Annotated in this window: 85 protein-coding genes and 1 riboswitch; of the genes, 26 read left to right on the forward strand and 59 right to left on the reverse strand. The window is 67.1% G+C overall.

What is annotated here, in order from left to right:
* Positions 1-164: 164 nt before the first annotated feature.
* Together ABZ293_RS33030 and ABZ293_RS33035 are read right to left on the reverse strand one after the other, a co-directional pair.
* Positions 165-710, reverse strand: a complete 546-nt coding sequence (locus tag ABZ293_RS33030; protein WP_355187122.1) for a hypothetical protein — start codon at positions 708-710, stop codon at positions 165-167.
* Between the two features lie 43 nt (positions 711-753).
* Positions 754-2,961, reverse strand: a complete 2,208-nt coding sequence (locus tag ABZ293_RS33035; RefSeq protein WP_355187124.1) for an elongation factor G-like protein EF-G2 — start codon at positions 2,959-2,961, stop codon at positions 754-756.
* Between the two features lie 443 nt (positions 2,962-3,404).
* Here ABZ293_RS33035 and ABZ293_RS33040 point away from each other — a divergent pair, with 443 nt between their 5' ends.
* The 4 genes from ABZ293_RS33040 (at position 3,405) to ABZ293_RS33055 (ending at position 6,039) form a co-directional block, all read left to right on the forward strand.
* Positions 3,405-3,989 (forward strand): YbaB/EbfC family nucleoid-associated protein, encoded by a 585-nt coding sequence (locus tag ABZ293_RS33040; RefSeq protein WP_355187126.1) that lies wholly within the window; start codon positions 3,405-3,407, stop codon positions 3,987-3,989.
* Positions 3,990-3,991: 2 nt separating this feature from the next.
* Positions 3,992-4,339, forward strand: a complete 348-nt coding sequence (locus ABZ293_RS33045; protein ID WP_355187127.1) for a type VII secretion target — start codon at positions 3,992-3,994, stop codon at positions 4,337-4,339.
* Complete coding sequence (locus ABZ293_RS33050; RefSeq protein ID WP_355187129.1) at positions 4,336-5,229, forward strand: hypothetical protein; 894 nt, start codon at positions 4,336-4,338, stop codon at positions 5,227-5,229. Before ABZ293_RS33045 ends, ABZ293_RS33050 begins: the two co-directional genes overlap by 4 nt.
* Before the next feature lie 189 nt (positions 5,230-5,418).
* The gene (locus ABZ293_RS33055; RefSeq protein WP_355187131.1) at positions 5,419-6,039 is read left to right on the forward strand and encodes a hypothetical protein; all 621 of its coding nucleotides are present in this window, start codon (positions 5,419-5,421) and stop codon (positions 6,037-6,039) included.
* A gap of 155 nt (positions 6,040-6,194) precedes the next feature.
* On the opposite strand, the gene lipA is transcribed toward ABZ293_RS33055, so the two are convergent.
* The 5 genes from lipA to sucB all read right to left on the reverse strand — a co-directional run bounded on the left by lipA (position 6,195) and on the right by sucB (position 11,522).
* Complete coding sequence (gene lipA, locus ABZ293_RS33060; RefSeq protein WP_355187133.1) at positions 6,195-7,211, reverse strand: lipoyl synthase; 1,017 nt, start codon at positions 7,209-7,211, stop codon at positions 6,195-6,197.
* Between the two features lie 78 nt (positions 7,212-7,289).
* On the reverse strand, positions 7,290-8,024 hold the full coding sequence (gene lipB / locus ABZ293_RS33065) for a lipoyl(octanoyl) transferase LipB (protein ID WP_355187135.1): 735 nt from the start codon (positions 8,022-8,024) through the stop codon (positions 7,290-7,292).
* 108 nt (positions 8,025-8,132) lie between these two features.
* The gene (locus tag ABZ293_RS33070) at positions 8,133-8,666 is read right to left on the reverse strand and encodes an N-acetyltransferase family protein (RefSeq protein ID WP_355187136.1); all 534 of its coding nucleotides are present in this window, start codon (positions 8,664-8,666) and stop codon (positions 8,133-8,135) included.
* Between the two features lie 117 nt (positions 8,667-8,783).
* On the reverse strand, positions 8,784-9,689 hold the full coding sequence (locus ABZ293_RS33075) for a TIGR01777 family oxidoreductase (RefSeq protein WP_355187138.1): 906 nt from the start codon (positions 9,687-9,689) through the stop codon (positions 8,784-8,786).
* Positions 9,690-9,710: 21 nt separating this feature from the next.
* Positions 9,711-11,522, reverse strand: a complete 1,812-nt coding sequence (gene sucB / locus ABZ293_RS33080) for a 2-oxoglutarate dehydrogenase, E2 component, dihydrolipoamide succinyltransferase (RefSeq protein WP_355187140.1) — start codon at positions 11,520-11,522, stop codon at positions 9,711-9,713.
* A 259-nt stretch (positions 11,523-11,781) separates the two neighbouring features.
* On the opposite strand from sucB, the gene ABZ293_RS33085 reads away from it, so the two are divergent.
* Positions 11,782-12,144, forward strand: coding sequence for an oxidoreductase (locus tag ABZ293_RS33085; protein ID WP_355187142.1), 363 nt, complete (start codon positions 11,782-11,784; stop codon positions 12,142-12,144).
* Between the two features lie 155 nt (positions 12,145-12,299).
* On the opposite strand, the gene ABZ293_RS33090 is transcribed toward ABZ293_RS33085, so the two are convergent.
* Both ABZ293_RS33090 and ABZ293_RS33095 read right to left on the reverse strand, forming a co-directional pair.
* The gene (locus tag ABZ293_RS33090; protein WP_355187144.1) at positions 12,300-13,847 is read right to left on the reverse strand and encodes a leucyl aminopeptidase; all 1,548 of its coding nucleotides are present in this window, start codon (positions 13,845-13,847) and stop codon (positions 12,300-12,302) included.
* The gene (locus tag ABZ293_RS33095) at positions 13,844-14,029 is read right to left on the reverse strand and encodes a hypothetical protein (protein ID WP_355187146.1); all 186 of its coding nucleotides are present in this window, start codon (positions 14,027-14,029) and stop codon (positions 13,844-13,846) included. The genes ABZ293_RS33090 and ABZ293_RS33095 overlap by 4 nt, the downstream gene beginning before the upstream one ends.
* Before the next feature lie 60 nt (positions 14,030-14,089).
* Between ABZ293_RS33095 and ABZ293_RS33100 the strand changes: the two genes are divergently transcribed.
* The 3 genes from ABZ293_RS33100 to ABZ293_RS33110 all read left to right on the forward strand — a co-directional run bounded on the left by ABZ293_RS33100 (position 14,090) and on the right by ABZ293_RS33110 (position 17,029).
* Positions 14,090-14,701 (forward strand): GNAT family N-acetyltransferase, encoded by a 612-nt coding sequence (locus tag ABZ293_RS33100; RefSeq protein ID WP_355187148.1) that lies wholly within the window; start codon positions 14,090-14,092, stop codon positions 14,699-14,701.
* 69 nt (positions 14,702-14,770) lie between these two features.
* Entirely contained in the window at positions 14,771-15,871 is a 1,101-nt protein-coding gene (gene gcvT, locus ABZ293_RS33105) for a glycine cleavage system aminomethyltransferase GcvT (RefSeq protein WP_355187150.1), read from the forward strand.
* A gap of 57 nt (positions 15,872-15,928) precedes the next feature.
* A complete protein-coding gene (locus tag ABZ293_RS33110) occupies positions 15,929-17,029 on the forward strand; it encodes a branched-chain amino acid aminotransferase (protein WP_355187152.1) in 1,101 nt (366 codons plus the stop codon).
* 13 nt (positions 17,030-17,042) lie between these two features.
* Here ABZ293_RS33110 and ABZ293_RS33115 read toward each other — a convergent pair whose 3' ends face one another.
* The 5 genes from ABZ293_RS33115 to ABZ293_RS33135 form a co-directional block, all read right to left on the reverse strand.
* Positions 17,043-17,756 (reverse strand): MBL fold metallo-hydrolase, encoded by a 714-nt coding sequence (locus ABZ293_RS33115; protein ID WP_355187154.1) that lies wholly within the window; start codon positions 17,754-17,756, stop codon positions 17,043-17,045.
* 154 nt (positions 17,757-17,910) lie between these two features.
* Positions 17,911-18,660: an adenosylcobinamide-GDP ribazoletransferase gene (locus tag ABZ293_RS33120; protein ID WP_355187155.1), complete on the reverse strand. Its 750-nt coding sequence runs from the start codon at positions 18,658-18,660 to the stop codon at positions 17,911-17,913.
* 4 nt (positions 18,661-18,664) lie between these two features.
* Positions 18,665-19,792 carry a nicotinate-nucleotide--dimethylbenzimidazole phosphoribosyltransferase gene (gene cobT, locus ABZ293_RS33125; protein WP_355187160.1) on the reverse strand — a complete coding sequence of 376 codons (1,128 nt, stop codon included), beginning with the start codon at positions 19,790-19,792 and terminating at the stop codon, positions 18,665-18,667.
* 315 nt (positions 19,793-20,107) lie between these two features.
* Positions 20,108-20,662, reverse strand: a complete 555-nt coding sequence (locus ABZ293_RS33130) for a bifunctional adenosylcobinamide kinase/adenosylcobinamide-phosphate guanylyltransferase (RefSeq protein ID WP_355187164.1) — start codon at positions 20,660-20,662, stop codon at positions 20,108-20,110.
* Between the two features lie 168 nt (positions 20,663-20,830).
* Entirely contained in the window at positions 20,831-21,808 is a 978-nt protein-coding gene (locus ABZ293_RS33135; RefSeq protein ID WP_355187166.1) for a helix-turn-helix domain-containing protein, read from the reverse strand.
* An 86-nt stretch (positions 21,809-21,894) separates the two neighbouring features.
* Here ABZ293_RS33135 and ABZ293_RS33140 point away from each other — a divergent pair, with 86 nt between their 5' ends.
* Positions 21,895-22,053, forward strand: a complete 159-nt coding sequence (locus ABZ293_RS33140; RefSeq protein WP_355187168.1) for a hypothetical protein — start codon at positions 21,895-21,897, stop codon at positions 22,051-22,053.
* A 62-nt stretch (positions 22,054-22,115) separates the two neighbouring features.
* On the opposite strand, the gene ABZ293_RS33145 is transcribed toward ABZ293_RS33140, so the two are convergent.
* Positions 22,116-22,787 (reverse strand): DUF3043 domain-containing protein, encoded by a 672-nt coding sequence (locus ABZ293_RS33145; protein ID WP_355187170.1) that lies wholly within the window; start codon positions 22,785-22,787, stop codon positions 22,116-22,118.
* A gap of 173 nt (positions 22,788-22,960) precedes the next feature.
* On the opposite strand from ABZ293_RS33145, the gene ABZ293_RS33150 reads away from it, so the two are divergent.
* Together ABZ293_RS33150 and ABZ293_RS33155 are read left to right on the forward strand one after the other, a co-directional pair.
* Positions 22,961-23,311, forward strand: coding sequence for an iron-sulfur cluster assembly accessory protein (locus ABZ293_RS33150; protein WP_040688522.1), 351 nt, complete (start codon positions 22,961-22,963; stop codon positions 23,309-23,311).
* A gap of 207 nt (positions 23,312-23,518) precedes the next feature.
* Positions 23,519-24,487, forward strand: coding sequence for a carbohydrate kinase family protein (locus ABZ293_RS33155; RefSeq protein WP_355187172.1), 969 nt, complete (start codon positions 23,519-23,521; stop codon positions 24,485-24,487).
* Positions 24,488-24,581: 94 nt separating this feature from the next.
* Here the strand turns inward: ABZ293_RS33155 and asnB are convergent, their stop codons facing one another.
* Positions 24,582-26,525, reverse strand: coding sequence for an asparagine synthase (glutamine-hydrolyzing) (gene asnB / locus ABZ293_RS33160; protein WP_355187174.1), 1,944 nt, complete (start codon positions 26,523-26,525; stop codon positions 24,582-24,584).
* 532 nt (positions 26,526-27,057) lie between these two features.
* Between asnB and ABZ293_RS33165 the strand changes: the two genes are divergently transcribed.
* Both ABZ293_RS33165 and ABZ293_RS33170 read left to right on the forward strand, forming a co-directional pair.
* On the forward strand, positions 27,058-28,110 hold the full coding sequence (locus ABZ293_RS33165) for a cytochrome c oxidase subunit II (RefSeq protein ID WP_355187262.1): 1,053 nt from the start codon (positions 27,058-27,060) through the stop codon (positions 28,108-28,110).
* A 13-nt stretch (positions 28,111-28,123) separates the two neighbouring features.
* Complete coding sequence (locus ABZ293_RS33170) at positions 28,124-28,540, forward strand: cytochrome c oxidase subunit 4 (protein WP_354961057.1); 417 nt, start codon at positions 28,124-28,126, stop codon at positions 28,538-28,540.
* A gap of 64 nt (positions 28,541-28,604) precedes the next feature.
* Here the strand turns inward: ABZ293_RS33170 and ABZ293_RS33175 are convergent, their stop codons facing one another.
* From ABZ293_RS33175 to ABZ293_RS33265, 19 genes are all read right to left on the reverse strand, one after another.
* Positions 28,605-29,324 (reverse strand): SUKH-4 family immunity protein, encoded by a 720-nt coding sequence (locus ABZ293_RS33175; protein ID WP_355187176.1) that lies wholly within the window; start codon positions 29,322-29,324, stop codon positions 28,605-28,607.
* 108 nt (positions 29,325-29,432) lie between these two features.
* Positions 29,433-30,257 (reverse strand): SDR family NAD(P)-dependent oxidoreductase, encoded by an 825-nt coding sequence (locus tag ABZ293_RS33180; RefSeq protein WP_355187178.1) that lies wholly within the window; start codon positions 30,255-30,257, stop codon positions 29,433-29,435.
* A 146-nt stretch (positions 30,258-30,403) separates the two neighbouring features.
* Positions 30,404-31,681, reverse strand: a complete 1,278-nt coding sequence (locus tag ABZ293_RS33185) for an FAD-binding oxidoreductase (RefSeq protein WP_355187180.1) — start codon at positions 31,679-31,681, stop codon at positions 30,404-30,406.
* A 52-nt stretch (positions 31,682-31,733) separates the two neighbouring features.
* Positions 31,734-33,293, reverse strand: a complete 1,560-nt coding sequence (locus tag ABZ293_RS33190; RefSeq protein WP_355187182.1) for an alkaline phosphatase D family protein — start codon at positions 33,291-33,293, stop codon at positions 31,734-31,736.
* Between the two features lie 73 nt (positions 33,294-33,366).
* Positions 33,367-33,831, reverse strand: coding sequence for a nitroreductase/quinone reductase family protein (locus ABZ293_RS33195; protein WP_355187184.1), 465 nt, complete (start codon positions 33,829-33,831; stop codon positions 33,367-33,369).
* A gap of 153 nt (positions 33,832-33,984) precedes the next feature.
* On the reverse strand, positions 33,985-34,224 hold the full coding sequence (locus tag ABZ293_RS33200) for a hypothetical protein (protein ID WP_355187186.1): 240 nt from the start codon (positions 34,222-34,224) through the stop codon (positions 33,985-33,987).
* Positions 34,221-35,846 (reverse strand): cytochrome bc complex cytochrome b subunit, encoded by a 1,626-nt coding sequence (locus ABZ293_RS33205; protein WP_355187187.1) that lies wholly within the window; start codon positions 35,844-35,846, stop codon positions 34,221-34,223. Before ABZ293_RS33205 ends, ABZ293_RS33200 begins: the two co-directional genes overlap by 4 nt.
* 285 nt (positions 35,847-36,131) lie before the next feature.
* Entirely contained in the window at positions 36,132-37,004 is an 873-nt protein-coding gene (locus ABZ293_RS33210; protein ID WP_355187189.1) for a hypothetical protein, read from the reverse strand.
* 168 nt (positions 37,005-37,172) lie between these two features.
* Entirely contained in the window at positions 37,173-38,498 is a 1,326-nt protein-coding gene (locus tag ABZ293_RS33215; protein ID WP_355187191.1) for a hypothetical protein, read from the reverse strand.
* A 184-nt stretch (positions 38,499-38,682) separates the two neighbouring features.
* Positions 38,683-39,408, reverse strand: a complete 726-nt coding sequence (locus ABZ293_RS33220; RefSeq protein WP_354961067.1) for a lysophospholipid acyltransferase family protein — start codon at positions 39,406-39,408, stop codon at positions 38,683-38,685.
* Positions 39,409-39,542: 134 nt separating this feature from the next.
* Positions 39,543-40,556: an ROK family protein gene (locus tag ABZ293_RS33225; RefSeq protein ID WP_355187193.1), complete on the reverse strand. Its 1,014-nt coding sequence runs from the start codon at positions 40,554-40,556 to the stop codon at positions 39,543-39,545.
* A complete protein-coding gene (locus ABZ293_RS33230) occupies positions 40,553-41,020 on the reverse strand; it encodes a hypothetical protein (RefSeq protein WP_355187195.1) in 468 nt (155 codons plus the stop codon). Before ABZ293_RS33230 ends, ABZ293_RS33225 begins: the two co-directional genes overlap by 4 nt.
* Positions 41,017-42,312 carry an ArsA family ATPase gene (locus tag ABZ293_RS33235; protein WP_355187264.1) on the reverse strand — a complete coding sequence of 432 codons (1,296 nt, stop codon included), beginning with the start codon at positions 42,310-42,312 and terminating at the stop codon, positions 41,017-41,019. Before ABZ293_RS33235 ends, ABZ293_RS33230 begins: the two co-directional genes overlap by 4 nt.
* Positions 42,309-42,746: an SRPBCC family protein gene (locus ABZ293_RS33240; RefSeq protein WP_354961070.1), complete on the reverse strand. Its 438-nt coding sequence runs from the start codon at positions 42,744-42,746 to the stop codon at positions 42,309-42,311. Before ABZ293_RS33240 ends, ABZ293_RS33235 begins: the two co-directional genes overlap by 4 nt.
* A 45-nt stretch (positions 42,747-42,791) precedes the next feature.
* Positions 42,792-43,175 carry a polyketide cyclase / dehydrase and lipid transport gene (locus tag ABZ293_RS33245; RefSeq protein WP_355187197.1) on the reverse strand — a complete coding sequence of 128 codons (384 nt, stop codon included), beginning with the start codon at positions 43,173-43,175 and terminating at the stop codon, positions 42,792-42,794.
* A 203-nt stretch (positions 43,176-43,378) separates the two neighbouring features.
* Complete coding sequence (locus ABZ293_RS33250; protein ID WP_355187198.1) at positions 43,379-44,506, reverse strand: glycosyltransferase family 4 protein; 1,128 nt, start codon at positions 44,504-44,506, stop codon at positions 43,379-43,381.
* 72 nt (positions 44,507-44,578) lie between these two features.
* The gene (locus tag ABZ293_RS33255; RefSeq protein WP_355187200.1) at positions 44,579-45,577 is read right to left on the reverse strand and encodes a hypothetical protein; all 999 of its coding nucleotides are present in this window, start codon (positions 45,575-45,577) and stop codon (positions 44,579-44,581) included.
* 6 nt (positions 45,578-45,583) lie between these two features.
* A complete protein-coding gene (locus ABZ293_RS33260; protein ID WP_355187202.1) occupies positions 45,584-46,609 on the reverse strand; it encodes an NlpC/P60 family protein in 1,026 nt (341 codons plus the stop codon).
* Between the two features lie 242 nt (positions 46,610-46,851).
* Entirely contained in the window at positions 46,852-47,427 is a 576-nt protein-coding gene (locus tag ABZ293_RS33265) for a C40 family peptidase (protein WP_355187204.1), read from the reverse strand.
* 151 nt (positions 47,428-47,578) lie between these two features.
* Between ABZ293_RS33265 and ABZ293_RS33270 the strand changes: the two genes are divergently transcribed.
* The 3 genes from ABZ293_RS33270 to ABZ293_RS33280 all read left to right on the forward strand — a co-directional run bounded on the left by ABZ293_RS33270 (position 47,579) and on the right by ABZ293_RS33280 (position 50,078).
* Positions 47,579-47,701 (forward strand): hypothetical protein, encoded by a 123-nt coding sequence (locus tag ABZ293_RS33270; RefSeq protein ID WP_355187206.1) that lies wholly within the window; start codon positions 47,579-47,581, stop codon positions 47,699-47,701.
* Between the two features lie 329 nt (positions 47,702-48,030).
* Positions 48,031-49,797: a DEDD exonuclease domain-containing protein gene (locus ABZ293_RS33275; protein WP_355187208.1), complete on the forward strand. Its 1,767-nt coding sequence runs from the start codon at positions 48,031-48,033 to the stop codon at positions 49,795-49,797.
* Between the two features lie 5 nt (positions 49,798-49,802).
* Positions 49,803-50,078: an Lrp/AsnC ligand binding domain-containing protein gene (locus tag ABZ293_RS33280; RefSeq protein WP_355187209.1), complete on the forward strand. Its 276-nt coding sequence runs from the start codon at positions 49,803-49,805 to the stop codon at positions 50,076-50,078.
* A gap of 89 nt (positions 50,079-50,167) precedes the next feature.
* Here ABZ293_RS33280 and ABZ293_RS33285 read toward each other — a convergent pair whose 3' ends face one another.
* The 3 genes from ABZ293_RS33285 to ABZ293_RS33295 all read right to left on the reverse strand — a co-directional run bounded on the left by ABZ293_RS33285 (position 50,168) and on the right by ABZ293_RS33295 (position 52,241).
* Positions 50,168-50,458, reverse strand: coding sequence for a hypothetical protein (locus tag ABZ293_RS33285; RefSeq protein ID WP_355187211.1), 291 nt, complete (start codon positions 50,456-50,458; stop codon positions 50,168-50,170).
* Between the two features lie 142 nt (positions 50,459-50,600).
* Positions 50,601-51,662 carry an anthranilate phosphoribosyltransferase gene (trpD, locus tag ABZ293_RS33290; RefSeq protein ID WP_355187213.1) on the reverse strand — a complete coding sequence of 354 codons (1,062 nt, stop codon included), beginning with the start codon at positions 51,660-51,662 and terminating at the stop codon, positions 50,601-50,603.
* A gap of 153 nt (positions 51,663-51,815) precedes the next feature.
* On the reverse strand, positions 51,816-52,241 hold the full coding sequence (locus ABZ293_RS33295) for a hypothetical protein (protein WP_355187215.1): 426 nt from the start codon (positions 52,239-52,241) through the stop codon (positions 51,816-51,818).
* Between the two features lie 256 nt (positions 52,242-52,497).
* On the opposite strand from ABZ293_RS33295, the gene ABZ293_RS33300 reads away from it, so the two are divergent.
* From ABZ293_RS33300 to ABZ293_RS33315, 4 genes are all read left to right on the forward strand, one after another.
* The gene (locus ABZ293_RS33300) at positions 52,498-53,109 is read left to right on the forward strand and encodes a heme-copper oxidase subunit III (RefSeq protein ID WP_355187217.1); all 612 of its coding nucleotides are present in this window, start codon (positions 52,498-52,500) and stop codon (positions 53,107-53,109) included.
* A gap of 169 nt (positions 53,110-53,278) precedes the next feature.
* On the forward strand, positions 53,279-54,061 hold the full coding sequence (locus tag ABZ293_RS33305) for a cytochrome c (protein WP_354961034.1): 783 nt from the start codon (positions 53,279-53,281) through the stop codon (positions 54,059-54,061).
* Positions 54,062-54,084: 23 nt separating this feature from the next.
* A complete protein-coding gene (locus ABZ293_RS33310; RefSeq protein WP_354961033.1) occupies positions 54,085-55,260 on the forward strand; it encodes a ubiquinol-cytochrome c reductase iron-sulfur subunit in 1,176 nt (391 codons plus the stop codon).
* Positions 55,257-56,879 carry a cytochrome bc complex cytochrome b subunit gene (locus ABZ293_RS33315; protein ID WP_355187219.1) on the forward strand — a complete coding sequence of 541 codons (1,623 nt, stop codon included), beginning with the start codon at positions 55,257-55,259 and terminating at the stop codon, positions 56,877-56,879. Before ABZ293_RS33310 ends, ABZ293_RS33315 begins: the two co-directional genes overlap by 4 nt.
* A gap of 67 nt (positions 56,880-56,946) precedes the next feature.
* On the opposite strand, the gene ABZ293_RS33320 is transcribed toward ABZ293_RS33315, so the two are convergent.
* Positions 56,947-57,456, reverse strand: coding sequence for a polyadenylate-specific 3'-exoribonuclease AS (locus ABZ293_RS33320; RefSeq protein WP_355187221.1), 510 nt, complete (start codon positions 57,454-57,456; stop codon positions 56,947-56,949).
* A 107-nt stretch (positions 57,457-57,563) separates the two neighbouring features.
* Here ABZ293_RS33320 and ABZ293_RS33325 point away from each other — a divergent pair, with 107 nt between their 5' ends.
* Positions 57,564-58,949, forward strand: a complete 1,386-nt coding sequence (locus ABZ293_RS33325) for a class II 3-deoxy-7-phosphoheptulonate synthase (protein ID WP_355187223.1) — start codon at positions 57,564-57,566, stop codon at positions 58,947-58,949.
* Positions 58,950-59,031: 82 nt separating this feature from the next.
* Here ABZ293_RS33325 and pknB read toward each other — a convergent pair whose 3' ends face one another.
* Positions 59,032-61,002 carry a Stk1 family PASTA domain-containing Ser/Thr kinase gene (pknB, locus tag ABZ293_RS33330; protein ID WP_355187225.1) on the reverse strand — a complete coding sequence of 657 codons (1,971 nt, stop codon included), beginning with the start codon at positions 61,000-61,002 and terminating at the stop codon, positions 59,032-59,034.
* 151 nt (positions 61,003-61,153) lie between these two features.
* Here pknB and ABZ293_RS33335 point away from each other — a divergent pair, with 151 nt between their 5' ends.
* A complete protein-coding gene (locus tag ABZ293_RS33335; RefSeq protein WP_354961028.1) occupies positions 61,154-61,522 on the forward strand; it encodes an Rv2175c family DNA-binding protein in 369 nt (122 codons plus the stop codon).
* A 74-nt stretch (positions 61,523-61,596) separates the two neighbouring features.
* On the opposite strand, the gene ABZ293_RS33340 is transcribed toward ABZ293_RS33335, so the two are convergent.
* The 4 genes from ABZ293_RS33340 to ABZ293_RS33355 all read right to left on the reverse strand — a co-directional run bounded on the left by ABZ293_RS33340 (position 61,597) and on the right by ABZ293_RS33355 (position 67,033).
* The gene (locus tag ABZ293_RS33340; RefSeq protein WP_355187227.1) at positions 61,597-62,562 is read right to left on the reverse strand and encodes a phytoene/squalene synthase family protein; all 966 of its coding nucleotides are present in this window, start codon (positions 62,560-62,562) and stop codon (positions 61,597-61,599) included.
* A complete protein-coding gene (locus tag ABZ293_RS33345; protein WP_355187266.1) occupies positions 62,559-64,142 on the reverse strand; it encodes an alpha-(1->6)-mannopyranosyltransferase A in 1,584 nt (527 codons plus the stop codon). The genes ABZ293_RS33340 and ABZ293_RS33345 overlap by 4 nt, the downstream gene beginning before the upstream one ends.
* Positions 64,143-64,343: 201 nt before the next feature.
* Positions 64,344-65,927 (reverse strand): phytoene desaturase family protein, encoded by a 1,584-nt coding sequence (crtI, locus tag ABZ293_RS33350; protein ID WP_355187229.1) that lies wholly within the window; start codon positions 65,925-65,927, stop codon positions 64,344-64,346.
* Positions 65,928-65,950: 23 nt separating this feature from the next.
* Positions 65,951-67,033 carry a polyprenyl synthetase family protein gene (locus ABZ293_RS33355; RefSeq protein ID WP_355187268.1) on the reverse strand — a complete coding sequence of 361 codons (1,083 nt, stop codon included), beginning with the start codon at positions 67,031-67,033 and terminating at the stop codon, positions 65,951-65,953.
* Positions 67,034-67,271: 238 nt separating this feature from the next.
* Here ABZ293_RS33355 and ABZ293_RS33360 point away from each other — a divergent pair, with 238 nt between their 5' ends.
* Positions 67,272-68,315, forward strand: a complete 1,044-nt coding sequence (locus tag ABZ293_RS33360) for a methylenetetrahydrofolate reductase (protein WP_355187231.1) — start codon at positions 67,272-67,274, stop codon at positions 68,313-68,315.
* A gap of 92 nt (positions 68,316-68,407) precedes the next feature.
* Here the strand turns inward: ABZ293_RS33360 and ABZ293_RS33365 are convergent, their stop codons facing one another.
* The 10 genes from ABZ293_RS33365 to ABZ293_RS33410 all read right to left on the reverse strand — a co-directional run bounded on the left by ABZ293_RS33365 (position 68,408) and on the right by ABZ293_RS33410 (position 79,699).
* Entirely contained in the window at positions 68,408-69,559 is a 1,152-nt protein-coding gene (locus tag ABZ293_RS33365) for an LLM class flavin-dependent oxidoreductase (RefSeq protein WP_355187233.1), read from the reverse strand.
* Entirely contained in the window at positions 69,556-70,362 is an 807-nt protein-coding gene (locus ABZ293_RS33370; RefSeq protein ID WP_355187235.1) for a DUF1684 domain-containing protein, read from the reverse strand. The genes ABZ293_RS33365 and ABZ293_RS33370 overlap by 4 nt, the downstream gene beginning before the upstream one ends.
* Before the next feature lie 107 nt (positions 70,363-70,469).
* A complete protein-coding gene (locus tag ABZ293_RS33375; protein WP_355187237.1) occupies positions 70,470-72,146 on the reverse strand; it encodes an ABC transporter ATP-binding protein in 1,677 nt (558 codons plus the stop codon).
* Entirely contained in the window at positions 72,143-73,015 is an 873-nt protein-coding gene (locus tag ABZ293_RS33380; RefSeq protein WP_355187239.1) for an ABC transporter permease, read from the reverse strand. Before ABZ293_RS33380 ends, ABZ293_RS33375 begins: the two co-directional genes overlap by 4 nt.
* A 113-nt stretch (positions 73,016-73,128) precedes the next feature.
* Entirely contained in the window at positions 73,129-74,133 is a 1,005-nt protein-coding gene (locus tag ABZ293_RS33385) for an ABC transporter permease (RefSeq protein WP_355187241.1), read from the reverse strand.
* 2 nt (positions 74,134-74,135) lie between these two features.
* Complete coding sequence (locus ABZ293_RS33390) at positions 74,136-75,755, reverse strand: ABC transporter substrate-binding protein (RefSeq protein ID WP_355187243.1); 1,620 nt, start codon at positions 75,753-75,755, stop codon at positions 74,136-74,138.
* Positions 75,752-76,885: an LLM class flavin-dependent oxidoreductase gene (locus ABZ293_RS33395; protein ID WP_355187245.1), complete on the reverse strand. Its 1,134-nt coding sequence runs from the start codon at positions 76,883-76,885 to the stop codon at positions 75,752-75,754. The genes ABZ293_RS33390 and ABZ293_RS33395 overlap by 4 nt, the downstream gene beginning before the upstream one ends.
* A gap of 6 nt (positions 76,886-76,891) precedes the next feature.
* Positions 76,892-77,851, reverse strand: coding sequence for an ABC transporter substrate-binding protein (locus tag ABZ293_RS33400; RefSeq protein ID WP_355187247.1), 960 nt, complete (start codon positions 77,849-77,851; stop codon positions 76,892-76,894).
* 34 nt (positions 77,852-77,885) lie between these two features.
* Positions 77,886-78,686, reverse strand: a complete 801-nt coding sequence (locus ABZ293_RS33405) for an amino acid ABC transporter ATP-binding protein (protein ID WP_355187249.1) — start codon at positions 78,684-78,686, stop codon at positions 77,886-77,888.
* Positions 78,683-79,699 carry an amino acid ABC transporter permease gene (locus ABZ293_RS33410; protein ID WP_355187251.1) on the reverse strand — a complete coding sequence of 339 codons (1,017 nt, stop codon included), beginning with the start codon at positions 79,697-79,699 and terminating at the stop codon, positions 78,683-78,685. The genes ABZ293_RS33405 and ABZ293_RS33410 overlap by 4 nt, the downstream gene beginning before the upstream one ends.
* Positions 79,700-79,709: 10 nt before the next feature.
* A riboswitch (SAM riboswitch) is annotated at positions 79,710-79,803 on the reverse strand.
* A gap of 326 nt (positions 79,804-80,129) precedes the next feature.
* Here ABZ293_RS33410 and ABZ293_RS33415 point away from each other — a divergent pair.
* Positions 80,130-80,843, forward strand: coding sequence for a hypothetical protein (locus ABZ293_RS33415; RefSeq protein ID WP_355187253.1), 714 nt, complete (start codon positions 80,130-80,132; stop codon positions 80,841-80,843).
* Between the two features lie 157 nt (positions 80,844-81,000).
* Here ABZ293_RS33415 and ABZ293_RS33420 read toward each other — a convergent pair whose 3' ends face one another.
* The 5 genes from ABZ293_RS33420 to ABZ293_RS33440 all read right to left on the reverse strand — a co-directional run bounded on the left by ABZ293_RS33420 (position 81,001) and on the right by ABZ293_RS33440 (position 86,542).
* On the reverse strand, positions 81,001-82,167 hold the full coding sequence (locus ABZ293_RS33420; protein WP_355187255.1) for a glycosyltransferase: 1,167 nt from the start codon (positions 82,165-82,167) through the stop codon (positions 81,001-81,003).
* Positions 82,168-82,527: 360 nt separating this feature from the next.
* A complete protein-coding gene (locus tag ABZ293_RS33425) occupies positions 82,528-83,193 on the reverse strand; it encodes a DUF3153 domain-containing protein (protein ID WP_355187270.1) in 666 nt (221 codons plus the stop codon).
* Positions 83,194-83,364: 171 nt separating this feature from the next.
* Positions 83,365-84,363, reverse strand: coding sequence for a carotenoid biosynthesis protein (locus ABZ293_RS33430; protein WP_355187257.1), 999 nt, complete (start codon positions 84,361-84,363; stop codon positions 83,365-83,367).
* Positions 84,360-85,928, reverse strand: a complete 1,569-nt coding sequence (locus tag ABZ293_RS33435; protein WP_355187259.1) for an NAD(P)/FAD-dependent oxidoreductase — start codon at positions 85,926-85,928, stop codon at positions 84,360-84,362. The genes ABZ293_RS33430 and ABZ293_RS33435 overlap by 4 nt, the downstream gene beginning before the upstream one ends.
* Positions 85,925-86,542, reverse strand: a complete 618-nt coding sequence (locus ABZ293_RS33440; protein WP_354958036.1) for an N-acetyltransferase — start codon at positions 86,540-86,542, stop codon at positions 85,925-85,927. Before ABZ293_RS33440 ends, ABZ293_RS33435 begins: the two co-directional genes overlap by 4 nt.
* Positions 86,543-86,713: 171 nt before the next feature.
* Here ABZ293_RS33440 and ABZ293_RS33445 point away from each other — a divergent pair, with 171 nt between their 5' ends.
* Positions 86,714-87,154, forward strand: a complete 441-nt coding sequence (locus ABZ293_RS33445) for an SAV_6107 family HEPN domain-containing protein (protein WP_355187261.1) — start codon at positions 86,714-86,716, stop codon at positions 87,152-87,154.
* A gap of 122 nt (positions 87,155-87,276) precedes the next feature.
* Positions 87,277-87,699 (forward strand): DUF3040 domain-containing protein, encoded by a 423-nt coding sequence (locus tag ABZ293_RS33450; RefSeq protein ID WP_354958034.1) that lies wholly within the window; start codon positions 87,277-87,279, stop codon positions 87,697-87,699.
* The last annotated feature ends 65 nt before the right edge of the window (positions 87,700-87,764 follow it).

Raw genomic sequence — 87,764 nt, forward strand, 5'->3', positions numbered from 1 at the left:
CACCGGTCGAATACGAAGCCGACTACCATGCACTCCACGCCGAACAACCGGCTGGTGACAGATAAACCGGTGTGCATCGAATCCGGGGCGATTCATATCGAGTCGTGGTTGGGCACAGTGTGTGGTCTGTGTTGAGTTGGCGGTTCTTGTGCGGTGGTGGGGGGTTAGATCGGGAGCAGCATGTGGACGAGTTCGCCTAGTGAGACGCCGCCGGTGCCGAAGGCTGCTACTAGGGCGTAGGCGATTAGTGCGTCCTCGGTGGTGGGGTGTTGAAGCGGGGGTGGTGCGGTTGGTGGTGGTGGTGCCCACACTGTGTCGATGTGGTGGGTTCCGGTCAGTGTGAATTGGGCGAGGACGTGGTTGTCTTGGTTCTTTTGTTCGAGAACCAATGTGCTGGAGTGCAGGTTCGTTGGTATCAGGCGGAAAGTACTGCCGGGGATCTCGGCGATTGCTCGGTAGGTCCAGCGGCGGTAGAAGAGTCCGCGGCCGACGGTCAATCTGATGGGGCGATCGTTGATCGATGCCCGTAGCCGTTTGGCGTTGCGCGTGCCGATGGGGACGCGCTCGCGAGTGCGCGGGCCGATGCGCTCGATGGTCACCATGGTGGCATCGTCGAATACTGGTGTGGTGACCACTCTTTCGTCGGTCCGGGTGATCACGATCTTGCCGAAATGTTCGGTGTCGACTACGAAACGCTCTGGACTGATCAACAGGCTCCTTCGACGGTAACGAAACATCCTGCGGCGCTGGGGATCAGCCCGTCTTTTTGGCCTGCTCGCGGACCGAACCCGCCAATGCATTGGGCATCGGTTCGTGCCGCGCGTACGAGCGGGTGAAATCACCGGTGCCGTGCGAGAGCGAGCGCAGATCTATGGCGTAGCGGGTGAGTTCGAGTTCGGGCACCTCGGCATGGATGCGCGTGCGGCCGGTGCCGTGCGGTTCGGTGCCCAGTACCCGTCCGCGCCGTCCGGACAGATCGCTGAGCACCGGACCGACATAGTCGTCGGTTACCACTACCCACACTTCGGCGATCGGCTCGAGCAGGTCGATACCCGCGGCGGCCGCGGCCTCACGCAGTGCGAGTGCGCCAGCGGTCTGGAATGCGGCATCGGAAGAGTCGACCGAATGCGCCTTGCCGTCGAAGAGCGTGACGCGCATGTCGACCAGCGGATAACCGGCCGCCACCCCGCGTGCGGCCTGGGCGCGCACACCCTTTTCCACCGACGGAATGAATTGCCGCGGAACGACTCCGCCCACCACGCGGTCGACGAATTCGATGCCCGACCCGCCCGGCAGCGGCTCCACCTCGATCTCGCACACCGCGTACTGCCCGTGCCCGCCGGACTGTTTGACGTGCCTGCCCTTACCGGTTGCCTTGCCCGCGAATGTTTCCCGCAGCGCGACCTTGTGATCGACCACATCCACCTGCACACCGAACCTGGTGCGCAACCGCTCCAGCGCGACATCGCGGTGCGCCTCGCCCAGGCACCACAGCACGATCTGATGGGTATCCGGATTCTGCTCCAGCCGCACCGCGGGATCCTCGGCCGCCAGCCGGGACAGACCAGTGGAGAGTTTGTCCTCATCCGCCTTGCTGCGCGCGCGAATGGCGATGGGCAGCAGGGGATCCGGCATCCGCCAGGGTTCGATCAACAGCGGCGCGGCAGTGCCGGAGAGGGTGTCGCCGGTTTCCGCGCGACTCAGCTTGGTCACATAGGCGATATCACCGGCAATGGCCTGGCCGAGCGGGCGCTGCAGTTTGCCGAACGGTGCGGTGATGGCGCCGATGCGCTCGTCCACATCATGGCTTTCATGGCCGCGGTCCTCTAGTCCGTGACCGCAGACATGCACCGTATCGTCGGGGTGCAGGGTGCCGGAGAAGACGCGAACCAGCGAGACGCGCCCGACATACGGATCCGACGCCGTGCGGATCACCTCGGCCGCCAGCGCGCCGTCCGGATCGCAGTGCAGGGGGGTCGATGCGGAACCGTTGGTGGTGGTGATGGCCGAGACCGCGTGCTCGGACGGGGTGGGAAAGCCGCCGATGATCAGCTCCAGCAGTTCGACGGTGCCGAGGCCCTGCTTGGCGCCCTCCGGGGCGGGCGCGCCGAACAGCACGGGATGGAAGCTGCCCCGGGCGACCGCCCGCTCGAGGTCCGCCACCAGCGCGGCCAGCTCGATCTCCTCGCCGCCGAGATAGCGCTCCATCAGGGTTTCGTCTTCGCTCTCGGCGATAATGCCCTCGATCAGCCGGTTGCGCGCCTCTTCGAGCAGCGGCAGCTGATCCGAAGACGGTTCGCACTCGACCTCCTCCCCGGAGGAGTAGTCCGCGACGCAGTGCGGCAGCAGCTCGACCAGACCGGTGACCGGGCGGTGGCCGTCCGGCCCCTTCGGCCCGTACACCGGAAGGTGCAGCGGGAGGATATTTTCCGAGGAGCCGCCGCCGAGCACGATGCGGCAGGTCTCGGTCATCTCTTCGAAATCGGCGCGTGCGGTATCGAGATGGGTGATCACGATCGCCCGCGGCATCCCGACCGCCGCGCACTCCTCCCACAGCGCGCGCGTGGCACCGCTCACGCCCTCCGCACCCTCCGCCGCCGAGATGACGAACAGCGCCGCATCCGCCGCCCGCAGACCTGCCCGCAGCTCACCGACAAAATCGGCGTATCCGGGAGTATCCAGCAGATTGACCTTGATCCCGCGCCAGGCCATCGGCACCACCGACAGCTGCACCGATCGGTGCTGGCGGTGCTCGATCTCGTCATAATCCGATAGCGACGTCCCGTCCTCCACCCGGCCCGCGCGATTGACCGCGCCCGCCGTGAGCGCCAACGCCTCTACCAACGTGGTCTTACCCGACCCGCTGTGCCCGACCAGCACCACATTCCGGATGTCCTCCGGCCGCTGCGCCGTCACAGCCTTACCGTTGGTCCCTGCAGACGCACTCGCTTTCTCGACCATGTGTCTCGCTTTCTCGGTCGACACCTACGGTCCTTCGAGCTTCCCACCAGCGGTCGCCTCGCGTGCACAGATCGGGCGATCCGGTGTGTTCAGGTGCGCGTCGGATGGCGTGCATGTGGGGTTCAGGTCGGATTCGCACATGGTTTGTGCCCCGGAGGCAGGCGGTGCCCTTTCGGTGCTCAGCGATGCTCATGCCCCTCGTCTGATGCAGCGGCTTCACCTGCCCACGCGAGGGGAACGGCGGATTGTCGGCGTCGGATCGCCCAGGGGGACAGGGCCGTTGCCGTGACCATGCCGAAAAACCGGATGGAACCGATCGGCCTGTCGGTGCGTCAGTAGTAGGTGAATGACACAAGCCGAAGTTGTCGACGTGCGATTTGCACAGCGAGGGTTCTCGTCACCAGGGCGGTCGGCGAGTTGTAGGTGTGCAGTGGGAGGTGTTGATGACCGTATTCGATCCGAGTCGGGCGGCGGAGGATCTCGCGGAACTGGCGCAGGATTTCGAACGTCAGGCCAAACGGTACGAGGAGTTGCAGGGACGGATGACGGCGCTGGCGGTCACGGAGTCGAGCGCCGGTGGCCGGGTAAGCGTCACGGTGGACAGCAATGGCGTCCCCACCGCGATCACCCTGTCGACCAGTACCAGGGGCATGGCTCCGGCGACGGTATCGGCCGAGATCATGTCGTGTATGCGGCGGGCGCAGGCGAAGCTGCGCACCGATGTCGTCGAGCTCGTTCGGGACATGGTGGGCGACGATCCGGCAGGTGCCGCGATCGTCGAAGGCTTCACCCGCCGCTTTCCCGAGTCGAGCGAGACCGGTTCTGCGGAGCATTACGCGCCGCCCGCTGACGCCGCGCCGTCCGCGCAGTTGTCGTCGCAACCGGGGCCGACGCCACCGGCCCCATGGGAGTCGCCAGCGCCGACGCCACCGCCGCGCAACCGCAAACCCGACCGCGACCAGATCGTCACCCCGGATGAACCGGACCCGGAGGACGAGTACTACAACCGGAAATCCTGGCTGGTGTAACCATGGGCAACCCTGACGCTGTTTCGGTAGATCCAGACGAGGTTCGGGCACACGCCGAGAAGGTGAAAACACTCATGGAGAGTTTGACCTTGTCCCTGGAGGCGGCCACCTATCTCGGCAGTGCGGATGACGGCTTCGGCGCGATACCGCGGCCCTTCGTGAAGATGGTGCTCGACGACAACCACACCGACACCATCGCGGCGATTCGCAAACTCGCCGAGGACGTGTCGGTGTTACCCGACAAACTCGAGCTCGTCGCGGAGACATTCGACGAAAAGGACGGCGATTTCGGTAGGTCGCTGACGGGATTGCGCGCGACGATCGCCGCGACGAACGGAGGGGCGAATTGAGCACGCAAATCGGCAATTGGCTCAACGAGAACACTGTCGGTTTCAACGACCAGAGCAAGCCCGACAACCGGCTGATCGCCGACGGCACGGACTATCGGGATGAGTATTTCCAGGAAACGGCCTTCCTGTGGCATGACGTCGGCCTGAAACAGGATGCCGAGACCAAGCTCCCCGGGGTCTTGTCCGGCACTATCGCCGGTGATGCCTGGGAGGCCTATGCGAACCTGCGAAACGGCAAGACATTCGAGTCGATCACGGGTGGCGTCGCCGTTGGTGCGACCGTGGCGGACGCTTGCTACGACCCGTTCGGATTCGTCGGCGATCAGATCGCCGGGTGGATGCTCACCCATGTCGAGCCCTACCGGAAGACCCTGGACGCGCTTGCCGGAAACGACGAGATGGTGCAGGCGTATGCCACCACCTGGGCGAATATCGCCAAGGAGCTCACCGATATGAGCGCTACTTGGCAGCAGGGGGTGGCGGCCGATATCGCGACGTGGACCGGAAGCGCCGGAGACGCCTACCGTAACCGCGCCACGGATCTGATCGACCAGATCGCCGGAGCGGGCGGGGTGGCGGCCAGCCTCGGTGAGACCATGACGCTGGTATCGAAGATCGTCAAGGTGTTCCGGAAGTTGGTACAGGACATCCTGACCAGTCTGGCGGGCGCGCTGATCGGATATACGCTCGAAATCGCGTGCACCTTGGGCACCGGGATACCGCACGTGATCACCGCGGCGGTGGGGCGAATGGCCCGTGACGGTTTCAAGATTTCCGCACTGCTCACCGAAATGGCCGCGGCCTTCAAGGATGTGCACACACTCGCCCAAGCCGTCGCCGCGGTCGTCTACGCCCTTCTCGGCAAGGAAAACCAGCCTGCGCAGGCGTGACATCAGTCGGGCGGTGCGTGGGTGAGTTCCCGCGGGCCGTCGGCGCCGATCGAAAGAGAACTTTCTACCGTGAACTATGAGCAACGGCCCGTCCGGGCGTGCGGTGCGCCCGGGAACCCGCCGTCCACGCCGCACACTGGACCAGCTGGCGACGGTGGCCCGCACCAACGGTACCGGCACGCTGAGGCCATGCCGCACAATGCATTCCAGCCGAATGGGGCGCCCACGCCTCAGCACTACGCCCCTGTGCCGCAGCGATACGGCATGCTCGCACCGTACGTAACTCCGCCGCCGGATACGGTTGGTCCGCACGGGTTTCTGCTGAAATACGGAACCGCGCACGATCCGGTGGAAGCCTATCGTCCGGAAACGGGCGAACAGGGGATCCTCGTCCACACGGAGTACTACCGATGGTGGATCGTTGCGCCCGGTTTCGCAACGGCCGGGCCGCGAATCTTCGTGAACGGCAACGAAATACCGGATACCTTATGGGGGCGCACGTATCTGCCCGCGGCAGCCGGTCTCTATCATGTCGAAGTCCGCACGCACCGACCCAACTTCTTTTTCCGGCACTTCGTTTACCCGTGGTGGACCTCCGACACCCATCCCGCGGACACCGTGGTTCCGGTGGCCGCAGGACAGCAGACCCCGGTCTACTACCGCCCTGGCGCGACGCGCCGGATGCTCGGGGCGATCGGCCCAACACCCCCGCGGTGGCCCGGACTGCTCTGGATGAGGATCACGTCGGTGATCACCGCCGCGCTCATCGCATGGGTGCTGTTCGCCGTCCTGATAACCATCCTCGACTGATTCGTCGGGGCTTCCCCGATCGATCACAACCTCGGGTCAGGGCGATTGTCTCTGCTGGTAAGGGAGACAGCTTCTGGCGATCGCCCGTTGAACGACGCGGGTCCTCGCACATCCGGTCGGACGGTGTGCGAGGACCCGAGGCGGTCTGTAACGGGCTAGCTGCCGAAGCGCGCCAGTACGGAGCTGGCCTCTTGGGATGCGGTGCCCTCGGCGGCGAGATGGGCCATAGCGGGAGCGATTTCGCGGCCGTGGTGGGCCATGGCCTGGGCGTACAGGCGGCCCGCGCGGTAGGACGAGCGGACCAGCGGTCCGGCCATGACGCCAGCGAAACCGATCTCCTCGGCCATCCGGGAGTGCTCGACGAACTCCTCCGGCTTGACCCAGCGGTCGACCGGGTGGTGGCGGGGGGAGGGGCGCAGGTACTGGGTGATGGTGAGGATGTCGCAGCCCGCCTCGTGCAGGTCGCGCATTGCCTGGGTGATCTCTTCGGGGGTTTCGCCCATGCCGAGGATCAGGTTGGACTTGGTGACCAGGCCGTCTTCGCGGGCCGCGGTGAGCACGGCGAGCGAGCGCTCGTAGCGGAATGCCGGACGGATCCGCTTGAAGATGCGGGGCACCGTCTCCACATTGTGCGCGAGCACCTCCGGGCGCGTGGAGAAGACCTCGGCCAACTGCTCGGGGACCGCGTTGAAGTCGGGGATGAGCAGTTCGACGCCGGTGTTCGGATTCAAAGCCTTTATGGCACGGACGGTTTCGGCGTAGAGCCAGGCGCCGCCGTCCTCGAGATCGTCGCGTGCGACACCGGTGATGGTGGAGTAGCGCAGGCCCATTGCCTGGACGCTCTCGGCGACCCTGCGCGGCTCGTCGCGATCGAGTGCGGCGGGTTTGCCGGTGTCGATCTGGCAGAAGTCGCAGCGGCGGGTGCACTGCTCGCCGCCGATGAGGAAGGTGGCCTCACGGTCTTCCCAGCATTCGAAGATATTGGGACAGCCCGCCTCCTCACACACCGTGTGCAGGCCCTCGCGTTTCACCAGGCCCTTGAGTTCGGTGTACTCGGGGCCCATCTTCGCTCGGGTCCGAATCCATTGAGGCTTGCGCTCGATCGGGGTCTCCGCGTTGCGCGCCTCGATGCGTAGCAGTTTGCGTCCTGCCGGTGCTGAAGCTGAGGTCACTCGATCGACCTTACGCCCTGCCCGATTGCGCAGCCCGACGCAGTCCGCCCATAGCCCGCGCGGGGCCCAGCCACTCGCTCATTCGGAGGTGGCGGGCGGTCCGGCCGGTGTGACGCGGGCGATATCGCGGGCGGTCACCGGGAGTTCGCCATTGAGCGCGCGGATGATCGCATCGGCCACGAGCGGCTTCACCTCGGCCACCGTCACCTCACGGCCGAGCTCGCGAGTCAGGGTGGTGACACCAGCGTCGCGGATGCCGCAGGGGACGATCGCCTGGAAGCCGTCGAGGGCGGAATTACAGTTGAGCGAAATGCCGTGCAACGCGACGCCCTGCTGGACCCGCACGCCGATCTGGGCGACCTTGCGTTCGGAGAAGAGTTCGGTGGCGGGCAGCCAGACACCGGAACGCCCTTCGACACGGCCGCAGTCCAGGCCGAGATCGGTGCATACGGTGATCAGGGCCTCTTCGAGCCTGCGCACATACTGGACGACATCCACCGGCTCGGCCAGCCGCACGATCGGATAGCCGACGAGCTGGCCGGGACCGTGCCAGGTGATCTTGCCGCCGCGATCGACCTGCACCACCGGACTGCCATCGATCGGCAGATCCTCGGCCTCGGTGCGGCGGCCAGCCGTGTACACCGACGGATGCTCCAGCAGGAGCAGATGGTCCGATCCCTGACCCTGGGCCCGCTGCGCGGCGATCGACCGCTGGAGTTCCCAGGCGCTGTGGTAATCGATGAGTCCGAGATCCTCGACCACGATCGGGGTCGTATCGAATCGGGCGGACCAGGTGGTGCGCGTGTCGTTCACACCGATGACGGTACGCCCAGAGTTACATCCGAGTGAACCGGCCTGGTTGTGTTGGATGCCACAGGGTAGCCAGGTTTACTTTCGAGAACCTGAGCATCGCCGCAGGATTCAGTCGCCCTCGACCGGCAGTGTCAGCTGCATCAGTGTCAGATCCATCCAGCGGCCGAATTTGCGGCCCACTTCCGGCAGTTCGCCGACGGTGCGGAAGTCGAAGCGCTCGTGCAGTGCGATCGAACCGGTATTGCTGGATTCGATGGCGGCGACCATGGCGTGTACCGTGCCCGTCCGGCGTGCACGCTCGATCAACTCGGTGAGCAGGGCGCTCGCGATGCCGCGACGCTGGAATCGATCGGCGATATAGACCGAATTCTCCACGGTGAAGCGGTAGCCCGAGCGGGTCCGCCACGGACCGTAGCTGGCGTAACCAGCGACCTCGCCCTCGATTTCGGCGACCAGGATGGGTAATCCGGCGGCCGTGCGGTCGCGGAACCAGGCGAGTCGATCGTCGAGATCGACCTGCTCATGGTCCCAGATGGCGGTGGAGGTGGCGATATTCGCGTTGTGGATGTCGAGGACCTCCGGCAGATCGCCTTCGTGCGCGTCACGAATGACTGTGGCAGGCCGGGTTTCTAGCTCGGTCATCGATCTACTCCATTGCGGCGCTGGATAATTGGGGGCGCTGGGCATTTGTGGGCGCTGGATCGTGGGCGCATCGGCTCACCGTGGTAGTCGGTGCGTGGTCGCCGCGCCGGCCCGGCCTCATCGATCCCCATCGTGGCCGAGGGAAGCCGCGAGCGCGGCACCGATGGTCTGATGCTGGAACGGATAACCCGCTTCCTCCAGCACAGTCGGAATCGCCCGCGGCCCGTGCAGAATCGCCTCTTCGGCGAATTCACCGATCAGCGCGCGCAATGCGAACGCGGGCACCACAAATGGCGTCGGCCGGTGCAGAATGCGGCCGAGCGCGCGATTGAATTCGGCATTGGTGACCGGCGCCGGGCCGACCGCATTGATCGGCCCGGAAATGCTGTCGTTGGTGATCGCGAAGACGATCGCGCCGATCTCGTCGGCCATCGAGATCCACGGCGTGTACTGGCGACCGTTACCCAGTCGGCCGCCGAGACCGAGCGAGTACAGCGGCTGCAACATGCCGAGCATGCCGCCGCCGTGCGACAGCACCACGGCACTGCGCAGCAATACCGTGCGCACGCCCGCGTCGATGGCGGGCTTGGTGGCGGCCTCCCAATCCCGGCACAGGGTGGCGAGGAAACCCGTTCCCGCCGGGGCGGTTTCGTCGACCACCCGACTGCCGGTCGCGCCGCCGTAGAAGTGCACGCCGCTGGCATTCACCAGCACCGGCACGCCCGCGGCGGCGACCGCGTTGGACAGGACGTCGGTCGGGGTGATTCGGCTGTCGCGCAGCTCCTGTTTGTAGCTGCCGTTCCAGCGCCGTCGTCCGATGCCCGCCCCGCAGAGGTTGACCACCGCGTCGGCGCCCCGCAGGGCCCGCTCGTCCAGATCGGCGCGAGCGGGATCCCAGCGATATTCGTCCGGCGCGTTGGGGGTACGGCGTACCAATCGGGCGACGTCGTGCCCGTCGCGGCGCAATGCCGCGACGAGTGCCGTTCCGATCAGCCCGGACGAACCGGCGATCACCACCTTCATACGGGACAGACGACCTTCCGATTACAGGCCGAGATCGGCCTCGAACGCCGCTTCCTCGAGCCGGTGCCGGATCGTGGTCAGGAAGCGACCGGCGTCCGCGCCGTCGATGAGGCGGTGATCGTAGGTGAGCGGCAGGTAGCACATCGACCGCACACCGATGGACTCGTTGCCGGTCTCATCGGTGACCACCACCGGACGCTTGACGATCGCACCCGTGCCGAGCATGCCCGCCTGCGGCGGAACCAGGATCGGGGTGTCGAACAGCGCGCCCTGGCTGCCGATATTGGTAATGGTGAAGGTGCCACCGGCCAGCTCGTCCGGCTTGAGTCCGCCGGTGCGGGCGCGGTTGGCGATATCGGCGATGGCGCGGGCCAGTCCGGCCAGCGACAGATCGCTGGCGTTGTGGATCACCGGGGACAGCAGACCCTGCTCGGTGTCGACGGCGATGCCGAGGTGCACCGAGGCGTGGTAGGTGATCTCCTTGGTGGCCTCGTCGTAACTGGCGTTCACATTCGGGTGCACGCCGAGCGCCTCGACGACCGCCTTGGCGAAGAACGGCAGGAACGTCAGGTTGACGCCCTCGCGGTCCTTGAACGCGGCCTTGGCCTGGCTGCGCAGGGCCGCGATCTTGGTGACATCCGCCTCGTGCACCTGGGTCAGCTGCGCGGTGGTCTGCAGCGATTCCCTGGTCTTGGTCGCGGTGATCTGCCGGATGCGACTCGCCTTCTGCACGGTGCCGCGCAGATGCGCGAGCTGCGACGGGACGGCGGGCGCGGGGGCCTTTGCGACCGGTGCGGCGGCCGCGGCAGGGGCGGGTGCGGCGGCGGGAGCCTGCCTGGCCTCCACAGCGGCGAGCACATCCTGCTTGCGGATGCGCCCACCGACACCGGAGCCGGTGATGCTGGCGAGGTTGACGCTGTTCTCCTCGGCCAGCTTGCGCACCAGCGGAGTGACGTACGGGGTCGCGCCATTGCCGGAGGGCTCCTGAGCCGGAGCAGTCGCGACCGGAGCCGGTGCGGGCTTGGGCGCGGGGGCGGGTGCGGCAGGGGCCGGTGCGGCGGGCGCCGGCGCGGGCGCGGCGGCCGCAGGGGCCGGTGCCGGAGCAGGTGCGGCGGGGGCAGGAGCGGGAGCAGGGGCAGCCGGAGCCGGAGCCGGGGCCGGGGCCGCAGGGGCGGGGGCCGGTGCGGCGGCCGCGGGGGCACCACTGCCGATCACGCCGAGCTGTCCACCGACGGCGACGACATCGTCTTCCTGCGCGGAGATCTCCAGCAGGGTGCCCGCGACGGGCGACGGGATCTCGGTATCGACCTTATCGGTGGAGACCTCGAGCAGCGGCTCATCGACGGCGACCTGGTCACCGACCTGCTTGAGCCAGCGGGTGACGGTGCCCTCGGTGACCGACTCACCGAGTTCCGGCATCTTGACCGGGGTGCCGGACGCGGCGGCGGGGGCGGGTGCGGCAGGAGCCGCGGGTGCGGGTGCGGGGGCCGCGGCGGCGACCGGCGCGGGGGCCGGTTCCGGGGCGGGCGCGGGGGCCGGGGCGGGTGCCGGCGCGGCTGCCGGCGCAGGTGCGGCGGCGGGCGCGGGCGCCTCACCGGCTTCGCTGATCACCCCGAGCTCACCACCGACCTCGACGACATCGTCTTCCTGCGCGACGATCTTCGACAACACACCCGCCGTCGGGGACGGGATCTCGGTGTCGACCTTATCGGTGGAGACTTCGAGCAGTGGCTCGTCGACCTCGACCGTGTCTCCTTCCTGCTTCAGCCACCTGGTCACCGTTCCCTCGGTGACGCTCTCACCAAGAGCGGGCATCTGGACGGAGAAGGCCATGTCCGTTGACTCCTCTGACTGCTCGACGGGTTCTACAACAGTTGATCTCTCTGCGGGCGCCCACCGCCGGTCGCGGCGAAAGCCCGAAAGCCACCGATCATTGTGCGTGGCACCGGAGATCTGTGCGGTTCTTGTACCGCGATCCATCCTTGCACTCGCTCGCGAGACGTGTAGCACAGGGCAGCGAACTGCGGTGGGCTGGCAAGATGGGATGACGGGCGCTGAGCGCCCGATCGCATGTGAAAGGAGGTCGGCGTCGTTGGGTTTGCTGGATCGTTTCCGGAGCGGCGCGGCCCGGGGTGGCAGCGGTTTACGTGGGGGAATGGGCAGTGGTGCGGATGCTCGCTATCTCGCCGAGTGGGTACGCACCCATACCGGGGTCGAAGGCTACGTAGAACCCAAGACGACGGTGACCGATGTCACTGTCGTGTTGGTCGCGGCCGACGGCGAATGGACGCGCCGGGTCGTCGGCGAACGCGGAGCGCAACGACTAGCCGGTGATTTGCGGGTCCCCGTCTACGACGTTCGCAAAACCGGATATCCACAACGGATGCGTGATTACGACGCGCGCAAGCGGATCGAGCGCCAGCGGGCGCTGGAACGCGATCTGGGCGAGCTCTAGCGACTGTTCGTTTCGTTCAATTTGTTCTCGGCGGGAAGACCGCCGTGGCGCAACCGGCTCCCCCGCAGTGGAGTTCGAGCCACTGGCGACCGGCGGCGCGGAGCCCGTCGCGGCGATCCGCGACGGGCATTCCGTGCGTTGTCGAGCCGCGGTGGTTACTCCGATGCGTCCGACAGATCCTCGGCCGCGATGTCTTCGATCACCGAGACCAGCGTGCGCACCGGAACCCCGGTGCCGCCCTTACCGATGTAGCCGAAGGGGCCGCCGGTGTTGTAGGCCGGGCCCGCGACATCCAGATGCGCCCACTGCACGCCTTCCGGGACGAACTCCTTGAGGAAGATCGCCGCCGAGAGCATGCCGCCCCAACGGTGCGGTGCGACATTGGCCAGATCGGCGACCTTGGAGTTCAGGTCGGCCCGCAGTTCGGTGGGAAGCGGCATGGCCCAGCCGTTTTCGCCCGCCAGCCGGGAGATGCGGGCGACGCGGTCGCGGAAGTCGTCGGTGCCCATGACGCCGGGGGTGCGGGTGCCGAGCGCGACCATCTGGGCACCGGTCAGGGTGGCGACGTCGATGAGGTAGTCCGGCTCGTCCTCGCTCGCGCGCACGATCGCGTCGGCCAGGATGAGACGGCCCTCGGCATCGGTGTTCAGCACCTCGACGGTCTTGCCGCCATACTGGGTGAGCACATCGCCGGGGCGCTGGGCGGTGGCCGATGGCATGTTCTCCGCCATCGGGACGGTCGCGATCACGGTGACCGGCAGCTCGAGCTTGGCCGCGGCGACGGTAGCCGCGATGACCGCGGCGGCGCCCGCCATATCCGAGGTCATATTCTCCATATTCGCGGCCGGCTTGATCGAGATACCGCCGGTGTCGAAGGTGATGCCCTTGCCGATCAGGGCGACCTTCTTCTTATCGCCGCCGCGATAGGTCAGGCGGACCAGTCGGGGCGGGCGCGATGAGCCCTTGCCGACGCCGAGCACACCGCCGTAGCCACCGTCGGCGAGTTCCTGATCGTCGAGCACCTCCACCTGCAGACCGGCGGCTTCGCCGAGAGTCTTTGCGCGGGCGGCGAATTCGGCGGGGTACAGGTGGCTAGGTGGGGTATTGACGAAATCACGTGCGGTGGCGATCGATTCTGCGACCACCCAGTCGTGCTCGAAACCCTTGCGATAGGACGCGCTCGGATCGCCGACCAGCAGCTCGACCTTGCGCACCGGCTGCTCATCCGGTTTGCCGTTGGCGCTCTCGGTTTTGAACGCGGTGAATGTGTACGCGCCGAGGAAGAACCCCTCGGCGGTCGGGCCGATGCCGCCCTCCAGACCCGACAGCGTGGTCACGGCCCGACCGACACCGGTCAGCGAGCGTGCGGCCACACCGGCCGAGCGGCGGATCTGCTCGGCATCGATCTTGTCCGCGGCGCCGAGTCCGACGGCGAGCACACTCTTCGCGCTCAGACCGGCGGGCGCCGGAATCCGGGTCAGTTCCTCGGCCTTGCCCTTCGCGCCGACGGCGCGCAGCTGTTCCTGAAGCGCGGCGCGCACCTCCGCGGTGAGGATGTTGTCGACGAAGTCGTCCTCCAGGGTGGCGATCGTCGGGCCGTCGTCACCGGACACCAATCCGATCACCAGGACGTCGGTGTCAGGGCCGATGATGTCGACCAAGTCCAGTTCCGGTCCGAGCGAGCGATCTGCAACAGCGGTCATGGGCACAGGTTACTGGGCAGACGCGCCGCTATCCCGTCGAGGAGCAGTTGGAGGCCGGTATCGAGCAGGACGGTGAAGTCCGGTTCGGGACCGGCGGAGTAGTTGAGCGTGGCCCGTAGGTCCGCCGATGTCGTTGGTGCGGGCGCACTTTCGACCAGCACGAGTTCGGTTGTCGCTGGCAACCCCTGCATACCCTATCTACATTGGCGAATGCAGACCGTTCACGGCGAGAGGATTGCGCTATGGGGACCGATTCGACCGTTCGACAGGCGACTGTGGTGGATCGTGATCCGCTGATCGCCGCATTCGCCGCGGCCGCCATTGATGAGGCGGTGGCCGCGTGGATACTGCACGGCCATTCCGCCGATCGGTTCCTCGCGGGCTGGGTGCCCGACCTCATCGACAAGGCGCTGCGCGAGGACGAGATCTGGATCGCCGAGGCAGATGACGGAATCCGAACCGTATCGCTGTGGCAGACCGTCACTTCCGTCGACCGTTACGCGGCCGAGGCCGCCGAACTCCGGGCGGCCGCCGATGCCGCCCCCGAGGTCTCGGTGCTGCGCCGCTCGGCCTATGTGACCGGCCTGCTCGCCAGGGAACATCCGCGCGCATTCCCGCACCGCTACCTCCAGGTGATCGTGACGGTGCCGGAGCATCGCGGAAAGGGTGCGGGCGGCGCCGTCCTCACCGACCGGCTGGGGGCCGCATCCGAGGCGAGCATTCCGGCATTTCTGGAGGCCAGTACGGAACGATCGGCCCGGCTCTACACGCGCATGGGATTTGTGCGCGAAGGGCGGACCCACACCCTACCGGAGGACGGCCCGACACTGATTCCAATGTGGTTCCGCGGCTGATCGAGTTCGGCCTGGCCAGCAGGCGAGTACCAGCCCCAGGGGCGGACGACGCCGGGCTAAGCTCGCCGGGTGACCGAGACGAATCTGCTGCAGGGCCCGATCCATGACGTCCATGTCGAGCTCGGGGCGAAGTTCGCGCCGTTCGGCGGGTGGCAGATGCCGGTGTCGTACGCGGGGACGGTCGGCGAGCATCAGGCGGTGCGCACGACCGTCGGCCTGTTCGATGTGAGCCATCTCGGCAAGGCGACGGTCCGCGGCGCGGGTGCGGCGGCGTTCGTGAATTCGGCGCTCACCAATGATCTCGGCCGGATCCGGCCGGGCAAGGCGCAGTACACGCTGTGCTGCGCGCCCGACGGTGGCGTGATCGACGATCTGATCGCCTACTACGTCAGCGATGACGAGATCTTCCTGGTGCCCAATGCCGCCAACACCGCGGCCGTCGTCGCCGAGTTGCAGAAGGTCGCCCCCGAGGGCATCACGGTGACCGATGAGCACCGCGACTACGGCGTGTTCGCGGTGCAGGGACCGCGTTCGACGGAGGTGCTCACCGCGCTCGGGCTGCCGACCGATATGGAGTACATGGCCTACGCCGACGCCGACTGGGACGGGCGCCGGGTGCGGGTCTGCCGGACCGGATACACCGGCGAACACGGTTATGAGCTGCTGCCGCGTTGGGCCGATGCCGAGCCGTTGTTCCGCGCGCTCGTCGAGCAGGTCCGCGCACAGGACGGACAGCCAGCCGGTCTCGGCGCACGCGATACGTTGCGCACCGAAATGGGTTACCCGCTGCACGGACATGAACTGTCCCTCGAGATTTCGCCGGTGCAGGCACGCTGCGGGTGGGCGGTCGGCTGGAAGAAGCCCGAGTTCTGGGGCAAGGACGCACTGGAACAGGAGAAATCGGCGGGGCCGCGGCGAATCCTGTTGGGACTCAGGGCACTCGACCGGGGCGTGCTGCGGCAGGGACAGTCCGTATTGCGCGACGGCGTACCCGTCGGCGAAACGACCTCTGGCACGTTCTCGCCCACGCTGCAGATCGGCATCGCCCTGGCTCTGTTCGATACCGAGGCGGGCATCGAACCAGGTGCGCAGGTCGAGGTCGACGTCCGCGGCCGCCACCTGCGCTGTGCGGTCATCCGTCCGCCGTTTGTCCAGGTCCGCACGTCCTGATCGGGGCTTGTCGAACACGCGCACCGCGGCGCGACGGCGCCGGATAGGATCAGGCGCATGACGATCGCCGCACAGTTCACCCGTGTTCCGCATCCCGCGCCCACTCCGGCGCAGCGGGTACAGGAGATTCTGGCGGCACCTGGTTTCGGGCGCTTCTTCACCGACCACATGGTTTCCATCGACTACACCGAGGGCGAGGGTTGGGGCAATGCCCGCGTCGAGCCGTACGGTCCGTTGCCGCTGGATCCGGCGACCATGGTGTTCCACTACGGTCAGGCCATCTTCGAAGGGCTGAAGGCCTACCGTCAGCACGACGGCAGCATCTCCTGTTTCCGCATCGACGCGAATGCCACGCGCTTCCGCAAGTCCGCGCGCCGGATGGCGATGGCGGAACTGCCGGAGGAACTATTCATCGAATCCGTGCGTCAACTGCTCGAGGTCGACAGCGACTGGGTGCCCGCGGCCGGTGGTGAGGAGTCGCTGTACCTGCGGCCGTTCATGTTTGCCACCGAGGCCGGACTCGGCGTGAAGCCCGCCTCCGCCTACAAGTACCTGCTGCTGGGTTCGCCTGCGGGCGCGTACTTCCCGCGCGGTGTGAAGCCGGTGCGGGTCTGGCTGTCCACCGAATACGTGCGCGCGGCACCGGGCGGCACCGGCGAGGCGAAGGTCGCCGGCAATTACGCGGCCTCGCTGCTCGCCCAGGCGCAGGCCTCGGAGAAGGGGTGCGATCAGGTCGTCTGGCTCGACGCCTGCGAGCGGCGCTACGTCGAGGAGATGGGCACCAACAACCTGTTCTTCGTCTTCGGTTCCGGCTCCGAGGCGCGCCTGGTCACCCCCGAACTGTCCGGTTCGCTGCTGCCCGGTATCACCCGCGACTCGCTGCTCACCCTCGCCGCCGATTCGGGTTACGTGGTCGAGCAGCGCAAGGTTTCGGTCGAGGAGTGGCGCAAGGGCGCCGAATCCGGAGAGATCACCGAGGTTTTCGCATGCGGGACCGCCGCGGTGATCACCCCCGTCGGCTGGGTTCGCTCCGCCGACGGCGAATTCTCCATCGGCGGTGGCGAACCCGGTGAGGTCACCATGGCGCTGCGCGATACGTTGACCGGTATCCAGCGCGGCACCTTCGCCGACATCCACGGGTGGATGCGCGGCATGTAGGTGGCCTCGGTGGTCAGCTGGGCATGAACATGCGCCATTCCTCCAGGGTCTGCGGCCGCATGACGTAGTTGCTCTCCTTGACCGAGGACAGGGTCGCGGAGGGTTCCTCGGAGTACCAGTGGCCCGGATAGACGACCGGGTCGCCGGACAGGTTCGCGAGATAGCGCAGGCTCCGGAACATTTCGTCGGAGTCACCGCCGGGGAAGTCGGTGCGGCCGCAGCCGTCGACGAAGAGTGTGTCGCCCGCGATGAGGCGATTGTCGAATAGGAAGCACTGGCTGCCCGGCGTGTGGCCGGGGGTGTGCAGCAGTTCGATATCGAACGCGCCGACGCCGACCTTGTCGCCGTGCTCGTGTCCGGTGAGTTCACTCGGTGCGATGCCGGTGACATTGGCCACCCAGGACAGCTCCTTGGCATTGACGTGCACCGGAACGCTGGTCTTCTCGAGCAGTTCCCGAACCCCGCGCAGGGTGAATCCGAGCATGGTCCCGCCGACATGATCCGGATGGTGATGGGTGGCGAGCACCCCCGTCAGCCGCAGTCCGTCGCCCTCGGCGATATCGACCAGGTCCCCGGCCGCATACGCCGGATCCACCACCACACACTCTCCGGTCTCCCGGTCGCCGATCAAATAGGCGAAGTTCCGCATCTGTGTCGCGATCGGATCACCCACGGCGAAGTCCCGACCCGATAACAGCTGACGAAAGTAGAGGCGCTCGGAAGACATACCGCCCACCTTATTGCCCGACCCAGACAATGCGCGCACCACGCCAGCTATCTCCTGGTGAGGGGTGCGCGGGCGCGGTTGCGGGCATGTGCTTGTTCGACGCGGCGAGGCCGCTGGACGAGTGGCCAGTTGGCGCCGGTACGCGGCGTATGGGTCAGGTGCCCAGCGATAGTCCTGCGGCCGTGATCGCAACGGAAATCTCGAGTGTCGCGCCGAGGATATCGCCGGAGAGGCCGCCGAAGCGGCGCGTGGAATGTCGGACCAGCAGGGCCGAAATGCCGAGGGCGACAAGGACAACGAGCGGACCGAGCCAGCGGTGCTCCGGGACTGTGCAGGCGCTGGCGATAAGGGCCAGCGCCACCCAGAGCGCGATGGTGACCGGGCGCTGCGTGCCTGCGACCAGTGCGCCGAAGCCCGTGTCGGGCGCGGCATCGATGCCGCGGCGACAGGCGAGCACCACCGCGACCCGGCCGACGGCCACCGCGAGCACCACCGCGAACCAGCGATCGGCCTGCGCCAGCCCGGCGAACGAAAACGCTTGGATCCCAACGGCGAATACGATCGCGGCCACCCCGAACGGCCCGGCCCCACCACTCTTCATGACCTGCCGGGCCCGCTCGGGCGAACCGTAGGACCCCAACCCGTCCATGGTGTCGGCCAGCCCATCCACATGCATCCCCCGAGTGATCAGCGCCGATCCGGCAACCACAACCAGCCCCGCGAGCGGTGCACTCGCCCCGGCCCACACCAGCAGCCAGAGCACCCCGGCAGCAGCCCCGCCCAGCCCGGCCCCCACCAATGGCGCCAGTGCAATCGCCCGCCCGGCCGCCCCACGATCGACACTGTCCGGCCCCTGCACCGGCAGTACCGTCAGCCAGGAGACCGCAAGCCGCAAACCGGCCACCTGCCTATTTCCGCAGGTCCGGTTGCCCGGTCGCGTCGGCGATGCTGGTCCCGGCTTCGGCTTCGGCTTCGGCTTCGGCTTCGGTGGCCGAATCGGCGGTGCTCACACCGGCTTCCGCGAAGGTTGCCATTTCGGCGAGGGTGGCGACAGCGGCGCGAAGGATGGGGAGGGCGGTGAGGGCGCCGGAGCCTTCGCCGAGGCGCATGTCGAGGTCGAGGAGGGGCTCGAGGCGCAAGTGGCGTAGCGCGAGGGTGTGGGCGGGTTCGGTGGAGCGGTGGCCCGCGAGCCACCAGGCGCTGGCACCCGCTGCCAGGTCCTCGGCGACCAGAGCCGCTGCCGTGACCACCACACCGTCGAGAATGACAGGGGTGCGGCGGAGCGCGGCTTGGGCGAGGAAGCCCGCCATGGCGGCGAAATCGGCGCCCGCGGCCACGCGCAGCAGCTCGACCGGATCCTTGGCAACCGGGCGGGCACGGCGCATGGCATCGCGGATCGCGGCCACCTTGCGGACCCAGCCCGCATCGTCCACGCCGGTGCCGCGGCCGACGGCGGCGATCGGCTCGGTATCGGTGAGGGTCGCGATGAGTACGGTCGCCGGAGTGGTGTTGCCGATGCCCATATCGCCCGCGATCAGCAGGTCGGCGCCCCCGTCGATCTCCTCGTCGGCGATCGCCGTGCCCGCTGCCAGTGCCGCTCGGATCTCCTCATCGCTGAGCGCGTCCTCGCGGTCGATCGCCCCGCTGGACCGGCGCACCTTGTGCGCGGCGACCCGCGCGTCGGTATCGGCGTCGACGGAGATATCGACGACGCGCACGGTCGCGCCTGCCACCCCGGCCAGCGTATTCACCGCCGCCCCGCCGCCGAGGAAATTGGCGACCATCTGCGCGGTCACCTCACTCGGGTACGCCGAAACGCCATGACGCGCAACGCCGTGATCCCCGGCGAACACCACCACCCGCGCCCGCTCGAATTGCTTCGGTGGGCATACCCCCTGGCACGCCGACACCCAATTTCCGAGCGTTTCCAGCCGCCCGAGCGCGCCACCGGGTTTGGTCAGCTGTGCCTGCCGCTGCTCCGCCGCCGTCCGAATTCCCGCGTCGGGTGGCGTAACCGGTCCGAATCCGTCTGTCACTATCGAGCCTTTCCGGGTCGGGGCAGTTCATTCCTACACCGCGCAGTCCTTATCCGGCCCAATCTTGCCGCGACCCCAGCCCACTCGCTCAACCACCCCGCGCCTGTGTCCGAACCGGCGCCGGCTCCTCCAGAGCCGCGGAGCCGCAGGATCGGCGTTGTCCTAGGCACTGCGGCAGCCTGCGCAACACCCCGCCGCAGCCACGGAACCACTTGCCCGCACCCGGATCGTGCCCCTCGGGACCACGGGTGGTCCGCGAACAGTCGCACACCGCACTCCCGCCGTGGTGTGGATCCCGAGATGTCTCGTGCGGCCTTACTTCAGGCGCAGCGGCAGGCCCGCGACGATAAAGAAGGCTTCATCGCAGGTCTGCGCGAGGCGCTGGTTGAGGGTGCCGATTTCATCGCGGAACAGGCGGCCGGAGCGGGTGGCCGGGATGACGCCCATACCGACCTCGGGGGTAACGATCACCAGGCGGCCCGGATAGGCGGCGACGGCGGTGACCAGGGCGTCGGTGTCGGGGGATATGGTGCCGCGCGGGGCGTCCCAGGCGGCGCGGGCATCGATGCGGGCGGTCAGCCAGCTGCCGATATCGTCGATCAGTGTCGTTCCGGTCGGGGGAGCGGCGCTCAGAACCGATGCCGGATCGGCGCTTTCGAGGACGGTCCAATCCGTGGGCCTGCGGTCACGGTGGCGGGCGATGCGTTCGGCGAAGTCGAGATCGGCCGAATCGGGAATCGCGGTGGCGATATAACGCACGGGGCCGCCCTCGGCCGCCAGCACTTCCGCGAACGCGGACTTGCCGGATCGCGCGCCACCGAGCACCAGGCTGCGGTGTGGGCGGTTGTGAGCAGGTGAGCTGTCCGACACCGCAGCACCGTATCAATCGGGTCTTTTACCCCCGCGATCAATTGGGTCCTATACCCGCGCGTCACGCTGATCGGCGGCCCGGATCGCTACGCACCCCTGCGGTCGTGCGCCCGGTCTCGAGCTGTCGAAAGAACGCCGATTCCGCGCGGAACGCGCCATTGGCGCGCTTCAGGAGCGTTGCTCGCTCGCCTCCGCGGCCCCGAAGCGGCGGCGGTACTCGGTCGGCGCGATGCCGACGACCTTCTGGAAGTGATGCCGCAGCAGCGCACCAGAACCGAAACCCGCTTGTGCGGCAATCTGTTCCAGGCCCTCGTCGGTGTCCTCGAGTAGATGCTTGGCGTAGAGCACGCGCTGGTTGGTCAGCCATTTCACCGGGGTGGTCCCGGTTTCGGCGGCGAAGCGGCGGGCGAAGGTGCGGGTGGACATCACCGAGCGGGCGGCGAGATCGTCGATCGTGTGCGGCAGCTCGAGGTTTTCGCTCATCCACTGCAGGGTGGAGCTGAGGCTGTCGGAGGTGCATTCGGGGACCGGACGCTCGATGAATTGGCGCTGTCCGCCATCGCGCTGCGGCGGCACCACCATGCGCCGGGCGATCGCGTTCGCGACCGAGCTACCGATCTCCCGGCGCACCAGATGGAGGCAGGCGTCGATGCCGGCTGCCGTGCCAGCGGAGGTGATGAGATTGCCTTCGTCGACGAACAGCACATCGGGATCGACGGTCGCCTCCGGGAACTGTGCGGCCAACTGGTCCACATAACGCCAGTGCGTCGTGCATTTGCGACCGTCGAGCAGCCCGGCCGCCCCGGCCAGGAACGCCCCGGAACACACGGTGAGCACGATCGCCCCGGCATCCGAGGCCGCCCGGATCGCGCCGACCACGCGCGGGTCGAACCCGAAGGTGGAAGCGGGGAAGGCCGGAATCGCCACGAGATCGGCCTTCGCCAACTCCTCCAGCCCGTACTCCGGCGTAATGGTGATACCCGGCGTGGTCGACGGCAGCGGCTTGCCCGGTTCGGCACCGCACACCTTGAAATCGAATCCGGGCAGTCCGTCCGCGGTGCGGTCGAGCCCGAAAACCTCACAGACCACGCCGAATTCGAACATGGCCAAACGCTCCGAGAGCACAACGGCGACCTTGGACAGCATGGCTACAGGGTACCTGGCTGGATCTTTGCGGACAATGTCAGTACAGCCACTTTCGGCGGTAAATCATCGGGCGCAAAATTACTGCCATGATTACTTTTCTCCTGAGCATGGCGGTTGTGGTGGGCTTCGCGGTTCTGATCACGCGAGCAGGCGGCCACGCCGGATCGGCAAATGTCATCGACCGTGACGCCCAGCGTCTGCAGTCCGACCTGTCCGCGGTCCTCGGCCGCGCATACCACCACTGACCCGGAAACGCCGACAGCCGCACCCCTCGATCGAGGGGTGCGGCTGTCGGGACTGATGGGAGCTAGACCGCGTCGCCGGGGCCGACGCGCGGCTTGGGCGCCCGCATCTTGCGAATCTGTGAGGCGCGGACGAAGGCATACCAGCCCAGCTTGTACCCGGTATCGGTGCTGTCCGGGAAGCGCTCCCGCACCCGTCCGTTGACGATCCGGCCGAGCAGGAACCCCTCGGCGATCATGAACACCATCATCACCAGCATCGCCAACGTCACAATGGTCTGCAGTGCGGGCGCCACGAACATCGACAGGATCAGCACCAGAGCCATCGGCATGAACAGCCCGACCAGGTTGCGCCGGGCGTCGACGATGTCACGTGTGTACGCCCGCACCGGACCCTGGTCACGGGGCAGCAGGTACTTGTCCTCGCCAGCGAGCATCCTGGCGCGCCGATCCTGGGCGGCCAAACGGCGCTCGGCCGACGCCGCCTTGCGCTCCTCGCGGTTGCCGCGCGTGGCCTTGCGTCGGGCGCGCGCCTCCTTCGCGGTGAGCGGTGCGGGGGCGACCGGACCACGCCGCTTGCCTTGGGCGTCACGACGTTTCGGGGTGGGGCGGCCCTTGCCTTCGGTGGCGGTGGCCGCTTTCGAGATGGAGACTGCGGTCGAGCCGCCGTCCGAGCCCGCCGTCTGGTCGGCGCTCTCGTCGGTGGTGCTGGACTCGCCGCGACGGAACAATTTCACGCGACCAGGCTATTCGATGCACTATGCAGCCGGAAATGTGGTCGGTGGGAGGTTGTGTCCACGGTCGGGTCCGGTGGTGGCAAGATGGGGGAATAACAGCCCGCTGAGTGGTGTTGACAGCCACGAGCCGTGCGCTGTTCACGGGTTGAACACAGCTGTCCTGAGGAGAGTTCATGACTGTGCAAGACGAGACGACCACCCACGGTGTGACTCTGACCGACGCCGCTGCCAGCAAGGCGAAGGCGCTGCTGGATCAAGAGGGTCGCGACGACCTCGCCCTGCGTATCGCCGTGCAGCCGGGCGGCTGTGCCGGCCTGCGCTATCAGCTCTTCTTCGACGATCGCTCACTCGACGGTGACCTGACCGTCGACTTCGGCGGGGTCAAGCTGGCCGTCGACCGGATGAGCGCGCCGTACGTGCAGGGCGCCTCGATCGACTTCGTCGACACCATCGAGAAGCAGGGCTTCACGATCGACAACCCGAACGCAACGGGTTCCTGCGCCTGCGGCGACTCCTTCAACTGATCTCCGAAAGTCGATCGCCGGGTCCGTCCGCGACCCGGCGATCTGCTGACCGCTCGTCCACGATGAGAATCGTGCGACACGCGCTGTTCGGCTGAATATTGGCAGCGGCGGGCAGGCGTATCCGGGGAGACGGGAAGGTACGGTAAAGACGGGGACCTAGTTTTCCGAGTCTTCACCGTCTAGCCGCCTACCGAAGGGCTCAGCTTCGTGTCTATCGCCGTGTCCGCGTCCATTGCGACCGACCATCTCATGCGCTTCCCTGGAAGGTTCGCCGACGCGCTGCTGGCCGATCAGCTCGACCATGTATCGGTGAGCTTCCTCGTCGATGATCTGCAGATCCGCAAGGGCGGGGTCGCGGGCAATATCGCCTATGCCATGGGCGTTCTGAACCGCACACCGCTGCTCGTCGGCGCGGTCGGCGCGGATTTCGGGGAGTACCGCGCCTGGCTGGAAAAGAACGGCGTCGATTGCTCCACCGTCAAGATCTCCGAGCGGGCGCATACCGCGCGCTTCGTCTGCACGACCGATGACGATATGGCCCAGATCGCCTCGTTCTACCCAGGGGCGATGAGCGAGGCCCGGGATATCTCGATCGGTGAACTCGCCGAGGAGCACACGCTCGACCTGGTGCTCATCGGTGCCAATGATCCCGAGGCCATGCTGCGGCACACCGCCGAATGCCGCGAACTCGGCATCCCGTTCGCCGCCGACCCGTCCCAGCAGCTGGCCCGCCTCGACGGCGATCAGTCCGTCCAATTGATCGACGGCGCCGCATACCTTTTCACCAATAAGTACGAGTGGGCGCTGCTGCTGCAGAAAACCGGTCTGAGCGAAGAGGAGGTCGCGCGCAAGGTCGGCATCCGCGTCACCACACTCGGCAAGGACGGCGTGCAGATCGTCGACCGCGACGGCACCGAGGTGATCGTCGGCGTGGTCCCCGAGGTGAACAAGGTCGAGCCCACCGGCGTCGGCGACGCCTTCCGCGCGGGCTTCCTCACCGGCCACACCGCCGGACTCTCCCTGGAGCGCTCCGCCCAATTGGGTTCCCTCATCGCGGTTCTCGTCCTCGAGACCATGGGCACCCAGGAGTGGACCCTCAACAAGGACGATGCCCTCGAACGCCTCACCGCCGCCTACGGCCCCGAGGCCGCCGCCGACATCAAGCCCCTGCTCTGACCTTCCTGGACCGCTCGCCGAACGGCCGCATCCACCACGAAGGTGGGTGCGGCCGTTTACGTTGCGCCGCACGCCGATTCGCGCGCGGCAGTGACTAGAGCGAAACGGGGTAGACCGGTTCCTGGATATCAGGGGTGATGCGGTGTTCGACGAAGATGCCGTGCCAGACCATGAAGACGAGCAGGGTCCAGAGGCGGCGGCTGTGGTCGCCGCGGCCTGCGCGGTGGTCTTCGAGCATGCCCTTGATCGCGCCCTTGTCGAGCAGGTGATCGGTCTGCGATTCGGCGATCTGCAGGTGGGCCCAGTCGTAGAGTTCGGTGCCGCGCAGCCAATGCCGCAGCGGGACCGGGAAACCCAGCTTCGCGCGGTGCAGCACATGCGGCGGGACGATGCCCTCCAGCGCTTGGCGCAGTGCGTATTTGGTGGTCTCCTTGGTGATCTTCTGCTCGTAGGGCAGCTGTTCGGCCACCTTCAGCACCTCGGAGTCCAGGAACGGCACCCGCAGCTCCAGCGAATTCGCCATGGTCATCTTGTCGGCCTTGACCAGGATGTCGCCGCGCAGCCAGGTGTAGAGATCCAGATGCTGCATGCGCGCCACCGGATCCCAGCCGCGCGACTGCGCGTAGATCGGCGCGGTGACGTCCTGATGGGTCCACTCCGGCCGGAATTCCCGCAGCACCGCACGCAACTGCGCGTCGCTGAAGCTGCGCGCGTTGCCGTAGTAGCGCTCCTCGAGGGTGCGTGAGCCGCGGTGCAGCAGGCTCTTACCGCGCGTACCGTCCGGAATCCGCTCCGATAGCCGGCCCGCCAGCTTGCGGACCCCGCGCGGCAGATATTCGAAGGGCTTGAGCGACAATGGTTCCCGGTAGATCGTGTACCCGCCGAACAGCTCGTCCGCGCCCTCACCCGAGAGCACCACCTTGACGTGCTTGCGCGCCTCCTTGGCCACGAAGTACAGCGGCACCAGCGCCGGGTCGGCCACCGGATCGTCCAGGTACCAGACGATTTCGGGGATCGCCGCGGCGAATTCGGCGGGGGAGACCACCTTCACGATATGCCGCGCGCCGATCGCCTCCGCGCTCTCGGCCGCCACATCGACCTCGGAGTAGCCCTCACGTTCGAAGCCGGTGGTGAAGGTGATCAGCTTCGGGTTGTGCCGCATGGCCAGCGCCGCGACCGCGGTGGAGTCGATACCGCCGGACAGGAATGAGCCGACGGTCACATCCGCGCGCATATGCTTGGCGACGGAGTCCTCCAGCGCCTCGGCGATCTCCCGGTAGCGGGCGGCCGCCGAGCCGGGAGCGAAGGCCCGGACCTTGAACTGCGGGGCGAAGTAGCGGGTGATCTGCGGCGCCTCGCCCGCCCGCACGGTCGCGTAGTGCCCGGATTCCAGGCGGCGGATGTCCTTGTGCAGCGTCTCCGGTTCCGGCACGTACTGCAGCACGGTGTAGTGCTCCAGCGCCCGCGGATCCAAAGCATCGGAGAGCCCGAGCGCGGGCAGCAGCTCCAACAGGCTCTTCTTCTCACTGCCGAACGCGGTCCCGCCGGGGCCGGTCGCCAGGAACAGGGGCTTGATGCCGAACGGATCGCGCGCCAGGAACAACTCCTGGGTCTGGGTATCCCAGATCGCGAACGCGAACATGCCGCGCAGCTTGCGCACGGCCTCCGGACCCCAGTAGTGGAAGGCTGCGACGATCGCCTCGCCGTCGCCCTCGGTTTCGAAGATCTTGCCGTCCGGGAACTCCTCGGCATGCGCCTTCGCGAGCTCCGCGCGGATCTCGATGTAGTTGTAGATCTCGCCGTTGAAGGTGAGCGCGTAGCGCTCCCGATTCTCGGCCGGACCCCAGCGCAGCGGCTGGTGCGAATGCTCGATATCGATGATCGACAGGCGGTTGAAGCCGTAGATCACATGATCGTCGTGCCAGGTGCCGCGCTCGTCCGGGCCGCGATGGCGCACGCAGTGCAGGGCGTTGTACACCCGCTCCACGACGTCGTCGGTTGCCGCATCAGATGTCAGAAATCCGAGCAGTCCACACACGGCGTCGGCAACCTCGTTTCCTACTTGGTACGGGCACTGGCCCGAATCACTGGGTGGCTGCGCCCGACAGTGGTGGGCGCACAGGGCGAAATCTCGTGTCCGAGTATGCCGCACCGGGCGGATTCGTGTGTCGCGCCACTGGATCGTTCGCGATCACCGGTCCCCGGAGACGCCCTCGTATCTGCCATCCGAAATGTTGTGCCCGCCTACGTCGCACGTTCCGGTTCTGGTCGCGGGGCACGCGCTGTACTGCGACGATGTCTGGGTGACCGGACCCGCCTCGGGATCGGTGGAGTGTCGAATCCGACCCGACGTCAAACGGGGCGCCGGTTTGGTCTACGCTGCGTAGTACTCAGGACATTCTTAGGTGGATCGTGCGCCGAAGCGAGCGGGCCGACCGGAATGCCCTGAAACGTGCTTAAGACGTACCGCCGGGCGATCGCAACCCGGGCGGTGCACTGTCGGAATGTGTGGCGACCAGGAAGGCGTGAGCGTGGCGCACAAGGCGAGCGAAGAGATCGGGGCACGACCCGTGAAGGGTCGGCAGGGCCGCATCCTTCGGCGGGTCGGCTTGGCGGTGTCCTTGGGGATCACCGCGATGCTCGTCTCGGGCTGCTCGATCGACAATGTTTGGCTGCGATTCGGCTGGCCCTCGGGTGTCACGCCGCAGGCGACCCGGATGCGGGAACTGTGGACATGGTCGGTCATCGCGGCATTGGCGATGGGTGTGCTGGTGTGGGGTCTGACCTTCTGGACCGTCACCTTCCACCGTAAGAAGAAGGACTCCCCGGAGTTCCCGCGCCAGACCGGTTACAACGTGCCGCTGGAGCTGACCTACACCGCCGTGCCGTTCGTCATCATCGCGGTGCTGTTCTACTTCACCGTGGTCGTACAGAACTACGTGCACGAGAAGGTCGCCAACCCGGACGTGACCGTCGACGTGACCGCCTTCCAGTGGAACTGGAAGTTCGGCTACCGCAATGTCGACTTCAAGGACGGCTTCCGCTTCGATGGCATCGATAAGGCCCGCGAGGACGCCAACCAGGAACAGCTCGAGGAGTACAAGGAGCGGACCAAGGACGGTCACCCGCAGCCGGGCCCGGTGCACGGCAAGCCGGAGAACGACATCCTGTCCTACCTGCACTACGACAAGGTCGAGACCGTCGGCTCCAGCACCGAGATTCCGGTGCTCGTGCTGCCGACCGGCAAGATCATCGAATTCCAGCTGGCCGCCGCCGACGTGGTGCACGCCTTCTGGGTGCCGGAGTTCCTGTTCAAGCGGGACGTGATGCCGAACCCGAAGGAAAACCACTCCGATAACGTCTTCCAGATCACCAAGATCGAGAAGGAGGGCGCGTTCGTCGGCCGCTGCGCCGAGATGTGCGGCACCTTCCATTCGATGATGAACTTCGAGGTCCGTGCGGTGTCGCCGGAGAAGTTCACCAAGTACATTGATGCGCGCAAGGCGGGCAAGACCAACGCCGAGGCGCTCGAGTCCATCGGTGAATCCCCGGTCGCCACCTCCACCCAGCCGTTCAACACCAAGCGCGACACCAAGAGCGCGGCCGCGGCAGAGAGCAAGTGAGGACTGATCTGATATGAAGATCGAAGCGCGGATTTTCGAACTGCTCACGGTGTTCTTTGTGATCGTGGCGATCGTGTACGGCTACTTCACCGGCCAGTCGCGGACCGGTGTCGAATGGGCTGGCACCACCGCGACGGTGCTGACCGCCGGTCTGTCGCTGATCATCGGCACCTACTTCCGATTCGTCGCGCGGCGCCTCGACCTGCGTCCGGAGGACTACGAGGACGCCGAGATCGTGGACGGCGCGGGCGACCTGGGCTTCTTCTCGCCCGGCAGCTTCTGGCCCATCACGCTGGCCGCGGCGGGCTCCATCACCGCACTGGGCCTGGCCTTCTTCCAGTTCTGGCTGATCGGCATCGGCGTGGTCTGCATCCTCGGTGCGGCCGCCGGTCTGGTCTTCGAGTACTACCTCGGCCCGGAGAAGCACTGAGCGAGTAGCTCTTTCCGAAGCGCCCTGCCGGATTCCGGTGGGGCGCTTCGGCGTTTTCTGGTGCTCAGCTGGGGAAGCTGTTGATCAGCTCCACCCAGAGCGATTCGCGCCCATCGGGTCCGGTCAAATTGTCGATCTCCGCCATGGCGGCCAGCACCGCCGCTATATCGACGTCGGTACGTTCCCAAACCTGCTCGCATTCCTCGAGGTACGCCGCGTGGATGGCATCGGCGTCCTCGCCTCGTTCGGTCAGCGCGATGCGGGTTCCCGGAAATGGCGGTTCGGTTTCGGTCAATTCCCGCAGGATCCGGCTGGCGGCTCGCCACCGCCAGGCGACCTCGAGGAACCGGGCCACCGAGGAGTTGAGATAGGCGACGGTGGGGTTGAGGTCCGGGTATCGGTCCGGCATCACCGGCGGCAGATCGGTGGTCGAGAGCGGTGTCTCCCTCAGCCCGAACACTGTCCCGTCACCGGCGAGCGCCCCGATCAGGGTGAGCGGGTGCCGTCCCCACCGACCCAGTCGATAGAGGCGTCGATCCGCGGTGAGCAACCGGCGCTCCAGGTCGCTGGCGATGGTCGGGGTCAATTCCGGCTCGACCCCGAACTGTGGATCAGCCGCCATCGGCATATCGCTGGGCATTCCCCAGGCACGCAATGCGGCCCGATCGTGCTCCGGCAGGTTCCACCTGGCAACGCTGTCCGGCATCCGCACCCGATCGTCGGCAACCAGCGAGTCGACCGGAGCCCGCAGCACGAGTCCCAATCGCTTCTCAACAGTGTCCACGACATATGTCTACCCGTTTGCCCAGCAATTCCGGCTGCTCCTGAGCCGCAGGCGTGGCTACGACGCGGCCAGGCGGTTTGTGGGCGGAGGCCGCCCACGCAGCATGGGCTACAACGAGGCGAGGCGGGCGAGCAGGCGGCTGGTGGAGCGCGGCGCCACTCCCGCCAGCCCGCGCAGCGTGCGGGCGAAGCGGGGTTCGAGATGGGCCGGGCGGGTGCGGATGGCCGTTTCGATGAGCCGGGCGGCGTCGGTGGGCTCCAGCGCGGGTTCGGCGACGTAGTGTGCGATGGTGCCGGATTCGGGTTGGACGGCCGGATACCGGACGCTGGTCACCTGGATACCGCGTGGCGACAATTCGGCGTCCGCGCACTGCCCGAAGGTGGTCCAGGCGGCCTGGGAACTGGCGTAAGAGGCGAAATTCGGTGCGGCACCGGTATTCAGACTCCACGGGCCGACATTGATCACGTGCCCCGAACCGGAATCCAGCATGGCTGGCAACAGCCCGAGGGTCAGGCGCAGCGGGCCGAAGTAGTTGGTGGCCATCATGCGCTGGTAGTCACGGAAACGGTCCAGCGATTGCGATACCGGTCGACGCACCGGCCGGCCCGCATTGTTGATCAGCACGTCCACGGTGCCGAATTCGGTCAGTACCCAGTGCACGAGCTGGTCGACATCGTCGAGCGCGGAGATATCGCAGCGGAACCACCCGGCATGACCGCCCGCATCGGCAATCTGATTGCAGGCGGCCACGAGTCGGTCCCCGCGTCGGGCGACGAGTAGCAGTTGAGCGCCATGTTGGGCCAGTAGGTCGGCGGTGGCGCGGCCGATATCCGAGCAGGCGTCGGTCACGAGCACCCGCAGGCCCTCGATGGATTCGGGACGCTGCCGCTTACGGTCGGGCAGCCGGGCCGGGGCGGGCCGGAATTCGAGCATCAGAGCAACCTTCACCTAGATGGGCTGAACCAACGCATCGACACCCCGCCGACAGTGTCGAAGTCGACCGCTGACGCCAGCAAATAGCAGTGCCGCCGATGGGCGATGAAGCTATTTGCTGGCGACTATATGCGGCGCGACACAGTCTAATCCGCGGAGTCGTACCGCAGGGCGCGTTCGGAAACGCAGATCTCATCGATTCCGGTGACGATGTCACGCAACAGTTCTGAGGGCAGCGCCGATGGCCGCAAACGACAGGTGAAGGTGATCAGACCATGATCCTCGACCGACAGCCCGCGCGCCTGTGCCTCCTCGCGCAGGTAGTTCGAGCGCACGCCGTAGGTCATCGCGGAGATCACGGTGAAGCAGCCGGTCCGTTCCCGGTGTCCGGCAAACAGGTCGTGCAGTCGGTAGAAGACCGAGGTGTAGGTCGACAGCGGCGCGAAGATCGCGACTCGGTAGGCGGGGCCGCGCTCCGAGGAGCTGATCACGGTATCGGCGAGGTACTCGGCATCGCGCAGCGTCAGCACCTTCGGGGCGAACATGAGTGCGCCCGCGGCGGCATTGCGCACGGGTGCGCCCGCGCGCCCGCCCGCCGCAGAGGCGATGGCGCCCAGCGACTTCCTGGTCTTGGAGCCGACCTCACGACGCGCGCGCAGCGATCGGGTCGGGGTGGTCGGATACAGGCTCGACCACTGCCCGAAGCGCACGGTCCCCAACTGCACATGTCCGGTGCCCACCGGCCGCGACACCTTCAGCGGCGCGGTATCGACCCAGCGACCGACCTGCAGTGCGGCATTGCCCGGCCGGGCGATTTCGGCGTAGGCGTGTTCGACGAAGGAGTCGAAGTCGAGGAACCGGTCGGCGTCGGTGGTGAGCCAGGTGTGATCCTTATCGATATCGATCACATCCAGGGTGAGCGCGGTGATGATGCCCGCGCGCCCGCCCGCGCCCAGGATCCGGTGGAAGCGCTCGGTGTGGTGGTTGCGTCCACAGGTGCCGATGCGTCCGTCCGGATCGACGTACTCGAGATCCACGATCCGATCGATGAACATGCCGTACTTGTGCGATGCCGTGCTCACGCCGCCGACCGAGGCGAAACCGCCAGCGGTGATATCGCGGTGGTCGCCGATGATCGGCAGACCGAGCCCGTGTGCGCCGAGGCGGCGATCGATATCGGACAGTTTGGCGCCAGCCTGCACGCGCACGGTGCGTCTGCCGAGGTTGATATCGAGTACGGCGTTCATCTTGCGCAGCGACACCACCGTGCGCGGATCGGGTAGCGAAAGACCGTCGTCGATCGGTTCGCCGCCACGCACCATGAGGCTTTCCACTCGACCGCGTGAATTCCGCACAGTACGAACGACATCCGCGGTGTCACGAGGTAGATATTCTTCGGCGGCGACAGTGTGCGGCGTGCTCATGGATCGAAAGCTAACCACAGCGCGGGCTCCGATGCTCGTTCGATCTCGACCGTTAGCGAACCGGCGGCGCGAGCCGCTGGCTGAACAGGACAGATCCGGTCGCATCGCAGAGGTTGACCGTCAGTTCCCTTGACTTGCCATCGATCAATACCTCACCGAAATGTTGGTAGCTGTCCAGTGGTGAGGCGTTCTGGACATCGGGTGCGTGCACGAATACCGCCTCCGGACCGAAGGTGCCGTCCAGCGGATTCGGGCCGAACGCACCGGCATTCAGCGGTCCGGAGACGAACTCCCAGAATTCATCGAAGTCGGTGAACGCGGCGCGCTCCGGCGCGTAGTGGTGGGCCGCGGTGTAGTGCACATCGGCGGTGAGCCAGACCACGCCGCCGACCTTGTTCGCTTTGATGGCCGAAAGCACTTGGGCGATCTCGGTTTCCCGGCCGGATGGTGCGCCGTTGTCACCGTTCGCGGGGCCCTCGTAGGCCATCACTTTCTGTTCACCGTCCTTGACGACCAGGCCGAGCGGCAGGTCATTGGCGATGATCTTCCAAGTGGCCTTGGTATCGCGCAGCCCCTCGATCAGCCACTTCGTCTGTTCCGGACCGAAGATACGACCGTTTGGTCCATTGTTGATGTCGTTGGTGTCCTTATAGGTCCGCATATCCAGCACGAAGATATCCAGCAGCGGGCCGTAGGAGATCTTGCGGTAGAGGCGTCCGTCCACCGCATCCTTGGGCTCCAACGGCATCCACTCGTGGAAGGCCTGCCAGGAGCGGGTCGCCAGGGTGTCCATGCTGCGCTCGGTGTAGCCCTTGGTCTCGGCGACCAAGCCGCCGTGGTACCAGTTGTTGACGGTTTCGTGGTCGTCCCACTGGACCACCTGGGCGACCGCGGAGTTGAAGCGGCGGTAGTTCTGGTCGGTCAGATTGTAGGCGTAGTTGCCGCGGAACTGCTCCAGCGTTTGGGCGGCAGCGCTTTTCGCCTCGGAGACGATATTGCGCCAGATCCGCCCGTCGGGCAGGGTTACCGATTCCTGCAACGGCACATCGGCGTAGATCGAATCACCGGAGTGGATGAACAGGTGCGGATCGCGCGCCGCCATGGCCGAGAAGATCTTCATGCCGCCGAGTTCGGGATTGATGCCGTAGCCCTGGCCGACCACATCGCCGGACCACTGTAGCCGGATATCGGCCGCGCCCGTTGGCACCGTGCGGAATACGCCCGTGATCGGTTCGGAGGTGGCGCCGTCCTCGCCTTCGAGGGTCACCCGGTAGTGCACCTGCTGACCCGCGGGCAGCCCGTTGACGCGCACCCGTCCGGTGCCGTCGGCGTCCGGGGTCAGCAGCGGACCGGTGAATCGTTTGGCGTCGGTGAAGGATTCGGTGGCGGCGGTCTCCACGATCAACTTCGCCGGCTGATCCGAGCGCGCCCAGATCAGTGCACCGTCGGTGCGCGGGTCGCCGACCGCGACGCCGTGCGTGAGCTTCGGGCGCGTACGGACCAGTGCGGGACCATCATTCGAACAAGCGGCCAGCGCCGGGGCCGCGACGAGACCGAGGGCGGAGGTGCGCAGCAGCGTCCGCCGGGAGATGCCGAAGTCCGAACCAGTCATTCGCCCACCTTGGCGTAGGGAGTCCAACACCGTGTGAACTCCTACCGTCTGCTCGGCCAACAGGCGCGCGGTATCAGCCGCGTGGTCGAAGTTCGATGATCGGGATGAGCCGGTCGGTCTTCTTCTGGTAGCCGAGATAGCGCGGTTGTTCGGCGGTGATCTGCTGCCAGGCCCGCTCGCGCCGCTCGCCGTCCAACTGTTCGGCCGTCACATGGAACTTCGTCCCGCCCACCTCGGCCCACACCTGATCGGGATGTGCGGCGATATTGTGATACCAGCCCGGATGCTGGATCGCGCCGCCCATGGAGGCGACGATGAGCCAGCCACCGTCGTCGGTCGGAAAGCGGCTGACCGTCACCCGACGTTCCTCGCCGCTCTTCGCGCCGACCGTGGTCAGATACACCAGGTCCATGCCGAGGAATCGGTCGTGGCGGAATCGGTGGTATCGCTCCATGGCCCGGGTGAGGAGACGGTAGACCGGATTCGGTGACGGCGGCCTGGACCCTCTGGTCCCCGCCGGAATCTTGTGAAAGCTCATGATCCGCTCCTATGCGGCTCGGAACTGTATGCACCTACAGCATGGCACTTCGGTGATCACTATCTCGACCGATTGCGGCGCCAACGGACCGAGGGCCCCGAACCGGGTTGGTTCGGGGCCCTCGGTCCGGGCCGTGGTGCGAGCCCGAGGTCCTCAGACGGTGTTGTCGACGAGGATTTCGTAGGCGCGGACGGCGTCCTCGGGAAAGACGAGGACGCGGTGGCGGTCGGGGTGGCCGGTGGTGTGCGCCGGGCCGGTGGTGGCCCGGATTCCGTGATAGCGCAACAGGTCACGTACCGCGTGTGCGGTGGTCGCGCTGGCCACCGTGGCCGCCGCGATGAGCAGTCCGTAGTCCTCGGTATCGGGCGCTTGCGTGCGCTCGGGCCACATCATGGTGCATGCCTTTCACCGTCGGCGGAGATTCGGTCCTGATACTTCTGTAGCACGGCGAGCTGTTTACGTTCCTCCGCATGCTCGATCTCGACGTATCGCGCGGATTCCGCAGCCGGATCGGGCCGCAGGAAGCTGCCGGTGCCCGGTTTGCCCGCCGAACCCAGTTTGTTCATCTTCTTCGGTACCGCGGCGCCCTGGTAGGGCAGGGGTACCGGATGGCCGTGCTCGTCGACCGGACCGAGCGACTGGTGCACCTCGATGTACTCACCGTGCGGCAGTCGTTTGATGATGCCGGTTTCGATGCCGTGCTCGAGCACCGCCCGGTCACTGCGCTGCAGACCGATGCAGAACCGGTACGCCAGGTAATACGCGATGGGTGGCGCGGTCAGCAGACCGATACGGAATATCCAGGTCGTCGTATTCAGCGAGATGTTGAACTTCAGCGCGATGATGTCGTTGACACACGCCAAAGTCAGCACCAGATAGAACGCGATCGCCATGGCACCGATCCCCGTGCGCACCGGCACATCACGCGGCCGCTGCAGCAGATTGTGCTGGGCGGTGTCGCCGCTGAGCCGCTTCTCGATCCACGGGTAGGCATAGAGCACCGCGAACACCAGCCCCATGATCACCGCGACCCAGAACACCGCGGGCACCGTGTAGCCGCCGATGTAGATCTCCCACGGCGGCATCAAGCGCACCAGGCCGTCGGTCCACATCATGTAGAAGTCGGGTTGCGAACCCGCCGACACCTGAGAGGGGTTGTAGGGCCCCAGATTCCAGATCGGGTTGATCTGCAGCACACCACCGAGAAGCGCGACCGTTCCCAGGGTGAACATGAAGAACGCGCCCTGATCCAGCGAGAACACCGGCACGATCCGGGCGCCGACGACGTTGTTCTCGGTGCGCGCCGGCCCGGGGAACTGCGTGTGCTTCTGGTACCACACCAAACCGATGTGGGCGGCGATCAACGCCAGCATGATGCCCGGAAACAGCAGCACATGCGTGATGTACAACCGCGGGATGATGATCGTGCCCGGGAAGTCACCGCCGAACATCAGCCAGTGCAGCCAGGTGCCGATCACGGGGATGCTCATGGTGATACCGCTGAACGCGGCGCGCAGACCGGTTCCCGAGAGTAGATCGTCCGGCAGCGAGTAGCCGAAGAATCCCTCGAACATCGCCAGCATCAACAGCGTCACGCCGATCACCCAGGTGCCCTCGCGCGGCCTGCGGAAGGCGCCGGTGAAGAAGATCCGGAACATGTGAATGATCATCGACGCCGTGAAAAGCAAAGCGGACCAATGGTGTACCTGCCGCACGAACAGCCCGCCGCGGACGTCGAAGGAGATATCCAGCGTGCTGCGGTACGCAGCCGACATCTGCACTCCCCGCAACGGCTGGTAGGCGCCGTCGTAGACAACCTCGGTCATCGACGGTTCGAAGAACAGCGTCAGATACACGCCCGACAGCAGCAGAATGATGAAGCTGTACAGCGCGATCTCGCCGAGCAGGAACGACCAGTGCGTCGGAAAGACCTTGTTGATCGAGCGTTTCACGAAGGCGGCGGCGCGGTACCGCTCGTCGGCCGCATCGGCCTGGTGCGCCACCTTCGAGCTCATCGCGCGATCCCGTACGAGCCGGGTAGGCCGAACGGGGGCGTGGGCGCGTGCGCCGCGGCGCTGCCCTCGTCCGCCACCTCATGACCTATGAACAGCACAGGCATGGTTCATCTCCTTCTCCGCCGGAAGCTGCCTACGCATAAGACGCATTGGTGGCGCAAAACGTGACAGCCCTGGATACGAGAAGTTGGGATGCGGGGGTGCCGGGCGAATGCCCTAACTAAAGGGCCTGGTAGGAGGGTGGTTCGGTGGGCGGTGCGTGACGCAGATCTCGGCGTCGAGGGCTCAGGAGGGGAGTTCGTTCAGCGCGGCGAGGAAGTTGTCCGACGGGTAGATGCAGAGTGCTTCACCGGTGTGCTCGGTGGTGGCGGCCAGCTCGATGGTGCTGTCATGCCACCAGTAGACGTCCTGGCTGACCGGCCACGGGCGCTGGGCGTAGTCGAGCACCGCGACCTGGGCGAGCACCGTGGTGGCCCGCACGACGTCGAGATTCGCCACCGGATGCGCGTAGATCTGGCGCTGGGACGGCACCGCGAATACCGACCCCGCCGGTCCGACCACCGGATACTCGTCCAGCCAGCGCACGTGCGCGGTGATGTAGTCGGAGATGCCGCTCAGCATGGTGATCTCGACACCGTCGGCCATCGGCGCATCGATCCGATGGGTGAACGCCTCCAGCGGCCCGTCCGCGCGGGTGTTCTGTTCGGCGAGGGTGAACAGGTCGTATTCGTCGATCGGCCACTGCCGCAGCATCTGATAGGTGACCGGCGCCATGGTGTGCACCTGATCGATCAGCACCCGCTGGATCAGTCCGGGTGCGACCTCGCGGCGCACAACATCCGGTGACCCACCCTGCCCCGAGTACAGCCGAGTCCTGATCAGTCCCCGCATCATTGCGAAATTCCCGGTGTCGAGCGGATCGCGATCGACCTCCAGATCGACCAGCCCCGTACTGAGATAATCCGCGACCAGCGCGGGCCACTGATCCGGCGGCTCATCCGCCGCCATCCGCCGCAAATTCGTCAACCCGACCATGACATCCCCCGCCGGCCCGGACAACATCACGTCATCGGCATTCGCCACCCGGCAGGAATACCCCAGTTGATGCGCCGCGGCCACCGCGAGCGATAACAACAGATCCGGCGCTACCTCCGACACCGTGGCTCCCTCGCTCGTCTTGCGGTGCACCAGCTTTCAACACCTGATGACCGCAGTTGCCGCACTCGGAACACGTACCCCCGTGATTGTGCCCCTCCGGAGCGTCGCCCATGGGCGAGTTGCTCATGTCCGCATGCGACATCAGCGGGCACAGGGCGGGAGCACAAGTCAGGAGAGTAGGAACGTAACGACAGGCAGCACGACAGCCGTAAATAAGGCGAAAACCGCGGTACCGATTCGACCTTTCGGGACCGTCGGGAACCGTGTTGTGACGTAGACGTGGGTACTGACGGCGATGAACAAAGTGCCCCAGACGACCAGGGCACGACTACCGATATCGCCGAGGTGATCGGCGAACGCCACCGACATGATCGCGATGGTCAAGCCTGCAGGGCCGCCGATCGCGAGTAGTCCCGCTCCCGCATAATTGTTCATCACCACCGACCGACCGCGTGCCGAGATCACATCCTGCGGATCGGCGGGGCTGGCTCCCTCGTCACGGCAGATGAGGTCGAAGACCTTTGCCGGATTGACTCTTTCGTTGAGCGTCTGTCCCAGTTGTCCGAGAGCTTCCACCGCCTGAGTTGTGGCGTAGGTGGTGACGAAGCCCTCACCCGAGGTTCGGAAACCGCCGCGGGTCGTCAGCGTGGGAGCCGTGTCCTGAAGGTCGAGGAGATCTTTCAGCGCTTTGCGAAAGGTCGGATCGAAAACAAGTCGGCCGCCCGCATACGCCAAGGCAGTGACCGCCCAATGCAACGAGACATGCCGCCATGCGTCGGTGACATCACCGCGGCGGACGATTTCTTCCTCTACTCCAGCGCCGCCACGTCGGAGGGTGCGGAGTATGTTCTCCCACGCCAGTTCTCGGGCGCGCTCGATTCGCTTGCCGCCGAATGCGGCGATCTCGGGTAATGACAACACGATTGCCGCCTGTGCAGATGCGTAGAGCGGCTGGAATCGCACATCATCGTCGAGTAGCGCGGAGACGACGAAATTGGTGCCGCGGCCGACTGCCTCCGCAGCGGCGTTCGGGGTGCCGTTCGAAGTAGCGACGCCCACCAGTGCTCGCAGCGCCTCGGCGGTCGCTGTCACCGATATGGCGCCCGACCGGCTACTCATCCGCCACCCACCGGTCTCGCGATCCTGTTCCGCAAGAAGCGCGGCTGCGCATGCCGCCACGCTCGGATCGGTCGGGCCGTAGCCGAGGCACTGCAGCGCGCGAAGCCGCCAGGCCATATCGATCGGCGCGCGAAAGACACGAGGGCCACGGGTGTCTTCCGCCAGGGAGTCTTGCCTGAGGAGGCGGACGACCGCTGCCTCGTCGGGAATACTGCGACCGACCTCGGACAGTGCGCACACGACTTCTGCGGTGTCCTGTGGATTCGGCGGCACATCCGGGACCCAACCCCATCCGGCGGCCCCCGTCATGTCGGTACGGATATTCCGGACCAACCAGTCGACGGCCAGATTGATGCGGTCATCTACGTTGGACATCGAACGCTTCCCCCGGTCGGTGTGAATACAGCATCCAACACCCTAAGCGGAAGCGCTGCCAGTGACCAGTGCGCTGATTGCGAATATCCTTGCGAGGCAATCAAGTTCGGTAGGCAAACGATGACCTGGCCGAGACAGAACGAGCCCGGGCCGTTCGGCACCGGGCTCGTGGCGAGCGGGAGATCTAGCTGGCCGCGGTCTCCGGGATGCGGGTGGCCTCGGGGGCGGAGCCGGAGGGGACACCCTTTTTCAGGCTGGCCGCGTAGACATCCACGTATTCCTGGCCACCGAGTTGCATGAGTTCGTACATGACCTCGTCGGTGACGGCGCGTTCGACGAAGCGGTTGCCGCCCATGCCCTCGTAGCGGGAGAAGTCGATGGGGGCACCGAATTTGACGGTGACCTGCTGACGGCGCCAGCGGAACGGGCCGGGCGGGCAGACCTCGAAGGTGCCGATGACGGCGACCGGAATCACGGGGACACCGGTTTCCAGAGCGAGGCGGGCCAGACCGGTCTTGCCCTTATAGAGGCGGCCGTCGGGGGAGCGGGTGCCCTCGGGGTAGAGGCCGACGAGGTGGCCCTTGTCGAGGAGTTTGCGGGCGGCGATGAGAGCGTCCTCGGCCGCACTGGCCCCGCTGCGGTCGATCGGGTACTGGCCGGTGGCGCTGAAGAAGAACTTCTGCAGCCGACCCTTGAAGCCGGGGCTGTTGAAGTACTCGGCCTTGGCCAGGTAGCTGATGCGGCGCGGGCTCATCAGTGGTGCGAACAACCAGTCCGAGAAGGACAGGTGGTTCCCGGCCAGGATGGCGGGCCCATCGGCGGGAATGTGTTCCACGCCTTCGACTGTCGGACGGTTGTAGAGGTGCATGAACGGTCCTGGGAACAGGTACTTCAGCATCCAGTAGAGCATGGCGTCCTAACCCCCGCGGCCGGGATCGTTTACGGGTACAACCGTCAGTTGCCGACTTTACCGTCGGTTACAGATCACATCCAAGCGGAGCGGTGTATCTCACCACATGTTCTCGAGTGCTGATAACCGACCGCTCAGTGGGTGGAACGTGCGACCCACGATCGGCCGCGTCCGGTGTCGACGAGGGTGGCTCGGGCAAGTTCCGCCGCGCCGATCATGCCCGCCGCCTCACCGAGCTGGGTGGTGCGGATCCGGGCCAGCGGCCGATGGCCGGCGCCGGTGATCGCCCGCGCGTATTCCTCGCGGGCCTCGTCCAGGAACAGCCCGGCCGAACTGCTTACCCCACCGGCGATCACGATCAGTCCGGGATCGAAAATATCGCTGACAAAGGCCAGCCCGAGCCCGAGCCAGCGCGCGAAATCGGCCATGACCGCCACGGCAAGGGGGTCGCCGTCCTGTGCCGCTCCGGCCACCCGGCGTCCGGTCAGCGAGCCGGGATCGCGCAGCACCTCACGCGCCAGCACCGTCGAATGCACCGGATCGGTGGCCAGCATTTCGATCGCGGTATCGACCAGAGCCGTTCCGCTGCAATACCTTTCCCAACAGCCGCGCTTACCGCACGGACAAGCTCGACCCTGCGGCACCACCTGCAGATGTCCGAGTTCCGGTGCGACGCCATGGGTGCCCCGATACAGTTCGCCGTCGATGAGCAGCGCCGCGCCGATGCCGGTGCCGATCGCCACCAGCACCGAGTTGTGTCCGCCCGCCGCCGCGCCGAACCGGTACTCGGCCCACATGGCGGCATTGGCGTCGTGCTCCAGGATCACCGGCAGTTCGAGACGTTCGGTGAGCCGCTGTGCGACCGGGGCGTCCTGCCACGGTAGATGCGGTGCGAAGCGCACCGCCGAGCGATCGCCGTTGATGAACCCGGCCACCGCCAGGCCGACCGCGCCGATCGGGTGCCTGCGACATAGCTCGCGGACCGCCCGGTCCAGCGCATTCTCCAGTGCCCGCGCCGAATGCGGCGTGGGCGCGACAAAGGTGTCGAGCACCTCGCCGTCGCCATCGACCACCGATGCGCGAATATTGGTGCCGCCGACGTCGATTCCGACGGTCAGCGGTCGCGCATCTGCCACTCGCGCGGTCATGCCTTGATCGTCACGGGGATGCCGACGTAGCGGGCCCGCTCACGCCCGCCCGGGGTCGAGTGCTGTGCGTGGGTATTCGCCGCGGCCGATGCCGACGCGTCCCCGTGCTGCTCGACGAAGGCCGAATGATCGTGCGGTACGTCGTCATCGGGCATGACCGGATCGACCGGCACCCCGGCCAGCGCCTCGCGCAGCACCGTGACGATGGCGGTGCCGTGATCGGCCACCACCGCGAGCACATCGTGGTGCTCGCCGCGCACCAGTGCGGCCGCCGCGCACACCGGGCACCAACTGCAGCTCGACCAGTCCGGCTGTCCGTCGGCGGCGCGGCGCAATACCGGCTCGACCCGCTCCAGCACCGCCTCCGCGAGCAGTTTCAATTCCGCGGCGAATTCGCCGAGGCCGTCACCGGGATCGACATCGCCTGGCCAGCCATCCGCGTGGCCGCCGCTCGGATCGGTCATGCCGGCCACGCCTCGGGGTCCGGACGGAAACGCACGACCAGATAGCCGTGATCGAGTTCGGCGCCATCGACCGTGCACCGCCGCAATACCGGTGCCAGGCGCACTCGGCGCCGGACCCCGTCCGCTCCCACGATCAAATCGTCCTCCACTCGTCCCAGTCGCAGCGTCGCCGCATCGACGACGGGCAGGTGCATCCGCATCGCGTACACCGAATGCAGACCGGTGCCCGACTCCAATCGAACCACCGGCTCGCCGGAACTTGTGCGAACCTTCGCCGGATTGTCGCGCAGCGCGGGGTCGGTGTCTAACCGCTCGCCCGAGTCCATCGCGTACGACAGTGCGGACAGGGAGGTGAGTCCGACCGGTTCGGGCCCGGTGTGCTGGGCGATCAGCACCCGTGCTCCGTCCATACCCCGTTGTAGTCGATTCACCACGTCCAACTGTTCGGCGCGCCGATTCAGATACCACTGCACCGCCGGATGGGAGGCGACCTCCAGTGCGGTCGGCGGCGGCGCGGGGGGCAGCACCTTGTTCACCACCACCGCGTCCAAGCGCAGACCGAGCAGCGCCGCGGCCGATCGCACCCGCTCCGATTCGGCGACGGCCACCTGTTCGGCGACGGTGATCAGCCGTGCGCCGGTGCGGGCGTGATCGGCGAGCAGATCGCGCACCTCGGTCACCGCCTTCACGATTCGTTCGACCGTGGTGGCGAGCACCGCGCGGCGCAGATCGGTGCTGACCGTGCTCAGTGCCCGCGCGTGCTGCGGCCACACCCGTTCCACATAGCCGAGCAGGGTTTCCGGTGCGGTGATGATGCGCAGCATATCTGCGGACGGCGGGCAGTCGACGACGATCACATCCCAGTCGTCCTCCTGGACGAACTGGGTGATCTCCACCAGCATCAGCAATTCCTGCACGCCGGGCAGTCCGGTCAGTTCGGCCGGATCCAGCGCGGCCAGGTCGATGCCGTGCTCATGGCCGGTTCCGGTGGCCAGCATCCGCACCACCTCGCGGAACCGATCCTCCAGCAGCGCAAGGGAATCGACCTCGATCACATCGACTCCGGGTAGCACGCCGGCGACCCCGGCCACGGTGCCGGGATCGTGCGGAAATCGGAAGCCGAGGGCATCACCGAGCGAATGTGCCTGATCCAGCGAGGCCACCAGCACGCGCTGACCACTGCGCGCGTAGGCCATCGCGGTGGCGCAGGCCAATGTCGTCTTGCCGACTCCGCCCTTGCCGATGAACAGTTCGACCCGGGTCCTGGCTGCCTCGGGCTTGTGCGTGATCAGCCTTCGACCCGTTTCTTCAGTTCCTTGAGGGCGGTGTCGGTGATCACCTTCTCCGCCTTGCGCTTGAACATGCCGATCATCGGGATGTTCAGGTCGACGGTGAGCTCGTAGGTCACCTCGGTGGTGCCATCGGGCCGGTCGATGAGTTCGTAGGTGCCGTCCTGCGCCTTCTGCAGATCGCCGCTGACCAGCGTCCAGCTGACCGACTTTTCGTCGGGCCGCCAGGTATAGGACAGCACGTAGGTGTCCTTGACGACTCCGGCATCCAACACGAAGCGCGCGGTACGCACCCGGCCGTCGGGGCTTTTCTCGAGTACCTCAACCGATTTCGCCGCCGAGACCCACTCCGGGTAGGACTCCAGATCGGCGATGACGGACATCACCCGCTGCGACGGTGCGTCGATGATGATCGACCTCTGGGTCCTGTCGGCCATGGCGGACAACGGTTCCTTTCAGCTGCTCGGCTGTAGTGGTGTGCGTCAGCGGGGGGCGGTGTGCGCCGGTGCGACACCCGCCGCGCGGCCCGCCTCCAGTCTGGCCTTGATCTCGAACGACATCGTCTTGCCCGCCACCCGGCGGGCCCGATTGGCGGCGGCCGGATTGCGGGTCGGCGCCTTCGGTTCGGCGTGCAGGAAGTAGTGCAGGATCACCCCGTCCAATGCGGGCTCCAGCCAAACTTCCATCGTTCCGGTGAGCGCACCGGTGACCGTCCAGCGAATCCCCTTGTCGGCACGGTCTTCCCGCACCTCGAGGTCGAGGTCCGGCCACCAGCGGCGCCAGTTGTTCGTGCCCGACAGGATCTCGGCGACCGCGGCACCCGGGGCAGCGACGAACGTCTGATCTGCGACCTGAATACTGCTCACGGCTTCACCTCGCTGACGCTCGGCTCCGCCGTGTGCAGGGCGCGCTGGCACATGGCTCGCTCGCTTCGCTCTCTCACGGCTTCACCTCGCTAATACTGGGTTCCGCCGTGTGCAGGGCGCGCTGGCACATGGTTCGCTCGCTTCGCTCACTCACAGCCCGACTGTAATAGATAACACCCCTTGGACCCTACGCCGCCGCCACCTTATTGCAGCAGCTGACGCAGCCGCGCGCCCAGGCTGTCCCAGCGCCACTGCTCCTCGACCCAGCTGCGCCCCGCCGCGCCCATCTGCGCGGCGGCGTCGCGATCGGACAGGATGTCGACGATGGCATTGGCGATCTCGGTGGTGTTGCGTCCATCGACAACTCGGCCGGTCTTGCCCTCCAGCACGGTCTCCGGCGCACCGCCCGAGCGCCCGGCGACCACCGGCACACCGGATGCCGACGCCTCCAGGTACACGATGCCGAGACCCTCGACATCGAGCCCGGCTCCCCGGGTCCGGCTCGGCATCGCGAACACATCGGCCAGCGTGTGGTGGGCGGCGAGTTCGCTGGACGGGACCCGGCCGGTGAAGACCACGTCCTCGGCGACACCGAGAGCCGCAGCGAGAGCGTGCAACTTGTCCTCGTACGGTCCGCCGCCCGCGACCACGAGCACCGCACCGGGAATGCGGTCGCGGATCTCGAGCATGGCGATGATCAAAGCGTCCTGCCCCTTGCGCGGAACCAGCCGAGACAAGCACAGGATTGTCGGCCGATCGCCGAGGCCGTAGCGCTCGCGCAGCTCCGCGCGCGCGGCCGGATCCGGCCGGAACACCTCGGTGTCCACACCCGGCGGCAGATATTCGAGCGCGGCATTCGGTCCGAACGCGGAGGCGAACCGGCTGCGCGTATACCGACTGACATAGGTGACGACATCGGTGTGCTCGCCGATCGCGCGCAGCGCCTGCCGCGCACCCGGCAGCATCGACCAGCCGACCTCATGTCCATGGGTACTGGCCAGAATCCGGGTCGCGCCCGCGCGCCGCAGCATCGGCGAGAGCAATGCGAGCGGCGCCGCCGCACCGAACCACACGGTGTCGCAGTTCTCGCCGCGCAGCAGCCGTGCCGCGCGCCGCAGCACCAGTGGGGTCGGCAGCATCAGCGTGGTGGGGTGGCGAACCACCTGGAACTTCTGCTTAGCATCGAATTTCAGATGACTGTCGCCGCGCCACCGCGGGGCATAGACGACCAGGTCATCGGGCGGCAGCTCACCGGCCAACGCCTGCAGATACGACTGGATACCGCCCGGCCGCGGCGGGAAATCATTGGTAACCAGCAGAGTTCGAGCCATGCGAACAAACTACTGTGTTGGATTTGCCGCGCCTGCGGCGCTCTGGGGTCGGGAGTGCGGCAGCGGTCCGATTCAAGCGGCGTGTGCCGACAACCAGTTTCGCCAGTCGGCGACCAGATCGGTGCGGCTGGTGCCGAGGACATCGCGCATGATGCGGTCCTCGCTGGCCGGGTCCTGTTTGCCTGCGGCGATGCGGCGGTAGAGCTCGACCAGGCGTGACCGGTCGAACTTGTCGGCGATGAATGCGCAGACCGACCAGCCCTGCTCATAGGCCGCGACGGCGCCGGTTCCGGCGAAATCGACGTCGGCCGGGAGATCGCGCGGGATATCCCCGGCACGGATCCGGGTGGCCACCGTCGGCGCGATATCGACGAAGCGATGTCCGGTGCCGAGGTGGGCCACAAATTCAGCGAAGCCCTCGAGCATCCACTGCGGTGCGCCGTCGACGGTCTGGGCGCGGGCCGCGATATGGGTGAGTTCGTGACGCAGTAGCGTGCGCATGCCGTCGCGGTCGAGGCGGCGTCCGGCGTCGGCGCTGAAGACGACACGCTGCCCGGTCGGCTGGGTGCCCGGCACGAACGGGTCGGCGACCGAGGCCGCGGCGACATCGGCGGGCATATTGGTCGAACGCACCAGCGCGGCGAACTCCGACGGATTCGATGCGACCACCACCAGCGCGGACTGGGCCCAGCCCGTACCCCAGACGTCGGTGACGGCCGTGGTCGCGGTGGCGAGTTCGCCAGCGAGGATATCGATTTCGGCCCGTTGCGCGGGATGACCGACGACCAGCGACTCCTGGTCGTTCCCGGTCGGCACCTGTTCGGTGACGAGCTGTCCGAACGGTTCGAGAGTCCGGCGGACCGCGGTCAGGCGCGCATCGTCATCGGCCGCGGCGCGCACACTGCCGATCGAAGTCGGCTGGGCCGCATGCAATTTCGGCAGTACCCAATTCGGCACCACTAGCAATGCGCCACAGGTGCCGGTCAGCACGATCACCATCGCGACCGTGGCCACGAATTGGAAGCGTCGCCGCACGAACAACCACGTGCGGGCGCGCCGCAAGCTACTCATAGCCGATCAGTATCGTCGAGCCGAGTGATAAGGCGTCGACCCCAGGGGTGCGACAGCGACCGGAACGCCGAACGTCGACGCGTGCAGCATGAGTCCATTGCCCGCGTAGATGCCGACATGGGAGATATCGGAGTAGAAGAACACGACATCGCCGGGTTGCAGATCGTTCTTGTCCACCGGGGTGCCGTAGGAGGCCTGCTGGGAACTGGTCCGCGGCACATCCTTGCCGACCTGCTTGAAGGCCCACTGCACGAGTCCGGAGCAGTCGAACTGGTGCGGTCCGGTCGCGCCCCAGACGTACGGGTCGCCGATGCGGGTGAGTCCGGCGGCCAACGCGCTGGTGCCACTGCCGGGAACCAGGCCGTGCAGCAGGGTGTCGGTATCGAATCCGGGTGGGAAGGGTGATCCGGCCAACGCCGATTTGTCCTTGGTGGACAACTGGCCCCACGCCTCGACCACCTGCGCGATGGACCCCGACAGGACGGAACGCTTGCGCTCGAGATCGGCGCGCACCTGATCGGCCCTATCGGAGGCGGCGCGGGCGGTGTCGGCGGCGGTGCGCGCGGACTTCTCCGATTCGGTCGCGGCGGCGGTGGCCCGCTTATACAGATTGAGCTGCTCGGAGTTCTTCGCCGAGATCACGTCGATGGTGGACATCTGGTCGAGCAGCCGCTGCGGTGAATCGCTGAGCAGGACGGCGGAGAGCCGGTTGGTGCGTGCGCCCTGATAGGCGGCGATCACGGTGCGATCGATGATCGGCTGGAACTTGCGGACTTCGTCGCGCGCCGCATCGGCGGTCTGCGTGGCATCGGCGAGTTTGGCGTCGGCCTCGTGCAGGGCGGCGAGTTTGGTGTCGAGATCGGCCTGTGCGCCGAGCGCCTGCTGATTGAGCTGTTCGGATTCGCGCGACAGGTCGATCATGCGCTGCACAGCCTCGCTGGCCGTGGTCGGCAGGGCGGCCGGATCGGCCCCGGCCGGACTGCCGCTGCAGAGTGCCGCGGCCAGGACTCCCGCCGCTAATGTCCCTCCCACCAGACGTTTCGTGCGATGTCTCCGGTGATGTGTCACAGCGCGCCAGGCCCGTTTCTCTCGTGAAGCGACTTCTCGCCTCCGTGAGCTGCGGCAACGTTTTCCGCGGACGCCGCAACCCGGGAAGGTCTCGATTAGGTTACGGAATGGCGTAGGTCCGTGTCCAGTAGGCCACAAAACGATCACCTATGCCATCCGGACGCCCGGCCGTCGGGACGGCCGGGCGCGGAGATCGGAAGGGTCGTTCAGAAGCGGCGAGCACCCGCGACCGGCATCGAGGAGATCGCCGCGAGCTTCACCGGGGTGCCGGAGGTGGAGGCGTGGACGACATTGCCGTCCCCGGCGTACAGGCCGGAGTGGCTGCCGCCGTAGAACGACACCAGGTCGCCGGGCCGCAGATCGTCGAGGGAGACCGGGGTGCCAGCGGCGAGCTGCTCACCGCTGGTGCGCGGCAGCTCCAGGCCGGCCTGCTCGTAGGACCACTTGACCAGGCCGGAGCAGTCGAAGGCATTCGGGCCCGCGGCGCCGTAGACGTACGGGGCGCCGAGCTTGCTCATCGCGGCGTCGAGGGCGACATCGCCGAGGGACTTCTTGGGAGCCAGGAAGGGCAGCGGCGCCGGGGCGCCGGGTACCTCGATGCCCGGGATACCCTGCGGGATCGGGATCTCGTTCGGAATGTCGAACGTGCCGACGCCGGGGATGGTGACCGGCTGGGCCGATGCGGGCGCGGCGGGCAGCAGGAGGGCGCCGAGCGTGGCAGCTCCGACGGCTCCGGCCGCGACGGCACGCTGTGCATGTCGCTTGACGGTGTTGGTCGCCATGGTGCGGTTCTCCCAATCTGCCCCACGACGCCGCACCCGGTGGTGCAGCGGACTTCTGTTCGGACACCGTCGGGTGGTGCGCCGGACTCCGTGAGGTCTCGAAAAGGTTACGAACGCATCACGGTGGTTTGTAAAGTCGAAGGGATCCGAAATGGCGATGCTCAACAAATTTGCCGCGGATTATGTGCGAGATATGTCACAGCAATCACGAAACAATAACGACCGGCAATTATCCGAGGGCGTCGTCGTTGCCGACGAGCGTGGGGCGAAGTGACGGCAGCGTGTCCCAGACGCGATGTTTCTCAAGATTTGCCCAGGTCAGAATGGTATATCGAACTGCTATCGATCGGGTGGGTCGAACCGATCGGTCTTTGCCGGCGTCTCGGTGGCAGCGCGCCGAGGGGTCGACTCCGGACCTCCGGGCGTGTCCGGCCGATTGATGCAGTTTAAGAAATGATGTGACCTGCATCACTTTTTGGTGTTCTAGATCATTTTGTGGGAATCGGAGCGAAATCCTCGTCGCGCAATTCGGTATTTCCGTCGCGAAATCCGAGGTGGCGTTCCCGGGCGTTCCTGTCGTACCGAGGCCCTACGCTGCACGCCGTGCCAGATCCGACGCCGCGCCAGGCCACCGCACGGCAGCTGGCCTTCGACGAGCTCGAGACGCCGCTCTACGACACCACCTTCGTGGTCGTCGACCTGGAAACCACGGGCACCAGCCCGGACGGCGATGCCATCACCGAGATCGGCGCGGTGAAGGTGCGCGGCGGCGAGGTGCTGGGGGAGTTCGCGACGCTGGTGAATCCGGGGCGGGCCATCCCGCCCGCGATCGTCCAGATCACCGGGATCACCACCGCGATGGTCTACGAGGCGCCCCGGATCGAGGCGGTGCTGCCGGGTTTTCTCGAGTTCGCCAAGGGTGCGGTGCTCGTCGCGCACAACGCTCGCTTCGATATGGCATTCCTGCGCGCCGCCGCGGCTCGCATGGATACGCCATGGCCGAGCGGACCGGTGGTGTGCACGGTGAAGCTGGCGCGACGCGTGCTCGCTCGCGACGAGGCACCCTCGGTCCGGCTCGGCGCGCTCGCGCCGCTGCTGGGTGCGACCACGCAGCCGAACCACCGTGCCCTCGACGATGCGCGGGCCACCGTGGACGTGCTGCACGCCCTCATCGGCCGGGTCGGCAATCTGGGCGTGCACAGCCTGACCGAACTGCTCGACTATCTGCCGAATGTCACGCCGCGCCAACGTGCCAAACGGGTCCTCGCCAATGATCTGCCGTCGAGTCCCGGCGTATATCTCTTCCGCGGGCCCTCGGATGAAGTCCTATATATAGGGACAGCGGTGAATCTGCGTCGCCGGGTGCGCAACTACTTCACCGGATCCGAGACCAGGGGCCGGATGAAAGAGATGGTGTCGCTTGCCATTCGGGTCGACCACGTGGTGTGCGCGCACGGCCTGGAGGCCGGGGTGCGCGAACTGCGACTCATCGTCGCGCATACCCCGCCCTATAACCGGCGCTCGAAATTTCCCAAGCGCGGTTGGTGGATCACGCTGACCGAGGAACCGTTCCCCAGATTCGCGATCGCGCGCACACCGACTGCGGATGCGTTGGGACCCTTCCCTTCTCGGACCGATGCCAACGATGTCGCACTCACCATCGCCGAGCACAGCGGCCTGCGCACCTGCACGACGCGACTGCCACGCGACGGTCGCCATGAGTGCCCGCCCGCCGTGGTCGGCGGGTGTCCGGCGGCCGTCGATGGCAGCCCTATATATAGAGAGGAATACGAACCCGCTGCGGCGGCCGTTCGGGCGCTGTTCGCCGGGCATGCGGATGTGCCGCTGCGCGCCATGTTCGACCGCATCGAAATCCACTCGCACGCAGAACATTTCGAGGCCGCCGCCCGATTGCGCGACCGGACCGTCGCGGTAGTTCGCGCCCTGCAACGCACGCAACGACTGTCCGCGGTAGCGCGGATCGCCGAATTGATCGCGGCGCATCCGGACGGTGCGGGCGGCTGGGAGTACGCGGTGATCCGGTACGGGCGGCTGGCGGGGGCGGGGACCTCGGTGCGGGGTGTGCCGCCGATGCCGGTGATCGAACGCATTGTCGCGGCGGCGGAGACCGTGCTGCCGGCGCTTGCGCCGCCGCTGCGCGGCGCGTCGCCGGAGGAGGTCGGACTGGTCAAGCGGTGGCTGGAGCGGCCGGGCGTCCGGATCGTGCGCACCAGCGACGGATACGGCGAACCGATCCGCGGGGCCGCGCGCTGGGCGGGGTGGGCGGAGCTCGCCGATGCGGCTCGCGCCCGACTCCCGGACCAGGACGCCGAACTCGCGGAGTACCAGCGCGGCGACCGCCTAGGCTGACAGCCATGATTACCGCGATCGTGATGATCCAGGCCGAGAACGCCCGCATTCCCGAGACCGCGCAGGCGGTCGCCGACACCGAGGGCGTTACCGAGGTCTATTCGTGCGCGGGCGATGTCGACCTGATCGCGATCGTGCGGGTGCGCAACCACGAGCAGATCGCCGAGGTGGTGACCGGCCGCATCGACAAAACCCCCGGCGTCGCGCGGACCACCACCCACATCGCCTTCAAGTCCTATTCCAGCGCCGACATCGAAGCGGGCTTCTCACTGGGCGAATGAGCGCAGCGGCCGAGGTCGGGAACCGCACTTCGCATGGGCTGGTCGCAGGGGTACGGATCCGAGAGTCCGCGCATGAGCAGGCGCGGGGCTCAGGGGACCAGGATGGAGGAGCCGGAGACGGTCCCGGAAGCGCCGGAGAGGAGCACGGCGCTCGCTTCGCCCTTGCATCCGACCAAGGGGTAAACGGTGACGGCGGCGTCGGTGTGGTTCTCGATGGCCAGGGGGGCGGCGCTGCCGCCGATCTGCACACAGCCGGACGGCGCGTGGTACACGGTGCCGTTGACGACCAGGCTGCCCTGCGCCGCGTGCGCAACGGGTCCGGTGGCAACCGCCGCCGCGATCGCCAGCACGCCTAGTGCCGCGTAAACGCCCCGCTTCATGTCTGTGCTCCTAGCCGCTAGAGACCGGCGGCGCAGGCCCGACGTCGAGCACGGGGCAACGCCGGATGCCGTCGTCACTGTAACCGCTTCGGCCGGGCGGTGCTGACCTGCGGCGCACGATATGCGTCGGGCGCGGCGCGGGTCAGTTGTCGGCGAGAGTATTGGTGAGTTTGGCCCAGCGGTCGAGGAGGGCGGCGGATTTGCCCGCGTCGATGGCCTCGGCGGCGCGTTCGATGCCCGCCGCCAGTACGTCGTGCACATCGGCGTCGGGATCGCCGATGCCACGCGACAGCTCGTAGGCGACGATGGCGGCGGCGGAGTTGAGCAGTACCGCATCGCGCACCGGGCCCGCGGTACCCGCGAATACGCTGCGCGCGACGCCCGCATTGACCTCGGCGTCGCCGCCGCGCAACGCGTCCAGATCCACCCGGGCGATGCCGATGCGGGTCGGGTCGATGGTCGTCTCCCGCAGTTTGCCACCCGATACCACCCATGCGTCGGTGGTATCGGAGGTGGTGATCTCGTCGAGGCCGTCGTTACCGCGCACCACGATGGCACTGGCGCCGCGTTCGGCGAAGACCCCGGCGATCACCGGAAGCAGATCGGGAAACGCGCAGCCGACCAGCCCGGCCCGCGGTTGCGCGGGGTTGGTGAGCGGGCCGAGCACATTGAAAACGGTGGGGATGCCGATTTCCTTGCGGGCGGGACCGGCGAAGCGCAGCGCGGGGTGGAACAGCGGCGCGAAACAGAAGCCGATGCCGACCTCGTGCACGCAGCGAGCCACGGACTCGGGTCCGAGCGCCAGCTTGACGCCCAACGCCTCGAGCACATCGGCGCCGCCGCTCTTCGAGGAGGCCGCGCGGTTGCCGTGCTTGACCACCGGAACCCCGGTCGAGGCCACCACGATCGAGGACATGGTCGAGATGTTCACCGATCCGGATCGGTCGCCCCCGGTCCCGACGATGTCCACCGCATCACCGTCGACGTGGACCAGACGGGCGTGGCCGAGCATGCCGGCTGCCATTCCGGACAGTTCCGTGGGAGTCGGGCCCTTGATCTTCATTGCGACACCGAATGCGGCGATCTGAGCCTGCGTGGCATTGTCGGTGAAGATCTCATTGATCACCCATGCCGTATCGTCCGCCGCCAGATCGCCACCTTCGGCAATGGTCCCGAGCACCTGGGGCCAGCTGCGCGCGCTCATGCCTGCGCCTCGCCAGCGCTCGGCTCTTGCATGACCGTGCCGGGCACGGCTGCGCCGATCGTTCGGTCGCTGCGCTCCCTCATATCCGCTTCTCCCGTCACCACCGGTTCGCGCACCAGTTTGTCGCGCTAGAGCCTAGTTGGCGAGACGTTATTACTGCTGCGAGGTCGCCGAACCGGGCTGCAGCGCATCCCAGCCATCCGCGACGCCGTCGTGGCGCTGTGCGAGACCGGCCATCCTGGAACGTTCCTGCGAACAATGCAGCGCATCGAGCAACTGGACCCGTTGCAGGATCAGCGATTCCAGTTCGTGTGGACTCGGATCCGCGGTGCGCGGGGCCGCGGCGTACCCGTCCTGGGCTGCGATGCCGCACACCTGAGCGACCTGTTCGGGCGGCAGCCGCAGGTGATGGCGCAGTAGTGCGGGTGCGCCGGGATCGAGAGCCGCGGCGCGCGCGAGTGTCGTCGAACACGCCTCGGCGTCATCGAAGCATTCCACGACGACTACCAGATCGGAACGGGTCGGATCGAGCGATTCGGGTTCGTTCCTGCCGAATAGTTGTCGCCACCACCGCGTCACATCCGCCTCCTGATCTCAGCTTTTACTTACCAACGTCTGTCATGCTCGCGCACGGCGCAATGCAACTCGTGTCGACTTTCACCACGCAGCGCGTCCCTACCGCTCGGACGTGGACCTTCGGGGCCGCCGACACGCTGTGTCGCGGGCCCGGCAAATCGAATACGAGACCCCCTCTGTCCGTGCGTTTTCCGACACGGGAGGACAAGTTTCGCACCCGGGTACTTGTGTCGTACTACGACGAGTCATACTTACCCCCGTGACGACCGCAGTAGGGACCCCAGGATCGGCCATTACTCAGCGTGTGCATTCGCTGAACCGGCCCAACATGGTGAGCGTCGGTACCATCATCTGGCTGTCCAGCGAGCTGATGTTCTTTGCCGGGCTCTTCGCGATGTACTTCGTCGCGCGCGCCCAGGCCCACGGCAACTGGCCGCCGGAACCGACCGAGCTGAACCTGAAGCTTGCCGTGCCGGTCACCACCGTGCTGGTCGCCTCCTCGTTCACCTGCCAGATGGGTGTGTTCGCGGCGGAGAAGGGTGACGTGTTCGGCCTGCGCCGCTGGTACGTCGTCACCCTGATCATGGGTGCGATGTTCGTCGCCGGTCAGGGCTACGAGTACACCAACCTGGTCAAGGAAGGCACCTCGATCTCGAGCAGCGCCTACGGCTCGGTGTTCTACATCACCACCGGTTTCCACGGTCTGCACGTCATCGGCGGTCTGATCGCCTTCGTGTTCCTGCTGGTCCGCACCAAGGTCAGTAAGTTCACCCCTGCACAGGCCACCGCCGCGATCGTCGTCTCGTACTACTGGCACTTCGTCGACATCGTCTGGATCGGGCTGTTCGCCACGATCTACTTCGTCCGCTGAGCGGGCCAGCACCCCCAAATCTTTTGCACAAGTCGGTTCCGTCTACTCCAAAGGGACACAGATGAGTTCATCTCCCCCGTCAGCGCCAGAGCCCGCCAGCCCCCGCGCGGCGATCAGCCGCCAAGACGTCGCGGCCGGCCAGGCCAGCAGGACGCGTAAGCAGCGCCGCATGCGGCGTCGCATTGCGGGCGGGCTTGCACTGCTGGTGGGCCTCGTCGGAGCCGGATTCCTTGCCACCGCGATCACGCCGGACCCGCAGGTCGCGACCGCGCACGAGGACCAGTCCGCGCTGATCCGCGACGGCAAGCAGCTCTACGAGACCTCCTGCATCACCTGCCACGGCGCCAACCTGCAGGGTGTGCCCGATCGCGGTCCGAGCCTGATCGGCGTCGGCGAGGCCGCCGTCTACTTCCAGGTCTCCTCCGGTCGCATGCCGATGGCGCGGAACGAGGCCCAGGCCCAGCGCAAGCCACCGAAGTTCGACGCCCACCAGATCGACGCGCTCAGCGCGTACGTCGCCTCGAACGGCGGCGGCCCGAGCGTGGTGCGCGACGCCAACGGCGAGATCGCCCAGGAATCGCTGCGCGGTCCCGATATCGCCCGCGGTTCGGAGCTGTTCCGGATGAACTGCGCGTCCTGCCACAACTTCACCGGCCGCGGCGGTGCGCTGTCGTCCGGTAAGTTCGCCCCGCCGCTGGAACCGGCGAGCGAGCAGCAGATCTACGACGCGATGCTCACCGGCCCGCAGAACATGCCGAAGTTCTCCGACCGGCAGCTGAGCCCGGAAGAGAAGCGCGACATCGTCGCCTACGTCAAGAACGCGACCGAGGAGAAGAGCCCGGGTGGCTGGGACCTCGGCGGGTTCGGTCCCGCGACCGAAGGTCTGGCCATGTGGGTAGTCGGCATCACGCTCGTCGTGGGTGCCGCGATGTGGATCGGATCCCGTTCATGAGCGAAAACAAGGAGCCAAACGACATGGGTCGGCCGGATGAGGGCCACGACGGCGCGGAGCCGTCGAACGAGCAGGTGAATTCCACACCGGCTGAGCCCACCGAGGAAGAACTCGACGCGATGTCTCGCGACGAGCTGGTCAAGCTCGGCACCGAGCGCGATGGTGTCGATGTCGCCTACCGGCGGGAGCGGTTCCCGGTGCCGGGCACCCGCGCCGAGAAGCGCGCCGAGCGCCAGGTCTCGTTCTGGTTCGCGGTCTCCGGTATCGCCGCCGCGGTCCTGGTCGGGGTGTTCCTGTTCTGGCCCTGGGAGTTCAAGGGCACGAACGAGGAGGGCCACGCCGCCTACTCGCTGTTCACCCCGCTGGTCGGCCTCAGCTTCGGTATCTCGGTGCTGGTCATCGGCGTCGCGGTGGTACTGATCCGGAAGAAGTTCATCCCGGCCGAGTTATCCATCCAGGTTCGGCACGACGGTCCGTCGCCTGAGGTCGAGCGCCGCACCCTGGTCGCCGAGTTGCAGGACGCGCTCGACACCTCCACGCTGGGTCGCCGCAAGATGATCACCCGGACCGCGGGTGCCGGTGTCGGCGTGCTCGGCATCGGCGCGCTGCTGGTCTTCGTCGGCGGCATGATCAAGAATCCGTGGGCGAAGGGCGACAAGTCGCCGCTGTGGGTCTCGGGCTGGACCCCGGACTTCCCGGGCGAGACGGTCTACATCCGTCGCGACACGGGTCGTCCGGAGGACGTGATGCTGGTGCGTCCGGAGGATCTGGACGCGGGCGCCATGGAGACGGTGTTCCCGTGGAAGGAGAAGTGGCGCGGCGATGAGCACGCGACGCTGCAGTCCCTGCGCGGTATCCGCAACGCTGTCATGCTGATCCGGCTGCGCACCCAAGACGCGCAGTCGGCCATCAAGCGCAAGGGCCAGGAGAGCTTCAACTACGGCGACTACTTCGCCTACTCGAAGATCTGCACCCACCTCGGTTGCCCGACGTCGCTGTTCGAGTCGCAGACCAACAAGATCCTGTGCCCCTGCCACCAGTCGCAGTTCCTGGCGACCGAATGGGCTAAGCCGGTCTTCGGTCCCGCCGCTCGCGCACTGCCGCAGCTGCCGATCACCGTCAACTCCGAGGGCTACCTGGTCGCCGCTGGCGACTTCATCGAGCCGCTCGGACCGGCCTACTGGGAGCGTCGTTCATGAGTCGGGTTGCAGCCCAAGCCCATGCCGCGGACGAGCGGTACCGCGCCGCCGCGTTCATGAAGCGGTCGATCAACAAGGTCTTCCCGACCCACTGGTCGTTCCTGCTCGGCGAGATCGCGCTCTACAGCTTCATCATTCTGCTGCTGTCGGGTGTGTACCTGACCCTGTTCTTCGATCCGTCGATGAGCGAGGTCGTCTACAACGGCGCCTACCAGCCGCTGCGTGGTGTGACCATGTCGCGGGCCTATGAGACGGCGCTGAACATCACCTTCGAGGTGCGCGGCGGTCTGTTCGTGCGCCAGGTGCACCACTGGGCCGCACTGCTGTTCGCGGCGTCGATCATCGTGCACCTGTTCCGCATCTTCTTCACCGGTGCGTTCCGCAAGCCGCGTGAGGCGAACTGGGTCATCGGCTGCCTGCTGCTGATCCTGGCGATGTTCGAGGGCTTCTTCGGTTACTCGCTGCCCGACGACCTGCTCTCGGGTACCGGTCTGCGGGCCGCGTTCGGCGGTATCACTATGAGTATCCCGATCATCGGCACCTGGATGCACTGGCTGATCTTCGGCGGTGACTTCCCGGGCGACATCATCATTCCGCGCCTGTACATCGCGCACGTGCTGCTGTTCCCCGGCATCATTCTGGCGCTGATCGCCGCGCACGTCGCGCTGGTCTGGTACCAGAAGCACACGCAGTTCCCCGGTCCCGGCCGCACCGAGAATAATGTCGTCGGCGCGCGCATCGTGCCGGTGTTCGCCTCCGACCAGGGCGCGTTCTTCGCCTTCACCCTCGGCATCGTGGCGATCCTTGCCGGTGTGCTGCAGATCAACCCGATCTGGAACCTGGGTCCGTACAACCCCTCGCAGGTGTCGGCGGGTTCGCAGCCCGACTTCTACATGATGTGGACCGACGGTCTGGCGCGTCTGATGCCGCCGTGGGAGCTGTACCTGGGCCGCTACACGGTGCCCGCCGTGTTCTGGGTCGCGCTGATCATGGGCCTGGTGTTCACGGTGCTGATCCTGTACCCGTGGATCGAGCAGCGCCTCACCGGCGACAAAGTGCACCACAACCTGCTGCAGCGTCCGCGCGACGTGCCGGTGCGCACGGCGATCGGTGCGATGTCGATCGGTTTCTATGTGGTGCTGACGCTGTCGTGCGTCAACGACATTCTGGCGCTGAAGTTCGACATCTCGTTGAACGCCACCACCTGGATGGGCCGCATCGGCCTGCTGGTCGTGCCGCCGGTCGCGTACTTCATCGCCTACCGGTTCTGCATCGGTCTGCAGCGCAGTGACCGCGCGGTGCTCGAGCACGGCATCGAGACCGGTGTGATCAAGCGACTGCCGCACGGTGAGTACATCGAGGTGCACCAGCCGCTCGGCCCGGTCGATGACCACGGCCACCCGATCCCGCTGGAGTACCAGGGTGCGACGGTGCCCAAGAAGATGAACAAGCTGGGTTCGGCCGGTCAGCCGGGCACCGGTAGCTTCCTGCGCGCCGACCCTGCCCACGAGATCGAGCAGGCCTTCGAGAACGAGCACGCGGAAGAGCACAAGCAGCTCGCCGTGCTGCAGCGGGTACAGGAGCAGGCGAACGGTCGGAACGGCAACCACGGCCACTGATCGGTAGCTCGAAAGCAGAAAGGCCCCGAGTCGAATATCGACTCGGGGCCTTTCGCTTTCCGCGGCGTCAGCGGCGGCGGGCGGCCTCGATGGCCTCGAATTTCGCGAGGTTGTGGCGGGCGTCGGCGAGGGCGTCGTGGGCGTCCGCAGGAACCGGGGGGAGTTCGGGACGGCCGTGCGCCTCCCAGTGCTGGCGCAACTCGTTGGTGTAACGGGGCAGGGCGTTGGGGAGTTCGACCATGGAACCCCAGAGTTGGCACAGGGCGACGTGATCGTAGGCGGCGACCCAGGCCCACAGTTCCGGGGTGACGCTGGGGCGCGGAACCAGGAATTCGTAGAGATCTTTGCGGATCTGTTCGCGGGTGCGCCACAGCGGCGAGGACGGTGACGGAAGCTGCGGCAGCACGTAGCGGCGCACCCAGGGGCCCGCCCGCTGGGCATCGAATTCGGTTGAGACCGCGTAGTATTCGCGGCCGTCCTCGCAGACGACGCCGATCGATATGAGGTCGATCGTCGAACCGTCCTCGATGAATTCGCAGTCATAAAAATATCGAAGCGAGATCGGTCTCTCCTCCAAAGATCGGTACGGCGCGGCGCTAGTGCCCGGCTATTCACCCTAGGTGGGCAGAATCCACCCCTGAGACCGGGTACCTGCGCAGGCCCGAGGGTCCGTATTCTGTACGGGTGAACTGGACCGTCGACGTACCGATCGATCGCCTGCCGGAGCTGCCGCCGCTGCCCGCAGAGCTGCGTAGGCGGCTGGACGATGCCCTGGCGCGTCCGGCGCTGCAGCAGCCGTCGTGGGATTCGGAGCAGGCGGCGATGATGCGCACCGTACTCGAGAGCGTGCCGCCGATCTGCGTACCCGCCGAGGTGGAGGAGTTGCGCGGGCAGCTAGCGGAGGTCGCCCGCGGCGAGGCCTTCCTGATGCAGGGCGGTGACTGCGCGGAGACGTTCGCCGACAACACCGAACCGCATATCCGTGGCAATATCCGGACTCTGTTGCAGATGGCGGTTGTACTCACCTACGGCGCCAGCCTGCCGGTGGTCAAGGTCGCACGCATCGCCGGACAGTACGCGAAGCCGCGTTCCTCGGATACCGATGCGCTCGGCCTCAAGTCCTATCGCGGCGACATGGTGAACTCGCTGGTCGCCGATGCCAAGGTGCGTGAGCACGATCCGTCGCGGCTGGTGCGTGCCTACGCCAACGCCAGTGCGGCGATGAATCTGGTGCGCGCGCTGACCGGTGCGGGCATGGCTGATCTGCATCGGGTACACGACTGGAACCGCGATTTCGTGGCCAAATCGCCCGCGGGCGCACGCTATGAGGCGCTGGCCGAGGAGATCGACCGCGGCCTGGCCTTCATGACCGCCTGCCGGGTGAACGACCCCAGCCTGCAGTCGGCCCGCATCTACGCCAGCCACGAGGCGCTGGTGCTGGACTACGAGCGCGCCATGCTGCGCCTCGGCGAGAACCCGGCGGGCGAGCCGGTGCTCTACGACCTGTCCGCGCACTTCCTGTGGATCGGCGAGCGCACCCGGCAACTCGACGGCGCGCATATCGCCTTCGCGGAACTGCTCGCCAATCCGATCGGCCTGAAGATCGGCCCGACCACCACGCCGGATCAGGCCGTGGAGTACGTCGAGCGCCTCGATCCCAATAATGAGCCGGGCCGGTTGACCATCGTCTCCCGCATGGGCAACACCAAGGTCCGCGATGTGCTGCCGCCCATTATCGAGAAGGTGCAGGCGACCGGGCACCAGGTGATCTGGCAGTGCGACCCCATGCACGGCAACACCCACGAGGCCTCCACCGGCTACAAGACCCGGCACTTCGACCGGATCATCGATGAGGTGCAGGGCTTCTTCGAGGTGCACCATGCGCTGGGCACCCACCCCGGCGGCCTGCACATCGAGCTGACCGGCGAGGACGTCACCGAATGCCTCGGCGGCGCGCAGGACATCTCCGATCTGGATCTGTCCGGTCGCTACGAGACGGCGTGTGATCCGCGGCTGAATACTCAGCAGTCGCTGGAGCTGGCCTTCCTTGTCGCCGAAATGCTGCGCTGAACAAGGTTTTTCGATCGAGGGGCAGGAGCGCCGCACCGAGTGTGTGGCGCTCCTGTCGTCTTCGGGGTACCGGCTGGCCGGATCAGGGTAGTGCGGTCAGGGCGACCGTTGTGCCCGCCTCGACATTGCTGCCCCCGCCGGGGTTCTGGCCGATCACGACAGAGCTGTCGGACGGGGTGAGCTGGCGCACCGTCACCGACAGGCCGAGGGCCTGCAACTTCGAGCGGGCATCGCCGACGCTCTCGCCGATCAGCAGGGGCACCTTGACGGCACTGGAGACGATCAGCGTGACGCCGTCACCGGACTGGAGCGTGGTGCCCGCGGCGGGATCGGTGCCGATCACCTTATCCGCCTCGATGGTGCGATCGAACTGAGTTCGGGTCTCGCGCACCGTGATTCCGGCCGCGGTGAGCACCTTATTGGCTTCCTCGGTGGTCTTGCCGCGCACATCGGGCATCTTGACCGGCTGAGATCCCTTGCTGCGGTACACCTTCACCTGCGCGGACAGCGGAAGTACCGTTCCTGGAGCGGGGTCCACCTTGGCCAAGGTGCCCTTGGGCGCCGAACTGCCGGTTTCGCCCGAATCCACCGGTTGCAGTCCGGCATCGCGGATGAGCTGGTTGACCTTCGAAATCTCGTCGCCCGCTTTGATATCGGGCACCCGCGGTTTGCCACTCGAGATCAGCACGGCCACCGTCGACCCCTTGGTGACCTTGGAGCCCGCCGATGGATCGGTGCCGACCACGCCGCCGACCGGAATGGTGTCGGAGGTCTTCTGTCGGAGCTCGGTGGAGAAGCCCGCGTTCTCCAATGCCGTGACCGCGCTGGACTGATCCTTTCCGGCCACCGACGGAACCGCCGAATAGCGACCGAAGCCCAGGTACCAGCCACCGATCCCGACCAGCAGGGTCAGGGTCGCGACGATGGCGACCCACAGCAGTACCGTGCGGCGCGATTTCATGCGGTCGTCCGCGAACGGCGACGGCTGCGGCGATTGCGACGGCGGGTACTGATCGCGCGGGCCGTAGGTGTTCGGCGGCCCATAGTTGTCGGGCGGGCCGTAATCGGGGACCCGGGGCCGTGGCGCGGTGACCACCTTTGTGTGCTGCATCGACTGCGGTACGGGCGGCGCCGCGGCCCTGGCCTGTTGCTGATTCGGCGGCGCGACCTGGTAGCTGGCGCTGAGATGTTCGGCCGAATCCTGCGGTGCTGGGACCCGATACGGCGGCAGACTCAGTGCGACGCCGATCGAATGCAGTTCGGCCGCCATCTCGCTCGCGTCGGCGAAGCGGTGCGCGGGTTCGCGGTTGGTGGCGCGCGCGATCAGTTCGTCGAACTCCGGCGGTACCCCGGAGATGAATTCGCTCGGGCTCGGCACATCGTTCTCGATCCGCTGATATGCCACCGACAGCGAGGTGTCGCCGGTGAACGGGACCTGCCCGGTGAGCAGTTCGAAGATCAGGATGCCGAAGGCGTAGACGTCACTGCGGGAGTCTGCGGTTCCCGTGGTCACCTGCTCGGGGGCCAGGTAGGCCGCGGTGCCGAGTATCACGCTCGCCGAGGTCGTCTTTGCGGCCGCGACGGCGCGCACCAGGCCGAAGTCGGCGATTTTGACCTCACCGGAGTCGGAGATCAGCACATTCTCCGGTTTGATATCGCGATGGATCAGTCCCGCCGAATGCGCGACACCGATCGCGGCCAGCAACGGCTCGGCGACCGCACGCACCGCGTGCGGGGGCATCGGACCGCGCTCGCGCAAGAGTTCACGCAGCGTGCCGCCCTCGACTAATTCCATGATCAGGAACGGGTGTTCGCCGTCCACGCCCTGGTCGTAGACGGCGACCAGGGATGGGTGCTTGAGCTTGGCGACCGCGCGCGCCTCGAATTCGAATCGGGACAGGAACTGCGGATCGGCGGCGAACTTCGGATCCATCACCTTGATGGCGACCGGGCGGTCCAGCCGGGTATCCACGCCTCGGAAGACCATCGACATCCCGCCCCGCGCGATCGGCGCGTCGATGCGGTAGCGCCCCTCCAGGATTTGCCCGATCAAGTGATGTCCTCCGGCTTTCACAAAGTTCGCACCCCTCGCTCAGTGCGAGACAGGCGATCGACCGCTTCGTGCGGCCCGTCCACGATGGTATCGGCGATCGCCGCCCGGGTGTCTCACGCCGTGCGGCGCGGGACCGTCTACCGTTATCCGCGTGAGTGCATTTCCTTGCAGTGATGATGTTCTTCCTGAGTCGGTGGCGGTGATCCCGCTGCCCGAGGTGGCCGACAAACTCGGGCTCGTGGTGACCCGGGTGCATCAGATGCTGCGCGACCATCAGCTGCTCGCGGTGCGCCGCGACGGCGTAGCGGGCGTGCCCGAGCGATTCTTCGACGATACCGGTGCGATCGTGAAGTCGCTGCCGGGCCTGATCACCGTCATGAAAGACGCCAAGTACACCGACGAGGAGATCCTGGAGTGGATCTTCACCGACGACGCCAGCCTGCCGGGTAAGCCCGTCGACGCATTGCACGGCCCGCTGGCGCGCGAGGTACTGCGCCGCGCCGCGGCGGAGCCCTTCTGATTATTCGGCCGCGCGGGCGCGGTCGCTGCTAAGGCTCGCTCCGTGGCGGTTGCGTGGACGCTGATCCTGCGGGGTCAGAGCCGAGCGCGGTGCAGCGTTGCGGTGGCGAACTCGGCTGCGGCAATCCGCAGCCTGCGGTGGCGGGGGACCACCGCGCGCCCCGCGAAAACCGCGTAGTCGGCGTCCTCGATGCGTTCGAGGATGCCCGCGTAGAGAGTGCTCGCGGTGCGGATGGCGGGGCGGACTCGGGGGTCGAGCAGGTCGATGCCCGGGTTGGCGATGCGGTAGAGGTCACGGTTGATCGCGATCAGATGTGCCAGCGCGCGGCGGACCCGTTGATCGGTGTGTCCGGTGCGGCGGCAGTGGGCCAGTAGGTCCGCGTGCACGCCGAAGGCGGCCAGTTCGTCGGCGGGGAGGTAGATACGGCCGCGGTCCAGGTCTTCGGCGATATCGCGGAGGAAGTTGGTGAGCTGGAATGCCTCGCCGAGCGCCGCGGCGGCGGGTTCGGCCTCGGCCACCGGTACGACCGTGCCGAGTACCGGCAGCAGCTGCAATCCGATTGCGGCCGCGGAACCGCGCATATATTCGCGCAGGTCGGTCATGGTGGCATAGCTGGCCTGGAAGTGCGCGGTGCCGGGCACATCCATCCGCATGGAGTCCAGGAAGGTCCAGAAGTGCTGGGGCGCAATGTCATAGCGTCGACTGGTGTCGGCCAGCGCAATCAGTACGCTAGTGCGTTCGACGGGTCCGTGCCCCGCTCGCACGCCTTGCTCCAGTGCCACGCGCAACTGCTTCTCGACCAGATCCAGTTCACCCGCCGGGCCGTGCTCGGCGTCGAGCGTCGGGTGATCGACGATATCGTCGACGATCCGCGCGAACGCGTACAGCGCGTGCACGGCGGGTCTTCGTGGCGCGGCGAGCAGTCGGGTGGCCAGGAAGTATGTGCGGCCGTGCGCGGCGGCGATTTCGCGGCAGACGCGGTACGCCGCGGCCAGTTCGGCATCGCGCGCGATACCGGCGGATAGCTCGACCTCGGTCATGACCGGGTGACGGCGACCGGATCGCTCTCCGGTGGGGTGGCGCGCAATCGCAGTGGGTCCACGGTCCGCAGCGACAGCGCCGCCACCACGGCAGCGAAGGTGGCCGCGGTGACATGCCAGAAGCTGTAGAGCCCGATCGAGCCGTCCGGCTGGAAGACCAGCATCAACCAGGTGCACAGTCCGACCAGCACCATCAGCGTCGTGGTCGACAGCGCGAATCCCGCGGCCAGCGCCAGCGGCCAGGAGTAATACCAGGGCAGTGCGGCGGGCGAGAGGATGACGATGGCGACGAAGGCGATCAGGATGCCGAAGACCGCTTCGCGCTCGCTGTGCCGGAAGCGCCACCAGGTCCAGGCCAGCACGGCGACGAGGGCCACCGCACAGAGCGCGCGGGTCACCACCAGCACCGGATCCATTGCGAACGGCGTCACCCACCGCACCATATGCGCCATGATCGTCGGCAGCGAGAGCCAGTTGATGATCTTCTTCGAGCCCGAGAGCGCGGTCAGCCAGCCGATGCCGACACCGGCGATGGCCGAGGCAGCCACGAACACCGCCGCGAAGACGCTCAATCCGAGTCCGGCGATCTTGGCGAACATCAGCGCCGGATGCGGCACTTCCACGCTCGGTCGCGCGGGTTCGGCGGCGTCCTCGACGTGCTGGGGCACACCCGGTGATTGCCCGGCGCGTTGCAGCGCGCGGCGTTCGCGTTCGTGCAGCATCCAGATCCACACCAGGAACGGCAGCGCGACGCCCGCGGTCGCCTTGATGGCGACGCCGATCGCGACGACCACGATGCCTGCCACATGATGGCGCTCGAGCACCAGCGCGATACCGGCGCACATCAGCCCGACCATGAGCATTTCGTTGTGCACGCCGCCGATGAGGTGGATCAGCACCAGCGGATTGAGCACCGCCAGCCACAGCGCGACGGTCGGCTTACCGCCGAGATGTTTGGTCAGATACGGCACCGCCCACATCATCAGCGCCAGACCGGGCAGCATGACCAGCCGCAGCGCGATGGTGCCCGCGACCACGTTATCGCCGGTGATCGCGGTGATGGCGCGGCCGAGCAGCAGGAAGATCGGGCCGTAGGGTGCGGTCGTCGCGGTCCAGACCGGGCTCACATTGTCCAGCAGCACACCGGGATTGGCGACCGGCGGGGATACATAGGGATCGAAGCCGTCGCGCAGCAGCGCGCCCTGTGCCAGATACGAATACGCGTCGCGGCTGAACATCGGCACCGCGAACAACAGCGGGAAGATCCAGATGCCGACGATCGCGCGCAATTCGTTCAGTGTGACTCCGGCATCGGGCCGGTCGCCGAATCCGATCGTGGTGCGGCCCAACCGCACCCACGCGGTGATCATCAGCAGCACCCCGACCCAGATGACCATGGTCGACAGCACATAGCCGTGCCCGAAGCGCAGCCAGGACAGATGCATCGACTCGAGCAGCGGATCGCGTTTGCGGACGCTGCCGGCCCCGAATCCACCAAAGGTGATCATCAGCGCGCCGAAGAAGCCGAGCAGCGCCGAATGGCCCTCGGGGCTGCGGGCGAAATCCGCGGAGGTCCGCATCCAGGTGCGGAATCCGGGCTCGGCGGCGGGCGGGGTGGCGCGCCGCGCCGGAGTGCTCGATGGGCGCGCCTCGGCTTCGGTCGCGGTGCTCGCGTCGTCGGTGGGCGCGGGAGCCGTCGTCTCAGGGGGATGCATGTGGTGTCGGTCCCCCCGGGGTGTGGTCGGCGGTCGCAACCGCTGGTGATTGGGTCGGCCGTTAGTTTATCGGCTTGCCGGGAACACTATCCCGCTGGTGCTCGGGGATTCATCCCGAGCGGGCCGCGCGGCACCGGTGATCCGGTTTGCCGCCAGTTTTCCGGACAGCAGCGTGGTCGGCACGCCGACACCCGGAGTGGTGCCACAACCAGCGATAACCACATTGTCGCTGCCGCCGGAGAAATTGCGCGGCCGAAACGGTCCGGTCTGCCGGAACAGATGTGCGGCGGAGAAGGGTGTGCCCGCCAGCATGCCTTGGTCGCGCCAGGTGCCGGGTGTGTCGAGGTGGTCGACGGTGAAATGTTCGGCGATGCCGTGATAGCCACGCGCTTCCAGGACGTCGAGGAGTTCGCGCAGGTAGGAGGGGCCGAGCCGGTTCCAGTCCAGCGGTGCGGCATCGAGGTTCGGGCAGGGGGCGAGCAGGGAGAACGGTTCGTATCTGCCGTCCGCGCGGTCGATGTAGAGGGTCGGATCGGTGAGTGCGGGCCGGGTGAGCAGCAGCGATGGGTCGCTCATCAGACGGCCCCGACCCGGCCGCGCGGCAATCTCGTCGAAGGTGCGAGCCCAGGCGTCGCCGAAATCGATGGTGTGGTGGGCCTGGATCGGCCAGGTCTGCGCGATTGCCACCGGGATGGTGCCGTGTGCGACGACGGCCGACGGGGCGGCGCGCAGTCGGCGGCGACGGCGCACGCCGAATTGTTCGAATGAGCCGAGGTCGGCGGTGAGAACCACGGCGTCGCTGTCGAAACCGCGGCCGTCGGCGGTATGGACCTTGCTGGCCCGGTGGTTCACATACTCGATACCGGTGACCTCGGTATTCAGCTCCAATGTGCCGCCTGCCGCGGTAAAGGCGTCGGCGAGCGCGGCGGTGACGGCGCGCATACCGCCTTCGGGGAAGTAGACGCCGAGCGAGGTGTCCATATGCGGGATCGCGCCGTAGACGGCGAGCGCCTTCGCGGGGGCCATGCCCGCGTACAGGGCCTGGAAGGTGAACAGCCGGGCCAGCCGTGGATCGTGCAGGAACCGGCCGACGCGCGGGCCGAGTCTGCCGAATCCGCCCAGGCGAACGAGTGCCGCGAGTGCTCGGCGTTTGGCCGGGTAGCGGACCATATCGACCGGCGAATCGAAGTTCGTATCCATGAACTCGCCGAATTCGGCCTCGTAGATCCGCGCCAGCCAGGCCCGCAGCCGTCGGTAGCGCAGCGCCTCGGCATCGCCGCACCCGCGGGCCACCTCGATGGCCATCGCCTCGGGATCGGCGAAGACCCGCAGCGTGGAGTCGTCGGCGAAGCGGGCGTGATAGCTCGGAGCGAGTTGGTGGATGCGCAGCGGCGGGGTGCAGGTTTCGCGGGTCTTGCCGACGGCCGCGAGTGCGTCGTCGATCAGCTCCGGCAAGGTGAGTACCGTTGCGCCGGAGTCGATTTCGTAGTCGGGGCCGCGATACAGCCCGACTCGGCCGCCGGGATGGTCGGCGCGCTCGAGCAGGGTGACGGTGCGCCCCGCGCCGGTCAGATACAGCGCCGCGGCGAGCCCGGAGAGGCCGGCGCCCACCACCACGACGCGATCGGTCGGTCCCACAACGGTTTTCATGAAGAACTCCTCGCGATTCGTCGCTAGTGCGTGCGACTCGTCGCGGCCAGGGCCATGGCGCGCAACCGCTCCTTGGCGGCAGGCGTCGCGGTACTGGATGCCAGTGCGGCCAGACCCTGTTCGGTGAGTTCGGTGATGCGGCGCTCCACCTCATCGACCGCGCCGAGGTCGGTGATCACCCTGCGTAGGTGTTCGACCTGGTCCGCGGTCAGATCGGTACCGATGCTGGTGCGCAGCAGGGCGGCGGCGGCCGGGTCGGTGACGTCCGCCCGCTGTAGCGCCTCGGCGACCAGCACGGTGCGCTTGCCCTCGCGCAGGTCATCGCCGGACGGTTTGCCGGTGACCGCGGGATCGCCGAAGACGCCGAGCAGATCGTCGCGCAACTGGAAGGCGATGCCGATATCGGTGCCGAAGGTGCGGTAGGCCTCGATCAGCCGCGGATCGGCGTCCGCGAGTGCGGCACCCAAGTGCAGGGGGCGTTCCACGGTGTAGGCGGCCGTCTTGTACCGGTTGATGCGCAGTGCTGCCGTGACCGATTCGTCGCCCGCCGATTCGCCGTGGATATCGAGCAGTTGCCCGCCCAACACCTCGGTGCGCATCAGCGCCCAGACCGGTGCGAACCGGGCGATGGCTGCGGCGTCGAGTCCGGCGGCGTGCACCAGGTCATCGGCCCAGGCCAGCGCCAGATCGCCGATCAGGATGGCGACGCTGGTGCCGAAGTGTTCGGAATCACCGGCCCAGCCGCGGTCGCGATGGCGCTGTTCGAAGTCGACGTGCACGGTGGGGAAGCGGCGGCGGGTCCGCGATGAGTCGATGATGTCGTCGTGGATCAGCGCGCAGGCCTGTACCAATTCGAGTGCGGCACAGGCGTTCAGGACCGCGGTGGCGGCCGGGCCGGTGGGGTCGCCGCCCGCGCCGAGCCAGCCGGTCCACGCGAAGGCCGGTCTGGTCCGTTTGCCGCCGCGCAGTACGAATTGCTCCAGCGCGTCGGCGGCCTGGACGAAGACCGGACCGAGCGGTTCGACCGCGGGCCGCCGGGTCAGGAAGAAGGCTTTGAGGGCGTCCTCGACCGCCGCGACGAATCCGGGGGTGCCCGGCGTCGGCAGTGGGTTCGCGGGCGGGGTGCTCCGAGGCGTCTGGATACCGGTTCCGGCGGACAGGGGAGCCTCCAAGGTCGTGCGGGTGTGGGGCGCGGTGGATCATGGCGCTATAGGTGCTTCGGTGCCGGGCGCGGACGGTCGCGCGTGTCCCCCGGCGATGGCGAACGTGTCGCCTGGTCGCAGAATACGCGTTCGGTCGCGACGACCCGAAAGGGCCGTGACCGGCCACCACTACACTGGACCGGTGACTTTCGATAACGTGCGGGGACGTTCGACCCCTGGCCGACCGTCGCCGACGCCACCGATCGTCTCGGGAACACCCTCGGTCGTACAGAGTCTGCGGACCCATTCGGGGGGTTCCGTGCCCTTCTCGGTGGAGTTCAATCCGCCGCGTGACGCCGCGGGCGAGGCGCGGCTGTGGCGGGCCGCGCGCACCTTCGAGCGCATGCATCCGGCCTTCGTCTCGATGACCTACGGTGCGGGCGGCAGCACCCGCGACCGCACCGTGCGGATCACCGGCGCACTGGCCCAGGAGACCACCCTGCTGCCGGTGGCGCATCTGACCGCGGTCGAGCACAGCGTCGCCGAACTGCGCTCGCTGGTCGGCGCGTATGCCGATTCGGGTATCCGCAATATCCTGGTGCTGCGCGGCGACCCGCCCGGCGATCCGCTCGGCGAATGGCGCAAACATCCCGAGGGTGTCGCCTATGCCGAGGAACTGGTCCGCATCGTCCGTGATCTCGGCGACTTCCATGTCGGCGTCGCCTCGTTCCCGCAGGGGCACCACCGCTCGCCGGATCTGGAGCACGACACCGCGTATCTGGCCGCGAAACTGCGTGCGGGCGCAGAGTATTCGATCACCCAGATGTTCTTCGACGTCGAACACTACCTGCGCCTGCGCGATCGCCTCGCGGCCTTCGATGCGGTCGAGGGCGCGAAGCCGATCATCCCGGAGCTGATGCCCATCACGTCCCTGCGCACCGTCGCGCGCGCCGAGGAGCTGTGCGGCCGTCCGCTTCCCGCCGCGGTCGTGGAGCGTTTGCGCAAGGCCGCGGGCAATGGCCCGGAGGAGAACGCGGCCGCGGTCCGTGCGGTCGGCATCGAAATCGCCACGGAGATGGGCCAGCGGCTCATCGATGAGGGTGCGCCGTGCCTGCACTTCATCACACTGAACTTCGCCAAGGCCACCGGTGAGGTCCTCACGAACCTCGGCTATGGCGTAACCGCCGCCCCGGGGCTTTTGCCGGTCGTTGGCGCCGCACCTGTGGCGTCGCGGACCGACAGCTAGGTAGATAGTCGGGTGCTGGGCGCGCCCGACGAGTTGGTTTTACCCATCCCGCAGCCCCGGTACTGCTCGAGGACCGGGGCTGCGGCATGAGGTCAGGCGGCCCGCGCCGACCGTAGACCCCAGGCGTCGGCGAGGAGCCGATGGGATTCGAGACGGTCCTCATGGCGGTGGGTGACGCTGGTGACGAGGAGTTCGTTGGCGCCGGTGACTCGTTGCAGGGCCTGCAGGCGTTCCACGACGGTGCGCGGGCTGCCGACGAACTGGGTGGCGATGCGGTCGTCGACCAGACGGCGCTGTTGCGGGGTCAGCGGGGTGGCGGTGTCCGGGTCGAGGAAGTCGGTCGCGCCGGTGCCGCTGCGGATGCTGTGCACCCAATGGCCGTAGGTGGCGGCCAGATGCTGGGCGCGGGCGTCATCGGGGGCGACGACCACATCCGCGGAGATCACCACATAGGGCTCGGCGAGATCGACCGAGGGCCGGAAGGCCGCTCGGTAGGCAGCCACCGCGTCCAGGGCGGTGCCGGGGGAGACGTGGTAGGCCGCGGCGAACGGGAGGCCGAGTTTGCCCGCCAGTTCGGCGCTTTCGCTGGCCGAACTGCCGAACAGCCACAGCTCGACCTGTGCGCCCTCACCCGGAACCGCATGCAGCGCAATGCCTTCGGTGCTCCGGTAGGTGCCGTTGAGTAGCGCCCGCACCTCATCGACCTGGTCCGGGAAGTCCAGCGCCTGTGCGCTCTGCTGTTGCAGTGCGCCGAGCGCGGCGATGAACCTCGACTTATCGGTGATCCGTCCCGGATCGAATGGCGGCGGAACCACCACGCCGTCCCGGACCTCGGTGCGGCCGGTCACGGCATCGACGACCGGGTGACCGTCCTTCTGCTGGGCGGGCTGTGCGCCGAATTGGGTGCGGCGATGTCCGGATCGGCCGAGGCCGAGGTCGAGTCGGCCCGGATAGATGGCATCGATGGTGCCGAACGCCTCCACGATCGATGCCGAGGTGTGATGGCCGACCTGGACCGCCGCCGAGCCGACCCGAATGCGCGTGGTGGCCGCGGCGACCAGACCGATCAGCGTAATCGAGGACGAACTCGCCACCGAGACGAAATGATGTTCGGCCAGCCAATAGCGGTGGTAGCCCCACTGTTCGGCGTGCTGGGCCAGATCGATGGTGTTGCGCAGCGCCTGCTGTGCGGTCGATCCGGCGCTGATCGGGGCGAGGTCGAGGATGGAAAGGGGGATCGTCATGCGGACCGTCCTGGACGCGGATGCTGTTCTCCCGCTTCGATGGCGACCCGCAGCCGGTTCTCGGCGGGTGCCAGCGGGCAGGTGGCGAAATCGGTGAAGGCGCACGGCAGATTGGCCGCTCGGTTGAAGTCGAGGCGCACGGTGCCGTCCGCATCGGGGGCCGGTACGGCGAGCGAGCGGGCCGCCGGATAGGTGGTGACGCCGCTGGTGGCGTCGGTGAACAGCACCCGCAGGCCGGTCGGCTCGCCGAAGGCGATGACGCGCTCGGTGGCCTCGCCGATGGTGAATTCGATGGTGCCCGAGGCGGTGTGGTGATGTTCGAGACCGTCGACGACGGCGGCGGTGGTGATCGTGCGCGACTCGTCGAACGGTTCGAAGCGCCCGTCGACCACCCAGCGCGGATCGGGGGCGTACGCGGGAATTCCCTCGAAGCTCAGCAGCGTCGGCGCGGCCGGATCGTGCACGCGCACGGCGTGCCGGCCGGTGCGGCGGATCACCTCGAGTACCCGATTCTCGTGCAGCACACTGAGTCCCGGCGCGCCCTCGGTCGGTGCGACGATCTGCACGCCCGCGATACCGCTGCCATCGAACTCCAGCCGGTCGGCGGGTTGGGCGGTGATGAACACCTTGTCATCGGTGACCCACCAGGTGCCGGGTACGTCCGGAAGGTGCTCGGGTTGGTCGGTGAGCCAATGCAATCCGGTCAGGCTCAGGAAGCCGTGCGGATCGCGCAGCTGATCCTCCCTGGCGGTGTGCCAATGCGCCCACTCGGTTTCGAAAAGACTGGTGATGCTGGTCGTCATGATGCGCTGGCTCCTTCGAGTATGCAATTGCGATGGGGGTGGCGTAGGCCGAGGTGGTCGCGCAGGGTGGTGCCGGTGTATTCGGTCCGGAAACTGCCGCGCGCACTTCATCGGGCCGCCCCCGATGCGGTGGCGTGCGGTGTGGGAATGGCCGACAGCAATTCGCGGGTGTACTCGTGCTGCGGGTTGTCGAAAATGTCGGCGGTGGAACCGGATTCGACGATGCGGCCGTGGCGCATCACCGCGACGCGGTCGCTGATGCGGCGCACCACGGCGAGGTCGTGGGAGATGAACAGGTAGCTCAGTCCGAGTTCGGTTTGCAGACGGTCCAGCAGTTCCAGGATCTGGGCCTGCACCGAGGCGTCGAGCGCGGAGACCGGTTCGTCGAGCACCAGCAGGTCCGGGTGCAGGGCGAGGGCGCGGGCGATGGCGACGCGTTGGCGTTGTCCGCCGGATAATTCCGCGGGGCGGCGCTGCGCGAAGTGCTCCGGCAGCGCGACCTGGCCGAGCAGTTCGCGGACCCGTGCCTGCCTGGCCTTGCGGTCACCGACTGCATAGGCCCGCAGTGGTTCCTCGATGATCGAGCCGATCCGCCAACGCGGATCCAGTGAGCCGTAGGGATTCTGGTAGACCACCTGGAAGCGTTGGCGCAGCGCGCGCAGCCGTCCGCCCTGCACCGTGGTCAGATCGTGTCCGTCGAAGGTGACCACACCGCTGTCGGGTTCGGTGAGCCGCAGGGCGATTCGCGCGGTGGTCGACTTGCCGGAGCCGGATTCGCCGACCAGCGAGAGGGTTTCGCCACGCCCGAGTTCGAATCCGACGCCCGCGACCGCGGTCACCGCATCACCGGCCTGTGCGCGAAAGCGCTTGTGCACATCGCGAACCGTCAGCAGCGGTGGCCCGGCGCTGACGCGCGGTGCACGGAAGCCGTCGAATGGGGCCAGGCTGGGCGAGGCCGCGAGCAGTCGCTTCGTATACGGATGCCGGGGCTCGGCGAGCACCGTGGCCGTCGGACCGGTTTCGACGATCTCCCCGCCGCTGAGCACCACGAGGCGATCGGCTCGTTCGGCGGCGATCGCGAGATCGTGGGTGATCAGCAGCACTGCTGTGCCCCTTGCCGCGGTCTGGGCGGCGAGTTTGTCCAGCACCCGCCGTGCCACCGTGGCGTCGAGCGCGCTGGTCGGCTCATCGGCGATGACCAACTCCGGTCCGGCGATCAGCGCTGCCGCGATCAATACCCGTTGCCGCTGGCCACCGGATAATTCGTGCGGATACTGTGCGGCCCGCAATTCCGGTCGGTCCAGTCCGGCCTCGGCGAGCAGTTCGACTGCCCGCGCGGCCGCGTCGCGCCGATCGGCCAGCCCGTGGACCAGCAGCGCTTCGGCGACCTGAGCACCGACGCGGCGCACCGGATTGAGTGACAACCCGGGATCCTGGGGCACGAATCCGATGCGCGCACCGCGAATGCGCCGCAGCGCACGCTCGGATGCGGTGTCCACCTTTTCTCCGTCGAAAGTGATGGTCCCGCCGGTGATCTCGGCATTCGGTCCGAGCAGGCCGATCACCGATTGCGCGAGCGTCGACTTGCCGGAACCGGATTCGCCGACAAGTGCAACGACTTCGCCGCGGGCGACGGTGAGGGAAACGTCTGCCAGGGCGGTGACGGTGCCGCTGTCGGAGCGATAGCGAACGTATAGGCCCTCGATGCCGAGCAAATCCGACCGTGAGTCCGCGGTGGTATCGGCGCGGTCCGCGACCTCGGCGGCTGTGCTGCGCTCACTCATGCGCGGTGACTCCTTCCGGCGGCCCGGCCGAGGCGTTGGGCCGAGAGAACGACGGCAATGATGACCAGGCCGGGCAGGGTGGTCAGCCACCAGGCGGTGGCGAGGTAGTTGCGGCCCTCGGAGATCAGCGAACCCCATTCGGGTGTCGGCGGTTTCGCGCCGTAGCCGAGGAAGCTCAGTGCGGAGACGGCCAGCACCGCCATGCCGAATTCGACCGCGGCGAGGGCGAGAACGGGCTGATAGGAGTTCGGCAGGACGTGGCGGGCGAGCACCGTGTACCAGCGAACGCCGGACGCGTGTGCGGCCTCCACATAGGGCGCCTGGCGCACGCGCAGCACCTCCGAGCGCATTACCCTGGCGAAGTTGGCGATGAGCGAAACACCCACCGCGACGGCCACATTCCGGGTGCCGAAGCCGAGCGCGGTGACCAGGGCCAGTGATAGCAACAGCGACGGAATCGATAGCAGCACATCGACGAATCGCATGATGACGGTGTCGACGATGCCGCCGATCGACCCGGACAACAGCCCGAGAATCGAACCGGCGACCAGTGCGATGGCGACCGCCGAGAGGGTGGCGGTGAGCGAGAGCCCCGCGCCGTGCACCGTCCGGGTGTACAGATCGCGCCCGAGATTGTCGGTGCCGAACCAGTGCTCGGCGCTCGGCCCCTGGAACTTCTGTGCGGGTACGCCGGTCAGCGGGTCACCACTGGCGAATACCGAAGGGAACAGCGCCCAGCCGAGTGCCAGCGCGGCCACGGCACTCGACAGCACGACTATGGCATTGCCACGCAGCGACTTCCACCGCAGCAAAGGCCGCCGTAGCCGGGGTAGCGCGACACGCTTCGGCTCATCGATGACGTCAACCATGATCGGCCACCTGCGGTCGAAGGTCGGCGGGCAGCCACGAGCCGAGCGCGAGGAGGCCGGCGCTGTCGCGCGTTGCGGTGGTTCGGTCGCGTGGCACATGGCGAACGAATGCCTCAGGCATGCACGACCACCTCCTGTGCGGTATCGGTATCGGCGGTCTCGGAATCGGTTGTCCTACTGCGGGAGCGTCCGGCTATGCGCGGATCGAGCAGCGGATACAGCAGGTCCACCGCCAGATTCACGGTGACGAATACGGTCGAGGTCAGCAGCACGATGCCCTGTACGACCGGAATGTCCTGGGCGAGTACGGAGGTCTGGGTGAGCCGCCCGACACCCTGGCGGGCGAAGACGGTCTCGACCACTACCGAACCGGCGAGCATATTGCCGACCAGCACTCCGGCGATGGTGAAGGTGGGCACGCTGGCGGGCCGCAGCACGTGTTTGCGCAGCACCCAGGAGCGCGAACCGCCCTTGGCCAGCGCCACATCGACGAAGGGCTGCCGCCAGGTCGATTCGAGTCCGGCCGTCAGCACCTGCGCGATGACCGCGCCGATCGGGATCGCGAGGGTCAGCGCGGGCAGCACCGTGCCCTTGGCACCGTGACCGCCGAATGCCGGGGCCAGGTGCCAGCGGAACGAGAACAGCTGCAGCAGTAGCAGTCCCGTCCAGAAGGTCGGCACCGAAACGCCGAGCGAGGGGACCGAGCTCAGCGCGTTGCGCAACCACGGACGACGGGTGTAGGTGGCCGCGAACGCCAGGCCGACCCCGCCGATCACGGCGAAGAGCAGGGCGAGCCCGGCCAATCCGAGGGTGTTGGGCACCGCGTCACCGAGCGCGCGGGTGACCGGCTGGCCGGTGCTGATGGAGTGCCCGAGGTCGCCGGTCGCCGCGTTCGTCAGCGCGGTCCAATACTGCTCCCACAGGGGACGATCCAGTCCATAGCGCGCCTGCAGTTCGGCGATCGCGGCCTTATCGATCGGGGTGCCAGCACCCGCACCGTCGGCCGCGATGGAGACCGGATCGGCGGGCAGCAGGTACAGCACCACGAACGAGATGGTGAAGGCCGCCCACAGCACCCATACCGCCTGCAGTACCCGGACAACGACATACCGAGCCATGACTACCGCCCGCTCAACCAGGCATCGAAGAACTGCAGCCGGGCCGAGGCCTCGAACTTCAGATCCCGCACGCTCTGCGCCGCGCCGATGGCCTGGGACAGTTCGACCGTCGGAATCCACAGCCCCGCATCGAGTACCGCCTGTTGGGCGGTGCGGATCAGCGCGGTGCGTGCTGCGGCATCGGAAGCGCTGAGCTGACCGTCGAGCACGTCATCCAGCGCCGGAATGCGTTCGCGGGCATTGAGATTGCGACCGTCGATGCTGAAGGAGGTGCGCAGGATGTCACCGTCGGCGCGGGTGGTGTTGTAGTAGGTGGTGTCGAAATCCTTGACGTTCTGTCGGGCCGTGCTCTCCGGGCCCGACACCAGATCCAGCTTCAGCTCGACACCGATCTGGCGCAGCTGCTGCTGTACCAGCTCCAGAATTGCCTGGTTGCCCGCGAACGCCTGACTGAAGAGCACCGAGAAGGACAGACGCTCACCATTCTTCGCGCGAATGCCGTCACCGCCGGGCGTCCAGCCGGCCTGGTCGAGGATGCCGCGCGCCTTGGCCGGGTCGTAGGCCAGCCGCGTCGAAAGATCCTGGTAGCCGGGCGTGCTGCTGGCCAGTGTGCTGGTGGCGGGTTTGAACTGCGGACCGAGTACGGTGTCCACCAGTTGTTTCCGGTCGATCGCTGGCAGCAGCGCCTGGCGCACCGCGGCATCGCGCAGCGGGCCGCGGGTCACATTGGTCTGGAAGCCGAATGGCACACCGGGATTCGCGGTGCTCAGCACCCGACCGCTCGCCGCCTCGATCTGCGGCGCGTCCTGCGGCAGCGCGTCGCTGACCGCGTCGAGCTGGCCGGAGATGAGACTGCCGGTGCGCACACCGGATTCGGGCACGACCGTGAATTCGATCTTGTCGAGGTAGGCCTCGCCCTGATGGGCGAAGACCGCCGACCCCCAGTTGTACCCGGCGCGTTTGGCCAGGGTCGCCGAGGCGTCCTGCCGCCAGGACGCATAGGTGAACGGGCCGCTGCCGACATTGTCGCCCAGGCAGCGCTGATCGGCGGGTTCGGCCGTGGTGGCATCGCCTTGAATGCCGAGTTGAGCTGTCGAGGATGCCTGCAGGAACTGGGCATTGGGCTTGCTGAATTCGACCCGTGCGGTCAGCTTGTCGACCGCGGTCGTTGCGACATAGTTGGTGAGATAGCTGGAGCCGAGCGGGGTTTTGACCGCGCCCAGTTTGATCACCGAATCGAAGGTGTTCCGCACCGAATCCGCGGTGAGTGGTGTGCCATCGCTGAAGGTGACGCCATCGGCCAGGTGGAAGGTGAATACCTTGGCGTCGGGTGAGATCTCCCAGCTCTTGGCCAGCCAGGGCTTGATCTCACCGGTCTTGGGATCCTGATCGGTCAGCGAATCGACGATCTGACGGGTCACATACAGCGTCTGGTTGGTGCCGGCCTGCGCCGGATCCGAGCAGGTCGGGGCCTGAGAGAGGCCGTAACGCAAGGTCCCGCCCGGCTTCGGCGGTCCCGCGTCGGCGCCGCCCGAGGCCGAATCGCTGCCGCAGGCGGCCAGACTCGCGGCCGCGGTGACGGCGGCGGCCACGGCCGCGATGCGATGGCGGGGACGGATCACTGTGGTACTCCCGATGCTTCGGTGCGGACGAGTTCGCCGCGGGAATCGATGTCGTATTCGGTGCTGGGACGCCCGGCACCACCGCCGTTGCTGGCCAGCGGCCTACTCGGAATGCGGCGGCGCAGTTCGGGCGCCACCTCGGCCTGGAAGAGTTCGAGGCTGTCGCGATGTTCGGCCTCGGTGCGGCCGTCGCGTTCGGCGGACAGATGGATCACCTCGTGCCCGAAGGCCTCGTGCTGGCGGCCCACCTTGTCGATCACCTGCTCCGGACTGCCGACCAATGCCGAACTGCGCGCGACGAAATCGTCGAGGGTCTCGAAGACGATCGGCAGGCCGAGCTTGCGCGCCAGCGCCAGTCGTGCCTCGAAGATAGGGCGGTATCCGTCGAGGGCCTGCTGCGACGTGCGTGCCACGTGGAATCCGGCGGTACCCGCGCCGACCAGGGCGTCGGCCGGATCGTGCCCGTAGTGCTCCCAGCGCTCCCGATAGTGGCGCACCAGTTCGGCATACGGCTCGATCGGATTGGTGACATTGGCCGAGAACAGTGGATCACCATGGCGCGCCGCGAGTTCCACCGAATCGCGACTGGTCGCACTGCCGTGCCAGATCCGGATGCGCGGCTGCCACGGCCGCGGCAGGGCCTTGGCCTCGACCAGGTCCGGACGGAACCGACCCGACCAGGTCACGCTGTCGCTGTCCCATAGCGCCCGAAACAGTTCGTAGCCTTCGCGATTGCGATCCCACTGGTCCTCGGTGGTGACGTGGTACAGCTTTGCCTGCGCCGCGCCATTGCCCTTGCCGATGATCAGTTCGAGGCGACCGCCGGAGAGGTTGTCCAGAGTCGAGTAGTCCTCGAACGCGCGCACCGGATCCAGCAGACTCAGCGTGGTGACCGCGGTGAACAGGCTGATCCGGGAGGTGACCGCGGCAATGTGGGACAGGATCACCGGCGGCGCGGCCGAAAGGAACGGATCCTCGTGCCGCTCACCGACGGCGAACCCGTCGTAGCCGAGTTCCTCGGCGAGACGAGCCTGCTCGATGACATTGGTGAGTCGTGCCCTGGTCTCCGGCAGTCGTCCGGTGCTCGGGTCGGGTACTCGGGTGACGAGGGTGAACAGCAGGAATTTCATGCGGGATCACGACTTCTTCGGTAGGCCGGGCGGGTTGATCCGCGAGCTCGGCACGGTTTCGGTCTTCAGCCCCCACCGGTCGATGACCTGCTGGTAGGTGCCGGTCTGGATGGCGTTGTTGATGGCCTTGTTGATGGGGCCGATCAGACCGTTGTCCTTCTTGGTGAGCACACCGATCTCGCCCTGCAGCGTCTCACCGGCGCCGGAGAAGGTCGCGACGATCTTGGTCTGATTCGCGGTGGTGCTGTGGTAGATCGCGGACGGATCGGGCCCGATGTAGCCGTCCAGGCGCTGCGAGGCCAGCGCCAGGTAGTAGTCGGTGACCTGCTGGAAGTAGGCGATATCGATCGCGGGCAGACCCTCGGCGATGTTCTGCTCGTTCCACTTCACCAGCAGCTGTTCCTGATTGGTGCCGCTGCCGACGCCGATCCGCTTACCCGCCAGGCTCTTACGATCCTGGTAGTCGAGTGTGCTCTGCTTGGGAATCTCCAGTGCGACAGTGTCATTGCGATAGGTGGCGAAGTCGTATTTCTCCTTACGCTCCTCGGTCACGGTGACGTTGGAGATGAACACATCCGCCTCGCCGGAGTCGACCCGCACGAAGTTCTGCGACCAATCGGCCACCTGCGCAACGAGTTTCAGTCCTAGGATGTCGGCGATGAGGGAGGCGAAATCGACCTCGGACCCGACAATTGTCTTATCGTCGGTGGCGTAGAACCGCAGCGGTGGCGCCGCGCCGCCCGATCCGGTGACCACCAGCGTGCCGCGGTCGCGAATGGCCTGCGGCAGTTCGGCGGCGATGGCATCGACCTTGGGCGCGTGGATCCGGCCGGACTGGCCGGGGGACAGGTCGAAGGTGATGGAACCGGCGGGCTGCGCGGAGTTTTCCGCATCGGGGTCGGTGCCGCAGCCGGTGGCCAGCAACGCGACCGTGGCGGCCAGGCCGACCAGAGCGGTGAGCTTCATTGAATACCTGTTCATCGGGGAGCGCGCACCGCGCTCAGCGGACTCGGGATAGAAATGCGCGGGTGCGCGGGTGCCGGGGGTTGTCGAGTACGGCAGCGGGCGGGCCCTGTTCGACGATCACGCCGCCGTCGAGAAAGACGACGGTGTCGGCCACCTCACGGGCGAAACCGATTTCGTGGGTGACGATCACCAGCGCGGTGCCACCGTCGGCGAGATCGCGGATCACGTCGAGAACTTCGCCGACGAGTTCCGGATCCAGTGCCGAGGTCGGTTCGTCGAACAGGATCACCGGCGGTCGCAGTGCCAACGCCCTGGCAATGGCCACCCGCTGCTGCTGTCCGCCGGACAGCCGCCGCGGATAGGCGTCGGCCAGTTCGCCGATGCCGACCCGGTCCAGCAGTTCCTCGGCCTCGCGCTCGATCTCCTTGCGCGGGCGACCCTGCGCGGAAATCGGTGCGAGCGTGACATTGTCGAGCACCGTCAGGTGCGGGAAGAGATTGAACTGCTGGAAGACGAAGCCGATATGCGAGCGCTGCTTGCGCACCTCGCGATCCGATAGCGCATGCAACCTATTGCGGCGCAGCCGATATCCGATCAGCTCGCCGTCGATGTGCACGGTGCCCGCGTCCAGGGACTCCAGGTGGTTGATCACCCGCAGCAGTGTCGACTTGCCGGAGCCGGACGGGCCGATCACGGTGACCACCTCACCCGCCCGCACCGTCAGGTCGATACCGCGCAGTACTTCGGTGGTGCCGTAGGACTTTCGCACGCCGCGAACCGCGACGGCGGGGGCTTTGTCGACGGTGTCGATCGCTGCGATGACCGGTGCGCTCATCGGGTGGCTCCGCGCGGTGCGGCGGAACCGCTTTCGGCGATTTCGCGCAGCTTGTGCCACACCTGCTGGATCGGCGTCGGTGGCGGTGTCCGGTGCGCGCCCTTGGCATAGTGCCGCTCGATGTAGTACTGCGCCACCGAGAGAATCGTGGTCAGCACGATGTACCAGACCGTCGCGACCATGAGCAGCGGCACCACCCGGCCGTTGCGTCCGTAGATGACCTGGACCTGGTAGAAGAGTTCCGCGATCGCCATTACCGAAACGATCGAGGTGCCCTTGAACAGGCTGATCACCTCATTGGTCGCATTCGGCAGGATCGAGCGCATCGCCTGCGGGACGACGACGGTGCGGAACTGTCGCAGCCGCGGAATCCCGAGTGCCGCGGCGGCCTCCAACTGTCCGGGATCGACCGAGATGAATCCGGCCCGGATGATCTCGGCCGAATATGCGGCCTGATGCAACGCGAGGCCGATGACCGCCGCGGTGAACCCGCTGATCACCCCGTTCACCTCGAAGGTGAGGAATCCGGGGCCGAACGGGATGCCGAGCGAAAGCGTGTTGTAGAGGTAGGCGATGTTGAACCAGAACAGCAGCTGCACGATCAACGGAATCGAGCGGAACGCCCAGATATAGACCCACGAGATCACCCGCAGCACCGGATTATTCGACAACCGGGCGATTGCCAGTGCGGTGCCGATCAGGAATCCGAGTGCCGTACCCCACAGGGTCAGCTCCAAGGTGACCTTCAGCGCCGATAACACCGACTTCGCGGTGAAGTATTTGGCGAAGGTCGACCAATCCCAGCCCGGATTGGTGGCCAGTCCATGGATGAACTGCGCGAGCAGTACCAGCGTGATGGCGCTGATCACCCAGCGCCACGGATGCCAGGCCCTGGCGATCGGCGGTGCGTCGGCGATGGTTATGGCAGTGCCGGGTGCACCCGATGCCACGGCATCAGGCGTCTGGGCAATCGGAACATCCGATAGGGCATCGGATGCAACGGACGCGCTCATGATTTCGGTTCCTCCATCGTTCCCGGCGGAAGCACCCGCACCCGGTGACCGGGGGGTTGCTGCGACGTCGACGAGCCAGGTCTCTCGGTCGCTCTGGATGGTGTGTCCGACGCCGAGCACGGGTCGGTCGGTCTAGCTGAAACATCATGCGAAGCAGGCGAACTCCGGCACAAGGGTACGAATCAGTGTGAGCGCAGATCTTGTCCGAACGGTCGTGAACAGCGATTATCGACCGGGTCGTGCGGTGGATCGCGAGGCTTCGGGTGCGGTCCGACCGGCGATTTTCGCCCAGAGGGGCACCCGGCGTTTCGTCGCGACGGTCGGGTACGGTGCGCGACGCGATGGCGTTGCCAGTCGAAATCAGCGCAGTTCCGGTGGTTTGCTGGAGTACTCTCTGACCTCGTTCGTGCCCGACGATGAGGAGGTTCACGTGACCCTGCTGCGCCGTCTGACCACGCTTACCGCCATCGCGACCGGTGCGGCCGCGCTGACGCTCGCCGCCCCCGGCCTCGCCGTCGCGGTACCTGCGCCGATACCCGGAGCCGCGATCCCAGCGGCGCCCGCGCCGTCCGTCCAAGCCGCACCCGGAGATGCGTTCGGTGCTTACCAAGCCACCGTCGAGGCGCTGCGCGCGTTGGGCATCGACCCGTTCCTGTACCCGGCGGCTGCGGCGTTCTGCTCCAGCAGCAACTCCCTCGGCCTGGTCCCCGCCGTCGCGGGTGCTGTACCCGGGCCGTGGCCCAAGACCACCGTGGCCATTCCGGGACTGGACCTGTCCGCGGTCAAGACGGGCCAAACCCTGTTCACCTTCATGCCCTACGGCGTAGCCCCGGACAGCACGAACGTCTCCGGCATGAACGTCGCCTGGCTGAACCTTGCCAATGGCCGCAGCGGCGTCACCGCCATGGGCCCGATCGCCGACGTCGTCCGAACGATGGTGCCCGCGGAAATCCCTGCCGATATACGACCACTCGCCGAGCGCGCCTTCCAGAACTTCTTCGCCACATTCCCCACCGGAGGCATCCGCGCCGTCCCCGTCGAGACCGGTTCCGGCACCGTCCTGGCCGCGGTGTTCGGCACCGTGGACAACGGCGGCAAGCCCTGCTTCTTCCTCCCGACGGTCGGCATCACCTCGGTGCGCTGAGCCCGCCGACGTCCGACGCAGTTGGGGACCGGGCCGGATGCCGGCCTGGATATAGCGCCAGCTGGTTTCGGGCGTGCGGCTGCCCGATTCCGGGGTTGCTCGAGATCCGGTGGCGGGTCGGTCGGGCATTGCCGCCATGGATTCGGCCTGGTCTCGATCAGTGGGCGGTGTCGAGGTGGCGGGATTTCCAGGTCAATGTGTTCGCGCGGTGAGCGCGGCGCGAGCGGGACCACAGGCGTAGATAGGCGGCGATGGAGACCGGGTGGGCCAGGGCGGCAAGGATATCGGCGCGGGTCAGTGGGCCGCTTTCGAGTGAGCGGGCGAGTAAGCGGCCGGTGACCGCGGCGCTGTAGCCGAGGAGACCGGCGGCGCGCACCCGGCCGTGACCGGCGACGGCGGCCAGCGACGGTACCCAATAGGCCAGTGCTGCAATAGCTCCCACGGCTGCGCCGCCGCCGGTCGTGCCGCCGTAAGCCGACCACAGCCAGCGGGTGTAGCCCGCCTCGAGTTCCGTTGCGTCCCGGTACATTCGGGTCCGGGCGGCGCGACCCGCCGCGACCAGTGCAGTGCGGCGACCGGAACGGCGCAGGGCGCGAGCGATATCCAGATCCTCGGTGGGGCTGGCGGCCACCGCCGCGTGACCGCCGACGGCGTAATAGGCCGTGGCATCGAAGACGAGGAATTGGCCGCAGGCGACCACCGTCGATGGTCGGCGGCCGCGATCGGCGATCTCGATCGGCAGGCTCGCCGCCCACGACCAGCACAGCAGTGGCTGAACCAGCGCCTCGGCGACCGATTCGGCCACCTGGTACGGCCACGGCGATAACAATGCGGCCCGGCTCCGACGCAGTTCGGCGACTGCCGCGGCGATCGCGCGCGGGGCCAGCCGCACATCGGCATCGAGGAATATCAGCACCGCCGCATCCGCCAGCTCGGCCAGCCGAGCACAGGCCGCGGACTTCCCGGTCCAACCCGGTGCGGGTTCGGCCTCGGATCGGATCACCGTGAATCGCGGATCACCCGCGATCGCCGCCACCGCGGCCGCTTCGGTCCCATCACTGGACGCGTCATCGAGGATCAACACCCGCAGCCGCGGCACCCCCACCTGGCCCCGCAGATCATCGATCAGCTCGGGCAGCCGCCGCGCCTCATCGCGCGCCGGAATACAGATCGTCACGGGTTCGAGAACCGCCGTCGGCGCCACCGGCAGCCTGCGCACCGTCGCCCGATTGAACAACGCAATCCCACAACCGATCAGCGCGATTGCCGCACCATACGGCGTCGCGATCGCCAAGCCCTCCTTCAGCGCCTTCGCTGCCGTCATGGCCTTGCCGCCAAGGTGCGTCGAATGACGCCGTCGTCGGGCCGATCAGGCGCGCGCCACGTACTCGCGTTTCGTGTCGACGCGATCCACGCGTCCGGCGGCGTCATGATTCTCGCCTCGAGTGTCCTGGTCACGGTTGTGCCGTCGCGGTGTTCGGCATGGGGTATGCCATGGGCGGGATGCTCGGTCGTGCGTTGCGTTTCACTGCGCGTTGATGGCATCGCAATGCCCGTTCGTGCCGAGATCGCTGCCGCCGACTGCGACGTCTTGATTGTCGTCACAATCGTGCCGCCGTGGCGCTCAGCATCGACCGGGCGTTGGCGTTCGGTATCGAAACAACTGGGTGCGGGGTGAGGAATGTCAGCGGCGTACGAGCGAACGCCGGAGACTGCTCAAGGAGAAGTTGAATTCGGGGGCGCCGGGGGGTGCGGGGTTCCGGTCCATGTAGGCGATGGCGGCGATGATGGCGGCGACGGCAAGGGTGATGCCGCCGACGATTCCGGCCCAGCCCGCGAAGGAGCGGGTATTCGGGTCGGCGTAGCTGACCTCGGCGCGCAGCGTGGAGACATCGCCGGCCGGGAGCTTCCAAGAGACGGTCGAGTCGTCCTCGCGGTTGCCATTGGTTTTGGCGACGCGGGCCGGGAAGGCCACCGTGAACTGCACGTCCGACCCGTGCGGCGGAACGGCTTTCAGGTCGACCCGGCCGTTGAGGCTGACCAGGTCGCCGGTGCGCTGGAACGACAGATTGAACATGCCCTGGGTCTGATCGGAGAGTCCGCCGAGCTGGCCGACCTCGCCGAAGGACAGATCCTCGAAGAACACCTTGCTGCCGACATAACCGTCCTGGCTGTACGGCTCGACCCGCACCTTGGCGGCCAGCGAATCGGGCGCCTTCAGCTGCGGACCCTTGTCATTGGCGTCCGCGGGCACGACCGCGGCCACGATCCGGCCGGAGACCCGGTCATTGGACGACACACCCATCGAAACCTGGACCCGCAAGCAGCCCGCGAGCATGGGCACCAGCATTGCGGCCAGCAGTACTGCCGCCGCTACCCGCACCCTGGTCCGGGGTGAGCGTAGAACCGGGGCATCGGGGATCGCGGTGAGAGGACTCGGCTGCACGGCTCACATCGTGCCAGGCGGTCGACCCCGATTGCTACGCGACGGGCGGAACACGCGTCGGCCGAAGTTTCGGAGCTATCGCGTCCGCACCGTTTCATTCCCCCGAGCCCTGATCAACCGCACCAGCAGCGGTACACCGAGCACTCCCGACCCGACACACCCGTACCACGCCGAATACGGCAGATCGAGGAACACCGCATGGGCCAGCGTCGACCCCAGCCACGTCCACAGAAATACCGCGACCGGCACCAGTGCCTGCGCCGGAATCGGAAACCTGCGCCCCGTGCTGGCCTCTCGCATCCCCACAGTGCCTGTCCCCGCCACGCGGTCCAAGGCGGTCAGTAGCCCTGCCATCACCAGCGCCACCGCGAACCAACCCAGATAGTTCGTATACGGAATTTCATCGAGTCCGGGCAGACCCCGACCGGTGGCGCACCAACTCCATTGACCATCCGCCACCATCTGCGGGTCCAGGAACAGATCCCAGCCCACCGCGCCGACCCCCGTCAGCACAATCCGCCCGACCGTATGCCTTGTCAGCAGGCCAGCCACCACCCACACTGGGTACAGCCCGCCCGTCCAGGCCAGCGCGACCACCAATGGCACACCCGCCACCGCCGGTCCCAACCTGCCGTCGGCGTAGTCATAACAACCGAATGGGAATCCCGTTGCGGTACCGATGATCTCGGCAAGCAGCCCGAGCCCGGAGACGATCACCAGAAATCCCGCGGCATACCGAAACCCGCGCGTCGCCGCCGCGTGCACCAATGCCGTCCCCGCGGAAAGCAGCACCACCACAACGGTCACCCGATCGCGAGCGACGCCCGAGGACAGCGGATAGCCGATCTGCACGAGCACGAGCAGCACCGCGAACCCCGCAGGCACAAGCAATCGTGACGTCCATTGTGAGGACGCCCGCAAACGCGGAATCCGGAGCGCACTTGGGCGGCTCTCGTCGCGGCGGCGCGCACCAGAATCCGCGCCGGACACCTGGTGGGTGATCTCCGAATTCGCTGGGCCGGGCACGTGCACCTCGGGGCGTTCGACCGGCTCCGGTTCGGTGGACCCGGTCATCGCCTGCGCAGCAGGGGAAACCGGCTGCGGCGTCGATCATGCAGCACCAACCGCGCCGCACTGCGCCCACTCGCTCCGGACACCCCACCACCCGGATGCGTCGACGCCCCGGTCAGATACAACCCGGGCGCCCCCGGCACCCGCTGCCCGGACAGCTCCGGCAGTGGCCGCCACAGCATCATCTGATCCAGCGACATCTCCACATGCATCACATTCCCGCCGCGCAGCCCCAGCTCGCGCTCCAGATCGACGGGTGTCTGCACATGCCGCTGCAGCACACTCGCCGCGAACCCCGGTGCATAGGAATCGACTTCGGCGATGATCCGATCGGCCTCCGGCGCGGCGTGCGCGGCCCAGTCGCTCCCGTCGGCCAGCTGGTAGGGATGCCACTGCGCCCAGAGCGAGAGCTGATGTTCACCGGCCGGGGCGATGCTGGGGTCCAGCGCGCTGAAGCTCATCGCGAGTACCACCGGGCGCGGCGGTAGATCCCCGGCCGACGCCGCACCGTGCGCCCGGCGCAGCTGCCGCCGATCCGATACGAGAAACTGGAGGCCGTTGGCGGATTCGGCAGTCGAACTTCCGGGATAGCGCGGCAGCGCGCTGGTCGCGAGCCGCACCACCATACCGATGCCGGGACCGACCCGGATCCGCCGCTGCCAGTCATCGAGCACCGCACCGTCGAATCCGCCGTCCCGCAGCAGATCCAGTGTGGTCAGCACGTGCGCGCCCGCGATCACGGTGTCCGCGTCCAGATTTCGGCCCGAGGCGGTCGAAACCTGCCACCCCGTACCGACCTGGCGCAGGGCCGTGACCGCATCGCCCGTCGATACGACACCGCCGTCGGCACGCAACCGCGCGACCAATGCCGCTGTCAGCGCCCCACTTCCGCCGACGGCCCGGCCCGGCGGCAGCGTATGCATCAGCGCGGCAAATCCGACCATCGGCGCGGTTCCCGGTTCCGACATCGGCGGCCCGGACTGCGCCCCGAACCAGGCCAGCGACGCCTTGAGCCGCTCGTCGTCGAAATACGCATCCAGCAGTGCATCCCCGGTCTGCAGGAACTCCCGTGACAGCGCGCTCCCGCCGTCGCGCGCGTCGAGCCCCCAGAACGAGCGCAGCAGCCTGCCCGGCGTCGGCGTGCCGCCGAATGCACGCATCACCCGCGCCGAGCGCGGTCCCCAGATCTCCACGAAGCGCCGATACGCCGCCGCATCCCGCGCACCGCAGACCTCCGCGATTCCCGCGCAGGTGCGGTCGAGATCACGATGGAATACGATCGGCGCGCCGCCATCCGGTCCCGCGGGCGTGAAACCCCAAGGATCACAGTCGATATAGCGCAGCCCGAAGCGCGATAGCTGCAATTCCTCGATGATCCCGGTATGGCGCACCATGATGTGCGCCGACGAGCCGCGATCGACCAGATGGCCGGGAAATCGTTCGACCGTCGACACCGCGCCGCCGAGCACCTCGTCGCGTTCGAGTACCGTCACACGCTCACCGGCGCGCGCCAGATAGCACGCGGCGACGAGTGCGTTGTGGCCCGAGCCGACGACCACGACCGTCACAGGGGCAGCCGCCGCCCGAGAATTGCGAACGGCCTGGTATCCCCCGCGAAGACGAAATTCCGGATCACATCGGTGAATCCGAGTCGCCGATACAGCCGCCAGGCGCGATTGGCCTCGCGCTCCACCTCCGGTGTGGACAGCAGCACCGCGCTCTCGGTGCGATTCGCAAGCAGCCGCGTCAGCAGCGCACCGCCGATGCCCCGGCCCTGCGCCGAGGGGTGCACGTGTAGCTCGGTCAGTTCGAAATAGTCCGAAAGCAGTTCGCGCGCAGAGTGTTCCGGCCAGCCCGAGCGGCGCATCCCGCTGTGCACCTGCTGATGCCACCACTGGTGGGCGGCGCCGCGATAGCCGTAGGCGATGGCCACGATCGGCGCGGTCCGCAGGTCGATCTGCCCGGAATCATCGGGGATGACGGCGGCAACGGCCTGCCAGCCGGGCCGGGTGGTGTGCTCGGTCCACATCGGCGCCCGATGGTGTTCGGTGCCGTGCGGATATTCCATCGCCGCGACGTACACCGCCAGCGCATCGTGCAGCCGGGAGCGTAGCGCCGTGATCGGGAGATCGATGACGACGGGTGCGTTGGCGGGGGTGTGTTTGGGCTTGACGGCGGTCATGGCTCTCGTCGGTCCGCGGAAAGTTGTCGGTGGGTGTCCCTATATTCAATCTCAATTCAAACGTTCGAATACCTGTTCGATCCGCGCGGTGCTGGGAACTCGGCGCTCGCGCACAGGATAGGCCAGGTGGGCGGCGCTGAACGACTCTGAACGAACTCGGAGGGACGGCTGATGTCTGGTCGGATCGAACACCCGGGGCAACCCGGCAAGGCGGGCAAGCTGCTGCAGCGGGCGGATGGCTTGCTGATGCAGGCGGCGGGGGAGCGCGACCCGCGCGAACGTTTCCGGACCGCGTATCTCGCCGCGTTGCGCGGTGCCGGTGCGGTGCTGGCGTATACCGGGGCGGACGGCGCGCCCCGGGCGCGTTCGCGCAATGCGTGGGTACTGCTGCAGCGCGCCGCGCCCGAATTCGTCATGTGGGCCGACTACTTCAGTGCCCATTCGGAGATCAGGGCGGCGCTGGAGGCGGGGTTGGATCGCAACATCGATGATCAGCAGGCCGACGAGTTCTATTCGCGGGTGGGCGCATTCCTGCACGACGTCGAAGATCTGCTGAATGCCGGTGCTCGTTTGCGCCCCGCGCCGGGGTGGTCGGGCGGTATGACCGCTTAGTTATCGGCGAGTAGGTGGTACGGCACTGATCGAACTCGTATCATTGGTGGCAGATAGCCGACCTTGGCTATCTGTCGCCTACCCGGAGGCGACAGCCACGTCCTAGTGCCGGGGGAGGTACCGTGCCACTCTCCGAGCACGAGCAGCGCATGCTCGAACAGATCGAGAGCGCGCTCTATGCTGAGGATCCGAAGTTCGCGTCGTCCGTCCGCGGCGGACGCCTTCGCTCGACCTCGAGTCGCCGCAGACTCCAGGCCGCGGCCCTGTTCGTCCTTGGTCTGTTTCTACTGGTCGCTGGGATCGCCGCTCCGGTGAAGCTCGGCGACTTTCCGATCATCAGCCTGATCGGATTCATCGTGATGTTCGCCGCAGGCGTGCTGTTGCTGCTCGGCAGCTCCAAGGGCATCGCCAAGGGCGACCGGTCGGGCAATGCCCAATCCGGTGGCGCGAGCGGCGGATCGAGCGGACGTGGGCGACAGCGCAAGTCCGGTGGTTTCTCCGAACGCATGGAGGATCGGTTCCGGCGCCGCTTCGACCAGGAGTAGCGCGCTCGTAGCCGACATCTGCATATCGAATGCGCCGTCGCACCTAATAGGTGGGTAGGAGTTCA

This window comes from Nocardia sp. NPDC005998 (genome assembly GCF_040614395.1).
Lineage (GTDB): Bacteria > Actinomycetota > Actinomycetes > Mycobacteriales > Mycobacteriaceae > Nocardia.

Bases quoted from the DNA above. Each gene is read 5' to 3' on its own strand.
- sucB (WP_355187140.1), bottom strand. From the start codon at position 11,522: ATGGCCTTCTCCGTCCAGATGCCCGCTCTTGGTGAGAGCGTCACCGAG.
- ABZ293_RS33190 (WP_355187182.1), bottom strand. From the start codon at position 33,293: ATGACTGGTTCGGACTTCGGCATCTCCCGGCGGACGCTGCTGCGCACC.
- ABZ293_RS33230 (WP_355187195.1), bottom strand. From the start codon at position 41,020: ATGACCGATCCGAGCGGCGGCCACGCGGATGGCTGGCCAGGCGATGTC.
- crtI (WP_355187229.1), bottom strand. From the start codon at position 65,927: ATGAAAACCGTTGTGGGACCGACCGATCGCGTCGTGGTGGTGGGCGCC.
- ABZ293_RS33215 (WP_355187191.1), bottom strand. From the start codon at position 38,498: ATGTCCAACGTAGATGACCGCATCAATCTGGCCGTCGACTGGTTGGTC.
- ABZ293_RS33200 (WP_355187186.1), bottom strand. From the start codon at position 34,224: ATGATGTGGCCCGAGCGCACGCAAGCGCCCGATACCGAGGACTACGGA.
- ABZ293_RS33220 (WP_354961067.1), bottom strand. From the start codon at position 39,408: ATGCTCTACTGGATGCTGAAGTACCTGTTCCCAGGACCGTTCATGCAC.
- ABZ293_RS33340 (WP_355187227.1), bottom strand. From the start codon at position 62,562: ATGACCGAGGTCGAGCTATCCGCCGGTATCGCGCGCGATGCCGAACTG.
- ABZ293_RS33440 (WP_354958036.1), bottom strand. From the start codon at position 86,542: ATGACCGCCGTCAAGCCCAAACACACCCCCGCCAACGCACCCGTCGTC.
- ABZ293_RS33150 (WP_040688522.1), top strand. From the start codon at position 22,961: ATGACTGTGCAAGACGAGACGACCACCCACGGTGTGACTCTGACCGAC.
- ABZ293_RS33345 (WP_355187266.1), bottom strand. From the start codon at position 64,142: ATGCGGACCTCCGCGGATTTCGCCCGCAGCCCCGAGGGCCATTCGGCG.
- ABZ293_RS33375 (WP_355187237.1), bottom strand. From the start codon at position 72,146: ATGAGTGAGCGCAGCACAGCCGCCGAGGTCGCGGACCGCGCCGATACC.
- ABZ293_RS33405 (WP_355187249.1), bottom strand. From the start codon at position 78,686: ATGAGCGCACCGGTCATCGCAGCGATCGACACCGTCGACAAAGCCCCC.
- ABZ293_RS33115 (WP_355187154.1), bottom strand. From the start codon at position 17,756: ATGTCTTCCGAGCGCCTCTACTTTCGTCAGCTGTTATCGGGTCGGGAC.
- ABZ293_RS33250 (WP_355187198.1), bottom strand. From the start codon at position 44,506: ATGGCTCGAACTCTGCTGGTTACCAATGATTTCCCGCCGCGGCCGGGC.
- ABZ293_RS33070 (WP_355187136.1), bottom strand. From the start codon at position 8,666: ATGACCGAGCTAGAAACCCGGCCTGCCACAGTCATTCGTGACGCGCAC.
- ABZ293_RS33420 (WP_355187255.1), bottom strand. From the start codon at position 82,167: ATGACGGCAGCGAAGGCGCTGAAGGAGGGCTTGGCGATCGCGACGCCG.
- ABZ293_RS33305 (WP_354961034.1), top strand. From the start codon at position 53,279: ATGCGGCGTCGCATTGCGGGCGGGCTTGCACTGCTGGTGGGCCTCGTC.
- ABZ293_RS33380 (WP_355187239.1), bottom strand. From the start codon at position 73,015: ATGGTTGACGTCATCGATGAGCCGAAGCGTGTCGCGCTACCCCGGCTA.
- trpD (WP_355187213.1), bottom strand. From the start codon at position 51,662: ATGAGCGCGCGCAGCTGGCCCCAGGTGCTCGGGACCATTGCCGAAGGT.
- ABZ293_RS33410 (WP_355187251.1), bottom strand. From the start codon at position 79,699: ATGAGCGCGTCCGTTGCATCCGATGCCCTATCGGATGTTCCGATTGCC.
- ABZ293_RS33100 (WP_355187148.1), top strand. From the start codon at position 14,090: ATGGGGACCGATTCGACCGTTCGACAGGCGACTGTGGTGGATCGTGAT.
- ABZ293_RS33090 (WP_355187144.1), bottom strand. From the start codon at position 13,847: ATGACCGCTGTTGCAGATCGCTCGCTCGGACCGGAACTGGACTTGGTC.
- ABZ293_RS33445 (WP_355187261.1), top strand. From the start codon at position 86,714: ATGTCTGGTCGGATCGAACACCCGGGGCAACCCGGCAAGGCGGGCAAG.
- ABZ293_RS33035 (WP_355187124.1), bottom strand. From the start codon at position 2,961: ATGGTCGAGAAAGCGAGTGCGTCTGCAGGGACCAACGGTAAGGCTGTG.
- ABZ293_RS33055 (WP_355187131.1), top strand. From the start codon at position 5,419: ATGCCGCACAATGCATTCCAGCCGAATGGGGCGCCCACGCCTCAGCAC.
- ABZ293_RS33225 (WP_355187193.1), bottom strand. From the start codon at position 40,556: ATGACCGCGCGAGTGGCAGATGCGCGACCGCTGACCGTCGGAATCGAC.
- ABZ293_RS33180 (WP_355187178.1), bottom strand. From the start codon at position 30,257: ATGCTCGAATTCCGGCCCGCCCCGGCCCGGCTGCCCGACCGTAAGCGG.
- ABZ293_RS33240 (WP_354961070.1), bottom strand. From the start codon at position 42,746: ATGGCCGACAGGACCCAGAGGTCGATCATCATCGACGCACCGTCGCAG.
- ABZ293_RS33205 (WP_355187187.1), bottom strand. From the start codon at position 35,846: ATGAGCTCGAAGGTGGCGCACCAGGCCGATGCGGCCGACGAGCGGTAC.
- ABZ293_RS33045 (WP_355187127.1), top strand. From the start codon at position 3,992: ATGGGCAACCCTGACGCTGTTTCGGTAGATCCAGACGAGGTTCGGGCA.
- ABZ293_RS33400 (WP_355187247.1), bottom strand. From the start codon at position 77,851: ATGAAGCTCACCGCTCTGGTCGGCCTGGCCGCCACGGTCGCGTTGCTG.
- ABZ293_RS33395 (WP_355187245.1), bottom strand. From the start codon at position 76,885: ATGAAATTCCTGCTGTTCACCCTCGTCACCCGAGTACCCGACCCGAGC.
- ABZ293_RS33310 (WP_354961033.1), top strand. From the start codon at position 54,085: ATGGGTCGGCCGGATGAGGGCCACGACGGCGCGGAGCCGTCGAACGAG.
- ABZ293_RS33255 (WP_355187200.1), bottom strand. From the start codon at position 45,577: ATGAGTAGCTTGCGGCGCGCCCGCACGTGGTTGTTCGTGCGGCGACGC.
- ABZ293_RS33385 (WP_355187241.1), bottom strand. From the start codon at position 74,133: ATGGCTCGGTATGTCGTTGTCCGGGTACTGCAGGCGGTATGGGTGCTG.
- ABZ293_RS33265 (WP_355187204.1), bottom strand. From the start codon at position 47,427: ATGGCGACCAACACCGTCAAGCGACATGCACAGCGTGCCGTCGCGGCC.
- ABZ293_RS33040 (WP_355187126.1), top strand. From the start codon at position 3,405: ATGACCGTATTCGATCCGAGTCGGGCGGCGGAGGATCTCGCGGAACTG.
- ABZ293_RS33285 (WP_355187211.1), bottom strand. From the start codon at position 50,458: ATGAAGCGGGGCGTTTACGCGGCACTAGGCGTGCTGGCGATCGCGGCG.
- ABZ293_RS33185 (WP_355187180.1), bottom strand. From the start codon at position 31,681: ATGAGCACGCCGCACACTGTCGCCGCCGAAGAATATCTACCTCGTGAC.
- ABZ293_RS33170 (WP_354961057.1), top strand. From the start codon at position 28,124: ATGAAGATCGAAGCGCGGATTTTCGAACTGCTCACGGTGTTCTTTGTG.
- ABZ293_RS33195 (WP_355187184.1), bottom strand. From the start codon at position 33,831: ATGAGCTTTCACAAGATTCCGGCGGGGACCAGAGGGTCCAGGCCGCCG.
- ABZ293_RS33430 (WP_355187257.1), bottom strand. From the start codon at position 84,363: ATGACCGGGTCCACCGAACCGGAGCCGGTCGAACGCCCCGAGGTGCAC.
- ABZ293_RS33140 (WP_355187168.1), top strand. From the start codon at position 21,895: ATGATTACTTTTCTCCTGAGCATGGCGGTTGTGGTGGGCTTCGCGGTT.
- ABZ293_RS33270 (WP_355187206.1), top strand. From the start codon at position 47,579: ATGGCGATGCTCAACAAATTTGCCGCGGATTATGTGCGAGATATGTCA.
- ABZ293_RS33075 (WP_355187138.1), bottom strand. From the start codon at position 9,689: ATGAAGGTGGTGATCGCCGGTTCGTCCGGGCTGATCGGAACGGCACTC.
- ABZ293_RS33365 (WP_355187233.1), bottom strand. From the start codon at position 69,559: ATGACGATCCCCCTTTCCATCCTCGACCTCGCCCCGATCAGCGCCGGA.
- ABZ293_RS33280 (WP_355187209.1), top strand. From the start codon at position 49,803: ATGATTACCGCGATCGTGATGATCCAGGCCGAGAACGCCCGCATTCCC.
- ABZ293_RS33425 (WP_355187270.1), bottom strand. From the start codon at position 83,193: ATGCTGGTGCCCATGCTCGCGGGCTGCTTGCGGGTCCAGGTTTCGATG.
- ABZ293_RS33135 (WP_355187166.1), bottom strand. From the start codon at position 21,808: ATGCTGTCCAAGGTCGCCGTTGTGCTCTCGGAGCGTTTGGCCATGTTC.
- ABZ293_RS33370 (WP_355187235.1), bottom strand. From the start codon at position 70,362: ATGACGACCAGCATCACCAGTCTTTTCGAAACCGAGTGGGCGCATTGG.
- ABZ293_RS33110 (WP_355187152.1), top strand. From the start codon at position 15,929: ATGACGATCGCCGCACAGTTCACCCGTGTTCCGCATCCCGCGCCCACT.
- ABZ293_RS33315 (WP_355187219.1), top strand. From the start codon at position 55,257: ATGAGTCGGGTTGCAGCCCAAGCCCATGCCGCGGACGAGCGGTACCGC.